Origin of the sequence: Jiella soli (assembly GCF_020615385.1) — a bacterium.
Classification (GTDB): domain Bacteria; phylum Pseudomonadota; class Alphaproteobacteria; order Rhizobiales; family Rhizobiaceae; genus VKMB-3413.
Genome location: NZ_JAJAVB010000014.1, coordinates 1 through 110,524, shown reverse-complemented (window position 1 = coordinate 110,524; position 110,524 = coordinate 1). Strand labels below are relative to the sequence as shown.

112 protein-coding genes, 1 tRNA gene and 1 pseudogene (1 of these 114 cut by a window edge) are annotated in these 110,524 nt (G+C 66.9%); 62 read left to right on the top strand and 52 right to left on the bottom strand.

Features of this window, described 5'->3' with window-relative positions; genetic code table 11:
* The 4 genes from LH400_RS08140 to LH400_RS08125 all read right to left on the bottom strand — a co-directional run.
* Window positions 1-366, bottom strand: the 5' portion of a protein-coding gene (locus tag LH400_RS08140; protein WP_229152173.1) for a TrkH family potassium uptake protein. Its footprint begins 981 nt before the window's first position; the window shows 366 of its 1,347 coding nt (coding positions 1-366); the start codon lies at window positions 364-366; its stop codon lies beyond the left edge, outside the window.
* A 1-nt stretch (window position 367) separates the two neighbouring features.
* Window positions 368-1,027: a potassium channel family protein gene (locus LH400_RS08135; protein ID WP_229152172.1), complete on the bottom strand. Its 660-nt coding sequence runs from the start codon at window positions 1,025-1,027 to the stop codon at window positions 368-370.
* Between the two features lie 695 nt (window positions 1,028-1,722).
* A complete protein-coding gene (locus tag LH400_RS08130; RefSeq protein WP_229152171.1) occupies window positions 1,723-2,343 on the bottom strand; it encodes a transglutaminase-like cysteine peptidase in 621 nt (206 codons plus the stop codon).
* Window positions 2,344-2,634: 291 nt separating this feature from the next.
* Window positions 2,635-3,441: an alpha/beta hydrolase gene (locus LH400_RS08125; protein WP_229152170.1), complete on the bottom strand. Its 807-nt coding sequence runs from the start codon at window positions 3,439-3,441 to the stop codon at window positions 2,635-2,637.
* A gap of 305 nt (window positions 3,442-3,746) precedes the next feature.
* Here LH400_RS08125 and infC point away from each other — a divergent pair, with 305 nt between their 5' ends.
* Complete coding sequence (gene infC, locus LH400_RS08120) at window positions 3,747-4,286, top strand: translation initiation factor IF-3 (RefSeq protein WP_229152243.1); 540 nt, start codon at window positions 3,747-3,749, stop codon at window positions 4,284-4,286.
* Between the two features lie 523 nt (window positions 4,287-4,809).
* Here the strand turns inward: infC and LH400_RS08115 are convergent.
* Together LH400_RS08115 and LH400_RS08110 are read right to left on the bottom strand one after the other, a co-directional pair.
* On the bottom strand, window positions 4,810-5,514 hold the full coding sequence (locus LH400_RS08115; protein WP_229152169.1) for a hypothetical protein: 705 nt from the start codon (window positions 5,512-5,514) through the stop codon (window positions 4,810-4,812).
* 500 nt (window positions 5,515-6,014) lie between these two features.
* Window positions 6,015-6,926: a DMT family transporter gene (locus tag LH400_RS08110; protein WP_229152168.1), complete on the bottom strand. Its 912-nt coding sequence runs from the start codon at window positions 6,924-6,926 to the stop codon at window positions 6,015-6,017.
* Between the two features lie 193 nt (window positions 6,927-7,119).
* Here LH400_RS08110 and LH400_RS08105 point away from each other — a divergent pair, with 193 nt between their 5' ends.
* A complete protein-coding gene (locus LH400_RS08105) occupies window positions 7,120-8,097 on the top strand; it encodes an AEC family transporter (protein ID WP_229152167.1) in 978 nt (325 codons plus the stop codon).
* Here LH400_RS08105 and gluQRS read toward each other — a convergent pair.
* A complete protein-coding gene (gluQRS, locus tag LH400_RS08100; RefSeq protein ID WP_229152166.1) occupies window positions 8,066-9,001 on the bottom strand; it encodes a tRNA glutamyl-Q(34) synthetase GluQRS in 936 nt (311 codons plus the stop codon). The genes LH400_RS08105 and gluQRS overlap by 32 nt on opposite strands.
* Window positions 9,002-9,143: 142 nt before the next feature.
* Here gluQRS and LH400_RS08095 point away from each other — a divergent pair.
* The 3 genes and pseudogenes from LH400_RS08095 to LH400_RS08085 form a co-directional block, all read left to right on the top strand.
* Window positions 9,144-9,806 (top strand): annotated as a pseudogene (locus LH400_RS08095) (DNA-3-methyladenine glycosylase family protein); the annotation flags it as partial.
* A gap of 207 nt (window positions 9,807-10,013) precedes the next feature.
* Window positions 10,014-10,574: an HNH endonuclease gene (locus LH400_RS08090; protein WP_229152165.1), complete on the top strand. Its 561-nt coding sequence runs from the start codon at window positions 10,014-10,016 to the stop codon at window positions 10,572-10,574.
* A 444-nt stretch (window positions 10,575-11,018) separates the two neighbouring features.
* Window positions 11,019-12,266 carry a DUF3095 domain-containing protein gene (locus LH400_RS08085; RefSeq protein ID WP_229152164.1) on the top strand — a complete coding sequence of 416 codons (1,248 nt, stop codon included), beginning with the start codon at window positions 11,019-11,021 and terminating at the stop codon, window positions 12,264-12,266.
* Between the two features lie 16 nt (window positions 12,267-12,282).
* Here the strand turns inward: LH400_RS08085 and LH400_RS08080 are convergent, their stop codons facing one another.
* Window positions 12,283-12,825 (bottom strand): disulfide bond formation protein B, encoded by a 543-nt coding sequence (locus LH400_RS08080; RefSeq protein WP_229152163.1) that lies wholly within the window; start codon window positions 12,823-12,825, stop codon window positions 12,283-12,285.
* Between the two features lie 12 nt (window positions 12,826-12,837).
* Window positions 12,838-13,419, bottom strand: coding sequence for a YqaA family protein (locus tag LH400_RS08075; protein WP_229152162.1), 582 nt, complete (start codon window positions 13,417-13,419; stop codon window positions 12,838-12,840).
* A 415-nt stretch (window positions 13,420-13,834) separates the two neighbouring features.
* Between LH400_RS08075 and LH400_RS08070 the strand changes: the two genes are divergently transcribed.
* The 7 genes from LH400_RS08070 (at window position 13,835) to LH400_RS08040 (ending at window position 18,642) form a co-directional block, all read left to right on the top strand.
* Window positions 13,835-13,921, top strand: a tRNA-Leu gene (locus LH400_RS08070).
* Between the two features lie 130 nt (window positions 13,922-14,051).
* A complete protein-coding gene (locus LH400_RS08065; RefSeq protein WP_229152161.1) occupies window positions 14,052-14,243 on the top strand; it encodes a twin transmembrane helix small protein in 192 nt (63 codons plus the stop codon).
* 122 nt (window positions 14,244-14,365) lie between these two features.
* Window positions 14,366-14,938 (top strand): cob(I)yrinic acid a,c-diamide adenosyltransferase, encoded by a 573-nt coding sequence (locus LH400_RS08060; RefSeq protein WP_229152160.1) that lies wholly within the window; start codon window positions 14,366-14,368, stop codon window positions 14,936-14,938.
* A 119-nt stretch (window positions 14,939-15,057) separates the two neighbouring features.
* Window positions 15,058-15,765: a rhomboid family intramembrane serine protease gene (locus tag LH400_RS08055; protein ID WP_229152159.1), complete on the top strand. Its 708-nt coding sequence runs from the start codon at window positions 15,058-15,060 to the stop codon at window positions 15,763-15,765.
* 219 nt (window positions 15,766-15,984) lie between these two features.
* Complete coding sequence (locus tag LH400_RS08050; protein ID WP_229152158.1) at window positions 15,985-16,734, top strand: electron transfer flavoprotein subunit beta/FixA family protein; 750 nt, start codon at window positions 15,985-15,987, stop codon at window positions 16,732-16,734.
* 19 nt (window positions 16,735-16,753) lie between these two features.
* Window positions 16,754-17,683: an electron transfer flavoprotein subunit alpha/FixB family protein gene (locus LH400_RS08045; RefSeq protein WP_229152157.1), complete on the top strand. Its 930-nt coding sequence runs from the start codon at window positions 16,754-16,756 to the stop codon at window positions 17,681-17,683.
* Between the two features lie 77 nt (window positions 17,684-17,760).
* Entirely contained in the window at window positions 17,761-18,642 is an 882-nt protein-coding gene (locus LH400_RS08040; protein ID WP_229152156.1) for a 3-hydroxybutyryl-CoA dehydrogenase, read from the top strand.
* 10 nt (window positions 18,643-18,652) lie between these two features.
* On the opposite strand, the gene LH400_RS08035 is transcribed toward LH400_RS08040, so the two are convergent.
* From LH400_RS08035 to LH400_RS08025, 3 genes are all read right to left on the bottom strand, one after another.
* Window positions 18,653-19,060, bottom strand: a complete 408-nt coding sequence (locus LH400_RS08035; protein ID WP_229152155.1) for a type II toxin-antitoxin system VapC family toxin — start codon at window positions 19,058-19,060, stop codon at window positions 18,653-18,655.
* A complete protein-coding gene (locus LH400_RS08030; RefSeq protein WP_229152154.1) occupies window positions 19,057-19,341 on the bottom strand; it encodes an AbrB/MazE/SpoVT family DNA-binding domain-containing protein in 285 nt (94 codons plus the stop codon). Before LH400_RS08030 ends, LH400_RS08035 begins: the two co-directional genes overlap by 4 nt.
* Window positions 19,342-19,475: 134 nt before the next feature.
* Window positions 19,476-19,901, bottom strand: coding sequence for an organic hydroperoxide resistance protein (locus LH400_RS08025; RefSeq protein WP_229152153.1), 426 nt, complete (start codon window positions 19,899-19,901; stop codon window positions 19,476-19,478).
* A gap of 186 nt (window positions 19,902-20,087) precedes the next feature.
* Between LH400_RS08025 and LH400_RS08020 the strand changes: the two genes are divergently transcribed.
* Window positions 20,088-20,582 carry a MarR family winged helix-turn-helix transcriptional regulator gene (locus tag LH400_RS08020; RefSeq protein ID WP_229152152.1) on the top strand — a complete coding sequence of 165 codons (495 nt, stop codon included), beginning with the start codon at window positions 20,088-20,090 and terminating at the stop codon, window positions 20,580-20,582.
* A gap of 73 nt (window positions 20,583-20,655) precedes the next feature.
* Here the strand turns inward: LH400_RS08020 and tlpA are convergent, their stop codons facing one another.
* Window positions 20,656-21,324, bottom strand: a complete 669-nt coding sequence (gene tlpA, locus LH400_RS08015) for a thiol:disulfide interchange protein TlpA (RefSeq protein ID WP_229152151.1) — start codon at window positions 21,322-21,324, stop codon at window positions 20,656-20,658.
* Window positions 21,325-21,371: 47 nt separating this feature from the next.
* On the opposite strand from tlpA, the gene argH reads away from it, so the two are divergent.
* The 4 genes from argH to LH400_RS07995 all read left to right on the top strand — a co-directional run bounded on the left by argH (window position 21,372) and on the right by LH400_RS07995 (window position 27,273).
* Window positions 21,372-22,790, top strand: coding sequence for an argininosuccinate lyase (gene argH, locus LH400_RS08010; RefSeq protein WP_229152150.1), 1,419 nt, complete (start codon window positions 21,372-21,374; stop codon window positions 22,788-22,790).
* 66 nt (window positions 22,791-22,856) lie between these two features.
* On the top strand, window positions 22,857-23,159 hold the full coding sequence (locus tag LH400_RS08005; RefSeq protein WP_229152149.1) for a hypothetical protein: 303 nt from the start codon (window positions 22,857-22,859) through the stop codon (window positions 23,157-23,159).
* 72 nt (window positions 23,160-23,231) lie between these two features.
* Window positions 23,232-24,515, top strand: coding sequence for a diaminopimelate decarboxylase (lysA, locus tag LH400_RS08000; protein ID WP_229152148.1), 1,284 nt, complete (start codon window positions 23,232-23,234; stop codon window positions 24,513-24,515).
* An 85-nt stretch (window positions 24,516-24,600) separates the two neighbouring features.
* Window positions 24,601-27,273, top strand: a complete 2,673-nt coding sequence (locus LH400_RS07995; RefSeq protein ID WP_229152147.1) for a TIGR02302 family protein — start codon at window positions 24,601-24,603, stop codon at window positions 27,271-27,273.
* Between the two features lie 83 nt (window positions 27,274-27,356).
* Here the strand turns inward: LH400_RS07995 and yddG are convergent, their stop codons facing one another.
* Entirely contained in the window at window positions 27,357-28,223 is an 867-nt protein-coding gene (gene yddG / locus LH400_RS07990; RefSeq protein ID WP_229152242.1) for an aromatic amino acid exporter YddG, read from the bottom strand.
* Window positions 28,224-28,541: 318 nt separating this feature from the next.
* Between yddG and LH400_RS07985 the strand changes: the two genes are divergently transcribed.
* Window positions 28,542-29,462 (top strand): DMT family transporter, encoded by a 921-nt coding sequence (locus LH400_RS07985; RefSeq protein ID WP_229152241.1) that lies wholly within the window; start codon window positions 28,542-28,544, stop codon window positions 29,460-29,462.
* 153 nt (window positions 29,463-29,615) lie between these two features.
* Here the strand turns inward: LH400_RS07985 and LH400_RS07980 are convergent, their stop codons facing one another.
* Window positions 29,616-30,407, bottom strand: a complete 792-nt coding sequence (locus LH400_RS07980; RefSeq protein WP_229152146.1) for a DUF3108 domain-containing protein — start codon at window positions 30,405-30,407, stop codon at window positions 29,616-29,618.
* A 231-nt stretch (window positions 30,408-30,638) separates the two neighbouring features.
* On the opposite strand from LH400_RS07980, the gene rpmB reads away from it, so the two are divergent.
* Together rpmB and LH400_RS07970 are read left to right on the top strand one after the other, a co-directional pair.
* Window positions 30,639-30,944 (top strand): 50S ribosomal protein L28, encoded by a 306-nt coding sequence (rpmB, locus tag LH400_RS07975; RefSeq protein WP_229152145.1) that lies wholly within the window; start codon window positions 30,639-30,641, stop codon window positions 30,942-30,944.
* 111 nt (window positions 30,945-31,055) lie between these two features.
* Window positions 31,056-31,748 carry a queuosine precursor transporter gene (locus LH400_RS07970; RefSeq protein ID WP_229152144.1) on the top strand — a complete coding sequence of 231 codons (693 nt, stop codon included), beginning with the start codon at window positions 31,056-31,058 and terminating at the stop codon, window positions 31,746-31,748.
* Window positions 31,749-31,926: 178 nt separating this feature from the next.
* Here the strand turns inward: LH400_RS07970 and LH400_RS07965 are convergent, their stop codons facing one another.
* The 3 genes from LH400_RS07965 to cobT all read right to left on the bottom strand — a co-directional run bounded on the left by LH400_RS07965 (window position 31,927) and on the right by cobT (window position 35,658).
* Window positions 31,927-32,466: a hypothetical protein gene (locus tag LH400_RS07965; protein WP_229152143.1), complete on the bottom strand. Its 540-nt coding sequence runs from the start codon at window positions 32,464-32,466 to the stop codon at window positions 31,927-31,929.
* Between the two features lie 202 nt (window positions 32,467-32,668).
* Window positions 32,669-33,652: an esterase-like activity of phytase family protein gene (locus tag LH400_RS07960; RefSeq protein ID WP_229152142.1), complete on the bottom strand. Its 984-nt coding sequence runs from the start codon at window positions 33,650-33,652 to the stop codon at window positions 32,669-32,671.
* A 92-nt stretch (window positions 33,653-33,744) separates the two neighbouring features.
* Entirely contained in the window at window positions 33,745-35,658 is a 1,914-nt protein-coding gene (cobT, locus tag LH400_RS07955) for a cobaltochelatase subunit CobT (RefSeq protein WP_255616879.1), read from the bottom strand.
* 239 nt (window positions 35,659-35,897) lie between these two features.
* Between cobT and LH400_RS07950 the strand changes: the two genes are divergently transcribed.
* The gene (locus LH400_RS07950; protein WP_229152141.1) at window positions 35,898-36,755 is read left to right on the top strand and encodes an NAD(P)-dependent oxidoreductase; all 858 of its coding nucleotides are present in this window, start codon (window positions 35,898-35,900) and stop codon (window positions 36,753-36,755) included.
* 12 nt (window positions 36,756-36,767) lie between these two features.
* Here the strand turns inward: LH400_RS07950 and LH400_RS07945 are convergent, their stop codons facing one another.
* The 3 genes from LH400_RS07945 to LH400_RS07935 form a co-directional block, all read right to left on the bottom strand.
* Entirely contained in the window at window positions 36,768-37,037 is a 270-nt protein-coding gene (locus LH400_RS07945) for a type II toxin-antitoxin system HicB family antitoxin (protein ID WP_229152140.1), read from the bottom strand.
* Between the two features lie 251 nt (window positions 37,038-37,288).
* Window positions 37,289-38,278, bottom strand: coding sequence for a cobaltochelatase subunit CobS (cobS, locus tag LH400_RS07940; RefSeq protein ID WP_370638353.1), 990 nt, complete (start codon window positions 38,276-38,278; stop codon window positions 37,289-37,291).
* Between the two features lie 147 nt (window positions 38,279-38,425).
* Window positions 38,426-39,031, bottom strand: coding sequence for a J domain-containing protein (locus tag LH400_RS07935; protein WP_229152138.1), 606 nt, complete (start codon window positions 39,029-39,031; stop codon window positions 38,426-38,428).
* 139 nt (window positions 39,032-39,170) lie between these two features.
* On the opposite strand from LH400_RS07935, the gene LH400_RS07930 reads away from it, so the two are divergent.
* From LH400_RS07930 to LH400_RS07915, 4 genes are all read left to right on the top strand, one after another.
* A complete protein-coding gene (locus LH400_RS07930; RefSeq protein ID WP_229152137.1) occupies window positions 39,171-39,488 on the top strand; it encodes a BolA family protein in 318 nt (105 codons plus the stop codon).
* A 125-nt stretch (window positions 39,489-39,613) separates the two neighbouring features.
* A complete protein-coding gene (locus tag LH400_RS07925) occupies window positions 39,614-39,892 on the top strand; it encodes a helix-turn-helix domain-containing protein (protein WP_229152136.1) in 279 nt (92 codons plus the stop codon).
* Between the two features lie 71 nt (window positions 39,893-39,963).
* The gene (locus LH400_RS07920) at window positions 39,964-41,694 is read left to right on the top strand and encodes a SulP family inorganic anion transporter (RefSeq protein ID WP_229152135.1); all 1,731 of its coding nucleotides are present in this window, start codon (window positions 39,964-39,966) and stop codon (window positions 41,692-41,694) included.
* Between the two features lie 248 nt (window positions 41,695-41,942).
* Window positions 41,943-43,832, top strand: a complete 1,890-nt coding sequence (locus tag LH400_RS07915) for a transglycosylase domain-containing protein (RefSeq protein ID WP_229152134.1) — start codon at window positions 41,943-41,945, stop codon at window positions 43,830-43,832.
* Window positions 43,833-43,859: 27 nt separating this feature from the next.
* On the opposite strand, the gene LH400_RS07910 is transcribed toward LH400_RS07915, so the two are convergent.
* Genes LH400_RS07910 through LH400_RS07900 form a run of 3 tightly spaced genes read right to left on the bottom strand, consistent with a single transcriptional unit; the run spans window position 43,860 to window position 47,172 of the window.
* On the bottom strand, window positions 43,860-45,446 hold the full coding sequence (locus LH400_RS07910) for an HlyC/CorC family transporter (protein ID WP_229152133.1): 1,587 nt from the start codon (window positions 45,444-45,446) through the stop codon (window positions 43,860-43,862).
* Complete coding sequence (gene aroB / locus LH400_RS07905) at window positions 45,443-46,594, bottom strand: 3-dehydroquinate synthase (RefSeq protein ID WP_229152132.1); 1,152 nt, start codon at window positions 46,592-46,594, stop codon at window positions 45,443-45,445. The genes LH400_RS07910 and aroB overlap by 4 nt, the downstream gene beginning before the upstream one ends.
* Window positions 46,591-47,172, bottom strand: a complete 582-nt coding sequence (locus LH400_RS07900; protein WP_229152131.1) for a shikimate kinase — start codon at window positions 47,170-47,172, stop codon at window positions 46,591-46,593. Before LH400_RS07900 ends, aroB begins: the two co-directional genes overlap by 4 nt.
* 186 nt (window positions 47,173-47,358) lie before the next feature.
* Between LH400_RS07900 and LH400_RS07895 the strand changes: the two genes are divergently transcribed.
* From LH400_RS07895 to LH400_RS07875, 5 genes are all read left to right on the top strand, one after another.
* Window positions 47,359-47,535, top strand: coding sequence for a histidine kinase (locus tag LH400_RS07895; protein WP_229152130.1), 177 nt, complete (start codon window positions 47,359-47,361; stop codon window positions 47,533-47,535).
* Window positions 47,532-48,497: a site-specific tyrosine recombinase XerD gene (gene xerD, locus LH400_RS07890; RefSeq protein WP_229152129.1), complete on the top strand. Its 966-nt coding sequence runs from the start codon at window positions 47,532-47,534 to the stop codon at window positions 48,495-48,497. The genes LH400_RS07895 and xerD overlap by 4 nt, the downstream gene beginning before the upstream one ends.
* A gap of 176 nt (window positions 48,498-48,673) precedes the next feature.
* On the top strand, window positions 48,674-49,627 hold the full coding sequence (locus LH400_RS07885; RefSeq protein WP_229152128.1) for an acetyl-CoA carboxylase carboxyltransferase subunit alpha: 954 nt from the start codon (window positions 48,674-48,676) through the stop codon (window positions 49,625-49,627).
* 293 nt (window positions 49,628-49,920) lie between these two features.
* A complete protein-coding gene (locus LH400_RS26315) occupies window positions 49,921-50,925 on the top strand; it encodes a L,D-transpeptidase family protein (protein ID WP_370638352.1) in 1,005 nt (334 codons plus the stop codon).
* 340 nt (window positions 50,926-51,265) lie between these two features.
* A complete protein-coding gene (locus tag LH400_RS07875; protein WP_229152127.1) occupies window positions 51,266-52,291 on the top strand; it encodes a carbon-nitrogen hydrolase family protein in 1,026 nt (341 codons plus the stop codon).
* A gap of 122 nt (window positions 52,292-52,413) precedes the next feature.
* Here the strand turns inward: LH400_RS07875 and secA are convergent, their stop codons facing one another.
* Window positions 52,414-55,143: a preprotein translocase subunit SecA gene (gene secA, locus LH400_RS07870; RefSeq protein WP_229152126.1), complete on the bottom strand. Its 2,730-nt coding sequence runs from the start codon at window positions 55,141-55,143 to the stop codon at window positions 52,414-52,416.
* A gap of 335 nt (window positions 55,144-55,478) precedes the next feature.
* Between secA and LH400_RS07865 the strand changes: the two genes are divergently transcribed.
* The 6 genes from LH400_RS07865 (at window position 55,479) to LH400_RS07840 (ending at window position 59,637) form a co-directional block, all read left to right on the top strand.
* Window positions 55,479-56,381: a peptidylprolyl isomerase gene (locus LH400_RS07865; RefSeq protein ID WP_229152125.1), complete on the top strand. Its 903-nt coding sequence runs from the start codon at window positions 55,479-55,481 to the stop codon at window positions 56,379-56,381.
* Between the two features lie 86 nt (window positions 56,382-56,467).
* Window positions 56,468-57,709 (top strand): bifunctional glutamate N-acetyltransferase/amino-acid acetyltransferase ArgJ, encoded by a 1,242-nt coding sequence (argJ, locus tag LH400_RS07860; protein ID WP_229152124.1) that lies wholly within the window; start codon window positions 56,468-56,470, stop codon window positions 57,707-57,709.
* Window positions 57,678-58,478 carry a GNAT family N-acetyltransferase gene (locus LH400_RS07855; RefSeq protein WP_229152123.1) on the top strand — a complete coding sequence of 267 codons (801 nt, stop codon included), beginning with the start codon at window positions 57,678-57,680 and terminating at the stop codon, window positions 58,476-58,478. Before argJ ends, LH400_RS07855 begins: the two co-directional genes overlap by 32 nt.
* Window positions 58,475-58,903: an 8-oxo-dGTP diphosphatase MutT gene (mutT, locus tag LH400_RS07850; protein ID WP_229152122.1), complete on the top strand. Its 429-nt coding sequence runs from the start codon at window positions 58,475-58,477 to the stop codon at window positions 58,901-58,903. The genes LH400_RS07855 and mutT overlap by 4 nt, the downstream gene beginning before the upstream one ends.
* Before the next feature lie 267 nt (window positions 58,904-59,170).
* A complete protein-coding gene (locus LH400_RS07845) occupies window positions 59,171-59,431 on the top strand; it encodes a hypothetical protein (RefSeq protein WP_229152121.1) in 261 nt (86 codons plus the stop codon).
* Window positions 59,425-59,637 carry a Flp family type IVb pilin gene (locus LH400_RS07840; RefSeq protein WP_229152120.1) on the top strand — a complete coding sequence of 71 codons (213 nt, stop codon included), beginning with the start codon at window positions 59,425-59,427 and terminating at the stop codon, window positions 59,635-59,637. Before LH400_RS07845 ends, LH400_RS07840 begins: the two co-directional genes overlap by 7 nt.
* A 58-nt stretch (window positions 59,638-59,695) precedes the next feature.
* On the opposite strand, the gene LH400_RS07835 is transcribed toward LH400_RS07840, so the two are convergent.
* Entirely contained in the window at window positions 59,696-60,592 is an 897-nt protein-coding gene (locus LH400_RS07835) for a class I SAM-dependent methyltransferase (protein WP_229152119.1), read from the bottom strand.
* A 194-nt stretch (window positions 60,593-60,786) separates the two neighbouring features.
* Between LH400_RS07835 and LH400_RS07830 the strand changes: the two genes are divergently transcribed.
* From LH400_RS07830 to LH400_RS07815, 4 genes are read left to right on the top strand one after another with little or no spacing between them, the layout of a single operon-like run.
* Complete coding sequence (locus LH400_RS07830) at window positions 60,787-61,536, top strand: ComF family protein (RefSeq protein ID WP_229152118.1); 750 nt, start codon at window positions 60,787-60,789, stop codon at window positions 61,534-61,536.
* Between the two features lie 48 nt (window positions 61,537-61,584).
* Complete coding sequence (gene grxC / locus LH400_RS07825; RefSeq protein ID WP_229152117.1) at window positions 61,585-61,842, top strand: glutaredoxin 3; 258 nt, start codon at window positions 61,585-61,587, stop codon at window positions 61,840-61,842.
* A 24-nt stretch (window positions 61,843-61,866) separates the two neighbouring features.
* On the top strand, window positions 61,867-62,751 hold the full coding sequence (locus LH400_RS07820; RefSeq protein ID WP_229152116.1) for a carbon-nitrogen hydrolase family protein: 885 nt from the start codon (window positions 61,867-61,869) through the stop codon (window positions 62,749-62,751).
* On the top strand, window positions 62,748-63,245 hold the full coding sequence (locus tag LH400_RS07815) for a DUF1178 family protein (protein WP_229152115.1): 498 nt from the start codon (window positions 62,748-62,750) through the stop codon (window positions 63,243-63,245). The genes LH400_RS07820 and LH400_RS07815 overlap by 4 nt, the downstream gene beginning before the upstream one ends.
* Before the next feature lie 170 nt (window positions 63,246-63,415).
* On the opposite strand, the gene LH400_RS07810 is transcribed toward LH400_RS07815, so the two are convergent.
* The 6 genes from LH400_RS07810 to LH400_RS07785 form a co-directional block, all read right to left on the bottom strand.
* Complete coding sequence (locus tag LH400_RS07810) at window positions 63,416-63,766, bottom strand: hypothetical protein (protein WP_229152114.1); 351 nt, start codon at window positions 63,764-63,766, stop codon at window positions 63,416-63,418.
* Between the two features lie 232 nt (window positions 63,767-63,998).
* Entirely contained in the window at window positions 63,999-64,295 is a 297-nt protein-coding gene (locus LH400_RS07805; RefSeq protein ID WP_229152113.1) for an HPr family phosphocarrier protein, read from the bottom strand.
* Between the two features lie 183 nt (window positions 64,296-64,478).
* Window positions 64,479-64,880 carry a PTS sugar transporter subunit IIA gene (locus LH400_RS07800; protein ID WP_229152239.1) on the bottom strand — a complete coding sequence of 134 codons (402 nt, stop codon included), beginning with the start codon at window positions 64,878-64,880 and terminating at the stop codon, window positions 64,479-64,481.
* A 195-nt stretch (window positions 64,881-65,075) separates the two neighbouring features.
* Window positions 65,076-65,564, bottom strand: a complete 489-nt coding sequence (locus tag LH400_RS07795) for an HPr kinase/phosphorylase (RefSeq protein ID WP_229152112.1) — start codon at window positions 65,562-65,564, stop codon at window positions 65,076-65,078.
* Entirely contained in the window at window positions 65,561-67,384 is a 1,824-nt protein-coding gene (locus LH400_RS07790; protein WP_370638357.1) for a stimulus-sensing domain-containing protein, read from the bottom strand. The genes LH400_RS07795 and LH400_RS07790 overlap by 4 nt, the downstream gene beginning before the upstream one ends.
* Window positions 67,385-67,530: 146 nt before the next feature.
* Window positions 67,531-68,238, bottom strand: a complete 708-nt coding sequence (locus LH400_RS07785; RefSeq protein WP_229152110.1) for a response regulator transcription factor — start codon at window positions 68,236-68,238, stop codon at window positions 67,531-67,533.
* A gap of 692 nt (window positions 68,239-68,930) precedes the next feature.
* Between LH400_RS07785 and LH400_RS07780 the strand changes: the two genes are divergently transcribed.
* The 6 genes from LH400_RS07780 to LH400_RS07755 all read left to right on the top strand — a co-directional run bounded on the left by LH400_RS07780 (window position 68,931) and on the right by LH400_RS07755 (window position 73,810).
* Window positions 68,931-70,541, top strand: a complete 1,611-nt coding sequence (locus tag LH400_RS07780; protein ID WP_229152109.1) for a phosphoenolpyruvate carboxykinase — start codon at window positions 68,931-68,933, stop codon at window positions 70,539-70,541.
* Between the two features lie 201 nt (window positions 70,542-70,742).
* Entirely contained in the window at window positions 70,743-71,177 is a 435-nt protein-coding gene (gene arfB, locus LH400_RS07775; RefSeq protein WP_229152108.1) for an alternative ribosome rescue aminoacyl-tRNA hydrolase ArfB, read from the top strand.
* A 319-nt stretch (window positions 71,178-71,496) separates the two neighbouring features.
* Window positions 71,497-72,087 (top strand): fasciclin domain-containing protein, encoded by a 591-nt coding sequence (locus tag LH400_RS07770; RefSeq protein WP_229152107.1) that lies wholly within the window; start codon window positions 71,497-71,499, stop codon window positions 72,085-72,087.
* 275 nt (window positions 72,088-72,362) lie between these two features.
* Window positions 72,363-72,869: a peptide-methionine (R)-S-oxide reductase MsrB gene (gene msrB, locus LH400_RS07765; RefSeq protein WP_229152106.1), complete on the top strand. Its 507-nt coding sequence runs from the start codon at window positions 72,363-72,365 to the stop codon at window positions 72,867-72,869.
* A 204-nt stretch (window positions 72,870-73,073) separates the two neighbouring features.
* The gene (locus tag LH400_RS07760) at window positions 73,074-73,523 is read left to right on the top strand and encodes an Hsp20 family protein (protein ID WP_229152105.1); all 450 of its coding nucleotides are present in this window, start codon (window positions 73,074-73,076) and stop codon (window positions 73,521-73,523) included.
* 35 nt (window positions 73,524-73,558) lie between these two features.
* Window positions 73,559-73,810, top strand: a complete 252-nt coding sequence (locus LH400_RS07755; protein WP_229152104.1) for a BQ00720 family protein — start codon at window positions 73,559-73,561, stop codon at window positions 73,808-73,810.
* 196 nt (window positions 73,811-74,006) lie between these two features.
* Here LH400_RS07755 and cysG read toward each other — a convergent pair whose 3' ends face one another.
* The 5 genes from cysG to LH400_RS07730 form a co-directional block, all read right to left on the bottom strand.
* Entirely contained in the window at window positions 74,007-75,440 is a 1,434-nt protein-coding gene (gene cysG / locus LH400_RS07750; protein ID WP_229152238.1) for a siroheme synthase CysG, read from the bottom strand.
* A 290-nt stretch (window positions 75,441-75,730) separates the two neighbouring features.
* A complete protein-coding gene (locus LH400_RS07745; RefSeq protein WP_229152103.1) occupies window positions 75,731-76,579 on the bottom strand; it encodes a formate/nitrite transporter family protein in 849 nt (282 codons plus the stop codon).
* Window positions 76,580-77,074: 495 nt separating this feature from the next.
* Entirely contained in the window at window positions 77,075-78,700 is a 1,626-nt protein-coding gene (locus LH400_RS07740; RefSeq protein ID WP_229152102.1) for an alpha-amylase family protein, read from the bottom strand.
* Between the two features lie 305 nt (window positions 78,701-79,005).
* Window positions 79,006-81,228 (bottom strand): methyl-accepting chemotaxis protein, encoded by a 2,223-nt coding sequence (locus LH400_RS07735; protein WP_229152101.1) that lies wholly within the window; start codon window positions 81,226-81,228, stop codon window positions 79,006-79,008.
* Between the two features lie 430 nt (window positions 81,229-81,658).
* Window positions 81,659-82,552: a LysR family transcriptional regulator gene (locus tag LH400_RS07730; RefSeq protein ID WP_229152100.1), complete on the bottom strand. Its 894-nt coding sequence runs from the start codon at window positions 82,550-82,552 to the stop codon at window positions 81,659-81,661.
* Between the two features lie 99 nt (window positions 82,553-82,651).
* Between LH400_RS07730 and LH400_RS07725 the strand changes: the two genes are divergently transcribed.
* A complete protein-coding gene (locus LH400_RS07725; protein WP_229152099.1) occupies window positions 82,652-83,392 on the top strand; it encodes an SDR family oxidoreductase in 741 nt (246 codons plus the stop codon).
* A 107-nt stretch (window positions 83,393-83,499) separates the two neighbouring features.
* The gene (locus LH400_RS07720) at window positions 83,500-83,718 is read left to right on the top strand and encodes a tautomerase family protein (RefSeq protein ID WP_229152098.1); all 219 of its coding nucleotides are present in this window, start codon (window positions 83,500-83,502) and stop codon (window positions 83,716-83,718) included.
* A gap of 35 nt (window positions 83,719-83,753) precedes the next feature.
* Here LH400_RS07720 and LH400_RS07715 read toward each other — a convergent pair whose 3' ends face one another.
* The 6 genes from LH400_RS07715 to pcaC form a co-directional block, all read right to left on the bottom strand.
* Window positions 83,754-85,229 carry a TrkH family potassium uptake protein gene (locus tag LH400_RS07715; protein WP_229152097.1) on the bottom strand — a complete coding sequence of 492 codons (1,476 nt, stop codon included), beginning with the start codon at window positions 85,227-85,229 and terminating at the stop codon, window positions 83,754-83,756.
* A 210-nt stretch (window positions 85,230-85,439) separates the two neighbouring features.
* Window positions 85,440-86,222: a CoA-transferase subunit beta gene (locus LH400_RS07710; RefSeq protein WP_229152096.1), complete on the bottom strand. Its 783-nt coding sequence runs from the start codon at window positions 86,220-86,222 to the stop codon at window positions 85,440-85,442.
* Window positions 86,222-87,079, bottom strand: coding sequence for a CoA transferase subunit A (locus tag LH400_RS07705; protein ID WP_229152095.1), 858 nt, complete (start codon window positions 87,077-87,079; stop codon window positions 86,222-86,224). Before LH400_RS07705 ends, LH400_RS07710 begins: the two co-directional genes overlap by 1 nt.
* A gap of 45 nt (window positions 87,080-87,124) precedes the next feature.
* Window positions 87,125-87,751, bottom strand: coding sequence for a protocatechuate 3,4-dioxygenase subunit alpha (gene pcaG, locus LH400_RS07700; protein ID WP_229152094.1), 627 nt, complete (start codon window positions 87,749-87,751; stop codon window positions 87,125-87,127).
* Entirely contained in the window at window positions 87,751-88,473 is a 723-nt protein-coding gene (gene pcaH, locus LH400_RS07695) for a protocatechuate 3,4-dioxygenase subunit beta (protein ID WP_229152093.1), read from the bottom strand. Before pcaH ends, pcaG begins: the two co-directional genes overlap by 1 nt.
* A complete protein-coding gene (pcaC, locus tag LH400_RS07690; protein WP_229152092.1) occupies window positions 88,470-88,883 on the bottom strand; it encodes a 4-carboxymuconolactone decarboxylase in 414 nt (137 codons plus the stop codon). The genes pcaH and pcaC overlap by 4 nt, the downstream gene beginning before the upstream one ends.
* A gap of 84 nt (window positions 88,884-88,967) precedes the next feature.
* Between pcaC and pcaQ the strand changes: the two genes are divergently transcribed.
* Window positions 88,968-89,891 carry a pca operon transcription factor PcaQ gene (gene pcaQ, locus LH400_RS07685; protein ID WP_229152091.1) on the top strand — a complete coding sequence of 308 codons (924 nt, stop codon included), beginning with the start codon at window positions 88,968-88,970 and terminating at the stop codon, window positions 89,889-89,891.
* A 181-nt stretch (window positions 89,892-90,072) separates the two neighbouring features.
* Window positions 90,073-90,732, top strand: coding sequence for a hypothetical protein (locus tag LH400_RS07680; protein ID WP_229152090.1), 660 nt, complete (start codon window positions 90,073-90,075; stop codon window positions 90,730-90,732).
* Here the strand turns inward: LH400_RS07680 and LH400_RS07675 are convergent.
* From LH400_RS07675 to queF, 5 genes are all read right to left on the bottom strand, one after another.
* Window positions 90,713-91,126, bottom strand: a complete 414-nt coding sequence (locus LH400_RS07675; RefSeq protein WP_229152089.1) for a hypothetical protein — start codon at window positions 91,124-91,126, stop codon at window positions 90,713-90,715. The two genes, LH400_RS07680 and LH400_RS07675, sit on opposite strands and share 20 nt — an antisense overlap.
* Window positions 91,127-91,202: 76 nt before the next feature.
* Window positions 91,203-91,502, bottom strand: coding sequence for a hypothetical protein (locus LH400_RS07670; RefSeq protein WP_229152088.1), 300 nt, complete (start codon window positions 91,500-91,502; stop codon window positions 91,203-91,205).
* Window positions 91,503-91,944: 442 nt separating this feature from the next.
* A complete protein-coding gene (gene ribB / locus LH400_RS07665; protein ID WP_229152087.1) occupies window positions 91,945-93,051 on the bottom strand; it encodes a 3,4-dihydroxy-2-butanone-4-phosphate synthase in 1,107 nt (368 codons plus the stop codon).
* Between the two features lie 262 nt (window positions 93,052-93,313).
* The gene (locus tag LH400_RS07660) at window positions 93,314-94,276 is read right to left on the bottom strand and encodes a class I SAM-dependent methyltransferase (RefSeq protein ID WP_229152086.1); all 963 of its coding nucleotides are present in this window, start codon (window positions 94,274-94,276) and stop codon (window positions 93,314-93,316) included.
* Between the two features lie 62 nt (window positions 94,277-94,338).
* Window positions 94,339-94,797 carry a preQ(1) synthase gene (gene queF / locus LH400_RS07655; protein WP_229152085.1) on the bottom strand — a complete coding sequence of 153 codons (459 nt, stop codon included), beginning with the start codon at window positions 94,795-94,797 and terminating at the stop codon, window positions 94,339-94,341.
* A 268-nt stretch (window positions 94,798-95,065) separates the two neighbouring features.
* Between queF and LH400_RS07650 the strand changes: the two genes are divergently transcribed.
* The 10 genes from LH400_RS07650 (at window position 95,066) to LH400_RS07605 (ending at window position 105,327) form a co-directional block, all read left to right on the top strand.
* The gene (locus LH400_RS07650; protein ID WP_229152084.1) at window positions 95,066-95,959 is read left to right on the top strand and encodes a LysR family transcriptional regulator; all 894 of its coding nucleotides are present in this window, start codon (window positions 95,066-95,068) and stop codon (window positions 95,957-95,959) included.
* A gap of 96 nt (window positions 95,960-96,055) precedes the next feature.
* A complete protein-coding gene (locus tag LH400_RS07645; RefSeq protein WP_370638351.1) occupies window positions 96,056-96,535 on the top strand; it encodes a formate dehydrogenase subunit gamma in 480 nt (159 codons plus the stop codon).
* Entirely contained in the window at window positions 96,532-98,085 is a 1,554-nt protein-coding gene (locus LH400_RS07640; protein ID WP_229152082.1) for a formate dehydrogenase beta subunit, read from the top strand. The genes LH400_RS07645 and LH400_RS07640 overlap by 4 nt, the downstream gene beginning before the upstream one ends.
* Window positions 98,086-98,103: 18 nt before the next feature.
* Window positions 98,104-98,403: a BrnT family toxin gene (locus tag LH400_RS07635; RefSeq protein WP_229152081.1), complete on the top strand. Its 300-nt coding sequence runs from the start codon at window positions 98,104-98,106 to the stop codon at window positions 98,401-98,403.
* A complete protein-coding gene (locus LH400_RS07630) occupies window positions 98,384-98,647 on the top strand; it encodes a CopG family antitoxin (protein WP_229152080.1) in 264 nt (87 codons plus the stop codon). Before LH400_RS07635 ends, LH400_RS07630 begins: the two co-directional genes overlap by 20 nt.
* Before the next feature lie 81 nt (window positions 98,648-98,728).
* Window positions 98,729-101,590 carry a formate dehydrogenase subunit alpha gene (fdhF, locus tag LH400_RS07625; protein ID WP_229152079.1) on the top strand — a complete coding sequence of 954 codons (2,862 nt, stop codon included), beginning with the start codon at window positions 98,729-98,731 and terminating at the stop codon, window positions 101,588-101,590.
* Window positions 101,591-101,871: 281 nt separating this feature from the next.
* Entirely contained in the window at window positions 101,872-102,765 is an 894-nt protein-coding gene (gene fdhD / locus LH400_RS07620) for a formate dehydrogenase accessory sulfurtransferase FdhD (RefSeq protein ID WP_229152078.1), read from the top strand.
* Entirely contained in the window at window positions 102,755-103,006 is a 252-nt protein-coding gene (locus LH400_RS07615; protein WP_229152077.1) for a formate dehydrogenase subunit delta, read from the top strand. Before fdhD ends, LH400_RS07615 begins: the two co-directional genes overlap by 11 nt.
* A gap of 229 nt (window positions 103,007-103,235) precedes the next feature.
* Entirely contained in the window at window positions 103,236-104,087 is an 852-nt protein-coding gene (locus tag LH400_RS07610) for a polysaccharide deacetylase family protein (RefSeq protein WP_229152076.1), read from the top strand.
* A gap of 244 nt (window positions 104,088-104,331) precedes the next feature.
* Window positions 104,332-105,327: a ribonuclease Z gene (locus LH400_RS07605; RefSeq protein ID WP_229152075.1), complete on the top strand. Its 996-nt coding sequence runs from the start codon at window positions 104,332-104,334 to the stop codon at window positions 105,325-105,327.
* A gap of 42 nt (window positions 105,328-105,369) precedes the next feature.
* On the opposite strand, the gene LH400_RS07600 is transcribed toward LH400_RS07605, so the two are convergent.
* Window positions 105,370-105,852, bottom strand: a complete 483-nt coding sequence (locus tag LH400_RS07600; protein WP_229152074.1) for a MarR family winged helix-turn-helix transcriptional regulator — start codon at window positions 105,850-105,852, stop codon at window positions 105,370-105,372.
* Between the two features lie 550 nt (window positions 105,853-106,402).
* On the opposite strand from LH400_RS07600, the gene LH400_RS25980 reads away from it, so the two are divergent.
* Window positions 106,403-106,531, top strand: coding sequence for a hypothetical protein (locus tag LH400_RS25980; protein ID WP_255616878.1), 129 nt, complete (start codon window positions 106,403-106,405; stop codon window positions 106,529-106,531).
* Between the two features lie 199 nt (window positions 106,532-106,730).
* Here the strand turns inward: LH400_RS25980 and rpsU are convergent, their stop codons facing one another.
* From rpsU to LH400_RS07585, 3 genes are all read right to left on the bottom strand, one after another.
* A complete protein-coding gene (gene rpsU / locus LH400_RS07595; protein WP_229152073.1) occupies window positions 106,731-106,973 on the bottom strand; it encodes a 30S ribosomal protein S21 in 243 nt (80 codons plus the stop codon).
* 94 nt (window positions 106,974-107,067) lie between these two features.
* Window positions 107,068-107,307, bottom strand: coding sequence for a hypothetical protein (locus tag LH400_RS07590; RefSeq protein WP_229152072.1), 240 nt, complete (start codon window positions 107,305-107,307; stop codon window positions 107,068-107,070).
* Window positions 107,308-107,545: 238 nt separating this feature from the next.
* A complete protein-coding gene (locus LH400_RS07585) occupies window positions 107,546-108,538 on the bottom strand; it encodes a diguanylate cyclase (RefSeq protein ID WP_229152071.1) in 993 nt (330 codons plus the stop codon).
* Between the two features lie 544 nt (window positions 108,539-109,082).
* On the opposite strand from LH400_RS07585, the gene LH400_RS07580 reads away from it, so the two are divergent.
* Complete coding sequence (locus LH400_RS07580; protein ID WP_229152070.1) at window positions 109,083-110,060, top strand: calcium-binding protein; 978 nt, start codon at window positions 109,083-109,085, stop codon at window positions 110,058-110,060.
* The last annotated feature ends 464 nt before the right edge of the window (window positions 110,061-110,524 follow it).

Genomic DNA, 110,524 nt, shown 5'->3' with positions numbered 1-110,524 from the left:
GTTCAGATCCTCGCCGAGCACCAGCTGATGGCGGATCGGCATGCGCAGGCCCAGCACCGACAGGAGAAAGGCCGCGACCGTCATCAGGCCGAGGCCGCCGAGCTGGATCAGGCTCAGGATGACGACCTGCCCGAAGACGGTGAAGTGCGAGCCGGTGTCGACGACCGCAAGGCCGGTCACGGTGACGGCGGAGGCCGCGGTGAACAGGGCCGCCATCCAGCCTGTATCGTGAACCGACGCCAGCGGCAGCTTCAGGACGAGCGTTCCAAGGACGACGAGCCCGCCATAGACCAGAAGCAGGACGGCGGGCGGCGACAGCCGCAGGATGGGCGGGCGCCGCGCCTGCCTCAGAAGCAGGGGCTTCAACTCAGAACTGCCCGGTGAAGCGGCGCAGATCGTTGCGGCGGCCGAGCAGGAGGAGGCGGTCGTTCTCTTCCAGCGTGAGGTCCTCCCTGCACTCGATCGAACGGGCGCCGCGCATGACGCCGACGACGCGCAGCGTCTCGCCGTCGGTCTTGCCGAGATCGCCGATCTTGCGGCCGGCGATCTCCTCGTCGATGACGATGTTGACGACGTGGAAGCCGTTGCCGAGGCTCATGAAGTCCGAGACGAAGGGCGAATGCAGGGTCTCGGCGACATGAAGGCCGGTATCGCGCTCGGGCTGGATGACGCGGTCGGCGCCGAGGCGCGAGAGGATGCGGTGATGGGTCTTGGAGAACGCCTTCACCCAGATGCATTTGGCGCCGATCAGCTTGAGGTTCATCGTGCAGATGACGCTGGCCTCGAGATCCTCGCCGATCGCCACGAGGACGACGTCGTGCTCGGCAAGCCCCGCCTCCGCAAGGGCGTCCTCGTCGCGGGCATCGATGATCAGGGCCTGGGACAGGTCGTCGGCGTGCTGGCGCACCCGCGTCTCGTCGATGTCGATCCCGACGACGTCGTCGCCGCTGCCCGCCAGCGCCGTCGCGACGGTCGAGCCGAAGGAGCCGAGGCCGATGACGGCGAAGCTGCGGTGTCTGGCTCGCATCTGCGGTTTCTCCCGGACGGCGTGGGCCCGATCGGCGCGGCCCTGGATCGAGCGTACGCGCGCGGAACAGGATTGGCCTTCTGCACGAAAGCGGTCGCGGTGCGCAACTATGGGAGCGGCGGGAATCCTCCAGCGTTCATATCCGTCCCCTCCTGCCGCGAGACGATATCGCGGAGCCGGGCCGAGCTAGAGCCACGTGGGGTCAGAATGGGAGAAGGGGAACGGAGACCACCGACAGGCGGGCAGATCGGACACTGGCACGGGCGGTGCGTCCGGCGGCGGAGGAACCGGTCTCGACCGGCGGCGGGCCGGCGAGCAGTCGACTCCGCACGCCTGCGGGCTGGAGCGAACGCTCGCTATCAGTCCCGGCATTCTCCCTTCGTGGGATCCTTGCGAGACGCTGAGGAGGTCCTGGCAGACTCGCCGTCCCCCCTGAGCGCCATGACATGGGGCTTCAGAGGACGGTCCTCGCCGGTTCGAACATCGGCGATGCCCAGAGCACGCAGTGCTGACTCGACCTCTTCGGCAAGCTGGATGTCGTCTTCTATGGGCATCATCCGCCTTCCTTTATGGGGATGCATGGCCCATCCTAACCAGGCGAAGGGACGGCGGATATTAACGGGTATAAGATGCGGCGAACATTTACCGAAAGGTAACGTTAGCCGGGTTCGGCCGGCCACGTTCTTGGGGCGGCGTCACTTCTTGACGGCGCCGACAAGCACTTCGCCGCCGTCCTCGACCCTGACCCATTGGCCGGGATCCCTCGTATCCTGCCGCTTGAGGAAGCGGTAGGGCGCATCCGACCAAGGCAGCACGCGCCAGTTGAGATTGTCTAGGACGAAGTCGCCGGCGGTGGTCCTCAGAGTGAGGATCGCGTGGCCTTCGCCATTGCGTTTGCGCACGACCGTCATCAACAGGTCGGACAGGTCGATCCCGACCTTTTCATGCAGCATCCGCCGCTTCAGCAGGGCGAAATCCTCGCAATCCCCTTCGGTCTCGGGATAGGTCCACAACTCCTTGACGCCGTAGATGTCCTTATCGGATTTCGGCGTGATCTCGGCGTTGATCGCGGTGTTGATCGCGGCGACCGCGATGATGATCGCCGGCGTCAGTTCGAGCGCGCGATCGGCAACCCGCGATTCGAGCGGCCGGCATTCGGCCTCATGCGAGCGGCAGAAGACCTCGTGGCCGATCGGCCGTGTGGTCTTGGTGCCGATGACCATGGACGGCCCGCGATACTCCGCCGCAGCCGGTGTCCCAAAGGTTGCCGCCAGACAAAGTAAGGCCGTGGCGCCGATCGCGCGAAAATTCCCCATGCATTCCCCTCATGCGCAGGTCAGGTTCTGTCGTGGTGTGATGATGTTCGGTGCAATACGGATAGCTGTCAATCTATTGGGCAGCCGCTCTCCCGCCCAAACGCGAGGCTCGCGCAAGTCAAGACCGGTGCGGGAGGGTGTCAGGTGCACGATCCGCCCGCCGGCCGGCGCCGGGCCCTAGCGCCAAGCGCCTGATTTGGAAGGGGTTATTCAGCCCGTTTGCGACGATGTGACGAAATTGTCACGTACTTCCGCTAAGATTATGAAATCGCTGACTTGCGGGCCTTAAAATCAGACGGAATTACGAATGTCCGCGACGAGATCCTTGGTTGCTCGCTCGATCAGCGCGAGGTCCTGCGGGCGCGACAGACGATGGTCGCCGTCGCGCACCAGGGTGACGACGACGCCGTGGAACGGCAGGTGCTCGACGAGTTCCAGCGCATGGGCAAAGGGTACGTCGGGATCGGCCATGCCCTGGATCACGGTGACCGGGCAGCCTGTCTCGATGAGGCCGTCCATGACGAGGTTAGCGGCGCCGTCCTCAAACAGCGCCCGCGTATAGACATTGGGCTCCGGCCCATACTCGGACGGCTCGGTGATGAGACCGTCGCGGTCGAGGGCCTCTCGCTGGGTCTCGGTCATCCGTGGCAGCATCAGCCGGTGGGTGAAGTCGGGGGCGGGCGCCAGGAGCAGGAGCCCGGCGATGCGGCCGGTGAGCCCGAACTCCGCCGCCCGCTGCACCAGCCTGAGCGCGATCCAGGCACCCATGGAAGAGGCGACGAGGATGACACGGCCCCGGGTCGTGGCGGCCAGCACTGCCGCCGCCTCCTCGGTCCAGCGGCTGATCGTTCCGTCTTCGAACCGGCCGCCGGAGGCACCATGGCCGGAATAATCGAAGCGGCAATAGCCGAGGCCGTCGCGTCGCGCGAGATCGGCAAGATGCTCGGCCTTGGTGCCGCGCATGTCGGAGCGGTAGCCGCCGAGCCAGACGAGGCCGGGCGCCTCTCCCTGGCAGCTGCGGAAGGCGATTTCCCGCTGCTCGGCGCCGCTGCCGACGGGGATGGTCCCCGCTTCCTCGTTTCCGGGCTGGTCGGTCATGGCTGTTCTCCCCGCTTCTCTCTCGGCTTCTCGGGCTCCGCAAGCCGGCGGAAGATGCCCGCATGCGGCGGCGATCGTCCATTTGCCGCTCCGGCAGAGCCGGCCTTGCGAGCGGCTCGTACGCTCACGCCTGGATCGAGATCGGCACTTTTGTGCCTGTTCGCGCGTGTCAATCAAGGCCGGAGATGCTATAAGACCGGTTGGCCGAGACGCGGCTGCGGCAGCTGCCGTGGGTTTGCGGTCGATTTTCGCAGACTGCATCCCTATATTCGTCCGACGTCGTCAACGAACAGGAGAGAACGACCATTCGCCGACCATTTCGTGCACCACCGGTCCAAAAGGAAGGACCGCGTTCAAACCGGGAAATCCGGGTTCCGCAAGTTCAGCTGATCGACGCGGAGGGCCAGAATCGTGGCCCCACCGACACGTCCGAAGCGATGGCGCTGGCGGAGGAGGCTGGCCTCGATCTCGTCGAGATCGTGCCGACCGCGAACCCGCCCGTCTGCAAGATTCTCGACCTCGGCAAGCTTAAGTACGAGGGCCAGAAGAAGGCGGCCGAAGCGCGCAGGCGCCAGAAGACCATCGAGGTCAAAGAGATCAAGATGCGGCCGAACATCGACGAGCACGACTACGAGACCAAGATGAAGTCGGTCCGCCGATTCTTCGACGAGGGCGACAAGGTCAAGGTGACGCTGAGGTTCCGCGGGCGCGAGATGGCGCACCAGGAGCTCGGCATGCAGCTTCTGAACAGGGTCCGGGAAGAGACGGCCGAATATTCCAAGGTCGAAGCCGAACCCAAGCTCGAAGGCCGCCAGATGATGATGGTTCTGGCACCGCGAGGCTGATCTCGCGCATCGGCGCCGGCGGCCGACACGGCCGCGGCTCCGAGTTTGCCGCGAGCCCTCGCCATGTCGCGATAGCGACACCAGGTGCGCCGACATGTTCGGTTCGGCGCCCATAGCCGCTGGCGGGCTCGGCGACCGGTTCGCCGGGCTGCGGTTTCGGCGCGCAGGCGTCTCCGACTTCCGCCGTCAACCTCTTCGCGTTTCGCCGATCCCATGCGGGTATTGTCTCGTAGGGTGTCAGTTGCGGCGCGAGTCGTCCGAACGCGGCCCCGCGCGCAACGCCCGGTCTGCCTGCCGGCCGCATTGCTCCGGCGAGGGTCAAGCGGCTTGGCGGGCGAAGTAGCTGACGCGTCCGCCTGGCGATTGCATCCGAATTTGCGCACCCATGCCGTCTGCCCGGTGGATATCTGGCACCGGAACAGCAATGGCTGCAATGTCTCCCAGCATTCCGCCAGACGGAAGCGAACGGGATCCGGACCGCGCGGTCCGGGTCCCTCCTATTTCACGCGCTGGAACGTGGGCGTCAGGCGACGGTGCCGAACACTGCGACGAGGTCGCGTTCGGCGGTTTCTGCCGATCGGCTTCCCGTCGCGAAGATCGAGACCCGCAGACCGGCGGAGCCCCTGACCCCGTTGAGAGTCAGCCGCGCCTCCTTGCGTTCGCCGCAGCGCACCTGGAACGCCGCTTCGAGCAGCCGCTCATTGTCGCGGTTGCTCGCGGCGCGGAGGGAGCCGTTGGCCGCGCGGGGCGCAAAGAAGCGCCGCGTCGTCGCCAGTTCCTCCGCGGCGACGTTCATCGCCTGCGGCTGCAGTTCCGATCCGAGCAGCATGACCGGCATGTCCAGCCGGTCCCATGTGCCCTCGATCACCTCGCGGTCCGGCTGATGGCGCGTTCCGACGCCATGCGACACCAGAAAGGCCTCCTGCATCTGCCGCCCGAGGCGGCGCAGGAAGGCATTGATCGTCGGAATGTAGGACCGGCCTTCGCCCGGCGGCGCCATGATCGACAGGACCCAGCTGCAGGTGTCGAAGGTCTGCAGGACGAAGCCGACGCCGTCGCGTCCGTCGTGAGACAGGGGGCATCTCGGCTCGCCCGCCTCCGCCAACGCACCGTCGGTGATCGAAAATGTGGATCCTGCGGCCAGGGCGCGGCCGCGGTGACCGGTGTGAGCGAAGACCGGCATGCCGACGGCAGAGCCGACGGCGATGAAGGCCTGCTGCGAATCCACGGCATCAAGTGCGATCGGCTCAAGCGTCGCGCTGCAGTGCGGCAGAACTCGCTCGATCGCTTTCAGAACAGGGCGCCAGTTTGCGGGACGAACCGAGGCAAAGGGGAGCCTATCCCGAACGAGGTCCAACCTGCCCGGAAAATGAATAAGCATTTTGTCTTGCCATCCTCGAGCCCCACACAATGATTCCATTCGGCAGGCAAATTGGCAAGCGTTCTGAGCACATTCATCGTAAGGGAACTCTGATCACAAAAATGTCAGAGGTCCGCCTATACTTTCTATCGCTGACTTACGACTGTTGTTTCGCCAAAAGGTTGAGTCCTCTACATCATGCACTCTGAACGGCAGCAATGCCGCCAGACACTCCGGGCGAGCAACGCTGCCGGCTCATATCATGGGCCGTTGTTCGTGGTCGTGCTCTTTCGCTCGGGATCCTGTGGCGCCGAATGAAGGATCCGATGTCGGTAGCGCCGGCAGATCTCGATCCCCGCCGTGCTCCGTCAGGCCCTTTGATCCCGACGCACGCTCCGGGCCGCGCCCTTCCGGCCCGGGAGCCCCTTCGTCGCGGCGGCGACGCCCACGCCGGCGAGTACCAGGCCGACAAGCTGGATCGGCGTCAGCGTCTCGCCGAACAGCGCCCAGGCCATCACCGCGGTCACGCCCGGGACGAGATACATGAGCGAGGCGACCGAGGAGACCGCGCCCTCCCGGATCAGGGTCAGCATCAGGAATACCGCCCCGATCGACAGGACGAAGACCAGCCAGAACAGCGCGAAGACGAGCTCGCCGGTGAAGTCGACCGCCATCGTCTCGGTGGTGAGGGCGAGGAGAAATGTCGGGATCAGTGCGCCGAGATATTGCAGCGCCGTGCCGGCCTGTAGGTCGACGCCTTGCACGAAGCGCTTCTGCCAGACAGTGCCGACGGAGATCGACAGCGCCGAGAGGAAGACCGGCGCCAGCGTCAGGACGCCGTAGGCGCCCGGTCCCTGAAGCTTCGGCAGGATGACGAGGGCGACGCCGAGAAGGCCGAGGGCGAGCCCGAGCACATGGCGCGGCTTCACCCGCTCGTTGAGGAAGAGCGAGGCGAGGATCGTCGTCAGGATCGGCTGCAGACCGACGATCAGCGCGGCGATCCCGGCATTCAGCCCATGGCGGACGGCGAAGAAGACGCCGCCGAGATAGACGCCGTGGATGAGGCTTCCGGCGATCATCGCATGGAAAGCCGGGACCGGCCGCGGCCAGCGCGCCGATCCGAGCGCGACGACCGCCGTCAGGACGAGAAGCGCCAGGCCAAAGCGGATCGACAGGAAGGTGAAGGGCTCGGCATGCGGCATGGCATAGCGCGCGCCAATGAAACCCGTCGACCAGAGGAGCACGAAGACGGCGGGAAAGGCGGGCAGGAACCGGTTCACGGGACGGGTCTTTCGGGCGGGGCCGTTCGCGGCGAGCGCGGTCGCGCCGGGCCTGACGCGGCTTTCGCGGGCGACATAGCAGCGCGGCGGGCGGCAGGCAAAGCCGGGCCAGAGGGAACGGCGGACGCGTCCCCGGTTTGCGCACTCACCCCGCGCGGTCTATCGCCTCTGGAACGCTCAGCCGGTGCCGCTCATGCAGACCATCCTCAACGTCGTCGTCCCGATCTTCAGCCTGATGGCGCTCGGCTATCTCACCGTCGCCGCCCGGCTCCTGTCGGACGCCGTCGGGGACGGGCTCGCCCGCTTCGTCTTCGTCATCGCGGTGCCGGTCCTGCTCTTCCGCACACTGGCGACCGTCTCCTTCGGCGACGCCAATCCGCTCTATCTTTGGGCCGGCTATTTCGGCGCCGTCGCGATCGTCTGGACGATCGGCACCCTGGTGGTGCGCAGGCTGACCGAGGCGAACCACCGCGCCGGCGTCATCGCGGGGGTCTCCTCGGCCTTCGCCAACACCGTCTTCGTGGCACTCCCGGTCCTGCAGCGCGCCTATGGCGACGCCGGGCTGGAGCCGCTCCTGATCATCATCTCGATCCATCTGCCGATGATGATGATCGCCTCGACGCTGCTGATCGAGCGGGCGGCGGTGCTCGACATCAAGGAGAGCGGCGAGGGCGATCCGGGCATGCCGCCGGCGCCACCCTCGCTGACCGAGACCGGCGGCCGGGTCCTGCGCAATCTCCTGACCAACGCCATCGTCGTCGGCATTCTCTGCGGCCTCGCCTGGCGGGCGACCGGCCTGCCACTGGAGGGCCATCTCGACGAAGTGGCGAAGCTCCTCGGCGGCACGGCCGGCCCGCTCGCCCTCTTCGCGCTCGGCATGTCGCTGCCGCGCTACGGCCTCAGAGGCGACATCGTCCCGGCGATCGTCGTCTCCGCCCTGTCGCTGATCGTCATGCCGGCGCTCGCCTGGTTCTTCCTGACGAGACTGTCCCTGCCGCCCTCCTGGGTGCGGGGCGCGGTGATCACCGCCGCCTCGCCGCTCGGCGTCAACGCCTATCTCCTGGCCGTCTACTTCAAGGCGGGCGAGAAGCTCGCGGCCACCGCGACGCTGATCTCGACGGTCGCCTCGGTGCTCACGCTCAGCCTGTGGCTGAGCGTCCTGTCCGGCTGAGCATTTCGGCATCCGCCCGGCCGGGGAGCCCGACCATGCGCCTGATGTCCTCGGCGGCGAGCCCCGCCGCGCGCAGCGATCTCAGCGAGGTGTCGCGGGCGCTCTTCGACAGCTTGCGCCCGTCCGGGCCGAGGATCAGCGGGTGATGATGGTAGCGCGGCGCCGGCAGGCCGAGCAGTGCCTGCAGGAGGCGGTGGACGCTGGTCGCATAGAAGAGGTCGCGGCCGCGCACGACGTCGGTGACGCCCTGCAGCCCATCGTCGACGATGACGGCGAGGTGATAGCTCGTCGGCATGTCCTGCCGGCCGAGGACGACGTCGCCCCATTCGAGCGGGCGCGCGACGATCTCGCCGGTGTCGCCGGACGGAGAGGCGCCGGTCTCCTCCCAGGCCAGCGCCGGCGCGCATTCGATCGCCCGCTCCATGTCGAGCCGCCAGGCGAAGCGCTCGCCCTCGCTCATCCGTTTCTCCCGCTCGGCCGTCGAGGCGTGGCGGTCGAGCCCGGGATAGATCGGCGCGCCATCGGGATCGCGCGGCCAGGGCCGGCCCTCCTCCTCCTCGAAGCGTTCGGCGAAGGCGCGGACCTCGCCCCGCGTCATGAATGCCGGATAGATCAGCTCCTCGTCCGCCAGCGCTTCGAGCGCCGCGGCGTAGTCGGCGAAGTGCTCGGACTGGCGCCGCGGCGGCTCGTCCCAGTCGACGCCGAGAAAGGCGAGGTCGTCCTCGATCTGGCGCTCGAAGGCGAGGCTGCAGCGCGCCTTGTCGATGTCTTCGAGCCGCAGGAGGAAGCGTCCTTCGGCGGCCCGCGCCATGGCATGGTTCAGGAGCGCGGAATAGGCGTGGCCGAGATGGAGTTCGCCGTTCGGGCTGGGGGCGAAACGGAAGACGGCTTTGGTCGGTGTCATCGAATCCAATCCCGCTGCATCGCACCGGCCGCGGTTTCGATTCGCGGCCGGTTCGATGCGATGTCTCAACAGTTTACGGGCGTCCTTTGCCGGCAAATCCGACGCGAGACGCTCTCGACTCGAGTGCCGACCTAGACCCAGAATGGGCGATGAACATGGCCGGACGGATCTGATGACGATCGAAACCGACAGCGACGTCGCTGCTGCGCTGGGCGCGCTCGGGCAGGCCGACCCGCGCCTTCTGCCGGTCATGGCGGCGGCCGGCCCGGTGCCGCTGCGGCGCAGCGCCGGCGGCCTTGCCGGCCTCTGCGGCATCGTCGTCGCCCAGCAGGTCTCTAAGGCGAGCGCGGCGGCGATCCTCAGTCGGTTTTCCGCGGCGCTCGACCTTTCCGACCCTGCGGCGATGCTGGCGGCGGAGGACGACGTCTACCGCGCCGCCGGCCTGTCGCGCGGCAAGTGCCGCACGATCCGCGCGCTCGCCGAGGCGGTCCGCGACGGTCGGCTCGACTTTGCCCGCGTCGAGGCGGCGAGTGCGCAGGACGCCGTGGCCGAGCTTGCCGCCGTCCACGGCATCGGCGTCTGGACGGCCGAATGCTATTTGCTCTTCTGTGCCGGCCACCCGGACGTCTTTCCAGCCGGCGATCTCGCCCTTCAGGTGGGGGTCGCCCATGCCTTCGGCCTGGAGCGGCGGCCGGCCGCGAAGGCGCTTGCCGCGCTCGCCGAGGTATGGACGCCGCACCGGGCCGTCGCCGCGCGGCTGTTCTGGGCCTATTACGCCGCGATCACCCGCCGCGACGCGGCGCCGCAGCCGGCGGCGGCGGCGGAAGCCGGAAACGGGCGCGGCGAATCGGCGTTATCCACAGCTTCTTCAACACCCGCTGCCGCAAGGCCGGAGCGGGAGCGCCCCAAGTCCCTGTGATGGCTCAATCTCCAGGCTTCACAAAGGCGACACGATAGAGCACGATAGTCCGCGCCAGAATGCTTCGGCAGTATGGGAGTCAAGGAGACTTCGGTGACGATAGCCGTAACCCAGGACTTATCCCCAACCCTCGTCCTCAACGCCGATTTCCGGCCGCTGAGCTACTACCCGCTTTCGCTCTGGTCCTGGCAGGACGCGATCAAGGCGGTGTTCCTCGACCGGGTGACGATCCTGGCCGAATACGAGCGGGCGGTGCGAAGTCCGACCTATTCGATGCGCCTGCCCTCCGTCGTCTGCCTCAAAACCTATGTCAAGCCAGCCCGGCACCCCGCCTTCACCCGCTTCAACGTCTTCCTGCGCGACCGCTTCCAGTGCCAGTATTGCGGCTCGCCGCACGAACTGACCTTCGACCACGTGGTCCCGCGCTCGAAGGGCGGCCTGACCACCTGGGAAAACGTCGTCGCCGCCTGCTCCCCCTGCAATCTGAAGAAGGGCGGCCTGATGCCGAAGGTCGCGGGCATGATCCCGCAGCAGAAGCCCTTCCAGCCGACGGTCCACGATCTCCACAACAATGGCCGGCTGTTCCCGCCGAACTATCTGCACGAGAGCTGGCTCGACTATCTCTACTGGGATTCCGAACTCGATCCGGAATGACCCGGCCCTCCGGATGACCGGCCGGGCCATCTGCGCGGCCGCGGCGATCATCCGCGTTCAGTCCCTTCCCGCCGATCGAAGATTCCCGGCAGCCGAAGATCCTGCGTCTTGCCTAGAGCGCCGGGCGAAAAAGTGGAAACCGGTTTTTCGGCCACCCGGCGCGCCACCAAGGAGATCGAGAGCATCGAGCCATGCCGATTCGTCGCCCGATGCTCTAACGTCCTGGCGTTCGCATCACGATCCCGTTGGCGCGTCTATGGGCGCCCGAATGCTCCCTTCCGTCATCTCCGGCGGCATCTGACGCCCATCTCACGCTCGCGCGAGCCGTTTCGAGCAAGATTCAACCCGCCGTGCGCCATCTTTCGCAACTCTCCGCCTGACCTTATCTTCAGGCAGCTAACGATCCCGCACGCGCGGTCGATCGCTGGACGGAGCACGACGCCGATGGACGCGATCGCAAGCGAGAGTTTTCGGCCGGGACGGCTGGGCCGAGGGGAGGCAGGCCCCGAGGACGGCCTCGGCTTCTACGATGGCCTCCGCCTCTTCACCGACTTCTCGCGGGTCGGCGACGATACCGCCTATCGTCCGATCCCGCACGACTGGATCGTCGGCGTCGCTGACATCGAACGCTCGACGGACGCGGTGGTCGCGGGTCGCTACAAGGAGGTGAACACCGTCGCGGCGGCGGTGATCGCCGCCGTCTCCAACGGTTTGGCCGGCCGCGATTTCCCCTTCGTGTTCGGCGGCGACGGCGCCGGTTTCGCGCTGCCGGCCGGAACGGCGGAGCTTGCCCGGGAGGCGATGGCGGCCGTTGCCGGCTGGGCGCGCGACATGTTCGGCTTCACGCTGCGCATCGCCTGTGTGCCTATCGCCGAGATCCGCGCGGCCGGGCGGGACGTGCGCCTGTCCCGCTTCTCTCCCTCGCCGGACGTTTCCTATGCGATGTTCAGCGGCGGCGGGATCGCCTTCGCGGAGGCCGAGATGAAGGCCGGCCGCTATGCGATTCCTCCGGCGCCGCCGGGGGCAGGCCGGCCGGACCTTGCCGGCCTCTCCTGCCGGTTCTCGCCGATCTCGGCGCGCAACGGGCTGATCCTCTCGCTGATCGTGCTGCCGGCCCGCGTGCCGCAGGATGCAGCATTCGCCGCGCTGATCCAGGATCTTCTGACGCTCGCCGGCGATGCGGCCACGGCAAGCCCGGTGCCGCCGGACGGGCCCCCGCAGCAATGGCCGCCGGCCGGACTGGAGATCGAGGCGCGCACGTCGGGAGCTGCCAGCCGGCGGCCGCTCTGGCAGTCGCGCATCGTGGTGGCGGTGCGGACGCTTTTCGCCCATCTCATCTTCAAGAGCCGGCGGTCGATCGGCGGATTCGACCCGGAGCGCTATCGCGCGCAGCTCGTCGCCAATTCCGACTTCCGCAAGTTCGACGACGGCCTGCGCATGACGCTCGACTGTTCGCCGGCGCTCGCCGACCGGATCGAGGCGCGGCTGCGTCTGGCGGAGGCCGACGGCATTGCCATGACCGGGTTCCACCGGCAGGAGAGCGCGCTGATGACCTGCTTCGTGCCCTCGGCCGGCCGCTCGGACCATGTCCATTTCGTCGACGGGGCGATGGGCGGCTATGCGGCGGCCGCGGCGATGGCGCTGCACCGGCCCGCGGCGCCGCCCGACGAGAGTAGGCGCCCCGGCGTCTGACGGTCGGGCCGGCCGATCAGCCCATGCGGCCCGGCCGGGCGATGGCTGACCGCAGCGCGACCGCGGCGAAGATCGCCGAGGCGACAGCGTTCCAGCCCGCGAAGGAAAGTCCGAGAAAGCGTCCGGCAGCCGCGTCGCAGGACGGCGGATGGATGCGGTCGATCTCGTCGAGCAGATTGCCGGTCGAAAGGTCCGCCCCGCCGACCGAGGCGCAGTCGGTCGGACCTGCCCAGAAGTGCCACTCCACCCCGGCATGGTAGACGGCGAGGTAGAGCGAATAGAGCATGATCAGCCCGATCAGGAGAATGAGGGTCCGCGTGAGGAGCGCCGGCGCCCGGCCCGCCGCCGCGACCGCGGCACAGAAGGCGATCGGGATGCCGACATAATAGGGAATCCGCTCCTTGAGGCAGAGCGCGCAGGGAATGTAGCCGCCGACATGTTCGAACAGGAGCGCGCCGCCCACCGTCACGATCATCCCGACCAGGAGAAAGGTCGCGGCCATGGTCTGGCGCGATCCGGTGGGCCGGGCTAAGCGATCGGTCATTGCCGTGTTGGCCATCACTGAACTCCGTCAGAACAGAAAACGCAGGGCGAGGAAGCCGCCGATGAGAAGCACCATGAATGCGGTGAAGAGGAGGCCGAGATAGCGCTCGATGAAGCGCTGGATCGGCGCGCCGAACAGGCTGAGCAGCCAGGCAATCAGGAGGAACCGCGCGCCGCGCCCGACGATCGAGACCAGGGTGAAGATCACGAGGTTAAGGCCGGTAACGCCGGAAAAGATGGTGATCACCTTGTAGGGAAACGGCGTCAGCGCGGCGAACAAGACCGCCCAGCCGCCCCACGCGTTGTAGCGCGCGCCGAGCTCGGCGAATTTATCCCCTGCCCCGTAGAAGTCGAGGATCGGCTGGCCGACGAGATCGAAGAAGACGGCGCCGATCGCATAGCCGAGAAAGGCCCCGAGCACGGAGCCGAGCGTGCAGACGAGACCGAGGCGGAGCCAGTTGCGCCGGTCGGCGATGACCATCGGGATGAGGAGCACGTCCGGCGGGATCGGGAAGACGGAGCTCTCGATGAAGGAAATGGCCGCCAGCGCGCGTTCGGCATGGCGGGTGGCGGCGAGCGACATGACCCGGTCGTAGAGGCGGCGAAGCATGATGGGGGTCGCAAATTTGCGTGGATCGGAGGCGCTCGGCACGCGGCTTACGGCGAAGCGCGGCAGAAGGCAATGCGATCGCGCCGCCGCGATCTCGTGGCCACAACTCGCCTTCGCGCGCCGGGCAATGCCGGACGGGCTTTGCCGGACGGGCTTTTCTAGGGGAGGGCGCCAGCGGGCGGCGGTCCCGCTCCCGAAGGCTTTGGCAGGAAAGCCGGATTGACCGGCGAGGCTTTGCGGCTATAGTCGCCGCCGATCCGAGACCCCGCTTGGCCGGCGGGGGTAAGCGGTCGTCAGCCGTGAGGCGCTTGCCGAAAGGGGCGTCTTGCCGGGCCTGCGCCGCGAACGGACGAAGGCGTCCGCACTGCCGAAACGGCCTCACGGTTCGAGGTTGTGACAGTGTCGGCGGCGACAGGCGGGTGTGGCGGAACCGGTAGACGCGACGGACTCAAAATCCGTTTCTGGTGACAGAGTGTCGGTTCGAGTCCGACCACCCGCACCATTCATGACCAGATCCTTTTCGGGCGAGGCGATCAGCGGATTGCGAGGGGCCTCCGACATCGCGTTCGGCTCGAATCCGCCTATATGTCGGTCATGCATGACCGATCCACTGAAACCGACGAAAGCACGGCATGTCCTCCCTTCTGACCTTCCTTGCCCTCGCCGTGATGCTCGTGACGGCCGGCGTCCTCGCCGCCGGACTGTGGAACATGATGCGCGGCGGGTCGGGCAATACCTCGCAGAAGCTGATGCGCGCCCGCGTCATGCTGCAGGGGCTCGCGGTGATACTCATCGTCGGCGTGCTGCTTTTGGCCAAGCATTAGGCCGCGGGGCAGGGCGGACCGATAAGTAGCGGCCTTTGCGCACGGCTTCGGCGTCGTGTCGCCTCCGTCCTTTGCCCCGCATCGCCGACCCGGCTATGTCTCCGCCGGAATCGGAGGGAACCATGGTCAGGCTGAACAGGATCTACACCAAGACGGGCGACGCCGGCGAAACCGGCCTCGCGAGCGGCCCGCGGCGCTCGAAGGCCGACCTTCGCCTTGAGGCGATCGGCACCGTGGACGAGCTCAACGCGGTTCTCGGCCTCGTCCGTCTCCATGCGGATGGCGATCTCGGGGACAAGCTCGCCCGCATCCAGAACGAGCTCTTCGATCTCGGCGCCGAGTTGGCGACGCCGGAGACCGGCGAGCCGCTTGGCTACGAGCCCCTGAAGATCTTGGAATCCCAGGTCGAGCGGCTGGAGGCCGAGATCGACCGGATGAACGAAAGGCTGGCTCCGCTCAAATCCTTCGTCCTGCCGGCCGGTTCGCCTGCCGCGACCCATCTCCACCACGCCCGCACGGTTGCGCGGCGGGCCGAGCGGCTGATGGTGGCCCTTTCGGCCAAGGAGGGCGAGGCGGTGGCGCCATCAGCGCTGCGCTACGTCAACCGGCTGTCGGACCACCTCTTCGTCGCCGCCCGCATCGCCAATGACGAGGGACGGGCGGAGGTTCTCTGGGTGCCCGGCGGCAGCCGGTGAGCGAGCCGGACACGCCGATGCTCCGGTCGCTTTTCGATTGACGCAGCGCCCGTCCCGCCGTCTCTGTCGGATGACGGGCGGCCGGTCGCGGCGCGCCGAATGACGATGGTGCGCCGCTCGTGTTCGTTCCCTTCTACGACGTCAACCGGCTGAAGCGGATCCGCTTTCAATACGTCACCGTCGGGCTGATCGTAGTCAACGTCCTGGTCTTCCTGTTCGCGAAGGTGACCGGCGAGACCGGCGCCATCGTCTCCTCCTTCGAGATCTCCTACGGCTTCATCCCGGCGGTCGCCAATGGCGCGGTCGCCCTGCCGCCGGCCTATCGCATGGTGCCGGACTGGGCGAACTACCTCACCTATTCCTTCCTGCATCTCGACTTCTGGCACATCACCGGCAACATGCTCTTCCTCTGGGTCTTCGGCGACAATGTCGAGGACGCCTTCGGCCATCTGCGCTTCCTGATCTTCTATCTCGCGGCAGCCGCGGCCGGGGCCTTTGCCCACCAGTTCCTGTTTCCAGGTTCCGAGGCGACGCTGCTCGGGGCCTCCGGCGCGGTTTCGGCCGTGGTGGTCGCCTATCTGATGCTGCATCCCCGGGTGTGGATCTGGGTGCTCGCCTTCGGGCGCATACCGCTGACCCTGCCGGCCTGGCTGCTGCTCGCGGCCTGGATCGTCATGCAGTTCGTCTCGCTCGCGACCGGCGGCGACGACGTCTCCTATGCCGCCCATGCCGGCGGGATGGTGGCCGGTGCCCTGATGACGCTGGTCCTGCGCCAGCGCGGCGTGCGCCTGTTCGACCGGCCGGCCGCCGGCCGGGACGGAGCGTAGCCGGAACGTGGCCGGCGCGCAGGGGCTTGAAAGCGCGCTGCTCCGGGGCCACAAGCTGACGGTTCAAGGTGACCGTCCTTTCGGTCCCCGCGCCGATCGATTGCGCCGCTCTCCGTTGATGGCGGCCACGATTTGCCAACATGCCGGTTTTCGCGCCAAAACGGCGCCAGATTGAGATCAGGCCCCGCCGCGGGGCCGCCGAGGGAGAATTTGGGACCCATGAAAGTTCTCGTCGCTGTCAAGCGGGTCGTCGACTACAATGTGAAGATCCGGGTGAAGGCCGACGGCTCCGGTGTCGAGCTCGCCAATGTCAAAATGAGCATGAACCCGTTCGACGAGATCGCCGTCGAGGAGGCGATCCGGCTCAGGGAGGCGGGAAGCGCGAGCGAGGTGATCGCCGTGTCGGTCGGGCCGCAGCAGTCCCAGGAGACGATCCGCACCGCGCTCGCCATGGGCGCCGATCGCGGCGTGCTCGTGAAGACCGACCAGATCGTCGAGCCGCTCGCCGTCGCCAAGCTCCTGAAGGGCGTGGTGGAAGAGGAGAAGCCCGATCTCGTCATCCTCGGCAAGCAGGCGATCGACGACGACTGCAACCAGACCGGACAGATGCTCGCCGCGTTGCTGGGCTGGAGCCAGGGCACCTTCGCCAACAAGGTGGAACTCACGGACGGACGGGCCAAGGTGACGCGCGAGGTCGATGGCGGGCTGCAGACGGTGGACCTGAAGTTGCCGGCGATCGTGACGACGGACCTCCGGCTCAACGAACCGCGCTACGCCTCGCTGCCCAACATCATGAAGGCGAAGAAGAAGCCGATCGCCGAGAAGACGCCGGAGGAGATGGGCGTCGACATCTCGCCGCGGCTGGAGGTGCTCGGCACGGCCGAGCCGAAGAAGCGCGAAGGCGGCGTCAAGGTCGCTTCCGTCGACGAGCTGGTCGACAAGCTGAAGAACGAAGCCGGCGTCCTTTAAGACGGCGAAGGAGAACGATATGACCACGCTACTCATCGCCGAACACGACAATGCCGCCCTGTCCGGAGAGACCGCCAAGGCGCTCTCCGCCGCGACGCAGCTCGGCGGCGACGTCCACATCCTCGTCGCCGGCTCCGGCTCGTCGGCCGTGGCCGAGGTGGCCGCCAGGCTCGCGGGTGTCGCCAAGGTGCTCCATGCCGATGCCGAGGCCTATGCCCACGGTCTGGCCGAGCCGCTCGCCGACCTCGTGGTGAAGCTTGCGGCAGATTACGACGCGATCCTCGCCCCCGCGACGACCAGCGGCAAGAACGTCGCCCCGCGCGTCGCCGCGCTCCTCGACGTCATGCAGATCTCGGACGTGACCGCCGTCACCGCTCCCGACACGTTCGAGCGGCCGATCTATGCCGGCAATGCCGTCCAGACGGTGAAGTCAAAGGACGCCAAGAAGGTCATCACCGTGCGGACTTCCGCCTTCCAGGCGACCGCGGAGGGGGGCTCGGCCTCGGTGGAGGCGGTCGAGGCGGCCGCCGATCCCGGCCTGTCGACCTTCGTCGAGGAGAAGCTCGCCCATTCGGAGCGTCCCGAACTCTCCGCAGCGAAGATCATCCTGTCGGGCGGGCGCGCGCTCGGCTCCAAGGAGAAGTTCGAGGAGGTGATCCTGCCGCTCGCCGACAAGCTCGGCGCCGCGGTCGGCGCGAGCCGTGCGGCGGTCGATGCCGGCTATGCGCCGAACGACTGGCAGGTCGGCCAGACCGGCAAGGTGGTGGCGCCCGATCTCTACATCGCCGCGGGAATTTCAGGCGCGATCCAGCATCTGGCCGGCATGAAGGATTCCAAGATCATCGTGGCGATCAACAAGGACGAGGAGGCGCCGATCTTCCAGGTCGCCGATTACGGCCTCGTCGGCGATCTCTTCCAGATCCTGCCCGAGCTGAAGGACAAGCTCTGACGGTTCGGCGCCGCCTTTGACGGCGGCGCCACCGAAGGCTACGCTGCAATGCAACAAAAGGGAGGCGCGCGAAGCTCATGAGCGACGGGATCGGGAAGGTCGGAATCATCGGGGCCGGACAGATGGGCTGCGGCATCGCTCATGTCTCGGCGCTCGCGGGCTTTCAGGTGACGCTCTACGACGTGTCGCAGGAGCGCGCCGCGGCGGGCAAGGAGAAGGTGGCGGCGACGCTCGACCGCCAGCTCGTCTCGCAGAAGATCAGCGAAGCGGAGAAGGCCGAGGCGCTGGCGCGGATTACGCCGGCCGCCGATCCCGCGGCCTTTTCCGGCCTCGACCTCGTCATCGAGGCAGCGACCGAGGAGGAGACGGTCAAGCGCAAGATCTATCGCGAGATCTGCCCGCATCTCGATGAGGCGACGATCCTGGCGACCAATACGTCCTCGATCTCGATCACCCGGCTCGCGGCCGCCACCGACCGGCCGGAGCGCTTCATGGGCATCCACTTCATGAATCCGGTGCCGGTGATGAAGCTGGTCGAGCTCGTGCGCGGCATCGCCACCGGCGACCAGACCTTCGAGGCGTCCAAGGCCTTCGTCCAGAAGCTCGACAAGACGATCACCGTCTCGGAGGACTTCCCGGCCTTCATCGTCAATCGTATCCTCCTGCCGATGATCAACGAGGCGATCTACACGCTCTACGAGGGCGTCGGCTCGGTGGAATCGATCGATACGGCGATGAAGCTTGGGGCGAACCATCCGATGGGCCCTCTGCAACTCGCCGATTTCATCGGCCTCGACACCTGCCTGTCGATCATGCAGGTGCTCCATGACGGGCTCGCCGATTCCAAGTACCGGCCCTGTCCGCTGCTGGTGAAATATGTCGAGGCCGGCTGGCTCGGCCGCAAGGCCGGCCGCGGCTTCTACGACTATCGCGGCGAGACGCCGGTGCCGACCAGGTAGGGCCGGGACATCAGGGAGCGATCTGCAACAGATCGACCGCGAATCCCTCCACTGCGAGCAATGCGGCCGCCTTCCTGTCGAAGGTCGCGAAGACCTCGCCGCCCAGCCTCTGCCCCTCGAAGGCGATGACGCCGTCGGCGAAGTCGCCGCCGCGCGCGAGCTTGGCGAGGCCCGCTTCGACGGCGGCGCGGTCGCAGACGACTTTGGGATCGGCCAGAAGATTGCGGATCGCCGAAGCTATGGCGTGGCGTGGCGACTTGTAGTTTCGCCCTGCCACCCAGACGAATTCGCAGAGCGCGACCGTCGGAATGCTCAGGCTGCTGCAACTCCGCATTCTGCCCAACGCAACGGCGGCTGACGCCGGATCATCAGCAACGATCGCTCGCAGCAGCAAATTCGTGTCGGCGATGATATTCAACGCTTGCCGGCCCAGGCTTCCTCGATTGCTTCGTTGATCTCTTCGATCGTCAGGGGCGGGCCATCATAATATTTGTTCAGCATCCCGAACGCGTCCTCGATGCCGCCCGCACGCGGCAGGTCAGCCTGCCGCGAAGGCTTCTCGACCGCGTGGAGGCTGACCCTGCCCTCGGGGTCGAGTTCCGCGGCCACTCGCTCGCCAGGCCTTACGCCCAGATGCTCGAGGAGGTCTTCGCCGAGGGTGACCTCGCCCTTCTCGGTAATCGTCAACGTCGTCGACATAGCGCAATCTCCGGATACCGATCGAAGGTATGACCGAAGCGCCAGCGCTGCAACAAGCGTCGAGAGCAAGGGCGCGGACACCCTGCGGTGCCGCACCCTTGCCATGCTTGCTGTCTTGCCCCCCCGCAGCCCGATCAGGCGAGCGTCAGGCCGACATCGACATTGCCGCGCGTGGCGTTGGAATAGGGGCACACTTCGTGGGCGGCGGCGAGCAGCTTCTCGCCATCCGCACGCTCGACGCCGGGAAGCGACGCGACGAGGGTCGCGGTGATGCCGTAGCCGCCTTCAGAGCGCGGGCCGAAGCCGATCTCGGCGGTGACCGTCGCATCGGCCGGGACCTTGACGCCCACCTTGCCGGAGACCGCCTTCATCGCGCCGAGGAAGCAGGCGGAATAGCCGGCGGCGAAGAGCTTCTCGGGGTTGGCGCCGGTGCCGCCGGGGCCGCCCATCTCCTTCGGCACGACGAGCTTCACGTCGACCGAGCCGTCGTCGGACCTGGCGTTGCCGTCGCGGCCGCCGGTCGCGGTGGCCTTGGTTTTGTAGATCACATCCACAGGCATGATAAGTCTCCTTCGCTTGCTATGAGATAAAAGTTATCGCGATAATGAAAAGGTAGAGACAGTATCGGATGGTCGCAACAAAAATTATCGTGATAAATGACCCGCCTGGGTTTCACCCGGCCGGTTGCCCATATCAGGCGCCGGGCCCGAGCCCGCAGCCGCAGACCGATCTTCAGGAGCGCCGACATGGCCGAAGGCGACGATCTGACCCTCGACGAACATCTCTGCTTCGCGCTCTACGGCGCGTCGATGGCGATCGGCCGGCTCTACAAGCCGGTGCTGGACGAGGCCGGCATCACCTATCCGCAATATCTCGTCCTTTCCTCGCTTTGGGAGCGCGACGGTCAGGCCATCGGCGCGATCGCCGAGCGGCTGGCGCTGGAGGCGAGCACGATCACGCCGCTGGTGAAGCGGCTGGAGGCGGCCGGGCTCGTCTGCCGCGAACGCAATCCGAAGGACGAGCGGCAGGTCTTCGTCACGCTCACCGAGGCGGGCACGGCCATGCGGCGGGTGACGCGCCGCCTCGGCCGGCGGCTGGTCGAGGCATCAAACCTGCCGGTCGAGCGGCTGCAGGCGCTCAACGCCGAGGTCCGGGCGCTGCGAAAGGCGATCGCCGCCTATGGCCGGGAGGGAGCCGGCGGACCTGATTCGGAGCGGCAAGAGCCCCGCGATCTCTTATGAAATCCGTTTGATCACTTCGCGATAACGGATTTCAAAGACGCTCAGACGCTCAGACGCTCAGACGCTCAGACGCTCAGACGCCGCCCGTCTTCCTGACGGCCTCGATCAGCTTCACCGCGTCCGGGCTCGCCCATTCCGCCGGACCGTTGATCGCCGCGCGCGCGCAGCCGTCCGGCCCGACGAGCAGCGACACCGGCAGGCCGAAGGCGACGCCCTGGCTCTTCAAATCGTTGAAGACGCCCATCGTGGCGTCGCGGTAGAGCGGCAGGGCGGTGAGCTCCGTCTCGGCATAGAAGCGCTCCGGCTTGTCGTTCTCGCCGAGATCGACATTGATCGGCACCACCGCGAAGTCTGCGCCGCCCTCCTTGCGCTCCAGCGCGTCGAGCGCCGGCATCTCCGCCCGGCAGGGCACGCACCAGGTCGCCCACATGTTGACGAGCAGCGTCTTGCCGGAGAAGTCGGCAAGCGAGCGGGTCTGCCCGTCCTTGTCTTCGAAGGAGATTGCGGAGACGCTGAACGGCGTGTCGAGCGGCTGGACGGCGGCGACCTCGCCCTGCGCCCCGGCTGCGATCGCGTCCGCAAGCGCCTTGTCCACCGGGCAGCCGCCGGCGACTTCGTTGCCAGACCCGGTCTCGCTCACGTATAGGACGGCACCGCCGGCCGCGACGCCGCAGACGAGGGCGAGAGCGGCGATGAGCGTCAACCTGCGTCCGCCTGAAGGGGTTCGATCGTTCGCGCTCATGGCCTTGCCCGTCCTTTGAACTGTCTTTTCACGAAGTGTCCGACCCGATGAACCAGAAACTGTCGAACGAGATGTGGGGCGGTCGCTTCGCCTCCGGCCCCGCTGCGGTGATGGAGGAGATCAACGCCTCAATCGACTTCGACAAGCGGCTTTATGCCGAGGATATCGCCGGTTCGAAAGCCCATGCCGCCATGCTGGCCGAACAGGGCATAATTTCGGCGAATGACGCCGAATTGTTACAGGGCGGCCTCGACGCGATCCGCATCGAGATCGCCGAGGGACGGTTCCAGTTCTCGCGCCAGCGCGAGGACATCCACATGAACATCGAGGCGCGCCTTGCCGAACTCGTCGGCCCGGCGGCCGGGCGGCTGCACACGGCCCGCTCGCGCAACGACCAGGTGGCGGTCGACTTCCGCCTGCATGTGAAGGCCGCGCTGCAGACGCTCGACCGGGCGCTCCTGGACTTCATCTCGGCGCTCGTCGACAAGGCCGAGGCGCATTTCGACACGATCATGCCGGGCTTCACCCATCTCCAGGTCGCCCAGCCCGTGACCTTTGGCCATCATCTCCTCGCCTATGCCGAGATGGCCGGACGGGACCTGTCGCGTTGCCGCGACGCGCTGGAGCGGCTCGACGAATGCCCGCTCGGGGCGGCCGCGCTCGCCGGAACAAGCTTTCCGATCGATCGGCACAGGACGGCGCGCGACCTCGGCTTCCGCGAGCCGACGCGCAATTCCCTGGATTCGGTCTCCGACCGCGACTTCGCGCTGGAGTTCCTCTCGCTCGCCGCGATCTCGGCGACGCATCTGTCGCGCCTGGCCGAGGAGATCGTCATCTGGTCGACGCCGCAATTCGGCTTCGTCAAGCTGTCCGACGCCTTCTCCACGGGCTCCTCGATCATGCCGCAGAAGCGCAATCCGGATGCAGCCGAGCTGGTCCGGGCGAAGCCCGGCCGCATCAATGGCGCGCTGGTCTCGCTGCTGACGGTGATGAAGGGCCTGCCGCTGACCTATTCGAAGGACATGCAGGAGGACAAGGAACAGGTGTTCGACGCGATCGACTCGCTGTTCCTGGCGCTTGCGGCGGCGACCGGCATGATCCGCGACATGACGCCCGATGTCGAGGCGATGCGCAAGGCCGCCGGCCACGGCTTTTCCACCGCGACCGACCTTGCCGACTGGCTGGTGCGCGAGCTCGGCCTTCCGTTCAGGGAGGCGCATCACGTCACCGGCCGTGCGGTGGCGCTCGCCGAGGAGCACGGCGTCGGTCTCGAGGACCTGCCGATTGACGTTCTGAAGTCGCTGAACCCGCGAATCACCGAGGCCGTCTACGATGTCCTCGGGGTCGACGCGTCGGTGAAGAGCCGGGTCTCGTTCGGCGGCACGGCACCGGACAATGTGCGCGCCCAGATCGGCTATTGGCGGGAGCGGCTGGAACGAAACGGCAATCGGCATGTCGGAGGATGATTTTCCGCGTTGAAGCGGTTATCACCTTGCGATGACGCGGGGGCGGTCGAGGCGCAGGACGGCGAGATGACGACAAGTTCGAGATGGATCGGGGCCGCGACCCTGGCGCTGGCGGCGGCGGGGCTCGCCGGCTGCGGCGTGAAGAGCTATCCGGTGGCCAGCACGACCGGCAAGACGCCGCAGGTCATTGCCGAGCCGACGGTCTCCGGCAATGTCGTCGTGGCCGGCAGTGGCTCGTCGGACACCGCCGCGGCGCTCCGGCCGGGCCAGATCTCCAGCGTCGACAGCGATTCGACGATCAGTGCCGCCGAGGTGAGCCGAAACCAGGGCGCCGGCAAGCACTTCATCCTCGACCCGCTCCTGAACTAGCGGCGCGTCTTCGCGCGCTTTGCCGCGCATTTCATGCAGCCGCCCCGGCGGCCTCCCGGACGGCTATCGCATATGAACCATTTCGAGATCAGGAACGGCGTGCTTCATGCCGAGAACGTGCCGGTCGAGGCCATCGCCCGCGAACTCGGCACGCCCTTCTACTGCTATTCCACCGCGACGCTGACGCGGCACTACGAGGTTTTCGCCAAGGCTTTCGCCGATATCGACGCGCTGGTCTGCTATGCGATGAAGGCGAACTCGAACCAGGCCGTCCTCGCGACGCTCGCCCGGCTCGGCGCGGGCGCCGACGTGGTGTCGGGCGGCGAGCTGATTCGCGCCCTGAGGGCCGGAATTCCCGCCGACAAGATCATGTTCTCCGGCGTCGGCAAGACGGTGGAGGAGATCGATCTCGCGCTCGCCGCCGGGATCTTCTGCTTCAACATCGAATCGGAGCCGGAGCTGGAGGCGGTCTCGGCGCGGGCCGTCGCCTGCGGCGCGACGGCGCATGTGTCCTTCCGCATCAATCCCGACGTCGATGCGCGCACCCACGCGAAGATCTCGACCGGCAGGAAGTCCGACAAGTTCGGCATCGCCTTCGACCGGGCCGAGGCGGTCTACGACCGGGCGCGGCAGCTGCCCGGCATCGAAGTCTCCGGGATCGACATGCATATCGGCAGCCAGATCGTCGATCTGCAGCCGTTCGACCAGGCTTTCGACCGTTTGGCGGCCCTGGTGGGGCGGCTGCGCGAAGCCGGCCACACCATCGGCCATGTCGATCTCGGCGGCGGGCTGGGCGTGCCCTATCGCCGCGGTGACGAGGCGCCGCCGGAGCCGCCGGCCTATGCCGAGATCGTCAAGCGGCATGTCCGCGATCTCGGTTGCCGGGTCGTCTTCGAACCGGGAAGGCTGATCGCGGCGAATGCCGGGATTCTCGTCGCCAGGGTGCTCTATGTGAAGGAGACCGAGGCGAAGACCTTCGTCATTCTCGACGCCGCGATGAACGATCTCATCCGCCCGACGCTCTACGACGCCTGGCACGACATTGCGCCGGTCACTGAGCGCGCCGATGGAAGGCGAATCACCGCCGATATCGTCGGCCCGGTCTGCGAGAGCGGCGATTTCCTGGCCAAGGACCGGGAACTGCCGGCGGTCGAGGCCGGCGACCTCGTCTATGTCTCCACCGCCGGGGCCTATGGCGCGGTGCAGTCCGGCACCTACAATTCGCGGCCGCTGATCGCCGAGGTGCTGGTCAAGGGGGACGACTGGTTCCCGGTCCGCCCGCGCCAGACGATCGACGAGCTGATCTGCCTCGATCATCTGCCGCCCTGGCTCGGCGGCGAGGACGACGCGATCTGACGCGCTCTTCAAACTCCCGGCACCTGCCTCGCCTTCGCCCCAATAACTGCTAAGCTCTGCCGAACACAGGCGAAAGAGAGCTGGGATGAGCGACGCCGACCGGTCGAATGATTGGACGCCGTCCGGCCGCATCGGCTGGACCCGCAGGACCGCCTTCGCCGCGATCCTGTTCGAACGCGTCTTCCCGCTTCTGCTTGCCTTCGCCTGCCTTGCCGCCGTGTACCTGGCGCTGTCCTGGTTCGGCGTCTTTGCGGCGCTTCCCTATGCCCTGAGGATCGCGGTCCTCGTGCTCCTCGCCGCCGCTGCGCTGGCGGCGTTCTGGCTCGGCCGCGGCGTCCGGTTTCCGACCCGCGCCGAGGTGGACGAGCGGATCGAGCTTGCGAGCCATCTGTCGCACCAGCCGCTGCGCACCCAGAGCGAGGAGGCGGAAGGCGCCGACCCGGTCTCCCGGGCGCTGTGGCGCGAGCATCAGCGGCGGATGGCCGAAAGGCTGCGCAATCTGACGGGCGGCGCGCTGAACACGCGGACCGAGCGGCTCGACCCCTTCGGCGTGCGGGCGCTGATCGCGCTGTTCCTGGTGACGTCCTTCGCCTTCTCCTTCGGTCCCGACGGCGGCCGGCTCGCCGACGCCTTCGTGACCGCCGACGCGGAGGCAGCCGTCGGCCGCCGCGTCGACGCCTGGGTCACGCCACCCACCTATATCGGCCGGGCGCCGATCTTCCTGACCGATGCCAGCCAGTCCCAGCCGGTCGAGGTGCCCGAGGGTAGCGTCCTGTCGGTGCGGGTATCCGACGGCTCCGATGTCGGGCTCTCCTTCACGCCGCAGGGCGAGGGCGCGGCGGTGTCCGTGCCGTCGAAGGACGAGGTCGCGGCGGCGGCAGCCGCCGACGTCAGCGACACGCCGGATGCAGACGACCCACAGACGGCGGCCGATGCGGCTCCGGCCGCGGCGCCCGCGCCGGAGCGTGCGGCGGATGCGCCGCGGGAGTATGCCTACAAGCTCGAGGGGAGCGGCGCGGCGGCGCTCGCGACCTCCTTCGGCACGCTCGGCGCCTGGACCTTCGCCGTGACGCCGGACGTGGACCCCGAAATCGCCTTCAAGGACGAGCCGAGCGCCGCGAACAACGGCGCGCTGCAGCTTTCCTATACGGTCACCGACGACTACGGCGTGCGTCAGGCGCGGGCGGAGATCGTCGTCAAGGACGATCAGGTGGCGGAGGGCGCACGGGCGCTCTACCCGCCGCCGGAGGTTCGTCTGGCGCTGCCGCGGCGCACGCGCGGATCGGCCGATGGCAAGACCAGCGCCGATATCACCGAAAGCCCCTATGCCGGCGCCCGCGTCGATCTGACGCTGCTCGCCGAGGACGACGCCGGACAGACGGGCAAGTCCGCGACGAAAGAGATCACGCTGCCGGAGCGCCGCTTCCTCAACCCGCTCGCCCGGGCGGTGGTCGAGCAGCGGCGGATGCTGGCGCTCGACGCCAATGCCGTGCCGCGCGTCGTCGAGATGCTCGATGCGGTTACGCTGCGGGGCGACGAGTTCATCGAAAGTCCCGGCGACTACATCGCGCTGAAGGCTGCGCGCACCCGCATCGCCACCGCGCGCGACGACGAGGCGCTGAAATCCTCGGTCGACTTCCTGTGGCAGATCGCCCTCGGCATCGAGGACGGCGATCTGTCGCTCGCCGAGCGGCGGCTGCGGGATGCGCGCGAGAAGCTCGCGGAGGCGCTGGAGAACGGCGCGTCCAACGAGGAGATCGAACGCCTCATGCAGGAACTGCGCGAGGCGATGAACGAATATATGCAGGCGCTGGCCGAGCAGCTGAAGAACCAGCCGCCGATGAGCCAGGACCAGATGAGCAATCTGCAGGAGATCCGCCCCCAGGACCTGCAGAAGATGCTGGACCGGATCGAGGATCTGGCGAAGTCCGGCTCGAAGGACGCCGCGCAGCAGCTCCTCTCCGAGCTCCAGCAGATGATGGACAATCTCCAGGCGATGCGGCCGGGCCAGCAGCAGAACGGCCAGCAGAACCCGATGCAGCAGCAGATGAACAAGCTCGGCGAGCTTCTGCAGAAACAGCAGCAGCTGCGCGACCAGACCTATGATCTCGGCCGACAGCAGCTGCAGCGCGAGCAGCAGGGGCGCCAGCCGGGCCAGCCGCAACAGGGGCAGCAGGGCCAGCAGGGAGAGCAGGGAGAGCAAGGGCAACAGGGTCAGCAGCCGGGCGGCGAGATGACCGCCGAGCAGCTCCAGGAGATGCTGAACCAGCTGCAACAGCAGCAGGGCCAGCTGCAGAAGGATCTCCAGGCGCTGCAGCAGGAGCTGGAGGGCATGGGCATGCAGCCGTCCAAGGGCTTCGGCGAGGCCGGCGAGGCGATGGGCCAGGCCGAAGGCGCGCTTGGGCAGGGAAATGACGGCGAAGCCGTCGGCCAGCAGGGCCGGGCGCTCCAGGCGCTGCGCGATGGCGCCAAGAACATGATGCAGCAGATGCAGCAGGCGATGCAGCAGGGTCAGGGCCAGCCCGGCCAGCCCGGCCAGGGCTTCGGCGGCGGCCAGCCGCGCCAGTCGGGGCGCGACCCGCTCGGCCGCCAGCTGCAGACGCAGGGGCCGGACTTCGGTCAGGACGTGAAGGTGCCGGACGAGATCGACACCCAGCGGGCTCGCCAGATCCTCGACGAGATCCGCAATCGCCTCGGCGATGCGCTGTCGCCGCAGCTGGAACGCGAGTATCTGGAGCGGCTGCTGCAGACGCCCTGACCGTCACGGCGCGGCGGTCGGCGGAAGCTGCTGGCCGCGTCTCGCAAGACGGACGAGGGACGTCAGGGAAGGGCCGGCCAAGCCTATGCCGGCGTGCGGGGCTGAGGGCTCTGTCGCCGCTTGGTGAGGATCCGCGCAAAGAGCGGCAGGGCGGCGAGACAGGCGCCCGCCGTGATCAGAATGGCCGCCGCGACGACGCTCCAGCGCATCGCGCTCTCGCCGGCCGCGACCAGGATCAGGGTCGACAGGAGCGGGGCGGCATAGCTCGCTGCGCCGATGACCTGAATGTCGCCGTGCTTCACGCCAAAATCCCAGACATAGAAGGCGGCGCCGACCGGCATCAGGCCGAGCAGGAAGACCGCGAGCCATTCGCCGGGCGCTGCGGGCCAGATTGTCGTCTCGAACAGGAGATGGGCGGTAAGCGCCAGGACCGCGGTTGCCGCGCAGAAGCCGGTGACGATGTCGCTCGGCACGTCGCCGAACCGGCGCGACAACAGGGAATAGCTCGACCAGGTGAGGGCGCAGAGGGCTGCGAGGCCGTAGCCGGCCGCATAGCGCGGCGAGAGCGCGACAGTCGCGCCGCCGGTGACGATCAGCGCCGCACCGCAAAGTCCGACGAGGGCGCCGGCGACATGGAACCAGCGCAGCCGCTCGCCCGGCAGGAGCGCCGAGCCGAGGACGATGAGGAGCGGCCAGAGATAGGCGATGAGGCTCGCCTCGGCCGCCGGCGCGTGGCGCAGCGCCGCGAAATAGAGCGCGTGATAGCCGAACAGGCCGCCGACGCCGACAAGCCAGACGACCGGCCGCTGGCGGAAGAGCGAGAGCGGGGCCTTTCGCAGCCGCAGCGAGACGAGGCCGATCAGGGTCCCGACCGTGAACGTCATCGCGGCGAGCTGGAATGGCGGAACATCGCCGCTCCAGGCCGTCAGCAGCGCCAGCAGCGCCCACATCAGCACCGCGGAAAATCCGAGCAACGTCCCCAATGCCGCACCCCGCCGGCCCCTCGATTAGGCGGCAGTAGCGGGGAGGGGGCGAGGCGTCAACGTCGCCCGGGCGGAGGAGGAGCATGCGGGTTCTCGCCGGGCGGTGTGGGCGCGACGCCCGCGCCTGCATCGGGCGACTGGCCGCCGGTGCCGTCCGGCCGGGGCCAAAAATCGGGTCGCCGACGGGTTCCTCTCCGTCGTAAGCCTCAAGGCGCCATGCCCGGAGGAGAAATCGACGTGAAAGCCATCGCCGCAAACGCCTCGCCGCAAGCCATCCACAAGACGATGACCTCGGGCGAATGGGCCATGCTCGCCGGCCTCTCGGTGCTCTGGGGCGGGTCGTTCTTCTTTACGGGCGTCGCGGTGAAGGAGCTGCCGCCGCTCACGATCGTCACCCTGCGCGTCGGGCTCGCCGCGATGATCCTTACCGCGATCCTCTCTCTTCGCGGCGTCAGCTTGCCGAGGGCCCCGTCGGTCTGGGCGGCGTTCTTCGGCATGGGTCTTCTGAACAACGTCCTGCCCTTCTGCCTGATCGTCTGGGGCCAGACCCAGATCGCCTCGGGCCTCGCCTCGATCCTCAATGCCACCACACCGCTGTTCGGTGTCGTCGTCGCGCATGTCCTGACGCGCGACGAGGCGATGACGGGCCTCAAGGCGAGCGGCGTCGCCGCAGGCTTTCTGGGCGTCGTCGTCATGGTTGGTCCGGCAGCCGCGGGAGCCTTCGATGGCGAAGTCCTCGCCGAGCTCGCCTGCCTCGCCGCGGCCCTTTCCTATGCCTTTGCAGGCGTCTTCGGCCGGCGGTTCAAGCGCATGGGCGTTCCGCCGATGGCGACGGCGGCAGGCCAGGTGACGGCGTCTTCCGTCATGCTTCTGCCAGCCGCACTCCTGGTCGACCGGCCGTGGACGCTGGAGATGCCGGGCGCGGCGAGCGTCGCCGCGATCATCGCCATCGCGACGCTGTCGACCGCGCTCGCCTATGTCATCTACTTCCGCATCCTGTCGACGGCGGGCGCCACCAATCTGCTCCTCGTCACCTTCCTGATCCCGGTGAGCGCGATCGTGCTCGGCGCCCTGGTGCTCGGCGAGCGTCTCGACGCCAGGCATTTTCTCGGCATGGCGCTGATCGGCTGCGGCCTTGCGGCAATCGACGGACGGCTGTGGCGGCGCCTGCGACGCACGAACCCGCAGGCCTCCGCGCTCAAGTGACGGCCTGGCGTCGCGAATTCGGGGGCGACTGACATGCGGCCTCGGCGAGCGGAGCCGCCCTGCCGCCGCCCAAGCGACGGGAGATCATCAGGCGGTGAGGCACCGGGCATCCCGCCGACAGGGAGCAAGCCGCCACCACCCCTGCCGTTTGCGCTACTTCACCGCCACCGACATCGCCTGCAGGGTGAGCGGACCGATCGTCGTCGGGATCTTGGCATAGACAGGGACGAAGACGTCCTTGCGGGCGATGGGCGCGAACCAAAGCTCGATGGTCTGGTTCTGAAGGAATTTCAGCCCCTTGGAGGATTTGTCATAGCCGCTGACCGGCTGGATTCGGACGCTGCAGACCTTCGCCTCGCCGGAAAAGCCGGGCATGGAATAGGAATTGCTCCCGGCCGGCGCCAGTTTCAGGTCGAGACGCGACCAGCCGTCGAAGAGCGGCAGCGTGCGCCGGCAGACCGAGGACCGATCGGAGGTCTTGATCATCAGGCCGCTCAGGGGGTCGACGACCGAGGCCAGTTGCGACTTCTCGACGGGGATGTAGCTCGGCTTCTCGTTGTTGCTCCGCTTGGGGCTGACATCGGCGTTGGTGACGCGTCCGCCGCGGAACCGGACCTCGCTCTTCCAGCGCTTGTCGTTGCTGGTGTAGTCGAGGCCGTAGCGCTCGGCCGCAAAGCCGTCCGGCCTGATGCGCCCGGCGACATGGCTGGTGCCGGAGGTCTCGGAGACGAGGGCGCCGAGGCCGGCAGAAGACAGATTGCCGTTCACGCTGAAGCGGTTGTCGTCGATGACGGTCGCAAAGGACGCCTTGCCGATCAGAAGGCCGATCAGCGCCATGCCGTAGCTCGTGGTCACCGTCTGGGTCTCGGCGCTGGCACCGACCGGGCCGACGATCACGAGCGGGGCGAGGACGGCCAATGCCTGAGCGATCCGCGGAAGTTTCATCCGGAGGGGCTTTCGAGAAAACGAGCGTGTCGAGACGGTCGAGGGTTGCTTGGGAAAACGGGACGGTTTTGTGACGGCGGGCGCGAATCTCGCGATCGTGTGCGGCTTGACGGTTTGGCCCGCGCGGACTATAGAGCCCGACGACTTTCCGATCATGCCCGATAGCGATGATCGCGCCGATTTCGGCGGCGCGTCGCGATCGGCCATTAGATTACTCTGAAAGGTGATGAGATGTCACGCGCCTGCGAACTCACCGGCAAAGCCGTCCAGTCCGGCAACAATGTCAGCCACGCGAACAACAAGACGCGCCGCAAGTTCCTGCCAAACCTGTGCAACGTCACGCTGATCTCCGACGCGCTCGGCCAGCGCTACCGGCTGCGCGTGTCGGCCTATGCGCTGCGCTCGGTCGAGCATCGCGGCGGCCTCGACGCCTTCCTGGTCAAGGCGGACGAGAAGGAGCTGTCGCAGCGCGCCAAGCTCCTGAAGCGTCAGATCGCCAAGAAGCTCGCCGAAACCGCCGAGCCGGCTGCGGCCTGATTCCATCGTGACTTAGGCGGCCGGGTAGACGGCCGCCGCTTGCGATCTGTGTGGCCGGGCATCCGATTCGGATGCGCCGGCGAAACTGGTTCCATCACCCAGGATAAAAAAATGCCGACCTTCAAGCATTATGCCCTGTCGGTCGCGGCGATGGCGGCCATCGTGCTCGCCTCGAATGTCGCGGTGCAGTTTCCCGTCTTCGCGCAAGTGGGACGGCTGCAGCTCGCCGACATCCTGACCTACGGCGCCTTCACCTATCCCTTCGCCTTCCTGGTGACGGATCTGACCAACCGTCGCTTCGGGCCGATGGTCGCGCGCCGCGTCGTCTTCGCCGGCTTCGTGACGGCGGTGATCGCCTCGCTGGTGGCGCCGCCCCTGCTCTTCGATCTGGGTCTTCTTGAGTTTTCGACCGCCGCCGACCGGCTGTTCCGGATCGCTCTCGCCTCGGGCGCGGCCTTCCTGATGGCGCAGCTCCTCGACATCGCGGTCTTCAACCGTCTGCGCCAGGAAAGCTGGTGGCGGGCGCCGGCGGCCTCCTCGATCTCCGGCTCGGTGATCGACACCGTGACCTTCTTCTCGGTCGCCTTCGCGCCGCTCTTCGTCTTCGTCGGTCCGAACGACGATTTCGCGCTTCAGACCGCGCCGTTCTTCGGCGTCTTCGCGGCCGAGGCGCCGCGCTGGGTCTCCTGGGCGATCGGTGATTTTTCGGTGAAGCTCCTGATCGCCGTCTTCGCGCTGGTGCCCTACCGCATCATCATGCAGCAGTTCATGCCGTATCGGGCGACGGCCGTCGCGGGGCGCTGAGAGTTGAGACCATTTGACGTAAGCGCTCATGCAGATTAAAAAAAGGTGGACGCGGGGGGTGTCGAACCCCAGGGGGAGACGCTGCAAATCGTTCCCTGGCACCGGCCGTAACCGCGCCCACACTAGGGGAGAGCCAAGCAACGCTCGGCTCGCCCAATGCTAAAAGACTACGATATTATCATGTACCATCTCCCGAACCGGCTTCACGGTCTTGTGCTTGGGGGTTGAATACGAAGGCCTCTGACGACTCCTTGGTGGGACCAGCGTCAGAGGCCTTATTCGTTTTGGACAACACCCACTTCTTGCCTGCCAAAACCAAATCTCCTTCGGCCTTCAATCGGGAAAGCTGGGGACTTAGACTGCTGCGTGGGTACTCGATTCCCAGAGACTCGTTGACCAATGGAAGCATTTCAGGCGCCGTTAAGCCATTCGGCTCCGATTCCAGGACTTTCAAAACGGCCATCTTGATCGTTGACGTCTTGGCTCGTTGAATTCGCCGAGGCTTAGCGTCGCCCGGCTCTGCTTTTTTGGCAACTGAACCACGTTGTGTGGCGGCTACCGGCAATTCAAAAACGCCTGCAGCGTCAGACATTCGATCAAGAATCTCTCGTTCGGCGACGATCCAGTCTAACTTCCGGCGAGCTTCCGCTTCCAAGGCTTCGAGTTCGGCTCGGCGTTGTGCGATGTAGTCTTGAACTGGCAGCGTTTGCGTTTCCATAATTCGTCTATGCCTGAGTCTCTTGCTCGTTGCAAGTCTCCTTGATCAATCTCCAAACAGGTCGACCGTTGCGAGTCGTGGTTAACGAGTCGTAACGAGTCGTGGTTAACGAGTCTAGAGCCGGGAGATATAAACTGTGGATTGGGTGGAAACGGTGAGTCGTGCGCCGAGGCGCAGCCCATGACTTCAAGATCGCGGTATCTCAGTTCGACGGCGCTGCTTCGAGCCCGTCCTCGACCAGTCTGAACTCCAGGATCAGATTGCGCTGGAAGATCGAGCCGTTGTCGTCGGAGACGAGGGTCAGGCGCGTCTCGCCGGCCGCGTCCGTCCAGGCGTCGATCCCTTCCATGTTGTCGATCTCGTCGGAGAGGTCCGCCGAGAAGATCACCGGCCCGTCGACGAGCGCGTCCGGCCGGATCGTGCCGCCGGCGATGCGGCGGATGCGGATGCCGAGGCCGGAGAGCCAGCCCTGATAGCGCCGCTCCAGGAGGAGGAGATCGCCGGAGGGCAGGAAGGTCGCGTCCGAGACGTCCCATTCGGCGTCGCGCCTCACCTTGAAGACGCCGTTCTCGCGGCCGCCGAAGATCCCGGCGAAGAGGTTGCCGGCCGGATCGATCGAGCGCTCGGCGACGGCGATGACCGCGCCGGCGAGCGGAGAATCCGGCGGCGAGGCGGCGAGCGCCTCCAGTCCGCGATTGGACCGCAGCTCCTTGCGCGGGACCGGCAGCGGCACGTTGCGCGGGCGTGCGGTCATCGGCTCCGGCAGCGGATAGGAGAAGATCCGGTGCCGCCGCTCGAAGCCCACGATGGCCCGGTCGCCGGAAAGGGCGAGCGATTCGGCATCGGCCGCGATCTTTCCCGACATGGGCGCGCCGTCGAGGCCGGTCAGCGGCGCGATCTCGACATCGGACAGCCCGATTGGAGACGCCGAGGCGTCGCGGTCGATCGCGCCTAGAATCCAGGAGCCGCTATCCGTGACCGCCAGGAAGGCCCTGCCGCCATTTTGCAGCCGGATCGCCGAGAGGCCGTGAAGCCGCCAGTCGCCCGAGCGGAATTCGAACCCTCCGACGAAGGCGAGGGCGCCGAAGCGCGAGGTGTCCGAGCCACTGCGGAACTGCCGGATGGGCTTGGCGTCTACTGCGATGCTGTCGGCGGCCGCTGCGGGGGCCGCCGGAAGAGCGGCCATGGCGGCGGCCGCAAAGGCAAGGCCCGCCGCCGGAGCGATCAGCGCCGCAGAGCCGGTCCGTGCGCGTCTACGTCCTGCCGATGCTCCTCGCCTCAACGGCGCCCGCCCATCGCAACCCGGCGCCGCCCGGAGCCGCTACGCCCGGAGCCCTCTTCCTCGAAGAGGTCGGCGAGCTGCTCGGTCATCGCGCCGGCAAGTTCCTCGGCATCGACGATCGTCACGGCGCGGCGATAGTAGCGGGTGACGTCGTGGCCGATGCCGATCGCCAGGAGTTCGACCGGCGAGCGGGTCTCGATCTCCTCGATCACCGCCCTGAGGTGGCGCTCGAGATAGTTGCCGGGATTGACCGACAGGGTGGAATCGTCGACCGGCGCGCCGTCCGAGATCATCATCAGGATGCGCCGCTGCTCCGGCCGGGCGAGCAGGCGGTTGTGCGCCCAGATCAGCGCCTCGCCGTCGATGTTCTCCTTCAGGAGCCCCTCGCGCATCATCAGGCCGAGATTGCGCCGGGCCCGCCGCCAGGGGGCGTCGGCGCTCTTGTAGATGATGTGCCGGAGGTCGTTCAGCCGGCCGGGCTTGGCCGGCTTGCCGGCCTTCAGCCACGCCTCGCGCGACTGGCCGCCCTTCCAGGCCCGGGTGGTGAAGCCGAGCACCTCGACCTTCACGCCGCAGCGCTCCAGCGTCCGCGCCAGGATGTCGGCGCAGGTCGCCGCGACGGTGATCGGCCGGCCGCGCATCGACCCGGAATTGTCGATCAGGAGGGTGACGATTGTGTCGCGGAATTCGGTGTCCCGCTCCATCTTGTAGGAGAGCGGCTGCATCGGATCGATGACCAGACGGGTGAGCCGGGCCGTGTCGAGATAGCCCTCCTCGAGATCGAAGTCCCAGGAGCGGTTCTGCTGCGCCATCAGGCGGCGCTGCAGCCGGTTGGCGAGCCGACCGACGACGCCTGAGAGGGAGGCGAGCTGCTTGTCGAGAAAGGCCCTGAGACGGTCGAGCTCGGCCTCGTCGCACAGGTCCTCGGCGCCGACCACCTCGTCGAAAGAGGTCGCAAAGACCTTGTAGTCGAGATCGCCCATCTGGTTGTTGAGCGGCTGGTTGGGACGGCGCGATTCGCCGGGCGTCTCGGTGTCCTGCGTGTCGTCGTCGACCGGGTCGTCGGCCGAGACCTCGGAGGATTCGGCCTCCGCCGTCTCCTCGTTCTCGCCCTCGGTCTCCGATTCCTCGGCCTGGGCGTCCTCGCTGCCGGCGTCCTTCTCCGAGCCGCCTTCCTCCGAATCGCGGCTCTGATTGTCGCCCTGTTCCTCGTCCTCGTCGTTTTCCTCGGTCTGGTTCTCGTCCGAAAGCTCCTCGGCCATTTCGAGCGAGACCAGCATGTCGCGCAGGGCGCGCGCGAAGGCCTGCTGGTCCTCCAGCGTCTCCGACAGCTTGTCGAACTTCGTCCCGGCCTTCTCCTCGACGAAGTCGCGCCAGATGTCGACCAGGGCGCGCGCGCTTTGCGGCACCGGGCGGCCGGTGAGCTTCTCGCGGACCATCAGCGCGACCGCGTCCTCGATCGGCGCCTCGGCCTTGTCGGTGACGTCGGACAGGTTGGAGCGGAAATACTTGTCCTCGAGCATGGAGGCGAGATTGTCGCCGACGCCGCGCATGGCATTGGCGCCAATCGCCTCGCAGCGCGCCTGTTCGACGGCGTCGTAGACCGCCCGCGCGCCGCGCCCCTCCGGCGACAGATGGGCATGAAGCCGGCTGTCGTGCCGCGCCTTCCTCAGCGCCATCGCGTCGGCGAGGCCGCGCGTGACGCTGACGTCGGTCTTCGTCGCGCGCTTTGGCAGCTCGGGCAGGCGGGCGCGGTTGCCGGCAAGGCCGGGGCGTTCGGAGGAGAAGGTGACCTCCATCTCCGGCTCGCCCGCGATCGCTCTGAGGGCGCCCGCCACCGCGCGCCGGAAGGGCTCGCGGTCGGTGGCCTTGGGCTGGGGGGGACGTTTGTTGTCGCCGATCTTGCTCATGACCCGACAAATAGGCCTCGGGCGGGCCCTGCGGCAAGGGAGGACGGGCCGGAGGCGGCAAATTGACGGGGGCGGGCGCGCGGCGCGGAACCGCATGGGCGGCGGCTGCGCCGGCAGGCGCGAGCGGCCGCCCTTGAAACCGCGGCGTCCGACCTGAGTTAGGCGATCAACGGCCGAGGGTCGCGGGCGACGATGACCCGCTCTCGATCCTTGCGGACCCAAACTGTCGGAAGAACACCATGTCTAAAATCGCATTTCTCGGCCTCGGCGCGATGGGATCGCGCCTGGCGAAGAACCTCCTCGACTCCGGCGCCGATCTTGTCGTCTGGAACCGCAGCGAGGAGAAGACGAAACCCTTCGTCGAGGCCGGCGCCAAGGCCGCGTCCTCGCCGCGCGAGGCCGGGGAGATGACGGACGTCGTCCTCGCCATGGTCGCCGACGACGAGGCCTCGCGCGCGGTCTGGCTGGACGCGGAGACCGGTGCCCTCGCCGGCATGGCGCGCGGCAAGACGGCGGTGGAAATCTCGACGCTGCAGCCACAATGGGTGCGCGAACTCGGGCCGAAGATGGCGGAGAAGGGCGTCGACCTCGTCGAGGCGCCGGTCTCCGGCACGCTGCCGCAGGCCGAGAATGCCGGCCTCGTCTTCTTCCTCGCCGGCGAGGCGGACGCGCTGGATCGGGCCGAGCCCGTCCTGCAGCCGCTCGGCAAGACGTTTACGCGGGTCGGCGCATGGGGCGACGGCGCGACGGTGAAGCTTGCGACCAACGCCATCCTCGGCGTCAACGTCGCGGCCTGGGCCGAGGTGATCGGGATGCTCGATCGCGCGCCGGTGGACACGAAGGCGGCCGTCGATGCGATCGCGAAGACGGCGGTGTGGGCGCCCAACTTCGGCTATCTGACGAATTCGATGATGTCGGGCGACTTCGACCCGAAATTCCCGGTCGAGCTGATCGACAAGGACTTCCGCTATGCCCTGGCGCTGGCGGGCGCCGACAAGGCGCCGCTGGTGCAGCACGTGCATGAGACCTTCGAGCGGGCGATGGCGGAGGGGCTGGGAGCGGAGAACATGACGGCGCTGGCGAAGCTCTATCGGTGAGGGCGCCGAGACTTACTCTGCCGCGTCGAGAGCGAGATAGGAAGGGGCGGGGAGGTGTTCACCATCCGCCACGGCGGCATCGGCCCATTCGAGCGCGGCTTGCCGGACATCGATGATCGCCTCGGCTTCGGTCTCGCCGTCGCCCATGCAGCCTGGCAGGTCCGGAATTGTCGCGAGCCAGCCGCCGCCCTCGTCTTCAGTGAGCGGGCGCAGGTGCACTTCGTAGGCCGCAGGGTCAAATGGCCGACCGTCGGCAGTTTTCAACGTCGGGTCGGAGGTCATGCCCTGCCGATCTCCTCCAAGAACTTCAGGAACTCCTGAATATACGTCGCCTTTATAGGCCTCCGGGCCGGAATCGTATAGCGGCGACCTCCGGCCGGGTCACCGATCTTGTAGTGCGATCCCCGGCTCGGTTTCAGGCAGACCAAGCCGCCTCTCGGCATACTCTCTCTACATCTTCGATCTGCCAATCCGCCCTCGGGTTGGCACGCATCCTGTCGAGAGTCTTGCCCATCAGCCGACCGACACGGCCCTCAGTCCAGCACCAGATTCGCGCTCGAATCCGGCAGTTCCTCGCCAAACGCGCGCTGGTAGAACTCGGCGACCAGCGGCCGCTCCAGCTCGTCGCACTTGTTGAGGAAGGTCAGGCGGAAGGCGAAGCCTATCTCGCCGAAGATCTCGGCGTTCTCCGCCCAGGTGATCACCGTGCGCGGGCTCATCACGGTCGACAGATCGCCATTGACGAAGGCCGAGCGGGTGAGATCGGCGACGCGCACCATCTGCGAGATGGTCTTGCGGCCCTCGGGCGTCGCGAAGCTCTTCGCCTTGGCGGCGACGATGCCCACCTCGTTGTCGTGCGGCAGGTAGTTCAGCACCGTGACGATCGACCAGCGGTCCATCTGCGCCTGGTTGATCTGCTGGGTGCCGTGATATAGGCCGGTCGTGTCGCCGAGGCCGACGGTGTTGGCGGTCGCGAACAGGCGGAAGGCCGGGTGCGGCCTGACGACGCGGCTCTGGTCGAGCAGCGTCAGCCGGCCGGAGGATTCCAGCACCCGCTGGATCACGAACATCACGTCCGGGCGACCGGCATCGTATTCGTCGAAGACCAGCGCGACATTGTGCTGATAGGCCCAGGGTAGGATGCCGTCGCGGAACTCGGTGACCTGCATGCCGTCGCGCACGGTGATCGCGTCCTTGCCGACGAGATCGATGCGGCTGACATGGCTGTCGAGGTTGACGCGCACGCAGGGCCAGTTGAGCCGCGCCGCAACCTGCTCGATATGCGTCGACTTGCCCGTCCCGTGATAGCCGGAGACCATCACCCGCCGGTTCTTCGCAAAGCCCGCGAGGATCGCCAGCGTCGTCGGACGATCGAACAGATAGTCCGGATCGATCTCCGGCACGTGCTCGTTTGCCTCCGAGAACGCCGGCACGGTCAGATCGCTGTCGAAACCGAAGGTCTCGCGGACGGAGATCGTGGCGTCCGGAAGGGCTGCCACTTCCTGTTCCGCAGTACTCATCATACCTCCAAGGGCCGGCGCCGCGGCGCCCGACCGGCACATGTCGCTGTCATCCCGTGGGACGCGAACCTGTCTGCCCTCGGGAGAATGAAGTCGGCCGCGCCCTGAAGACCGGATTTTATCGAGTGGCGGGGCGCTCGCTCGATGGGCTTAGCAAAAACCCGACTGCTTCAAAAGCTTGTAGGCCTGAATGACGTCCCGCAGCCGGTCCTCCGTCGACCGTTCGCCGCCATTGGCGTCCGGATGCAGCTGCTTGACGAGTTCCTTATAGCGCCGCCGGATATCTTCGCCAGACGATTCCGCGGCAAGACCCATCGTTTCGAACGCTTTCTCCTCGAGCGGGCGCACCTTGCGCCGCCGCGGAGCCGGTCGCGGCGCCCCGTCCTCGCCGAAGAGGTTGAACGGATCGCGCGCGCCGCCCTTGAAATTGCGGGCCGTGCGCGCGCGGGCGCTCGACGGTTTGGCGCCGCTGTGGCCCATCGTCCAGGTCGGCCGGTTGCCGGTGAGCGAATCCTTCAGATAGCGCTGGATCGCCTCGTCGTTCAGCCCGGAGAAGTAGTTGTACGACTTGTTGTACTGGCGAACGTGGTCGACGCAGAAATTGAGGTACTGGCCCTCGTGGTCGCGGCCCATCGGCGCCTTGTACACGCCGGCCTCGTTGCATCCTTCCCAGGCGCATTCGGGGGCGCGCGCAGGCTCCGCCTTGCGTTTGCCTTTGACGCGGATCGCGTCGAAATATTTGGAGTCGAGCTTCATCGCTGCGGATTATGGTGCCCACACGCGTGACGAACAAGAATTGACAGACCGGAAAAAGCCCGAAATTCAAGGGGGTTCGGCGGCCTCGCGCAAGCTTCGGCACGCACCGGGCCGCGAACCGCATCACGGAGGCGATATCATGAGCACCAAGGCGACGATCGAGAAGAAGCTCACCGAGGCTTTCCAGCCCGAACGGCTGGTCGTGATCGACGAGAGTCACATGCATGCCGGCCACCACCACGCCGGCGATCCCGGGGGCAGCGATCATCATGCCGCCTTCGACGGATCGGGCGAAACGCATTTCCGCGTGCGGCTGATCAGCGGCACCTTCGCCGGCCAGTCCCGCGTCGCCCGTCACCGTGCGATCAACGCGGCGCTCAAGGACGAGCTCTCCGCCGGCGTGCATGCACTGGCGATCGAGGCGGCGGCGCCGGGCGAGGCGGTGCGCTGGGCCTGAGGCGGGCCGCCTTGCATCCCGCAGTCGCTCCGTCGGTTATTGCGGATATAACCTCATTGTTGATGTTCTAGACATCATAAGGGCCATATGATACATCCCTATCCACCGATGAGACAGGAGCCCGTGTGATCACTGCCGCGCAGATGCGCGCCGCACGGGCGCTGCTCGGGATCGACCAACGCGCCCTGGCGGCGCTGGCCGGCGTTTCGCTTCCCACCATCCAGCGGATGGAGGCCAGCGAAGGAACGGTCCGCGGCGTCGTCGACACGCTGGAAAAGGTGGTGTCGGCGCTGAACGCGGCCGGGATAGAGTTGATCGCCGACAATGCGCCGAGCCACGCGACGGGGCGCGGCGTCAGATTGCGGGAGCCGGTCGGGCCTGCGGGTCCCGTCGGGGGAAAGTAGGCGGCGGGCGACGGCCGCCTTCCAGGCACGGGCCGGACAGTCGCGCCGGCGTGGAAAGGATGCGGTCTGAGATGGGATCGCTGCGGACCGTCAGCTTCGGCGACATGTTCACCCCAAAGCTCGTCACCGTGCTGCGCGAGGGCTACGACCGCGCCGCCTTCAGGGCGGATCTCGTCTCCGGCCTGACCGTGGCGATCGTGGCCCTGCCGCTGTCCATGGCGATCGCGATCGCGTCGGGCGTCTCGCCGGATCGGGGCCTCGTCACCGCGATCGTCGGCGGCTTCTTCGTCTCGCTTCTCGGCGGCAGCCGGTTCCAGATCGGTGGGCCGGCCGGCGCCTTCATCCTGCTCGTTTCCGCGACGGCCGCCGCGCAAGGGGTCGAGGGCCTGATCCTCGCGACCTTCCTGTCCGGCCTCATCCTGGCGGCGATCGGGATCCTCAGGCTCGGCACCTTCGTCAAATACATTCCCTATCCGGTCACGGTCGGCTTCACGGCCGGCATCGCCGTGATCATCGCCTCGACCCAGCTTCGGGAGTTCTTCGGCCTCACCCTTCCCGGCGCCGAGCCCGGGCCGCTGATCGACAAGCTCGCCGCACTCGCCGCCGCCGCCGAAACGCTCGACGCGCCGACGGTCGCGGTCGCTCTTTTGACCCTGGCGGTGATCCTCGCCGTGCGCCGGTACCGCCCGCACTGGCCGGTGCTGCTGATCGCCGTCGCCGCCGGTTCACTGGCGGCGGTCGCGGGCGGGCTCGACATCGCCACGATCGGCAGCCGGTTCGGCGGCATCCCGTCCTCCTTGCCGGCGCCGCATCTGCCGGACCTGTCGCCGGCAAGGATCTTTGCTGCGCTTCCCGCCGCCGTCTCCTTCGCGCTGCTCGGCTCGATCGAGAGCCTGCTGTCGGCGGTCGTCGCCGATTCCATGAGCGGGCGCCGGCATCGCTCGAACTGCGAGCTCGTGGCGCAGGGCGTGGCCAATGTCGCCGCCTCGCTGTTCGGCGGCATCTGCGTGACCGGGACGATTGCCCGCACGGCGACGAATGTGCGCTCGGGCGCCAGGAGCCCGATATCCGGCATGCTGCATTCGGGTTTCCTGCTCCTCTTCGTCCTCGTCGCCGCCCCGCTCGCCAGCTACATCCCGCTCGCCGCGCTCGCGGCCGTCCTCCTCTTCGTCGCCTGGAACATGGCGGAAAAGGCCGAATTCGCAGGACTCCTGCGCGCCTCGCGCGGCGACGCGCTGGTGGTCTCGGCGACCTTCCTCCTGGTCGTCTTCCGAGACCTGACGGAGGGCATCCTCGTCGGCTTCGCGCTCGGCGCGCTGCTCTTCCTGCACCGCATGGCCAATGCCGTCACCGTGGAAAGCCGCGCCGCGGCGATCGCCGAAGCCGACCGCGCCGACAGCGATCGTGGCGCTGAGCCCTATCCGGAGAGGCTGGTCGAGGATCACGACATCTTCGTGTGCCGCATCTCCGGCGCCTTCTTCTTCGGCGCAGCCGCCAGCGTCGGCACCGTGCTCGACCGCATCGCGGAGCGGCCGAAGGTCACCATTCTCGACTTCTCCGACGTCCCCTTCATCGACAGTTCCGCCGGGGCGACGATCGCCGGCTTCGTCAAGAAGGCGGAGCGCCGCGGCGCCAGCGTCCTCTTCGCGGGGGCGGGCGAGGCGACCCGGCGAATCCTCGCTCTGCAGGACCATGCCGGCGGCGAATCACGGTTTTGTGCAAGCGTCGACGAGGCGGTCCGCAAGGCGCGCTCGCGCCTCGGCGAGCGGCCTGACCTTCGCGAAGCTCTGCCGGCCGCCTGACCTTGCGCGGTCGGGGGACGGGCTGGTCGCCCGCCCTTGCGGAAGGGCCTCTCCCGCCGTGATCCTCCGCAGCGCCCCGACGCAGATCCGCCTCTGCGCTTTCCATTCCCTCGAATGTCGGCATGCGCGCGGATGACGGGAGCGGCGCAAGTCCGAGAGAGCGGTCGCATCGTTCGAGAACGTTGCGCGGCGATTCCGGTACGCCCATATCGACATGGTTAATTTTCGGTTGACGATGGGGATGGTCGATGAGCGAGGCGCCGCGCCGCAGACGAAGATCCGGCTTCGCCCTCGCGATCGTCTTCCTCCTTCTCCTGTTCGCCTGCGGACTCGCACTCATCCACAGCTGGGTCGATCTCGTCGCCCGCCAGTACGGTGCCTCGGTCGCGCTGACGATCCAGCGCGTCCACTCCAACAAGCTCGTCGTCCATCTGCCGGAGCATGAGGCCGCGCCCTGGAACGCGCCGACCGAGGAGATGATGTATGTCGACTATGACGACGTGCCGGAGGTGATGCGCGACGCCATCCTCGCCAGCGAGGATTCCTGGTTCTTCTACCATCTCGGCTTCAACCCGATCGCCCTCGGCAAGGCGGTGGCGAGCCAGTTCGGCGAGGATCCGCGCGGCGGCTCCACCATCACCCAGCAGCTCGCCAAGCAGCTCTATGTCGGCGATCGCCACGACATCTTCAGGAAGTTTGACGAGCTTGCCATCGCGCTCTGGCTGGAGTGGCATTTCGACAAGAAGCAGCTCCTGGAATTCTATTTCAACACGCCCTTCATGGGGCATGGCACGAAAGGCGTCGAAGCGGCCGCGCGCTATTATTTCGGCTATTCCTTCAAGCGCGAGCGCGCGCAGACTATCGCCTTCACGCCGGACATGGCGGCGAGCCTTGCCGTCACCATCAAGAACCCGACCGCCGGCAATCCGACCAAGCCGCGCAACATGGCGCAGGCGCGCCGCCTCCTGTCGGAGATGGGCATCGCGCCAGTGACGCTGACGGCCAAGGCGGTGGACGATCCGAACCTGCCGCACCGCTTCGCAAAGCACGCCTTCGACGGCTCGGCGCGGCTCAGCGACCAGTTTGCGCCGGCGCGCGATCTCGCCATCGCCCGGCTGAGCCGCGAATTCGGCGACAGCGACAGGACGCTCGACGTCCTGACGACCTATTCCTCGGAGATCCAGCTCTATCTCGACCGGGCCATCGCCATCTATTACCCGCGGCTCAAGCGCGCCGGCTACGACCGGCTCTCGGCGGTGATCGTCGACAACCGCACCGGCGGCATCAAGGCGATGGTCGCATCGCCCGGCGACCGCATCTATCCCGGCTCCACGGTCAAGCCGCTGGAGGCGCTCTGCGCCATCGTCTCGCATGGCTGGAGCGCGACGACACCGGTTCTCGATACGGCGCTCGGCATCCCGCCGGTCAGGAACGGCGATCGGCGCTATCTTGGCAGGATCAGCTTCGAGCGGGCAATCATCGCCAGCCGCAACCCGCCCTTCGTGCGGCTGATGCAGCGCTACGGCGCCGCCTGTGCCAATGCCCTGCTCAAGCGGATCGACACTGAATTCCGCTTTGCCGGCTCACCGGAGCGCTCGCTGGCGCTCGGCGCCGAGCCGGTCGACCTGATGGACCTCCTCGACGCCTATGTGACGATCGCCAGCTGCGGCAAGGTCTCCAACGGACCGCTGATCATCGAGGAGGCCCGCGACCGCGCGACCCAGGCGATCGTCTTCCGCCAGACGCCGAAGCCGCTGCTCCCGGACGCCAAGCTGCTCGCCGGTTTCGACACGCTGCAGGCCATGCTCTCGAAGGTAACCGGGCCGGGCGGCACCGCATTCGGCAGCCGCTTCGTGCAGGAGGTCGCGGCCAAGACAGGAACCTCGGACGACAACCGCCAGATCACGCTGATCACCTTCACCAAGGCCTATACGGTGCTGGTCTCGGCGGGCGCGACCGACCCGTCGCGTCTGACGCGGCACTATTCCTCGGCGGCTCTGGTCTCGATGGTGAAGAACATCAATTCGAACATCCATCCGAAGGGCTATTCCGAGCCGCTCGGCTGCCCGGTGCCGCTGCCGCCCCAGTCGCCGGCGCTCGTCGCCCACCAGCCGGCTTCGCGGGTCGCGGCTCGCTGATCCAGCAGCCGGGAACGGCCCGGGCGGTCAACGTTCGGCAGCTCCGTTCCGTTCGGTCTCGCCTTCGTTCTCCGAAGGCTCCTTCGCCGCGTTCCGGTCGCCCTCGGCGCGTCCGGCGTCTTCCCGTTCCAAGTCCGCCTTGACCTCGGCGGCGGCTATCGCCTGCGCCTCACGGGGCGGGCCGATGTCGTCGGGAGCCATTTCGCCGAGGAGCGCGGCGTTGCCGGGATCCTCGATCGCCTCACGCGGGATTTCCGCCTCCACCTCGTAGCCGAACTCGTCGTCGTCGAGCGACGGCGGCGCTTCGACCGCCGCGGGCGCCGAGCCGAGCTTCTTCGGCGGCACCAGGACCGTTGCCGGCCGGATCCGCAGCTGCGCGATCCGGTTCTTCTCCCGTTTGAGGACGGTGAAGCGCTTGTTGAAGAAGGTGAAGGCCTGGCGCTCCTCGGGGATCGTCTGGGTCTCGTGGATGACGAGGCCGGCGATCGTCACCGCCTCGTCGTCCGGCAGGTTCCAGTCGAGGGCGCGGTTGAGGTCGCGGATCGGGACCTGGCCGTCGACCACGACCGAGCCGTCGGCCTCGGTCCGCACGCCCTGCATGTCGACGTCGTGCTCGTCGGCGATGTTGCCGACGATCTCCTCCAGGATGTCCTCCAGCGTGATCAGCCCTTCCACCTCGCCATATTCGTCGACCACGATGGCGAAATGCGTCTTCCTGCGCAGGAAGGCGTTGAGCTGGTCCTGCAGCGTCGTCGTCTCCGGCACGAACCAGGGCTTGGCGCAGATCTTCAGGATGTTCACCTTCGACGGGTCGTTGTCGACCTCGTGCAGCGCGCGCAGAAGGTCCTTGGCGTGAACGACGCCGACGATGTTGTCGTAATGGCCCTTCCAGAGCGGCAGGCGCGTATAGGGGCTTTCGAGGATCTGCTTGACGACCTCGGTCGGCGCGTCGTCGGCGTTCACCTGCCGCATGCCGGTGCGGTGGACCATGACGTCGGAGACCTCGAGCTCATGCAGGTCGAGAAGGCCGCCGAGGCGGTTGCGGTCGGCATTGATGAGCGAGCCCTCGCGATGCAGCACCTCGACCGCGCCGCGCAGTTCCTCGTGCGCGGTGAGCAGCGAAGCGCCGGATTGGAGATTCATGCCGAACAGGGTGAGGATCTTGCGCACGATGAAATTGACCGCCGCGGTGAGCGGGGTGAAGAGGGCGACGGCGATCCGAACCGGGCGCGCGACGATCAGCGCGAAGCCGTCGGGCCGGGCGATCGCCGCAGACTTCGGCAGCACCTCGGCGAAGATGACGACGAGGATGGTCATTGCGATGGTCGCATAGACGACGCCGGTCTCGCCGAACAGGCCGATGAAGGCCGTCGTCGCCAGCGACGAGGCGAGGATGTTGACGAGGTTGTTGCCGATGAGAAGCGCGCCGATCAGCCGGTCCTTCTTCTCGATCAGCCGCTGCACGATGGCGGCCCTGACATCGCCGTTCTTCTCGTAGCTCATCAGCCGGGCGCGCGAGGCCGCCGTCAGCGCGGTCTCCGAGCCGGAGAAGAAGGCCGAGATCGCGACCAGCAGAAAGACGATCGCGACATAGATCCATAGCGCCGTCGTCATCGCGCAAGTTCCTCGTCAAGGAAGGATTCGACGACTGCCGGATCGACGTCGTTCGCCACGAAGGCCTGGCCGATGCCGCGCGTCAGGATGAAGGTCAGATGCCCGCGGCGGACCTTCTTGTCCTGGGCGATCGCGGTCATCAGCGTCTCCGCATCGAGCGCCGGCCCCGGGATCTCGGAGATCTTCGTCGGCAGGCCGGCCGCGGCGAGATGCGCGGCGGCGCGCTCGGCGTCGGCGGCCGGACAGAGACCGAGCCGCGCCGAGAATCGGTGGGCCAGCGCCATGCCGATCGCCACGCCCTCGCCGTGGACGAGGCGGGCCGGGTCGTAGCGCACGGCCGCTTCCAGCGCGTGGCCGAAGGTGTGGCCGAGATTGAGGAGCGCACGGGCGCCGGTCTCGCGCTCGTCGGCGGCGACAACCGCGGCCTTCGCCTCGCAACTGACCGAGATCGCGTCAGTGCGCGCCGCGCCGCCGGCGAACACCGCCTCGCGGTTTTCGTCGAGCCAGGCGAAGAAGTCCGGCCGGTCGATCAGCCCGTATTTGACCACCTCGGCATAGCCGGCGGCGAACTGCCGGGGCGGCAGCGTGTCGAGAAGCGCAGTGTCGGCGAGCACCAGCGCCGGCTGGTGGAAGGCGCCGACGAGGTTCTTGCCGCGCGGCGTGTTGATGCCGGTCTTGCCGCCGACGGAGGAATCGACCTGGGCGAGGAGCGTGGTCGGGACCTGGACGAGGCGCATGCCGCGCTTGAGTATGGCGCTGGCAAAGCCCGCGAGATCGCCGATGACGCCGCCGCCGAGGGCGACCACCGCATCGGTGCGCTCGAACTTCGCCGCGAGCAGTCCGTCGACGACGCGTTCGAGATGGGAGAAGGCCTTGGTCGTCTCTCCGGCCGGAAGGACGATTTCAGAGTGGTCGATCCCGGCGCTCATCAGCGCGATCCGCAGCCGTTCCAAATGGAGGCCCGCCACCGTTTCGTCGGTGACGACGGCGACACGGGCGCCGGCAAGGCGCGCCGCGATCGTCTCGCCGGCTGCGTCGAGGAGGCCGGGACCGATCAGGATGTCGTAGGAGCGCTCTCCCAGAGCCACGGCGACCGTGCGGCTGAGAGTGCTGCGTTCGGGGGAGGTGCCCGCGGCGGGGTGGATCATCGGGCAGTCTCCGGTTCGAGAAAGCGGTCCAGCGCCTCGATGATGTCGGCGGCCACGACCTCGCGCTTGACGTTGCGCGTGACGACGGTGATGTCGGCCTCGGCATAGACCGGGTAACGGATGTCGATCAGGCGCTGCATGATCTCCCTCGGGTCGCCGGTCTTCAGAAGCGGGCGGTTGGATCTGCGGGCGACGCGTTCGAGCAGCGTGTCGATGTCGGCCTTCAGCCAGACCGTGACAGCCGTCTCGGCGAACATCCGCCGGGTTTCCTCCTGCATATAGGCGCCGCCGCCGGTTGCGATCACCTGCGGGCCCTCGGCTGCAAGCCGCCCGATCACCCGCGCTTCGAGCGCGCGGAACTCGGGCTCGCCATAGGCCTCGAAGAGTTCGGGGATGGTCATGCGCGACGCCGCCTCGATCTCGGCATCGGAATCGCGGAAAGGCAGGTCCAGCATCGCGGCGAGCTTGCGGCCGACCGTCGTCTTGCCGGCCCCCATCAGCCCGATCAGCACCAGCGGCCGCCCCGCGAGGCGATCCGGAATGGTCGCCGTCTGTTGCGGCACTGTCTCGCTCGTCATTCGCCCTTCCGTCGTGCCGTCCGGCCGCAACCGGTCTCCGCCTCGCCGTCCGTCAAGGATTTTTAAGCACGGCGTGCTATCGCAGAAGCCAGCGATGGCGTCGCTTGCGTCCTGCGCCATTCCCACTAGAAGCGAAACGTCGAATTTTGAACGCTTCGCCCGACACGAGAGTGCGCCGACCCCCCGATGCCGACCCTCGTACGCCTCCTGACGACGCTCGCCATCTTCGCCGGCATCCTCTACGGCATCATGGCCGCGCTCGTCTACTTCGTCGAGCCGACGCGCAACGAGGTCACGGTCGACGTGCCGTTGCCGCAACTTGCGCCGGATTCGACCGCCGCCGCGGGAAGGCTCCGCGAATGAGCCGGACGAAAGCGATCGCACCCGGCCGTGACGGCATCGACGTCGAAGCCTTCCTGGAGATGATGGCGGTCGAGCGCGGCGCTTCGGACAACACGATCGCCGCCTATCGCCGCGATCTGGAAGACGCCTCGGCCTTTCTCGGCGGCCGCGGAACATCGCTCGGCGGCACCGATACCGACGGCGTGCGGGCCTATGTCGGAGAGCTCGCGGCCCGCGGTTTCGCCGAGACCAGCCGGTCGCGCCGGTTGTCCGCGCTCCGCCAGTTCTATCGCTTCCTCTACACAGAGGGCCTGCGCGCGGACGATCCGACCGGGCCGATCGAAAGCGCCCGCAAGAAGCGCCCGCTGCCCAAGGTGATGAGCGAGGAAGAGGTCGACCGGTTGCTCGATCGGGCGGCGGCGGAGGCCGAGGATCTCTCGCTGTCGCCGGGGGCGCTTGCGCGGGCGGCGCGGCTCGCCGCGCTGGTCGAACTTCTCTATGCCAGCGGCATGCGCGTCTCCGAACTCGTCGCCCTGCCGCGCGCCGTCCTCAGGACAAGGAACCGCGCGATCGTGGTGAGGGGAAAGGGCGAGAAGGAACGCATGGTGCCGATCGGCGAGGCGGCGGTGGATGCGCTTCAGCGTTTTGCCGAGGCGATGCGCGCGGCCGGGACGAAGGCCGATGAGCGCTGGCTGTTTCCGGCGCTGTCGGACAGCGGGCACCTGACCCGCCAGGCCTTCGCCCGCGATCTGAAGGCGCTCGCCGCAAGGGCCGGGATCCCGGCGGCCAAGATCTCGCCGCACGTCCTGCGCCACGCCTTTGCGAGCCACCTCCTGAAGAACGGGGCGGATCTCAGAGCCGTGCAGGAACTCCTCGGCCATTCCGACATCTCGACGACGCAGATCTACACCCACGTCCTCGAGGAGCGGCTGATCCGCCTCGTCACCGACCACCACCCGCTGTCGCCGGCAAGCCGGGATTGAGGAACGGCGATCGCTTGCTTGACAAGCCGGCAGCCCATCGCCAGTTTCCGCGCGAACCATTTCCGCCGCAGGCGGGGCGATGCGGACGATCAGCCCGCGCCGTCGCAGCCGCCTCGCGGCCCGCCTGTCGGCGCCTCCGCTCCCTTCCCCGCAGGACGGCCACGGCCGCAGGACGCATGCACAACTACCTGGATTTCGAAAAGCCGGTCGCCGATCTGGAAGGCCAGATCCTCGAACTGAAGAAGATCGAGGCGGGCGAGAACGCGGTTGACGTCACCGAAGAGATCCAGCGGCTTGAAAAGCGCTCGCGCGACGCGCTGGAAGACCTCTACCGCAAGCTGACCCCCTGGCAGAAGACGCAGGTCGCCCGCCACGCCGACCGGCCGCACTGCCTCGACTATATCGAGCGGATCGTCACCGATTTCGTGCCGCTGGCCGGCGACCGCTATTTTGCCGAGGACCACGCGATGATCACCGGCTTCGGCCGGTTCGACGGCCAGTCGGTAGCGATCATCGGCCAGGAGAAGGGCAGCGACACCCAGACCCGGCTGAAGCACAATTTCGGCATGGCCCGACCCGAGGGCTATCGCAAGGCCGTGCGGGTCATGGAGATGGCGGAACGCTTCGCCATCCCGGTCCTGACCCTCGTCGACACCGCCGGCGCCTATCCGGGCATCGGCGCCGAGGAGCGGGGACAGGCCGAGGCGATCGCGCGCTCGATCGAGGCCTGTCTCAATCTCAAGGTTCCGCTCGTGTCGCTGGTGATCGGCGAGGGCGGCTCGGGGGGGGCGATCGCGATCGCCACCGCCAACGAGGTCCTGATGATGGAACACGCGATCTACAACGTGATCGCGCCGGAAGCGGGCGCTTCCATTCTCTACCGCGACTCCACGAGAGCACGCGACGTTGCCCAGGCGATGAAGATGACGGCGCAGGATCTCAAGGGGTTCGGCATCGTCGACACGATCGTCGAGGAACCGGTCGGCGGCGCCCACCGCGCCCCGGCGGCAGCGATCGACGCGGCCGCGGAGGCGATCCGCACGGCCCTTTCGGAGCTTTCCGGCCTGAGCGGACCGGAGCTCAGACAGGCTCGCCGCGAAAAGTTCCTGGCGATCGGTCGCAATCTCTGACCCTTGTTGCGGCGGCGCAACAGGACGTTCTTCCGTTCCGCACCGGCATTTGCCAGAATGATGCCATTCTCTTGGTCCAGAAGAGGGGCGCGGTCGAAAGAACAGTCGTTTTGAAGGTCGGGGGTAAGACCTTTTTAAGGACGACTGCGGCACAATGATCGCAAGTGCGCGACCGGATCGGCCGGAAACGGTGCGGATGGCGGACGCGAGGGGCCGGCGGTAGCTCGACCGGACGGTCCCGGACAGGGGAAAGGCGGCTCGTAGAAGCCGCCGAAGAGCGAGGGGTTGAGGGGATGTTCGTCCGACGCGTCGTGACGGCGGCAATCGTCGCCGCTTCCATGTTTGCCGTTTCCGCATGCCAGTACGATGATCTGCTGCCGGCCAACGCGCCGCTGCCCGGCGATCTCGTCGCGGCGATCAGCGCGAAGGGCATGGGAATCCACTCGCCAATCCTGGTCCGCCTCTACAAGGAGGAATCCGACCTCGAGATCTGGAAGCAGAAGACCGACGGCACCTACGATCTCCTGAAGACCTACGAGATCTGCGCCTGGTCCGGGAAGCTCGGGCCGAAGACCCGCGAGGGCGACCGCCAGGCGCCGGAGGGCTTCTACACCGTCACTCCGTCCCAGCTGAACCCGAACTCGAACTATCACCTGGCGATCAATATCGGCTATCCGAACCAGTACGACCGGGCCAACGGGCGCACCGGATCGAGCCTGATGATCCACGGCTCCTGCAACTCTTCCGGCTGCTATGCGATGGACGACGCGCAGGTCCAGGAGATCTACGCGCTCGCTCGTGACTCCTTCGAGGGCGGCCAGCGCGCCTTCCAGATCCAGGCCTATCCGTTCCGGATGACGCCGAAGAACATGGCCCGGCATCGCAATTCCGAGCACTATGCCTTCTGGAAGATGCTGAAGACCGGCTCCGACTATTTCGAGACCACGCACCGGGCGCCGAATGTCGGCGTCTGCGAGAGGCGCTACATCTTCGACCAGACCGCCGAGACGGTCGCCGGGCTGTCGGCGAACGGCGCGTGCCCGCAGGTTCCGCTCGCTCCGCAGGTCGCGCAGAAGGCGGCCTCGGACGCGGCCAAGGAAGCCGAGATCGCCTCCTCGCTGTCGCCGAGCGAACTCGCCGAGACCTCGACCTTCAGCTATCGCACCGGCCAGCCGATCACGCCGGAAGCTTACGCCCAGGAGCAGCACCGCCGCGAGGGCTTCGACCGGCTCGGCAACTATGTCGGTGGCGAGAAGCGGTCGAACGGCGGCGCCTCCTTCCTGTCCAGCTTCTTCTGATACGGCGCTCGCCGGCCGCCCGAGCGCCGGCGCAGTAGAAAGACCCATGGCCCCTGCGGAGAGATCCGCGGGGGCTTTCGTTTGGCGAGAGGGTCGGTGCCATCTTCATCGCCGCCGGTGAGCGGACGCTCCACATCCTCGTCCGGCCGCTGATTGACGAATCGCGTGCCGGCTCGCATCCTCGTTCCGCGTGGCCTGCGCATAACCTCCAAGGGTCGTCCCCGGCACGATCTCGGACGGAGGCAAAGGGACTTCCGTCTCGGGTCGCAATCTCTGGTCCGAAGCGTTTCGGGCGGGTTTGCCGGGGAAGTCGCGTCCGAGACGTGGAAAGGCCAAGGCCATGACACGCAATCGCAATTTGAAGCGCCGCGTGCGCTTTCGCGCGGCAAAGACCGGCGAATCCTATACCGCCGCCCTCAGGCATGTTCGCCGCCATCGCCCTCAGCCCGAGCCCGCTTCGGGGCCGTGCCCCGAGGCGCAGCCGGACGTGAGGTCGGTGCGGCTCGCCGTCGCGCAGACGAGCCTCCTCGAGGATCCTCGCGACGTCCCGGCGCTCCGCGCTGCCGGCGCGGAGATGCGCCGCCTGATGCGGCATGCCAGCGAAGCCGGGGCGCGGCTCCTGCATCTGCCGGAAGGCGCGATCTGTTCGCCGGGCAAGCGCATCCTCTCCGCTTCCGGGCCGGACGAGGTGGGTCCGAGCGACTGGTCCCGGGTCGAATGGACGGTCCTGCGGGAGGAATTGGAGCGGACGCGGACGCTCGCCGGCGAACTCGGGCTCTGGGTCGTATTAGGGTCCGTGCATCGGCTGAGCGAGCCGCACCGGCCGCACAACAGCCTCTACGTCGTTTCGGATCGGGGAGAGGTGGTGACGCGCTACGACGAGCGCATGCTCTCCAACACGAAAATCTCGTTCATGTATGCGCCGGGGCGTGACCCCGTGACCTTCGAGATCGACGGCGCCCGCTTCGGCTGCGCCCTCGGCATGGAACTGCACTTTCCCGAGATGCTGCTCGAATACGAGCGGCTCGGCGTCGACTGCGTGCTGTTCTCGACCACCGGCGGGTCGCCCCGCAATGCGCCGGCCTTCGCCGCCGAAGCCCTGGGTCATGCAGCAAGCCTGAGGCTGTGGGTCAGCCTCTCCGCCCATGCACCGCAGAGCGTCGCCGTGCCGTCCGGGATCGCCGGACCGAGCGGAACCTGGGCCGCGCAATGCCCGGCGAACGGACTGCCGTGCATGGCCATCGCGGAGGTGCGGACCGATCCGGACGATCCCGCGCGCCCCTGGCGCAGGAAAGCCCGCTCCGGGCTCTACGAAGCCTGTCTCGTGACCGGCGACCTGCGCAGCGAGAACCGCGGCGCCTTCTGAGCACGGTACCGGTGCGTCTGGAATGCCTTCCCGGCGTGAGGTGATAAAATAGACTTGGCCNNNCGCGACGCTCATCTCGGAGCGTCGCGCGGCCATCGTTCTCTCGCGTTCGGGCGACGTCGTCAGACGAAGGCGCCGTGGCAGTGCTTGAACTTCTTGCCGGAGCCGCAGGGGCAGGGCTCGTTGCGCCCGACCCGGCCCCAGCTCTCCGGATCGTCCGGATTACCGCGCAGACCGTCGGCCTCAGTCGGCGTGAAGTTCGCCGTCAGCCGTTCCGCCCCATTGCCGAACTCGTCCTCGCCGCTCGTGGCGTCGAAATGGTGCGCCTGCATGGGCGGCACCTGGAGGCGCCGCTCCTCCTCGTCGGGCTGCACGATCTCGACCCGCATCATCTGCTGGGTGGTGCGCTGCCTGAGATTGGAGAGCATCGCCGTGAACAGCTCGAAGGCTTCCGACTTGTACTCGTTCAGCGGGTCGCGCTGGGCATAGCCGCGGAAGCCGATCACCGAGCGCAGATGGTCGAGATTGACGAGGTGGTCGCGCCACAGCATGTCGAGCGTCTGCAGGACGATCGAGCGCTGGACATAGTTCATCACGTCCGGTCCGAAACGCTCCGCCTTTTCCGCCATCAGCGCATCGGCCGCCTGCTGCAGGCGCTCGCGCACGTCGCTGTCGTCGATCCCTTCTTCGGCCGCCCAGGCGGGGATCGGCAGGTCGAGGTTCAGGACCTCCAGCGCTTCGGCCTTCAGCTCCTCGGTCGACCACTGCTCGGGATAGGCCTTTTCCGGGATGTGCCGGGCGACCATCGCCTCGATGGTCTCCTGGCGCATGTCCGCGAGCGTCTCGTCGAGCTCGGTCGCGTCCATCATCTCGATGCGCTGGTCGAAGATCACGCGACGCTGGTCGTTCATCACGTCGTCGTATTTCAGAAGGTTCTTGCGGATGTCGAAGTTGCGCGCCTCGACCTTCTTCTGGGCCTTCTCCAGCGCCTTGTTGATCCAGGGATGGACGATCGCCTCGTCCTCCTTCAGGCCGAGCTTGGTGAGCATGGAATCCATGCGCTCGGACCCGAAGATCCGCATCAGATCGTCTTGGAGGGAGAGATAGAACTTCGAGCGTCCGGGGTCGCCCTGGCGGCCGGAGCGGCCGCGCAGCTGGTTGTCGATGCGCCGCGATTCGTGGCGCTCGGTGGCCAGGACGTAGAGACCGCCGGCTTCGAGGGCGATCTCCTTCAGCCGCTTGATGTCGGCGCGGATCGCCTGTTCCTTGGCCGTGCGCTCCGGTCCCTCAGGCATGTCGGCGAGCTCGCGCTCGATGCGCATGTCGGCATTGCCGCCGAGCTGGATGTCGGTGCCGCGGCCGGCCATGTTGGTCGCGATGGTCACCGCCCCCGGCACGCCCGCCTGGGAGACGATATAGGCCTCCTGCTCGTGATAGCGGGCGTTCAGCACCTGGAAGTTCTTCAGCCCGTCCTTGCGCAGGCGCTCGGCCAGGAGCTCGGACTTCTCGATCGAGGTGGTGCCGACGAGGATCGGCTGGCCGCGGCCGGCCGCCTCCTGGATCTCCTTCGAGATCGCCCGGAACTTCTCGTCGAAGGTGCGGTAGACCTCGTCGTCCTCGTCGATGCGCTGGATCGGCAGGTTTGTCGGGATCTCGATGACGTCGAGAGCGTAGATGTCGCCGAACTCGGCAGCTTCCGTCTGGGCCGTGCCGGTCATGCCGGACAGCTTCTTGTACATGCGGAAGTAGTTCTGGAAGGTGATCGAGGCGAGCGTCTGGTTCTCCGGCTGGACCGTGACCCCTTCCTTCGCCTCCAGCGCCTGGTGCAGGCCTTCGGAGAAGCGGCGGCCCGGCATCATGCGGCCGGTGAACTCGTCGATGATGACGACATCGTCGTTGCGGACGATATAGTCCTTGTCGCGCTGGAACAGCGTGTGGGCCTTCAGCGCGTTGTTGACGTGGTGGACGATCGCGACATTCTCGATGTCGTAGAGCGAGGTGCCGACGAGATGGCCCGCCGCCTCGAGCATCCGCTCCAGCTTCTCGGTCCCGTCCTCGGTGAAGGTGACCGTGCGCTGCTTCTCGTCGAGCTCGTAGTCCTCGCGACTGAGCTGCGGGATGAAGCCGTCGATGGTCTTGTAGAGTTCCGAACGATCGTCGAGCGGGCCGGAGATGATCAGCGGGGTGCGCGCCTCGTCGATCAGGATCGAATCGACCTCGTCGACGATGGCGTAGTGGTGGCCGCGCTGCACCATCTGGCCGCGCTCGTACTTCATGTTGTCGCGCAGATAGTCGAAGCCGAGCTCGTTGTTGGTCGCGTAGGTGACGTCGCAGGCATAGGCGGCGCGGCGCTGGTCGTCGTTGAGACCGTGGACGATGACGCCGGTGGTCAGGCCGAGGAAGCGATAGACGCGGCTCATCCATTCGGCGTCGCGCGAGGCGAGATAGTCGTTGACGGTGACGACGTGGACGCCCTTGCCCTCGAGCGCGTTGAGATAGACGGCGAGGGTCGCCACGAGGGTCTTGCCCTCGCCGGTCTTCATCTCGGCGATGGCGCCGGAATTGAGCACCATGCCGCCGATCATCTGGACGTCGAAATGGCGCATGCCGAGCGCGCGCTTGGCGGCCTCGCGGACGACCGCGAAGGCCGGCACGAGAAGGTCGTCGACCGTTTTGCCGCCGGCGAGTTCGGCCTTGAAGGCCTCCGTCTTGCCGCGCAGTTCCTCGTCCGAGAGGCCCGAAAGATCCGCCTCCAGCGCAGCGATGGCGTTCACCCTCGCCTGGTAGCGCCGGACGACCCTGTCGTTCGCCGAGCCCAGCAACTTCCTGGCGAGTCCGCCAAATCCGACCATGGAGTGGTCCTTCCAATTCTGTGAGCTACCGATGTCGTGACCGGCCCGCCGGCCGCGGCCGCATTCCCGGTGGATCGTAACGATGTCGGGAGCCTTCAATCATTGCGGAAGGCGGCTGGACTTTCAGATGGCGCGAGAGATAAGAGGGGGCCAAACCGATGTCAACGGCGCCCTATCGAGCGGGGGCCAGGCTCAGCAGGGGCGGAGGGTGCGCGCCAGGATCGGCCTCCGATGCGAGCCGCTCGCTCCCAGTCTGTATTCCGGCCCAGCTGGATCCGGACCCAGTCTGATTTCGGGCCAAGCCCCGGCCAAGACCCTGGAAGGAAGATCGTTTCATGTCCAAGAAGCTCCACCTTGCCCTCGTGGCCGGTGCCCTTGTCCTGTCTGCCGCCGCTCCGGCCGCTTTCGCCGCCGATAGCGACGTCGTCGCCAAGGTCGGCTCGCAGAAGATCACCGAGGGCGAGCTGAAGGCGGCCGAGAGCGAGATCGGCCCGCAGTTCAAGAACCTTCCCGACGAGCGCCGCAAGCTCGCGGTCCTGTCCGCGCTGATCGACATCAAGGCACTGGCGCAGAAGGCCGAGAAGGCCAATCTGCAGAAGGATCCGGACGTCGCGGCGCAGATCGCCTTCGAGCGCGACCGGGCGCTCCACAACGCCTATTTCGCCAAGAACGGCGTCGCCGAGATCTCCGACAAGGACCTCAAGGCGCTCTACGACAAGGAAGTCGCGGCGCTGCAGCCGCGCCAGGAGGTCCACGCCCGCCACATCCTGGTCAAGACCAAGGAAGAGGCCGAGAAGGTCATCGACGAGCTGAACAAGGGCGCCGATTTCCAGGAAGTCGCCAAGAAGGAATCGACCGGCCCCTCCGGCCCGCAGGGCGGCGATCTCGGCTTCTTCAGCCAGGGCCAGATGGTCCCGGCCTTCGAGAAGGCCGCCTTGGCGCTGAAGCCGGGCGAGTACACCAAGGAGCCGGTCGAGACGCAGTTCGGCTGGCACGTCATCAAGGTCGAGGAGAAGCGCGACGCCCAGCCGCCGAGCTTCGATCAGGTGAAGGACCAGCTCCGCCAGGTCGCCATGCGCAACAAGTACATGGAAATGGTCCAGAACGCCCGGAAGGATCTCAACGTCGAATATGTCGACCCGGCGGTGAAGAAGCAGGTCGAGGACCTGGAATCGGGAATGACGGACGCGACCGGCGGCAAGGCGGGCGACGACACCGCCGCCCCGGCCGCCAACTGATCGCGCAGACCGAACGATAGCAAGGCCGCGCGGGGGCGATCTTCGCGCGGCCGATCCGCTCCCGCCCGCCTCTTTCAGGACCCGTCATGACCGCCCCGGTATCGCCCCTGGCTCCCACCACCTTCGCGACACTTCCGCCGATCGGGGGCCTGCGGATCGCGACGGCCGCGGCCGGCATCAAGTACAAGGGCCGGACGGATGTCCTGATGATGGTGTTCGACGCGCCCGCCGCGGTCGCGGGCGTCTTCACGACGTCGAAATGCCCCTCCGCGCCGGTCGACTTCTGCCGCGAGAGCCTGAAGGGCGGGACCGCGCGGGCGCTCGTCGTCAATTCCGGCAATGCCAACGCCTTCACCGGTCGGCGTGGCCGCGAGGCGACCGCAATGACCGCCGAGGCCGCGGCCAAGGCCGTCGGCAGCGCGGCCGGCGAGGTCTTCCTCGCTTCCACCGGCGTCATCGGCGAGCCGCTCGATGCCGGGCGCTTCTCGGGGCTCCTCGCCGGGCTTGCGCGCGAGGCCGCCCCTGATCGCTGGCATGCGGCCGCCGAGGCGATCATGACCACCGACACCTATCCGAAGCTCGCCACGCGCTCCGTGGAGATCGACGGCGTCGCGGTGACGCTCAACGGCATCGCCAAGGGCGCCGGCATGATCGCTCCGGACATGGCGACCATGCTCTCCTTCGTCGCCACCGATGCGCAGATCGCCGCGCCGGCGCTGCAGGCAATGCTGAAGGAGGCGGTTGCGCCGAGCTTCAATTCGGTGACGGTCGACAGCGACACCTCGACCTCCGATACGCTGCTCCTGTTCGCGACGGGCGCGGCGGCGCAGCGTGGCTGCCCGGCCAGCGAGGACGCGGCCGATCCGCGCCTTGCCGGCTTCAGGTCCGCGCTCGGCGACCTCCTGCTCGACCTCGCCCGGCAAGTAGCGAGGGACGGCGAGGGCGCCCGCAAGGAAATCCAGGTCACCGTGGAGGGCGCGGTCAGCGACGCGGCGGCCAAGCGCATCGCGCTCTCGATCGCCAACTCGCCTCTGGTCAAGACGGCGGTCGCCGGCGAGGACGCCAATTGGGGCCGCGTCGTCATGGCCGTCGGCAAGGCGGGTGAAGAGGCCGACCGGGACCGTCTGGCGATCCATTTCGGCGGCATCCGCGTCGCCGTCGACGGCGAGCGCGACCCCGCCTATTCGGAGGAAGCGGTCTCGGCGGCTATGCGCCGGCCGGAGATCGCGATCCGGGTCGAGCTCGGTCTCGGCGATGGCCGCTGGACCGTTTACAGCTGCGACCTCACCAAGGAGTATGTCGCGATCAATGGCGATTACCGAAGCTGAACGGCTGCGGCAGCTGGCGGTCGTGCGGCGGCTCGAAGCGGCCGGCTTCCGCGCCTGGCCCGCGACGTCGACCGCCTTCGACGGCACCTGGGCGGTGCGCCTCACGCGCTCCTTTCCGGGCAAGCGGCTGAACTCCGTCAATCCGCTGGACCCCTCCGACAACTCGGACATCCCGGCGCGGATCGTGCGCGCCCGGCGCACCTTCGCCGAATACGGCCGCTCGATCATCGTGCGCCAGTCGCCGCTCGCCCCGCCCGAACTCGTCGCCTATCTCGATGGCGAGGGCTGGCCCGCCTTCGACGAGTCGCTGGTGATGACCGCCTCCCTCGCCGAGCTCGATCTCGCCGGGACTGTCGACCGGATTCCGATCCGCGACGTCGCCCGCTATGTCGCGTCGAGCCTGAGGGTGCATGATCGTCCGGCCAGCCTGCGCGCCGGGCTCACCGAGATCCTGCAGTCGATCCGGCCGCCGACCGGCCTGTTCATCCGCGAGAACGCCGCCGGAGAGGCCGTCGCCGTGGCGCTGGCGATCTACGACAACGATCTCGCCGGACTGCTCGACGTCGCGGTCATCGACGGGGAGAGACGGCGGGGCACCGGCAAGGATCTCGTGCGCACCGCACTGCGATACACCGCCCACAAGGGCGCCAAGACCGCCTGGGTGCAGGTCGAGGCGGACAATGCGGCGGGACTGGCGCTCTATGGCGCGCTCGGCTTCAAGGAGGCCTATCGCTACGTCTACCGCGCGCCGCCGGGCGAAATGCGATGAGCGGCGGCGAGCTGCGGCTGCTCCTCGTCGTCGCCTGCGCGCTGATCGACGCCGACGGCCGGATCCTCATCGCGGAGCGGCCGGAGGGTAAGGCCCTGGCCGGTCTCTGGGAGTTTCCGGGCGGCAAGCTGGAGCCGGGCGAGACGCCCGAGGATGCGCTGATCCGCGAGCTTCGTGAGGAACTCGGCGTGGTGACGCAGGCGCCGTGCCTCGCGCCGCTGACCTTCGCCAGCCACCGCTATGACGACTTCCACCTCCTGATGCCGCTCTATGTCTGCCGGCGCTTCTCCGGGACCCCGACCCCGCGCGAGGGGCAGCGGCTGAAATGGGTGCGCGCATCGGCGCTCAGGGATTATCCGATGCCGCCCGCGGATGCGCCGCTGATCGCGCATCTGATCGACCTCCTGCTCCCCGGCGGACGCTGAGGGCAGATCCGCCAAGGCGGCAGGGGGGCAGGCCCTTGTGCAGGACCACCTCGCAAGACACTCGCGAGCAGAAGATTGGCTCGAACGGGTTCGGCGGAGCTCCTGAAGGTCACCGGGATGTCTTGCCGACGGGTTAAGCCGGCCGCGCCCTTGCAACGCTTCCTTCAGCTTTTTCTGCAACAGTGCAGGAAGCGTGGCGGGCGGGGCAATATGGACGACTTGGACACAGATGGTCATCCCGAAGAGACCGGGGCGTATGGCGTTGCGATGTCCGAGATCGGGACCGGCCTGTTCCGCGCGACGCTCCTGTTCGGCATGCTGGGTCTGGCCCTGGCGCTGATCCTCGCGCCGGCCGTCGATCGCGGTGCCGGCTATCTCCTTGCCGGCGACCGTCCGGCTCTCGACATGATGGCGACCGGCTCGATCGGATCTTCGACCCGCTACACGGTCAGTCGCAGCGTCTTGCAGCCGGCCGGGGCGCCGCCCTGCATCTTCTATCCCGGGGGTCCCGGCGGTGGCCGATGCTGACAGCGGCCCCCTCGCAGCAAGTCTTCCTGTCGCGGCTGCGTGCGACCGGGATCCGATTCCTGCGCTGCGATCGCGGCACGACGTCGATCGAATATTCGGTGATCGCCATGGTTCTCGGTGTGGCAATCGTCGCGGCGCTCGGCTCGCTCGAAGAGCCGATGGCGACCGCCTTCGCCGCGATCAGCGCAGCCTTCTCGCCGAACTGATACCATCAAGGATCGGACCGGCTGTGCCGTTGAGGCCTGATCCCGAACGCGCGGGCGCTCAATAGTCGCCGGAGCGGTCCTTCAGCGCGTCCGCCAGGCTCGCCTTGCCGCTACCGGGCCGCAGCGGCTTCTGCTGGCTGTCATGCGGGCGCCAGCCGGAGAGATAGACGATGTCGAATGTGGCGCGCACCCTCCCGTCCGGATCGCGGAAGCGCTCGGCGTAAAGTTCCGCCGCCCGCAGGAAGAGGCCCTTGGCGGCCGGCCGGCGCGAGCGCTGCACCAGCATGTTCGCCATGCCCATGGCCCTCAAATCCATCATCAGATCGAATAGGGTGTCGTAGCGAACGGTGATCCGGTCGATGTCGGTCACCGGCAGGGCGAAGCCCGCACGCTGCAGGAGCCCGCCGGCATCGCGTATGTCGGCGAAGGGCGCGACCCGCGGCGAAACGCCGCCGGCACGCTCGGCCTCCGCGGCAAGAAGCGCCGCCCGGAGTTCGTGGAGCGTCTCGCCGCCGAGGAAGCCGCAGAGGAAGAGCCCGTCCGGCCGCAGCGCGCGGCGGATCTGGATCAGGGCGCCTGGCGTGTCGTTGACGAGTTGCAGCGACAGCGGCGAGACCACGAGATCGACGCTCGCCTCGGCCAGCGGCAGGGCCTCCTCGTCGCCGACGATCGCGGCCGGATCGCCGGCGAGAAGCTCCGGCAGCCGCTCGATCCGCACAACGGTGTCGGCCTGGCCGCTGGCCCGCAGCCGCTCGGCGAAGGTCCCCGTGTGGCCGCCCAGTTCGACGGCGACCGAAAAGCGCCGCTCCACCAGCGACAGCCGCTCGGCGAGTTCGTCCGCCACCGCCCGCAGGAGGAAATCGGCCTCACGCAGCCGGCCGGCGCGCCATTGGCGCAGGCGCCGCCGATCGAGGAGAGATCGGTCGAAAACGATATGATCCGCGGGGGCCGGCATTCGGTGCTCTAACTTCCAGGACAGCGACGTTGCGAACAGCGATTTTTGACTGTCACGGAGCTTGTAGCTGCCCGCCACTGGGATATCGTCAAGGGCAGGAGGAAGGTCCGTCTCCGCCGAAGGGCGAAGCGGACCGCCTGGTGACAGACCCCGTGGACAGAAGCGGGGAGCGCCGCCCTGTATGGAAAAGGTCGATGCGCATCTTCAAGCGCGGTACCGCCACGATCGCCGGCTCGATCGGACGCTTCTTCTTTCCGCCGGTCTGTCCGGGATGCCAGACGGCGATCAGCCGCGCCGGCACGGTGTGCCCCGACTGCTGGTCGGGCCTGCGCTTCATCGAGCGTCCCTTCTGCGAGGTCCTCTGCCTGCCGTTCTCCTACGATCTCGGCAAGGGCTTCCTCTCGGCCGAGGCGATCGCCGAGCCGCCCCCCTTCGCGCGGATGCGCGCCGCAGTCCTTTATCAGGGGCTCGCGGGCCGCTTCGTCACCTCGCTCAAATACGGCGACCGCACCGATCTGGTGCCGCTGATGGCGGGCTGGATGCGGCGGGCCGGGACCGAGCTTCTTCCAGATGCCGATGTCGTGGTTCCCGTGCCGTTGCATGCCGGGCGGCTTTGGCGCCGGCGCTTCAACCAGTCTGCCGAACTCGGTCGCTGGGTCGCGCGGGAGGCCGGCGTGCCCTTCGCCCCGCTGGCGCTGAAGCGCATCAAGGCGACGGATTCGCAGGTCGGCCTCGGTCCCCGGCAGCGCCAGGAGAACGTGCGCGGCGCGTTCCGCGTCCTCGAGCAGAGGCGGTTCGAGATCGAGGGTCGCCGCGTGCTGCTGATCGACGACGTCTACACGACCGGCGCTACCGCCGCGAGTGCGACGCGGGCGCTGAAGCGCGCCGGCGCCAGGGACGTGGATCTCCTGACCTTCGCGAGGGTTGCGGCCGGCGCCGACTGAGGCCATATCCCCTGTCCTGTTCACGGAAAATCATTCGGGGATCGATCCATGGCGGACGTGACCATCTACACCCGTCAGTTCTGCGGCTATTGTGCGCGGGCCAAGCAGCTTCTCGAGAAGAAGGGCGTCGCCTATGACGAGAAGGACGCCACGTCCTCGCCGGAACTGCGCCAGGAAATGCGCCAGCGGGCGAATGGCGGCGCGACCTTCCCGCAGATCTTCGTCGGCACGACGCATGTCGGCGGCTGCGACGAACTCTTCGCGCTCGATCGCGTCGGCAAGCTCGACCCCCTGCTTGCCGCCTGACCGCCCAACCGACGGAGCCTTTCGATGACCACCATTCGCGCCGCCGTCCTGCAGATGCGCTCGGGCCTCGAGCCCAGCGACAACGCGGCGTCCTTCGAAGCGCTGGTGGAAGATGCCGTGGCGAAGGGAGCGAGCTACGTCCAGTCGCCGGAGATGACCGGCATGATCCAGCGCGACCGCACCGAGCTGATGCGTCGCTTGGCTCCCGAGGCCGAAGACCTGATTGCCGGGACGGCCAAGCGTCTTGCCGCCCGCCACAGGATCTTCGTGCATGTCGGCTCGACGGCGATCCCGCTGGATGACGGCAGGGTGGCGAACCGGGCGTTGCTGTTCGGCCCGGACGGCGAACGTGTCGCCTTCTACGACAAGATCCACATGTTCGACGTCGATCTCGACAATGGCGAGAGCTGGCGGGAATCGCGGACCTACAGGCCCGGCGACCGTGCGGTGCTCGCCGATCTCGGCTTCGCGGACGGCAAGGTCCGTCTCGGCTTCTCGATCTGCTACGACATGCGCTTTCCGCATCTCTACCGCGAGGAAGCGATCGCCGGCGCCGAGGTCCTGACGGCGCCCGCCGCCTTCACCCGCCAGACCGGCGAGGCGCACTGGCACGTCCTCCTGCGCGCCCGGGCGATCGAGAACGGCGCCTACATGATCGCGGCCGCGCAAGGCGGCCGCCATGACGATGGCCGCGAGACCTTCGGCCATTCGCTGATCGTTGATCCCTGGGGTCGCATCCTCGCCGAAATCGCCGGCAACGAGCCGGGAGTGGCACTCGCGACGATCGACACGGCGGAGGCGGCGGCGGCCCGCGCCAAGATCCCGAACCTGAAGAATGCGCGGCCCTTCGCGGTCGGCGCCGGCGCCGAGCCGATTTCGGTCACCGGTTCCTTGGAGGCCGCCGAGTGATCCGCTTTGCACTCCGATGCCGGCCGGACCGGCACGATTTCGACGGATGGTTCCGTTCGAACGAGGATTTCGAGGCGCAGATCGCGCGAGGCCTCGTTGCCTGCCCCGTCTGCGGTTCCGACAAGGTCGGCAAGGCGCTGATGCGACCGGCTGTTTCCGGCACCAAACGAGACGGTCCGACGCCCGCGGAGATCGCGCCCGCGGCGGGGACGGAGGTGGCCGCGCCGCCGCCGGGCACCTCCTTCGCCAATGCCGAGCCGCCGCATCCCGAACTCGCCAAGGCCTTCGCCCGGCTGCAGGCGCTGGCGCGCGAGGTTCGGTCGAAGGCGGATTATGTCGGGCCGAAATTCGCCGAGGAGGCGCGGCGGATCCACTATGGCGAGACCGAAGCGCGCCAGATCTACGGGGAGGCTGCTCCAAACGAGGTGAAGGAGCTGCTGAACGAGGGCATCACCGCCATGCCCTTGCCGCCGCTGCCGGAAGATAAGAACTGATACGGTCCGGCCCGTATGCCGGCTCTGCCCTGTCCACCCCGCGACCCTGCGCGTTTGCGCCGGGCGGTAGTCTGGAGGAATCCGCTAGCCGTCCTGCGAGCACATCGCGAACCGTTGCCCGTAGCGGATGAGGCGGTTCCCGTGGAGCCGCCTCGGACGAGGGCGCTTCCTCAGCCGGTCGCCGTCTTGGCGAGGGTGATCCCCTTGTGGCGCGGGCTTGCAAGCTCGGCATCCTCGAAGATGCCGTATTCGGTCGCCTGCTGATAGACCAGATCGCCCTTCGCGCCGGCCAAGACGCGCAGATCCTTTAGTTCGCACAGGAGCGCGATCCGGAAGGCGAGCGGGCGCAGATGAACGCGGTTGTAGCAGAAGAAGGCGAGGCGTGCCCTCACCGTCGCCGGGATTTCCCTGATCAGCGCGGCCCGCACGCGCTCTTCCGAGCGCAAGAGGAGCGCGAGAACTTCCAGGGGAACCGGACAGGTCGCTTCGTTGGGAATGGTCTCGCGGTTTGGGGGCGCCATGTCGATCCTCGGTCGTTCGCCTTCGCGTTTCTCGCTTTCGAATTTCGCATCGAAGCGACGCGGTTTCCACGAACATGGTCCATGATCCTCGTCGCCGCAGATCGACACTCTCGCACTAGGCTTGTCCGCAGCTTGATCACGGCGAGTTGATCTCACGCTATAACAGTAGAATCCTGATTTTACTTCTCATAAGAAGAATATCTGGTGGGCTGATCATCATCAGCCTGGAAGATCAGCCGTCCTCGCCGAAGCGGTTGGCGACGAGCGCCTCGATCGCGTCGAGCACTGCCATGGCCTCCGGCCCAATGGCAGCAACCTCGATGGTGGTGCCCTGGCTGGCGGCCAGCATCATCAAGCCCATGATCGACAGACCGCCGACGGTCATGCCGTCCCGCTTGATCGTCACCTCCGCATCGAAGGCCTCGACCGTCTGCACGAAGCGTGCCGACGCCCGGGCATGCAGCCCGCGCCGATTGACGATCGTCAGCGTTCGCGGCGGAACGGCATCGCTGCCATTGGCGCCGGACATGGTTTCTCGTTCCTCCCCAGAAGCGTCGGGTGGTGAACCGGAAGCGCTCCTTCAGCTTGTCTCTTCGTTGTTGCGCCGGATTTTTCCCGAAACCCGGTGGCCACACTTCGGTTCGATTCTCCACGCTGCGGACGGCCGCAGCATGTCCCAAGGTCACACACGGCTGCTGCGGGCCTGTGCGGACTATTTGCCGCTCAGGACCCGGCTTGCGACATTGATGTATTTGCGTCCCGCATCCTGCGCGTCGACCAGCGCCTCGGCCATCGGCTTTTCCTGCCGCACGCTGGCGAGCTTGATCAGCATCGGCAGGTTGACGCCGGCAAGGACGTCGACGCGGCTGCCGTCCATGACCGAAATTGCGAGATTGGAGGGCGTGCCGCCGAACATGTCGGTCAGGATGATGACCCCCGCGCCACGGTCGGCGCGCGCGACCGCCTCGACGATGTCGATGCGCCGCTGCTCCATGTCGTCCTCGGGGCCGATCGAGATCGTCTCGAACGCATCCTGCGGGCCGACGACGTGCTCCACCGCATGGCGGAATTCATCGGCGAGCCGTCCATGGGTGACCAGCACCAGTCCGATCATGCGCAGAAAGCTCGCATCTCTTGGTCGCACATCGTTCTGCCTCCCCGGCCGCCCGGCTGCCTCGCACATCCGCGTTCCCGACGGTCCGACGGGACCATCGGTCCATGAGGCGCGCATCTTGTCATCCTGCCGTGGATGCGCAAGTGAAATGATGGGATATCCAACTTGTGCCGCGCTTGCCGTGGCCGGCTTGCGTCAGCCCGGCGGGTCCGGGCATAACGCGAGCGAGACCAGAATGTCGGCGCAGAAGGCGGACTGTCGTCGGGGCAGCCTGACCAGCCGCACGCTCGCTCCCGCCACCAGCGTCTCGCGAATTTCCGGATAGCGGTCGATCTCCTCCTCGGGACAGAGTTCGGCGACCAGCGCGAGCGAGGTGGAGGGGATCGTCGCCTCGCGCAGGATGCCGACGCCGGAGATCTCGATCATTCCGCGAAGGCCGGGATGCGCTCGCAGCGTGACCTGTCCGTCCGCCGCCTCGAGGAGAACCCTGTCGTCGGCGACGAGGAAGCTCGGGAGGTCGAGCGAGGCCCCTCGGCGGAGCGCCGACAGGCAGAGCGCCGACTTGCCGCTGCGCGCCGGCCCGCGCACGAGAATGCCGAGCCCGCCGATGGCGATCGCGCTTGCGTGGACGTTGAGGACGGGGCCGGTGACGTCTTCGTCCCGGTTCGGCGTGTCGGAGCTCATCCCGCCGGCAGCGAGACTACGAAGCGTGCGCCGGCTATCCCCTTTGGCGCCCGCTCGTCGGAAATGTTCTCGGCCCTGATCGTGCCGCCATGTGCCTCGACGATCTGCCGCGAGATCGATAGGCCGAGGCCGGAATTCTGGCCGAAGGCCTCGCCGGCCGGGCGGTCGGTGTAGAAACGCTCGAAGATCCGGTCGATGATCTCCGCCTGGATGCCCGGCCCGTTGTCCTCGACGGTGACAATGACCCTCTGCCCGCGCCGCCGCAGCACGACGCGGATCGTGCCGTTGTCGGCCGGCACGAAGGAGCGGGCGTTCTCGATCAGATTGGTGAAGACCTGGCTCAGCCTCAGATCGTGACCGGAGATCACGTAGCCGTTCTTCATCCCCGCCGGCAGCGGCTGCTTCTCGAAGGTGAGGGTCAGCACCCGCCCCTCGCGGGTATGGTCCCGGGCGCCGTCGACCACCGAGCGCAGGAGCGCGGCGAGATCGACCTTGGCGGCGACCTGGCGGGCGAGTTCCGCATCGAGGCGCGAGGCGTCGGAGATGTCGGTGATCAGGCGGTCGAGCCGGCGCACGTCGTGCTGGATGATCTCCAGAAGGCGCGCCTTGGAGGTCTCGTTGCGGGCGAGCGGCAGCGTCTCGACGGCGCTCCTGAGCGAGGTCAGCGGGTTCTTGAGCTCGTGACTGACGTCGGCGGCGAAGGACTCGATCGCGTCGAGCCGGGCATAGAGCGAGTTCGTCATGTCGCGCAGCGCCGTGGCCAGATTGCCGATCTCGTCGGTGCGCCCGCCGAAATCCGGAATCGCGGCGCGATCGTTGACGCTGCGCCTCACGCGGATCGCGGCCGCCGAGAGCCGGCGCAGCGGCGTCGCGATAGTCGAGGCGAGCAGGATCGACAGGACGATGGTGACGAGCGCGGCGACCGCGAAGACGCGGACGATGGCGGTGCGCTCGGCCTGCACGATCTTGTCGATGTCGCCGCCCTGGGTCGACAGGAGGAGGACGCCGAGCACCGCGCGGAAGCGCTGGATCGGCACCGCCACCGAGACGATGAGCTCACCGTTCTCCGTTGCGCGCACCACGGTCGCGGGGCCGCCGGTGAGCGCGCTCATAACCTCCGGATAGGAGGTGCCGGAGCCGCCGGGCGTCTCGCGGTAGATCGGCAGGTCGTTGCCCTGGAAGAGGTTGCGGAACCAGTCGATGATCTTCTCGGCGAGACTGGGATCCTCGTCGGCGACCGGCGGCAGGTCGTAGCGCAGGATCTGGCCGCGCGAGTAGAGATGCCGGGAATCCAGGATCAAGTTGGCGTCGCGATCGTAGAGCCTGGCGCGGGTGCGCGTCGGCGAGATCAGCCGGCGCAGAAGCGGCGCCACGCGCTCCGGATTGATCGGGAAATCGAGGCTGTCGGTCGCCTCGGCGGAGGGCGCCAGCGTGTCGCCGGCCTGCAGCTCCAGAAGGCGCTCCGGATCGAGCGTGATCGAATTGGTCTCGACGGTCGCCGAAGAGGCGATCGCCGCGGCGATGATCTCGCCCTGCGTGAGCAGGCTCTCGACGCGCGCGTCGATCAGCCCGGCGCGGAACTGGTTGAGATAGAGGATGCCGGAAACCAGCACGATCAGCGCGACGAGGTTGAGGAAGACGATGCGCCGGGTCAGCGAGGAGAAGATCGAGTGGCCGAGCAGCCAGCGGACCCGATAGAGCGTCCGCCGGATCAGCGGCAGCCGGCGCAGCCGCTTGCGCAGGAGCGCCTCGCGCTGCTGGCGCTGGGCTGTCCCGTCCTCGCTCTGTGTCTGTTCCTGCTGATCGGAGATGGAGACCATGATGGCTCGCGGCATTGCCTTTCGGGCGGCGGACGGCGGCCCCGGGGAAGATGTTTGGCCGATCGGGCGGTCAGCATCGATGCCCGTCCCGGACGCCGCCAAACCCGCCCGTCCTTCGGGCCCTTTTCGTCACATGGCGGAGCCGGTCACATCTCCCGGAACCTGTAGCCGACGCCGTAGAGAGTCTCGATCATGTCGAAGTCGTCGTCGATCGCCTTGAACTTCTTGCGCAGCCGCTTGATGTGGCTGTCGATGGTGCGGTCGTCGACATAGACCTGCTCGTCATAGGCGGCGTCCATCAGCGCGTCGCGGCTCTTGACGACGCCTGGCCGCATCGCCAGCGCATGGAGGATCAGGAACTCGGTGACGGTCAGCGTAACCGGCTTGCCCTTCCAGGTGCAGGTGTGGCGCTCCTGATCCATCACCAGCTGGCCGCGCTCGAGCGAGGATTCCGGGGCCGGCACAGCACCGGGCTTGGCCATCGATTCGCGCGCCGCGCCGCGGCGCAGGATGGCTCGGACACGCTCGACCAGGAGGCGCTGCGAGAACGGCTTCTTGATGTAGTCGTCGGCGCCCATCTTCAGGCCGAAGAGCTCGTCGATCTCCTCGTCCTTCGAGGTCAGGAAGATCACCGGCAGGTCGGATTTCTGGCGCAGGCGCCGCAGGAGCTCCATGCCGTCCATCCGCGGCATCTTGATGTCGAAGATCGCCAGATGCGGCGGGCTCGACTGCAGCCCTTCCAGGGCCGAGGCGCCGTCGGTGTAGGTTTCGACGCGGTAGCCCTCGTTCTCGAGCGCGATGGACACGGAGGTCAGAATGTTTCTGTCGTCGTCGACAAGGGCAATTGTCGGCATTGCGGTGGTCTCCAGTTTTCACCCTCCCGATCCAGCAGCCGTCGGACGAGGGGCCGACGGTTGCGTCGGAGCCACAGGGTCGCGAATTCGGCCGGCCGTTCGGCGCTCGGGCCGGCGGCGCATCCTGCATCGGGGACTCCGACACTTGGGCGAGGGGCCGGTCGACCGTTTCGCGTCATCAATCTGCGCTAATTGTGGCGGAAAGGGAATCTTGCAAAGCGGTATTGTTTCGTGAGCGCCTTGCCGCCCTTGCGTCACCCGACCCTTTGCGAGGGCCGGGAGGCGGCTTCGCCTGATGATGGCGCCCCATTACAAGGCCTCGGCCCGCCCTGCAAGGGCACGGCGGCCTTCGCCTTCGGTAACGCGGCAGAGGACGGCTCCTGCATGGCCCGGCGCGCCCGTCGCCCCGCCAGCCGGAAGCTGAACGCAGGCAGGGACAAATGGCCGCGATCTCCCGTCGGTCGTCGCGAGGCGCGGCTGCGGTCGGCTGCACTGCCGAGCGACCGCTGCACTGCACAGTCGAATCCAAGCATCGAAACGATTAGATCAGTGATGAGATCGTCTAAATCGATTAATACGCTGTTATCATTAAGATTATTCATCTTCTGCACTTGCGGGCAGTGCCGCTTGGCAATATCTACAACGCTATTGTGACAGCAGCGGCTGGCGCGCACGGATCGGGAGACGGACGCATGGACGAGATCGGGACCAGGAATCCGCAGAGCGGGATCGAGACGACGGGGCTCGCGGACCTGGCGTCGCTGCGCTGGAACCTGAAGGAGGCGGAGCTCGTCGAGACCGCCGTGCGTCGCGGCGAAGGCCAGCTGACCGCCTATGGCGCGCTGACCGTCACCACAGGCAAGCACACCGGCCGCTCGCCCAAGGACAAGTACATCGTTCGTGACGAGACCACCGAGGCGGATGTCTGGTGGGACAACAACAATCAGATGTCTCCGGAGAACTTCGAGACATTGTACGGCGACTTCAAGGAGCATGCCCGCGGGCGCGACCTGTTCGTCGAGGACCTCGTCGGAGGGGCAGACCCGAAGAACCAGATCCGCGTGCGCGTCGTCACCGAATATGCCTGGCATGCGCTGTTCATCCGCAACCTCCTGATCCGGCCGAGCGAGGAGGAGCTGAAATCCTTCGTGCCGGACATGACGATCATCGATCTCGCCAGCTTCAAGGCCGATCCGGAACGCTATGGCTGCCGCTCGGAGACGGTGATCGGCTGCGACCTCGCCCGCAAGATCGTGCTCATCGGCGGCACGACCTATGCCGGCGAGATGAAGAAGTCGGTGTTCACGGCGCTCAACTGGCTCCTGCCGGAGCGCGGCGTCATGCCGATGCATTGTTCGGCGAACGCGGGACCGGACGGCGACGTAGCGGTCTTCTTCGGCCTGTCCGGCACCGGCAAGACGACGCTGTCGGCCGATCCGCGGCGCACGCTCATCGGCGACGACGAGCACGGCTGGGGCGAGGACGGCGTCTTCAACTTCGAGGGTGGCTGCTACGCCAAGACGATCCGGCTTTCGGCCGAGGCGGAGCCCGAGATCTTCGCCACCACTCGGCGCTTCGGGACGGTGCTGGAGAACGTCGTTCTCGACAAGAATCGCGTGCCGGATTTCGACGACGGCTCGCTGACGGAAAACACCCGCGCCGCCTATCCGCTGGACTTCATCCCCAATGCCAGCGATACCGGCCGCGCCGGCCATCCGAAGAACATCATCATGCTGACCGCCGACGCCTTCGGCGTGATGCCGCCGATCGCCAAACTCACTCCGGCGGAGGCGATGTACCACTTCCTGTCAGGCTACACCGCCAAGGTCGCGGGCACCGAAAAGGGCGTCGTCGATCCCGAGGCGACCTTCTCCACCTGCTTCGGCGCGCCCTTCATGCCGCGGCACCCGACCGTCTACGGCAACCTCCTGCGCGACCTGATCGCCGAGCACGGCGTCGACTGCTGGCTGGTCAACACCGGCTGGACCGGGGGTGCCTATGGCGTCGGCAAGCGGATGCCGATCAAGGTGACGCGCACGCTGCTCGGCGCCGCGCTCGACGGCTCGCTGAAGGACGCCGAATTCCGGACCGACCCGAATTTCGGCTTCGAGGTGCCGGTCGCGGTCGAAGGGATCGATGGCCAGATCCTCGACCCGCGCTCGACCTGGAGCGATTCGGCGGCCTACGACGCGCAGGCCGAGAGGCTGGTCGCCATGTTCCGCAAGAATTTCGAGAAGTTCGCCGATGCCGTGGATGACGAGGTAATGAAGGCGTCGCCCTCGCTGCCGATGGCGGCCGAATAGCCGCGGCAACACATTTCGGGAGGAGGAGGGGCCCGCCGCGGGAAACGCCGCGGGCCCTTTTCGCATTGCTGGGAACTTGCAACCCGCGCGGCCGGGCTATCTTCCGAGGGCGTTGCGATCGCGCGCCGGGCGGAAGATGATCTCGCCGGGGCGCTGGCGGTCGCCCGGGACGGTGTGGGGAACAGGGACGAGATCCGATCGATGGCAGACGACAACGATCTGAGGATCACCGAGCGCATCGTCCTCCCCGCGAACGACCTCGAGGAGCAGTTCATCCGGGCGGGCGGGCCCGGCGGCCAGAACGTCAACAAGGTGTCGTCCGCCGTGCAACTGCGCTACCGCGCGGCTGCCTCGGAAGCGCTGTCGCCCGAGGCGACCCGCCGGCTCCTGCGCCTCGCCGGACGGCGGGCGACGAAGGAGGGCGAGATCCTGATCGAAGCCTCGCGCTTCCGCAGCCAGGATCGCAATCGCGAGGACGCGCGCGAGCGCCTGGCCGAACTCGTTCGCGAGGCCCTGAAGCCACCGCCGCCGCCGCGCAAGAAGACGCGGCCGTCCAAGGGCTCGGTTGAGCGCCGCCTGAAGGCGAAGAAGGGCCGCGGGCAGATCAAGAAAATGCGCGGAAACATCGCGGACTGACCCAGCGCCCGAGCGGGCCCTGCAGATTTCGAGCCATTTCGGATGGCTGCGGCGAGAGGCCGCCTGCGCCAAACCCGCCAACCCCACTGTCGTTCGTGGAACTGATTGCCTGCAAGGGCAGGATATTCTTGACCGATTCCAGTCATCCGACCGGCATATGGTCGCGCCTCTTCCGTTCGGCTGGTGTTGCGACGGTCGCCAATCGTAAAGAATGACTTAAGCGTGATCGCGCGTGAGGACATCCGCCGGAATCGGCGCTCCGTATCTTCGTCATCCTCCCGGTCGGGAGGTCACGGATAGATCATACAGGGAGAAGATCATGATCCACACACTGATCCGCACCACCGCTGTCGCAGCTCTCGTCGCAGCCGGCAGCCTCGCCATCGCCCCGGCGACCTACGCGCAGGACAATTCGAACATGTCTTCGGACATGCCGATGGTCGGCGGCGCTCCGATGGACCCGCAGAAGACGATCGTCGAGAACGCGTCCGAGGCGAAGAATCTCACCACACTGGTCGCGGCGGTGAAGGCGGCCGGCCTCGTCGACACGCTGTCCGGTCCCGGTCCGTTCACGGTGTTCGCGCCGACCAACGAAGCCTTCGACGCGCTGCCGGACGGCACGGTGGACAACCTCCTGAAGCCGGAGAACAAGGATCAGCTGGTCAAGATCCTGACCTATCACGTGGTCCCGGCCAAGGCGACGTCCGAGGCCGCCATGCAGATGATCAAGGACGACGGCGGCAAGCACAATGTCCAGACCGTATCCGGCGATACGCTGACCCTGCAGATGAACGGCGACAAGCTCGAGGTCTTCGACGAGTCCGGCCATGCCGCGACCGTCACCCAGGCCGACGTCATGCAGTCGAACGGCGTGGTCCATGTCATCGACAAAGTGTTGATGCCGAAGTGAGGCGTCCTCGCGCCGCCGCATGCGCGGCGCATCCCGAAGACACCTGTGCCGCAGCGGCGGCACGGGACGGACCTCGCCCGGAACGTCGCGACCGCCGCTCGTCGCCGAACTCCGGCCGTGACCGGCGGTCCCATTCCCGCTGCGATCGCGTCATATATTCGTGATCATGCGTTCGGTTCGCGGCGTTTCGGACGAAATAAGGATTGTGCGGGCTCCGCACTTTCCACTGGCGGGGCAGGATGCCGCGCCATCGAGCGCCCAGGAGGGAGACCATTATGGTGAGACGCGATTTCCTGGCGGCGAGCGCCGCCGCCGTGACCGCCGCGATCGGCGGCGGGTTGTTCTTCCGCTCGGCGACGGCCCGGGCGAAGGAGAGCTACCCAGTCTCGCTGAGCGAGGAGGAATGGCGCAAGAAGCTGACGCCGGAACAGTTCGCGGTGCTGCGCGAGGAGGCGACCGAGCGGCCCTTCTCGAGCCCGCTCAACAACAACAAGAGTTCCGGCCTCTATGTCTGTGCCGGCTGCGACACGCCGGTCTATTCCTCCGAGGCGAAGTTCGATTCCGGCACCGGCTGGCCGAGCTTCTGGGAGCCGGTCTCCGAGACCGCCGTCGGCACCCGTAGCGACTACAAGCTGATCCTGCCGCGCACCGAAGTGCATTGCGCGACCTGTGGCGGCCATCTCGGCCATGTCTTCAACGACGGTCCGCCGCCGACTGGCAAGCGGCATTGCATCAACGGCGTCGCGCTCAACTTCAGGGCCGGCGCGACGACGGCATCCTGACCCGATGTTGTGCGCCGGGCGCGGGCCCGCATGCCGGGCGATCTTACTGAAATCGAAAGGAATGCGCGCGAGCATTGGGAAGACCACGGGAAACGGGATGGATTGAAGCGTGAGGCGTGCGACGCCATATGATTGTCGGGACGGAGCGGCGCCGAATATGGGCCGCTTCGAGGAAAGTCGCTTTACCGAGGACTTTTGACACTGATGAGCCGTATGACGCCCTTCTCCAGTCCGCTTCTGCTCGGTTTCGACAGCGTCGAGAAGACGCTCGAGAGGATCGCGAAGGGCGGTGACGGATATCCGCCCTATAATATCGAGCGGATCCGCTCGAAGCCCTCTTCGAAAGAGGAGGGTCCGGAAGCCGCGCACGACCTGATCCGCATCACGCTGGCCGTCGCCGGGTTCCTGCCGGAGGATCTCGACGTCACCACCGAGGAGAATCAACTGATGATCCGCGGCCGGCAGAGCGAGGATGGCGAGCGGGAGTATCTCCACCGGGGGATCGCCGCGCGGCAGTTTCAGAAGTGCTTTCTGCTGGCCGACGGCATGCGGGTGATCGGTGCGCAGTTGAAGAACGGCCTTCTTTTGATCGATCTGGCGAAGCCTGAGCCCGAGCGCGTCGTCAGACGGATCGAAATCGCGGTCGCGGAATGACCGGATTTCGCGTTTGCCTGTCCAAGGAGACGGATATGAGTGAGAGTATCAACACCATCAGCCAGACCGATCTCGCCGCAATCGGCGAGGGGCATCTCGCCTATCTGCGCAAGATGTCGTCGGATGAGATCCGAGCGCGGTTTCCCGCCGCTCAGGCGATCCAGCCGGGTCTGAGCCTCTGGGCCCTGTTTTCCGCTGACGGAACGCCGCTCGCGGTGTCCGACGATCGCGGCAGCATCCTCGAGAGCGCGTTCGAAAACGAGCTGCAGACCGTCAGCATCCACTGACGATCCAGGCCGGACGCGGCTTCAGTCCCTTACAGGGTCTGGAGCCGCGTCCGCTTGGAGATGAAGCGTCCGATCGGTTCGCACGGACGGCGAGCCAGGCCAGGATCGAGAAAAAGTTCAAAACGCCGCAGTCCGGATGGGCTGCGGCGTTTTTCGTTTGGGCGCGATCAGGTGCCCCGGGCAGGCCGTGCCGGTTTTATCCGGCCGCCGAAATTGCGGCCGGCGCGCCTGTTTCAGCCGCTTCCGCATGCTCCGTGAAAACCCGACCGACGCCGATGAGGATCGGGCGGTCGACGCCGATCCGTCCGACGATGGCGCCGAGATTTTCCAGCGTCCCCGCGGCGCGGGTCTCGTCGTCGCGGGACAGGTTCGCCGCGACGGCCACCGGCGTATCGGCCGGCAGGCCGTGGGCGATCAGCCGATCGGCGATCTTCGCCGCCATGCGCCCGCCCATGTAGAAGATCGTCGTCGCATGGTCGTCGGCGAGAGCCGCCCATTCGAGATCCTCGGGCAGGCCGCCCTTCTTGGAATGGCCGGTGACGAAGCGGACCTGCTGCGCGCGGTCGCGGTGCGTGAGGGAGACGCCGAAGGCGGCGGCGAGGGCCGAGGCCGCGGTGATGCCCGGTACGATCGCGACGGGAATGTTTTCGCGGCGGAGTTCGTCGAGCTCCTCGCCGGCGCGGCCGAAGACGGAGACGTCGCCGGACTTCAGCCGCACAACATGCTTGCCGGCCTTCGCGAACCGGACCATCAGCGCGTTGATGTCTTCTTGGCGGCAGCTCTCACGCGCCGCGCGCTTGCCGACCAGCATGCGCTTGGCCTCGCGGCGCGCGAGCTCCAGGATGTCGTCGGAGACGAGATCGTCGAAGAGGATGACGTCCGCCGCCTGCAGTGCGCGCACGGCCTTCAGCGTCAGGAGTTCGGCTTCGCCGGGCCCGGCGCCGACCAGCGTCACGCGGCCGCCTGCCGCGGCCGAGTGGGCGAGATCGGCGACGAAGCCGCGGGCATCCTCCTCGGCGTTGGCGCCGGGCGAACGCGTGGTGAAGGCGCTGTCGGAAAAGCGCTCCCAGAAGGCGCGGCGCAAGGGGCCGGGCGCCAGCCGGTCCATCACCTCGCCGCGCACCTTCGAGGCGAGAGACGCCCAGCCGGCGAGCGCCGGCGGCATCAGCGTCTCGATCCGCCGGCGGATCGCCTGGCCGAGGATCGGCGCGGCGCCGTCGGTCGAGATGCCGACGACCACCGGGGAGCGGTTGACGATCGAGCCGAAGCGGAAGTCGCAATAGGCCGGCTTGTCGACCACATTGACCGGTACGCCTGCGGCCCGCGCGGCGCAGACGAAGGCCTGGGCCTCGGCTTCACTCTCGATGTCGCCGACGGCGATCGCCGCCCCGGTGAATATGTCCGTCGCCCAGGGGCGATCGTGATGGATGATCGTGCCGGAAACCGGCTCCGAGGCGAGGAAGTCCGCCATCTCGTCTCCGAGATCCTCGCGCGGTACGTAGAGCTCGACCGCGGCGCCGGTTGCGGTGAGGAGCTCGGCCTTCCACGCCGCGCCCGCGCCGCCGCCCGTCATCACCGCGCGCTTGCCCTTGAGGTCGAAGAAGACCGGCAGGGTGGCAAGTTCCCCCATGCGCTGCGAGCGGCCGCGGCTGTCTTCCGCCGTCTTCGCCTCAGTAAGGGTGAGGGCCGGAATGCCGCTGAGCCTCTGATCGGCCATGGTGTCGTCCTTCGGTGGTCCGGGTCGCGCTGCGGGTCGCCCGTTAGATAGGCCGTCCGGGCCCGGCTTGGCGAGGCCGGATTTTGCGCGGCCGGGCGCTCTTTGGAGATCCGATTGCGCTTCTTTCCCGCAATCGGCGAATGGGGTCACGCGGGAACGCGGGTGGTCGAACCTTCGCGTTCCCGCCCGCCGATCATGTCGCCTCAGGCCGCGGCCTGAGCCATCGCCGGCTCGTTCGAGGCGGTGAGGGACTTCTTCGGCGCGGTCTTCATGTGGGTCGCGTAGAGCATCAGGCCGGTGAAGGTCAGGCCGCCGACGAGATTGCCGATGACCGTCGGGATCTCATTCCAGACGAAGTAGTCGCCGACCGAGAAGGCGCCGCCCAGCATCAGCGCCGAGGGGAACAGGAACATGTTCACCACGGAATGCTCGAAGGCCATGGCGAAGAACAGCATGATCGGCATCCACATGGCGATCACCTTACCGGGCACCGATTTCGACATCATCGCGCCGACGACGCCGGTGGAAACCATCCAGTTGCAGAGCACGCCGCGAATGAACAGCGTCAGCATGCCGGCCGCGCCATGGGCCTCGTAGCCGAGCGTTCGGGCGACGCCGATGCCGGCGATCTTCTGGCCGACGGCGTCCGGCTCGGTGGTGAAGCCGAAGGTGAAGACGATCGCCATCATCAGCGCGACGGTGAAGGCGCCGGCGAAATTGCCCGCAAAGATGATGCCCCAGTGCTTGAGGACGCGGGGCAGCGTCACGCCCGGGCGCCTGTCGATGAGCGCCAAGGGCGTCAGCATGAAGACGCCCGTCAGAAGATCGTAGCCCATGAGATAGAGCATGCAGAAACCGACGGGGAAGAGGATCGCTCCGACGATCGGAATGCCGGTCTGGACGGTGACGGTGACCGCGAAGACGGCGGCGAGCGCCAGGATCGCGCCGGCCATATAGGCGCGGATCAAGGCGTCGCGGGTGGCCATTTCCAGCTTCTGCTGGCCGGCCTCGACCATCATCTTCACATAGTCTGGCGGTGATACGTAATCCATCGCGTCTTACCTTCTGATAGCCAATAAAAAAGCGCCCATCGCCGTCCCCCGGTGGAGGAAGACAGATGGACGCCGTTGCCCTGATAGTTCCGGAAGGATCGCCTCCCGGTCTTCGTCTGCTTGAAAGAGAATCGGTCCGGCGGGGTCTGCGTCGCTAGCGCGGCCTATCCGAAGGTCAGACCGCACGTCGTCTGCCGGAGGATGTTCGCCTGAAGACATCGCGGGATGTCCGGCCGACTTGCCGCCGGGACGATCGCCGATGAGATCTGCCCGCGTCCGTCGTTACACGCAGTGCACCGCAACAAGATGAGCGGAATCCGGGTTGGCAGTCAAGGGGAAACGTGCATCTTTTCAGGCATGCACAATATATGTGCAGTAGGCTGCTTGCGGATGCTGTCAGGCACCGGAAGGAAGACGCTGCAGTCGGCCGCTTCGCCGCTCACGCGCGGCCGCATGCGCCCGGCCGCATCCACAGGGTTTGGTGCGCTTTTCGCGTCAGTCCGCCGGCTCCAGCCGCAGCCACTCATAGCCATAAGCGGCGAGGCGGATGCGGGAATGGTTGCTGGCGCGGTCGATGTCGATGCCAGCCTGGAGCATGGGCCGCACCGCGTCATCTCCCACGACATGGCTGCAATCGATCTCGACCGGGCTGTCGGCGAGATTGTGCAGGGTGAGCACCCGGCCGCCGCGCCATTCGTAGAGGAGCGCGACGACGCTCGCCGGCGTGCCAGAGACGACCTGCGGCTGGCCCCAGCCGATCTCGGGGCAGCTGCGGCGCGCGCGGATCAGCCGCTGCGTCGTCGCGAACAGGCTGGCGGGGTCGACATGCTGGCCCATCGCGTGGACATGGGCGTAGGAGAACGGCCCGTCGGCGATCGGCAGGCGCACGCAGTCCTGCGGCCTTGCCGAGGAAAACCCGCCGTTCTTGCCCGGCGTCCACTGCATCGGCGTGCGCACGGCCTGGCGCTCGGGCAGGTCGAGATTGTCGCCCATGCCGATCTCGTCGCCATACCAGATGACCGGCGTTCCCGGCAGCGACAGCATCAGGCTCATCGCCATGGCGATGCGCCGCTCGTCGCCACCGAGCATGGCGGCGAGCCGGCGACGGATGCCGCGATCGTAGAGCTGCATCGACTTTTCCGGCCCGAAGGCGGCGAAGACCTCCTGGCGCTCGTCATCGGCAAGGCGGCCGAGATCGATCTCGTCGTGATTGCGCAGGAAGGTCGCCCACTGGCCGACGAGCGGGATATCGGGCAGGCCCTTCAGGAAGTCGCCGACCGCCCGGCCGTCGCCGCGCGCCAGCGCCAGGAAGAGCTTCTGGTTGAGCGGGAAGTTGAAGATGAGGTTCAGCCGGTCGCCGTCGCCGAAATAGTCGTTCGCCTGGTCCATCGGGACGTTCGCCTCGGCCAGCATGATCGCCTCGGCCCGGCGCCAGGACAGGAACTGTCGCATTTCGGTGAGGTAGTCATAGGGCGTGAGGCCGTCGCCCGGCTTTTTCAGGTCCTCGATGATGAAGGGCACAGCGTCGATGCGGAAGCCGGAGACGCCGAGCTGCAGCCAGTAGCCCATGATCCGCTGGATCTCCTCGCGCACCGCCGGATTGGCGATGTTGAGATCGGCCTGATGCTTGTAGAAGCGGTGGAAGTAATATTCGCCGCGCTTGCGGTCGAAGGTCCAGGTGGATTCCTGCACGCCCGGGAAGATCACGCCCTTGTCTGCGTCTTCGGGCTTCTCCTTCGACCAGACGTACCAGTCCCGGTATTTCGGATGCCCCTCGCGGCTCGCCTGGAACCAGGGATGATCGATCGAGGTGTGGTTGACGACGAGGTCGACGATCACCCTCAGCCCGCGATCCCTCGCCGCATTGGAAAATTCGACGAAATTTCCGAGCGTGCCGAGCCGCGGGTCGACGCCGTAATAGTCGGTGATGTCGTAGCCATTGTCGCGGTCGGGCGTCGGATAGAAGGGCAGGAGCCAGATGCAGTCGGCGCCCAGCGCCTCGATATGGTCGAGCCGGTCGGCGAGCCCCTGGAAGTCACCGACGCCGTCGCCGTCGGTGTCGAGGAAGGCGTCGACGTCGACGCAGTAGATGACGGCGTTCTTGTACCAGAGATTCAGCATCGCGCGCTCCTTCGCGAGGGGTGTGCGTGCGAGGAGATAGAGCGATGGGGCGAAACGGTGAGCCGGCAACGGGTCACCTGCTCCAGCGGTCCGCCGATGTCCGGGAATCGTCCGTGCGGGGGGACCGTGTTGCATGGTCGCGGGGCGCGGCCGGATCGGACGGTCATGACCACCGAGAGCATGGAACGCCCGAAGAGATGGTCTCTCTGCCGGGCTGTTCGGCGAGACCGGCCGGATGTCGGGACGACTGGACGGCCCGCCGGACGGATGTCGCCGTCCGGCGGGCCATCATTATTCAGCCGCTGTCAGAATTCTTCCCAGTCGTCCGCGGCGGGTTTCGGAGCGGCGCCGCCGGCTCCGGTCGTCTTCATCTGCCGGACGGGACGCTGAGGTGCCGGGCTGGACGGCGTCGTGGGACGTCGCTGCGCGGCCTTCTGCGGCTGCTGCCGGCTCCCCTGCGCCGCTGTCGTCTTGAACTGGCCCGTCAGCTCCGCAAGCTGTTCGGTCTCCTTGGCGAGCGTCTGTGCGGCGGCGGTCGCCTCTTCCACCATGGCCGCGTTCTGCTGGGTCACCTTGTCCATCTGATCGGCGGCCGAGGAGACCTCCTTGAGGCTCTCGCTCTGCTCGCGGGCGCTCTTGGCGATGTCGGCGACGATCGCCGACATGTCCGAGACCTGCGCGACGATCTCCTCCAGCGACTTGCCGGACGCGGTGACGAGTTCGACGCCCGATGCCACCTGTTGGCGCGAGGCGGAGATGAGACCCTTGATCTCCTTGGCCGCTTCGGCCGAGCGCTGGGCGAGCCCGCGAACCTCCTGGGCGACGACCGCGAAACCCTTGCCGGCCTCGCCGGCTCGCGCGGCCTCGACGCCCGCATTGAGCGCGAGAAGGTTGGTCTGGAAGGCGATTTCGTCGATCACGGAAATGATCTGGCCGATCTCGTCCGAGGACTTCTCGATCCTGGCCATGGCGGCGACCGCCTGGCCGACGATCTCGCCGCCCCGCTCGGCGTTCTTCTGTGCCAGCTTGGCGGAGTCCTGCGCACGCCCGGCGCCCTTGGCCGTGCCGTCGACGCCAGTGGTCACTTCGCCGAGCGCCGCGACGGTCTCCTCGAGGCTTGCCGCCTGTTGTTCGGTGCGGCGGGCGAGGTCGTTGGAGGCGACGTTGATCTCATCGAGGCCCACATGGATGGAGCCGACCGAGGATACCACCGAGCCGACGACGTCTTCGAGCGCCGTGATCGCCTTGTTGAACTGGCCGCAGATCTGTTCGAAGCCGGGCATGCGGCCGGGATCCATGCGGATCGTGAGATCGCCGTCGGCAAGCGCGGTGAAGGTCGGGCCGACCTGCCGGATGAACTCCTGCTTGGCCTCTTCCGTTGCCTCGATCTCGGCCTGCCGGCGCTGCTCGGCACCGATCCGGCGGGCTTCCTCCTGCTCAAGTTCCATGCGGCGCTTGTCGTCCTCCGCCTTTCGGAAGACGAGGAGGGCGCGCACCATGTCGCCGATCTCGTCCTTGCGGTTCGCGTCCGGCAGGCTGGCGCTGGTGTCGCCCTCGGCGAAACGGCGCATCGCCGAGGCGGTCATGCCGAGCGGGCCGGTGATCGAGCGGCCGACGACGAACAGGATGCCGGCGACGAGCAGGATGAGGATGCCCGCAGCGCCGAGCATGGCGTTGAGGGCGAGTGCGGAAACCCGATCGCTTGCCTCTTGCGCCGCGTCGCGCGCCCCGGAGACGCTCTTCTGCAGGGTCGAGAAGATCGGCTCGATCTTCTCGAAGGTGGCGCTGAGCTGCCTGCGCAGCTCCGACTCGGCCAGCGTCGTCCGCGCGAACGCCTGGAAGGTCTTGCCATAATTGGCCGCGTCTTCCATGGCGGAGCGATAGACCGCGGGCGTTCCGAATGTCGCCATCGGCAGCTGCCGGAAGTCCGCCAGCGCAGCGTTCAACCGCTCGACATATTTGGGGTCCTGACGAAGGATGAAATCCTTCTCGTGCCGCCGCATGGTCAGCATCATCACCTGGACCCGCGGGTCGCCGATCGCGTCCAGCGTGTCCTCGAGCGAATGGACCGACGTGCGCAGGGCTCCCTGCTCTCCGGAATTCTCGTCGAGACCGAGCGCTCGATTGGCCGCGACGGCCTCGGCGAAGGTCCGGGCATAGTCGTCGAAGATCCGAGCCATGGCGGCGACGTTGCCTGACGAGCCGGCCAGCTCCGACTCCTGCCCGACGAGAGCGTCGAGTGTCGCGAAATCCGCTTTCAGTTCGGCGGCGGTCTTGGCATGCGCCTCGACGTAGCGCTCGTCACTGCGCAGGAAGAAGTCCTTCTCGGCCCGGCGTTCCTCGAGCAGGTCGAGTTCGATCGCCGTCGTGAGCCGCTCGACCGCTTCGGCGCTCTCGGCAAGGCTCTCGTAGCCTGCCCGGATCTGCCGTTCGCCGACGAAGGTCGCGGCGAGGCACAACATACCGACGATGGAGACACCAGCGGCCAGGCCGATGCGCCGCGAGATATTCAGATCCGATAGTTTCACCGCACCATGCTCTTCGAAAGACAAAGAAGACTGTTAATAAGGCAGGCCAAGAATACTCGGCATCCTGCCTTTCGACCTAGGGCCAGCGGCTTAAGGAAGGGATAAGACGCAGCGACAGAACACCTCCTGCGGGCTTCTGTCGCAGCGTTTCTGGTTTTTCATGCGTAAGTTCGGGGCGCCATCTACGGTGGCCGCCCCGACGGGAGCTGCGCCATGACGGCTGCCTTAGGCCTGGGGCAGAAAGCGGGGAGGGAGCCAAGGACCGTCGGCTTCGCGGCCGCCGTCCTGCCGGGGTGAGGCTGGCACCGGCCCGCATGCAGCTATGCGGCGCTGCAAGGCAAAGCCGTAGCCGTGGTGGTGGTCGGGAACTGGATGCAGTCGATGCTCGGCATGCGAGGCAGGGCCGAGCATGGAAAAACGGACTTCCCGATCAGATCTCCGCCTCCGCGAACACCTCGGCCGCGAAGTCGAGGAACGCCCGTACGCGCGGGGACAGCTGCCGGTTCTGCGGGTAGAGCGCCGACAGCGGGGTCGGCGTCGGCGGATGGTCCGGCAGCACCTCGACGAGGGTTCCGCGCCGAAAATCCTCGGCAAGGCGGTAGTGGGGGGCCTGCACCAGTCCGAAGTCGAGCCGGGCGAGTTCGGCCATGACATCCGAGCCGTTGACGGTGATCGGGTTCGGCAGCACGATGCGGCGCACGCCCGCATCGACGGTGAATTCCAGCGGCATCAGCTCGCCCGTCCGGGACGAGACGAAGCCGATCATGGCATGGCCCTCCAGATCGTCCGGCCCTTTCGGCGTGCCGTGCTCCGCCAGGTATGCGGGGCTGGCCGCGGTCACCTCGCGGATCGTGGCGAGCCGGCGCATGATCATGCCGCTCTCCGTGGGCTCGCCCGCGCGCAGCACGCAATCGACCCCCTCGCGCACGAGATCGACGAGCCGGTCGCCGGCTCCGATGTGAAGGGCGATGCCGGGATGGCGTTCCAGGAATTGTGGCAGGCGCGGCAGCAGGAAGCGCTGCGCGAGGAGAGGATGGACGTCGATGCGCAGAAGCCCTGCCGGTCCTGCGCCGCGCAGGGCACCTTCGGCCTCCTCGACATCGGCAAGGATCGCCATGCAGCGGCGGTAGTAGGCCTCGCCGTCGAGGGTCGGCCGGACATGGCGGGTGGTGCGCTCCAGGAGCCGCGCGCCGAGCCGCGTTTCAAGCTGGCGTAGCGCCTCCGTCGCCGTCGACCGCGGCAGACCGAGATCGCTCGCGGCGGCTGTGAAGCTGCCGCGGTCGATGATCCGCACCAGGAGGCGCATCGTGTCGAGCCGGTCCATTGTTCGCTCCTGCCGAATTGTGGTGCCGGATTTGGCCGGATTATCGCGATCGGCAAGCAGATTATCTCCGGCGCATCGAAATCAACCGGAGCAATCGAGATGGCAGACGCGGACAGGAAGACGGCCATCGTCACCGGCGCATCGCGCGGCATCGGTGCCGCGATCGCCAAGAGACTGGCCAGCGACGGCTTCCAGGTCGTCGTGAGCTATGCGCATGGCCAAGAAGCCGCCGAAGCGGTCGTCCGCGAGATCGACGCGGCGGGTGGCATCGGCCTCGCCGCACAGGCGGACATCGGCGATCCGGCGGGCGTGCCGGCGCTCTTCGACGCCGCGGAAGCGGCGTTCGGCAGCGTCGACGTCCTCGTCAACAATGCCGGGATGATGATGCTCGGCGGACTGGCGGAGACCGACGACGAAAGCTTCGAGCGGCAGGTCGCCGTCAATCTCGGCGGCGTCTTCCGCGGCATGCGCGAGGCAGCGCGGCGGCTTCGCGACGGCGGACGGATCGTCAGCTTTTCCTCGAGCGTCGTCGGTTTCTACCAGCCGACCTACGGCGTCTACGCCGCCACCAAGGCGGCGGTCGAGGCGATGACCCATGTCCTCGCCAAGGAACTCGGGCCCCGGAAGATCACCGTCAACACCGTCGCGCCGGGCCCGGTCGGGACGGACATGTTCCTGACCGGCAAGAGCGAGGAGCTCGTGGCCTCGATCACCAGGCTCATTCCGCTCGGCCGTCTCGGCGAGCCGGAGGACATCGCCGGCCTCGTCGCCTTTCTCGCCGGCCCGGACAGCGGCTGGGTGAACGGCCAGGTCATCCGAGCCAATGGCGGCGCCATCTGACCTTTCGCTCCCGATGACCCTGTCTCGCCGCCGGTGACCCTGATCGGCGGCGGCCCGACCAGATGATCGTGCACACCCATCCAACCTTTCACACTCGGAGAAACACCATGCCCTTCGCCAATTTCAAGACGCCCCAGGGCGCGCTCAACAAGGCCCAGAAGGAGGAGATCGTCCACCGCACGACCGCGATGTTCGTCGAATATTTCGGCGAGGCGGCGCGGCCGCACGTCATGGTGCTGATCGAGGAGATTGCGGACGGCGGCTATGGCCGTGCCGACGAGGTGTTCGTGATCCCGCCGGAGTACCGCGCCCTTCCGGACGCCTGACGAACGCCGCTTCCCGTCGAGAGGACGGCGTTTTCCTAGCGCTTCCAGAAATCCGGCAGGAGCACGACATAGACGGTGGCCAGTTCCAGCCGGCCGAGCAACATCGCCGCCATCACCACCCATTTGGCGGCCTCCGGCACATGGCCGAAATTCGTCGCCGGGCCGACGACCGGCCCGAGTCCCGGCCCGGCGTTCGCCATCCCCTGCGCCACAGCGGAGGTCGAAGACAGGAAGTCGAGGCCGGTCGCCATCGCCGCCAGGGACAGGACGACGAAGGTGATGAGATACATGAAGAAGAAATTGCGCACGGCGGCGATCGTGTCTCCGTCGATCTGCTTCTGCTGGTAGCGCAGGACCAGGATTCGGCTCGGCGAGAGCGTCGTCTTGAGATGCCGGAGCGCGCTGACGAACAGGATCTGCCAGCGGAAGATCTTGATCGCCCCGGCGGTCGAGCCGGCGCAGCCGCCGATGAAGTAGAGGACGAAGAAAAGTCCGATGGCGAAGCTGCCCCAGGTCGAGAAGTCGGTGGTGGCAAAGCCGGTATCGGTGAGGACCGAGGTGACGTTGAAGGCCGAGACCCGGAGCGCGAGGAACGGCTCCATCCCCTGCGAGATGTTCCAGACGGTCGCGGCGCCGATGGCGACGGCGAGCACCTTCAGGAAGCCGAAGACCTGCCCGTCCTCCAGGATCGCGCGGCGGCCGCGCATCAGGAGGCTTGCATAGACGACGAGCGGCAGCGCGCCGGCGGTCATGAAGACGATCAGCACGACTTCGATTCCGACGGAATTGTAGAAGCCGACCGAGGCATCCTTGGTCGAGAAGCCGCCGGTGGCGATCGCCGCCATGGCGTGGTTGACGGCGTCGAACGCCCCCATGCCGGCGACCATCAGCCCGGCCGTGCAGGCGAGCGTCAGCCCGACATAGACCGCGCCGATCGCTCGGGCGAACTGGCCGACGCGTGGAAAGGTCTTGCCGGAGACGTCGGAGGATTCCGACAGGAAGAGCTGCATGCCCCCGACATGGAGAAGCGGCAGCATGGCGAGCGCCATGACGACGATGCCGATGCCGCCGATCCACTGGAGGAGCGAGCGCCAGAGGAGAAGGCCGGGCGCCGTCGTGTCGAGGCCGGAAAGCACCGTCGCCCCGGTGGTGGTGAGGCCGGACACGGTCTCGAACAGGGCGTCGGTCATCGAGATGTTCAGCGAGGAGACCGCGAGCGGCAGCGACCCGAAGAAGCTGACCGAGAGCCAGGCGGTGAGCGTGATCAGATAGCCGGTGCGGCGGTCGAGCGTGCCCGTCCTGTGCTGCCGGAAGGCGGCGGCGAACAGGCTGCCGGTGCCCCCGACGAGGAGGGCGCAGATGACGAAGTTCTCCGCATCGCGATTGTTGGTGCCGAAGTCGACGAGGGCCGGCACCAGCATGGAGGCACCGAGACCGATCAGGAGGAGCCCGTTGACGAATATCGCGAACTGGGCATGAGAGCGAAAATAGGTGCTGACTGGCGAGGACATGTCGGACGGCCTTCGGGACGTCGCCTCGGACCCGGCGCGACGGCCGCCGCCGGGGACGGCAACGAGCCTCTTAGGTGCCAGCCGCCGCCCTGTCACACGGAAAATACTGCACTGCGAAAATAGCTTCGCCTGTGTGCGAAAACCGGCACGCCGTGGTTCGGCCGCCGCACGCTGCCCCGCCCAGCTCTTGGGCAGGGCGACGGCCTGCCGTCAGGCCCCCTTGCGCCGATGTGCCTCCGCGGTGCGCGCCTTTATCTCGCGCAGCGTCGTCAGCTCTTCCTCAGTTGGAGGCGGTGTCTCCTCGACATCGTCCCGGTAGCGAATGTCCCAGCCGCAGCTGTCGGCGATCTCATCCCGGGTGACGCCGGGATGGATCGCGTTCACCTCGAATTCCTTGGTCTCGGGATTGGGCCGCCAGAGCGCCAGGTCGGTGACGAGCAGCGTCGGCCCCTTGGTGGTGATGCCGCGATCCTGGCGATCGGTGCCGCCCTTGCCGTGGCCGAAGGAGGTGAAGAAGTCGATCGCCTTCACCATGCCGCGCTTCGCCTGCTTCATGGTGATGAACACCTCGCCGCAGGAGGAGGCGATTTCCGGCGCGCCGCCGCCCCCGGGAAGCCGCGTCTTGGGATGGGCGTAGTCGCCGATGACGGTGGTGTTGATGTTGCCGAAGGGATCGAGCTGGGCCGCGCCGAGAAAGCCGACGGTGATCCGCCCGCCCTGCAGCCAGTAGCGGAACATCTCCGGCACGGAGACGGTGGTGAGTGCGGTCTCGCAGAGCTCGCCGTCGCCGATCGAGAGCGGCAGGACGCTCGGCGCCGTGCCGATCGTGCCGGATTCGTAGATCAGCGTGATGTCCGGCGCATGCGTCAGCCGCGCCACATTGCAGGCGGCGGACGGCGCGCCGATTCCGACGAAGCAGACGTCGTCGTTGGAGAGCGCGCGGGCGGCGGCGATGGTCATCATCTCGTCGGGGGTGAAGTCGGTCGCGGCCATCACATCTTCCCCCTCAGCTCGGCGACGCGCTCGGCAAAGGCCTCGGGGCCGACCGCCATGACGTTCTCGTCGATCCAGCCGCGGAAGCTGTCCATGTCGGCTGCGATCCTGTCCCAGTCGAGATAGGCGGCGTTGTCGCGGCCGTAATAGCCGCGGGCATAGGAGGGATGCGCCCCGCCCGGCACGGCGGCGATCGCCGTCACCGTCCAACCCGGCAGGACGGTGAGGTTCGGGTGGATGTCGCCGAGATCGTCGACGATCTCCTCCACCGTGACGACCGAGCGCTTGGCCGCGAGCACGGCCTCCTTCTGAACGCCCAGAATGCCCTCGATCAGGACGTTGCCCTTCCTGTCCGCCTTCTGCGCGTGGATCACCGCGACATCGGGCCGGATCGCCGGCACGGCGGCGAGCACCTCGCCGGTGAAGGGGCAGGTGACCTCCCGGATGTTCGGGTTGACGTCCTTCAGCCCAGCGCCCTTGTAGCCGCGGAAGACGGCGAGAGGCAGGCCCGCCGCGCCCGCCTCATAGGCGTTGGCCATCGCCGCGTGGCTGTGCTCCTCGATCTCGAGCGGGCGGGGAACCGAGTTCTCGACCGCGTCCCGCAGCCGGCGCAGGAGCCCGACGCCCGGATTGCCGGCATAGGAGAAGACGAGCTTCTTCACGAGGCCGCAGCCGATCAGCTGGTCGTAGACGATATCAGGCGTCATGCGGATCAGCGTCAGATCGCCGATCCCCTGGCGGATGACCTCGTGCGCTGCCGCATGGGGAATGAGATGGGTGAAGCCCTCGAAGGCGACGCTGTCCCCGGGCTTCACATTCTCGGCGATCGCCTCTTGCAGAGACTTTACTGTGGCCATGATCTGGGTCGTGGTTCTTTGCTCGCGCGGCGCCGGAGCGGCCGCTCAGATGTCGAAGAAGATCGTCTCGTTCTCGCCCTGAAGGGAGATGTCGTGGCGATAGGTCGGCACGCCGTTCTCTTCCGAACGCGCCGCGATCAGGGTCGGAACGCGCGAGCGGTGCTCGATGCGCGACAGGATCGGATCGGCCTCGTTCGCGGCGGCCTCGTCGCCGAAATACATCCGCGTATGCAGGCCGATATTGATGCCGCGCGCGACGATCCACAGGGTCACATGGGGCGCTTGCAGCCGGCCGTCCTTGAACGGCACCTTGCCGGGCTTGATCGTTTCGAAGACGAATTCGCCCGTCGCCATGTCGCCGGGCGAGCGGCCGAAGCCGGAAAAGTTCGGATCCGCCTTGCCGCGCGTCTCGCCGGGCGAAGGATAGAGCCCGTCTGCATCGGCCTGCCAGATCTCGACGAGCGCATCCTTCAGCGGCGTGCCGACGCCGTCGAAGACGCGTCCGACGATGCGGATCCGCTCGCCCTTGGTGTCCGCGTCGACCATGTGTTTGCCGAGGTCCTCGGCATAGACGCCTTCGATGCCGCAATAATTCGGCGTGCAGCCGATATGGACGTAAGGCCCGGCGGTCTGCGAGGCGCTTTCCTTCAGGCGGTCGAGAGACTGGACCATCAATTGCCCTCCATCCGGTTCTCGAACATCGTCGAGCGGCGGCCCCTGAGGACGATGTCGAACTTGTAGGCCCGCGCGTCCATCGGGACCGTGTTTGCCATGTCGAGCGGGGCGACCAGCCGCTCCACCGCCGCCCGGTCGGGGATCGTCGCGACGATCGGGCACTGCCAGATCAGGGGGTCGCCCTCGAAATACATCTGCGTGATCAGGCGCTGGGCGAAGCCAAGGCCGAAGATCGAGAAGTGGATGTGCGCCGGGCGCCAGTCATTGACGCCGTTCGGCCAGGGATAGGGGCCCGGCTTGATCGTGCGGAAGCGGTAGGACCCGTCATCGGCCGTGATCGTGCGTCCGCAGCCGCCGAAATTCGGGTCGAGCGGGGCGAGGTAGGTTTCCTTCTTGTGCCGGTAGCGCCCCCCCCCATTGGCCTGCCAGAACTCGACCAGCGCGCCCGGCACGCCGCGGCCGTCCTCGTCGAGAACCCGGCCGTGGACGATGATGCGTTGGCCGATCGGCTCGCCGTCCTTGGCAAAGTTGCGGATCAGGTCGTTGTCGAGTTCGCCGATCATGTCATGACCGAACACCGGCCCGGTCATCTCGGAGAGCGTGTTGTCGAGCGCGATCAGCGCCTTCTGCGGCGAGCGCGTGACCGACGTCTTGTAGCCCGGCGTGAACGCGGGCGGATGCCAGGTCCGGTCCCGCTGATAGAACGATCCCCCGCTCATGGCGCTTCTCCATTCTTGGCGGCGTCGATTTCCTCATAGACGCTCTTGGCGATCTTGATCGCATGATTGGCGGCCGGCACGCCGGCATACACGGCGACATGGAGAAGCGCCTCGATGACGTCTTCACGGCTGGCGCCTGTATTCTGCGTCGCCCGCACATGCATGGCGACCTCGTTGTCCTGCCCCAGTGCAGCCAGCAGCGCAATCGTCACGATCGAACGCTCGCGCTTCGTAAAATGCGGCCGCGACCAGACCGAACCCCACGCGCCTTCGGTGATGAAGGTCTGGAAATCCTGGTCGAACGGGGTCGTCTGAGACTGGGCGCGATCGACATGCGCATCTCCCAGAACCTGCCGGCGCGTCGCCATGCCGATGGCGTAGCGATCAGCCCGATCCGTGGCATCGGTCATGAGGGGTCCTCCTGGAAGAGACTATCCTATGTCGCAAAAGTCATGTAAAATGAATTCCAGCGACATTTATATGCTTTTGAAGTTATGGATATCGATCCCCGGATCAAGATCCGCCATCTGCGGACCTTCGTCGAAGTGGCCCGGCTCGGCAGCGTCGGGCGCGCCGGTCATATGCTGAACGTCTCGCAGCCGGCCGTCTCCAAGACGCTGGCCGAACTCGAGGATGTTCTGGGCGCCAAGCTGATGAGCCGGGGGCGGGCGGGCGCGGCGCTGACGCCCGTCGGCCAGATGTTCCTGTCCTATGCGACGGCGAGCCTTGCGGCCCTGCGGCAGGGCATCGACGGCGTCTCGGAATCGCTGGCGGCGGGGGATCTGCGCCTGTCGATCGGCGCGCTTCCGAGCGTTGCCGCGCGGATCGTGCCGGACGCGGCGATCGAGTTCGGCCGGATCGCGCCGGAAGCGGGCCTGTCGATCGTCAGCGGTCCGAACGGCTTTCTGTTGTCGGAACTGGTCGCGGGGACGCTGGATCTCGTGATCGGGCGGCTCGGCCAGCCCGAGGCCATGGCGGGCCTGAGCTTCACCCAGCTCTATTCGGAACGCATCAGCCTCGTCGTGCGGCCGGGCCATCCGCTGATCGGGACGAGCGATCCGCGGGCGGTGGCGGGCTATCCGCTGGTCTTTCCCAACAAGGACGCGGCGATCCGTCAGATCGCCGAGCAGTTCTTCATCGCGCAGGGCCTGACACGCCGGCGCGACCGGGTCGAGACCGTGGCCGAGACCTTCGGCCGGGCTTTCGTGCGCAAGACCGATGCCGTCTGGGTCATCTCCTCGGGCGTCGTGGCGCTCGACCTCGCCGAGGGCAAGCTTGCCGAACTGCCGCTCATCATGGCGGACACGCTGGGTCCGGTCGGCCTCACCATGCGCGCCGAAGGCGACCCGTCGCCGGCGCTGAGGCTGTTCATCGAGGCACTGCGGCGAACTGTGGAGGGTCTCGGCCTTCACAGTTGACCCGTAGTACGGCCTCGTCCCATGCGCACCACCGCCCCGCCTGATCCTTTGTGCGTCATCCACTGGCTGCGAAGCACGCTACCCGGAGGCGAACTCGGCTTGTGTTTGCCGCGACATGCGCGGGACGCTCTTCACCGCGCGTTAACTATGTCAGGAGATGGTCGGGGGGAGGAGACCTCCGATGCGTATCCGCCTGGCCCTGATCTCGCTCCTGTCGGCGTTCTACGGCTGTGTCGGCGGGCCGTCGAAGTGCTATGTGACGCTGAGCCCGGGCGGCCGGCCGACCGCCGAAGCCTGCGAGAAGGGGCCAGTGCTGACCGTCCGGCCGATCACCGGAACCAATGCCGCCTATTACGTCCCGCCCTACGTCCTGGGGGCGCTGTCCTATGAAGGCTTCGTCGATCCCGGTGGCGTGACTGCTCAGGACGGTGGAACCCCCCGCGACGACGGGCAGGCAGACCGTCCGGATGGCGAGGAACATTCATCCGCCGAGCCAGCTGCGGGCGATATGACGGGCGCTGGCGCCATACCGGCCTCCGCGGCCCTTGCCGGCATCGGTCCGCATCGAATGTCTCGGCCGGACCTTCCGGACCTCGCCCTGTCGCTGGCGCCTTCCGGGCATGACGCAGGGGCGACCGATCCGCAGGCGATCTGGGACGCGCCGTTGATGGCCGGGCCGATCATCGGGCCGGCCAATTCTCCTCCGGGCGCGCCAGACTGGCGGGACCCGCCCGCCAATCGCATCGCGCCCAAGCAGACCATCGACGGCGAGGTGCGCTACCGCCGCCCTTACAATGGCGGCTACCAGAGCTTCGATCTTTCTAGCGACTTGCTTCTATGAGCAGCGTCATGCCGTTGACGACGGCGTGGCCGGGGGCGAGGTGCTTGACGATGGTCGGCCGGCTCCTGGGCGTGGCAGCGTCCACGACGATCTCGCCCTTGCGCACGTCGAACGTATAGCTGACGCCGTTGCACAGGACCGGGGTGCCGAACAGGGCCTCCTGGAAGGAGTCGAGGTCGATCGTCCTGCATTTGGCGACCGGCCGGCTGGTATGGCTGTCGGCGGTCAGGTCGACCACGATGGCATTCAGGGCGTAGCCACCGGGGATCTCGGCAAACTCGAAGGAGGTTTCGTAACGCGGCGGGTCCTTCTGCGGAGCGGACCGTTCGACCGGGGGGTTATCGCCGAATGGAATGGCAAGGCTCGAGGCGAGCAGCATGGTCTCGATCAGCATGACTGGGGTCTCCCCACCGTTCAACAAGGCGGGTGGGGGAGATACCAAGATCCCCCCCAGCCGAATCCTGGCCTGCTTAGCAGGGAACCAGAGTGTAGTGGTCCTTCTCGACCAGCTTCTTGGTCGTGATGTACACCGACGGGTTGCGGCGATGGTAGATCGTGGCACCGTCTTCGATGTCGCCGGTCCAGGTGGTGCTTTCGCCGGTGACGAGCTTGCCCCGGGTATTGTATTTGTAGAGCGAGGGGATGTATTCGACGAGGTAGCACTTGCTGCCCCGTTCATCGACATCCTTCTTGTACCATCTCGCATCGGCGGTCGCCGAAAAAGACACGACGCCGGTGAGGGCGATCAGCGTGAGCAGCACTTTGCGCATGAGAAAAAACGCCTCCGTGTTCGATGTTGCGCAAGGGCAGGATGAAATGATCTTCACCAAATATCAACAGATTAATGCTGCCGCTGGAGCGATTCAAAGGCTGCCGATAGCATCTGTGCCAAGATGAAACAGTGACTGTTCTGGAATGGGGCGATGAAGGCAGGATCTGTGCCGGAATCTTCGAGTCTATCGTCTGCCTGAACGCCCGTGTCTTTTCTTGCGCTGCGGAAGCTTGGGTTTTCAGTCGTAAAGGAAGGCTCTATCCGGGGCGGCGGTAGCCTCTGCCGCACGCGACCAGGCGCGCCGGCGCTCGCCGCTGCGGGTGGAAGTGGGAGGCAAGAGGCGGCTCGCCGGTCGGCGGGCATGCGCCGGCGACAGGACGGGCATGCGCACAGGCACCCTGTCCCCGCCTCTGTTCATCGGTAGATGCCGAATGCCGACGTCAGTCGGCGACGAGGATCGTTCCGGTCACCTCGATGCCGAAGCCCGTGAGTCCGACATAGGCGCGCTCATGGGTGGCAATGACCCGGATCGAGCGGATTTCGAGGTCCCTGAGGATCTGCGCCCCGACGCCGATCTCGCGCCAGCGCTTCTGCCGCTTGAGCGCGCTGTGATGCCGTTCGCCGTCGGCGTGGTTCTCGGCGTCGACGTCGAAGTCGTCGACCTGCGGCGTGCGCAGCAGCATGAGGACGCCGTGCCCGTGTTCCTTGAGTGTCTCGACGGCAATCTCGACCCAGGTGCGGCTGTCCCGCGCCCGGCCGAAGAGGTCGACGACCGGCTGCTCGCGATGGATGCGGGTCGGCACGTCCTCGCGGCCGTCGACGTCGCCGAAGATCGCGACGACATGCTGCATCTGGTCGAAGGGCGTCTGGTAGATGCGGATCACCCCGGCAAGGCCCGCCACCGTCAGCGGCTCCTCGCGCACGCAGGTCACGAAGGATTCGCGCCTGATGCGATAGGAGATCAGGTCCTCGATCGAGATGATCTTGAGGCCGTGCTCGCGGGCGAAGGGGATGAGCTCCGGCAGCCGCTTCACCGTCCCGTCGTCATTGACGATCTCGGCGAGGACGCCGGCGGGCTCCAGTCCCGCGAGCTTTGCGAGGTCGGTGCCGGCCTCGGTGTGGCCGGAGCGCGTGAGGACCCCGCCGTCGCGCGCGATCAGCGGGAAGATATGGCCCGGCCGCAGGAAGTCGCCGGCCGAGCAGTTGTGGTTGGCGAGCGCCCGCGCGGTATTGGCCCGCTCCTCGGCCGCGATGCCGGTGGTCATGCCGACCTTGTAGTCGACCGAGACCGTGAAGGCGGTGCGCATCGGGTCGAGATTGTTGGCGACCATCGGCGGCAGGTTCAGCGCGTCGGCCCGCTCTGATGTCATCGGCACGCAGATGATGCCGCTCGTATGGCGGATCATGAAGGCCATCTTCTCCGGCGTCGCCTTGGCGGCGGCCATGATCAGGTCGCCCTCGTTCTCGCGGTCGGTGTCGTCCACCACCACGACCAGTTCGCCGTTTGCGATCGCGGCGATCGCGTCCTCGATCGTGTCGAGTTCCATGGTATCTCCCGTCCGTCTCCCGCGTGTCGGCCTCGGGCGCGGGAGCCGTCCAATGGCGCATAGATGCGGGCAAGGCAACCCGCCTTCAAGGCGCATGCGCGACGGGCCCTCTCTCCAGCGTGGGACGGGGCGGCAGGCGGCACCTGCGTGCGGCCGGGCATCGGGGGATCGCCCCAAGTGGTCCGATGCTGCCGATACCCCGGCTGGGCCCTGTTGTCGAACGGTCCGTCCTTCGTCGCCTGTGTCGGTCGGTCGGGATCTTCTACCGGCCCGTGTCCTCGCCGACGCCGGCGATGAGCACGCGCCAGGGCGCAAGCCGGTCGTGTTGCCCCCGGTCGCGCCTGGCCGCTGTCATCAGCGTCCATTCGTCATGCGCCTGCGGATGTCGTTCGAGGAGCCGCGCGGCGTCTGCGAGAACCCTCCTCTGGGTCGCGAAGGGAAGCCATTGCGCGACCTCCTCCAGACTGCGGATGAGGCGCGCCGTACCGGACGAGCCGAGGCAGGCTCTCTCGGCGTCCGCCGCCGGGATCGGCTCCCTGACGCGGAAGACGACGCTGTGATGGTCGCAGTGACCGAGGAGGTCGATCCGGTCCTTCAGGACCCAGAACGGATAGGTCGCCCAGGGCGTGAACTCGTAGATGAAGTCCTGCTGGACGATGATCGCCCCCGGCTTCAGCCGCGGGAAGACGGTGCGAGTGATCATGTCGGTGAGGCCGGGAGACTTGCAGAGATCGAGGAAGACCAGCGCTGGCGGATCCGACAGCGCCTGAAGGCCGGCCGGCAGCGTTTCCAGCACATCGCCCTTGTACGGCCTGACGATGGAGGCGGCCGAGGCGGTCAGGATCGAGAACAGCTCGAGCCCGTCCTCGCCGGGAAAGAGCGGCAGGCCCTTGGAGTAGAGAAAGCGGTGCTTCACCGCCTCGTTCAGCTCGAACAGGTCGAAACTGTGGATCATGCGGTCCGGCCTCGACGACGATAGGACCCCGTGTGCCAGCGCCAGGGTCGAGCCGCCGACGAAGCAGCCGAGGTCGAGAATCGGACCGCTGCCGCGAAGATGGCGCGCCAGGAAGGCGAGCATGCGAAGCTCCTGCCGCGTCAGCATGGTCGGCAGAGCTGCCATGAAGTCCGGCTCGTGCTCTGCGTCCCAGGCCCGGCTCGCGATCGCTGCGTCGAGGTCCCTGAGGCTTTCGTCCCTGTCCGAAGGTTGGTTCTTCGGCTCGACCATCGGATCTTCCCTTTCGGCTGCTCGTCCATGAAGGTTGGCGTGACTGGGGCCTTCAGTCGAGATTACCCCCGGCCACGATAGGGCGGCACGCCCTGGTCTGGCAGGAAGACGCCTTCGGGGGCCGGGCCGGTCTGCCAGAAGACGTCGATCGGAATGCCGCCGCGCGGATACCAGTAGCCGCCGATCCTCAGCCAGAGGGGCTTCGTCGCTTGGACGACGCGGCGCGCGATCATGACCGTGCAGTCCTCGTGGAAGGCGCCGTGGTTGCGGAAGCTCGTCAGGAACAGTTTCAGCGACTTGGACTCGACGAGGCGCTCGTCGGGCGCATAGTCGATGACGATATGGGCGAAGTCCGGCTGGCCCGTCACCGGGCAGAGCGAGGTGAATTCGGGGCAGGTGAAGCGCACGATGACCGGCGGGCCCTCGGCGCGCGTGTAGGGAACAGTTTCGAGCTCGGCCTCGTCCGGCGAGGCCGCCGGACGGCTGTCATGGCCGAGTTGGGAGAGACCCTCGGGGGACATCGGCATTCGTCCTTTCGGTGTGGAAACGGGCGTCCGGCCGTGGTCGAAGCCAGGCGAAGCCACGCCGCGGTCATCTCGCAGCCGGCATAGGTCGAATGGGCTTCCCGCGAGACGGTACAAAATGTCGGAAGCGGACCACTAGGCTGCAAGCGGATGTTATGGAAGAGCCCGCCGGTAACGGCGGGTGTGGTCATCGCGATCTCGCGGCAATACGGACGATGACCGGAGCGGCCGGTATGGCCGGCGGCAGAAAGGACGGGCGGACCTGATGCTCGACAAGCTCGAATATCTCATCGTTCTCGCCGCCGAGAAGCATTTCGGCCGGGCCGCGGAGCGGCTCGGCATCACCCAGCCGACCTTGTCCGCCGGCATCAGGCAACTCGAGGAGCGGCTTGGCGCGACCCTCGTCAACCGGGGCTCGCGCTTTCAGGGAATGACGCAGGAGGGCGAGCGGGTGCTTGCCTGGGCGCGGCGGATCACCGATGACGTCAGGACGATGCGCGAGGAGATCCATACCGTCCGCCGCGGCCTCTCCGGCCATCTCAGAATCGGCGCGATTCCCACCGCGCTGGCCATCGTGGCGCGGCTGACGACGCCGTTCCGCAGCCGTCACGAGAACGTGACCTTCGAGGTCACCTCGCACACCTCGGCCGAGATCATCGCGGGGGTGGAGAATTTCGAGATCGATGTGGCCCTCACCTATCTCGACGACGAGCGCCTGCGCCGGCTCGACGCCTATTCGCTCTATTCCGAGCGCTACTGCCTGGTGACGACCAGAGGCAGCCGCTTCTCCGATCAGGAGAGCGTGACCTGGGAGGAGGTCGCTTCGGTGCCGCTCTGCCTTCTCAGCGGGACGATGCAGAACCGCCAGATCCTCAACCGGCACCTGGGAGCCGGCGGTCGACGGTTCACCGCGGTGATGGAGTCGAACTCGATGATCGCGCTCCTGTCGCAGACCCGCGCTGCCGGCGCGGCCGGCGCGGCGACGATCATGCCGTTTCGCTCGGCCGCGGTCCTCGGCCTTGCCGAACCCATGGTGGCAATCCCGATCACCGAGCCGGACGTCAGCTATCGCATCGGCCTCGTCACCGCCCGGCGCGACCCGCGGCCTCCGGTTGTCGGCGCTTTCTGGGAAGAAGCCCGGCTTCTGACGGAGCTTTGATAGAAATGTTCTATTGCGAAACGGCGAACGCGCCTTGATTTTCTCCTCCTGAGGGTGTGTGCTTTCTGGAAGCATTCAAAAGGCATTTCGGGAGGCGTGACGGTGGCTTACAGGACGGCATTCGATGCCGAGGAAGCAGCCAGCATCATTGATGAGTTGAAGGATCTGGAGGGCCCCCTCCTGCCGATCCTCAATGCGTTTCAGGATCGCTACGGCCATATCGGCGACGAGGCGGTCCGCCAGATCTCCGCGGCTCTCAACCTGTCGCGGGCCGAGGTCTATGGCGTCGTGTCCTTCTACCATGACTATCACAGGGAGCCGCAGGGCCGGCATGTCCTGAAGGTCTGCCGGGCGGAGGCCTGCCAGGCCGCCGGCAGCGACAAGGTCGCGAACGCGATCGAACGCGCGCTCGGCATCGGCTTCGGGGAAACCTCCGCCGACGGCCAGGTGACGCTGGAGGCGGTCTACTGCCTCGGCCTTTGCGCCACGGCCCCCTCCGCCATGCTCGACCGGCGCATCATCGGCCGGATGAACGAAGCCAAGATCGCGCCGCTGGTCGAGGAGATCCGGCTGTGACACGCGTCTTCGTTCCCCTGGATTCCTTCGCCGTCGCCTGCGGCGCAAACGAGATCGCCGACGAGTTGAAGCGGCTGGCCAACGAGCGCGGCCTCGACGTCGCGATCACGCGCAACGGCTCGCGCGGCATGGCCTGGCTCGAGCCAATGCTCGAAGTCGAGACGATCGAGGGCCGCATCGCCTACGGGCCGATCGAGCCCGGCGAGGTGGCCGAGCTGCTCGATACGGGCTTCCTCGAAGGCCGCGAGCACGCCAAGCGCATCGGCCGGCCGGAGGAGCATCCGTTTCTCGCAAAGCAGACACGCTTGACCTTCAAGCGTTGTGGCATCACCGATCCGCTCTCGCTCGACGACTACAAGGCGCATGGCGGCCTCGATGGCCTGAGGCGGGCGATCGAACTCGGTTCCGAGGCGACCGTCAAAGAGGTAACCGAATCGGGCCTGCGCGGGCGCGGCGGCGCCGGCTTCCCGACCGGCATCAAGTGGAACACCGTCCTTCAGACCGAGGCGGACCGCAAATACATCGTCGCCAATGCCGACGAAGGCGACAGCGGGACCTTCGCCGACCGCATGATCATGGAGGGCGATCCGTTCTGCCTGATCGAGGGCATGGCGATCGCCGGCCTTGCGACCGATGCGACCAAGGGCTTCATCTATCTGCGCTCGGAATATCCGGTCGCGATCGAGGTGATGAAGAAGGCGATCCACCGCGCCGAGGAAGCCGGGATCCTCGGGTCCTCGGTGCTCGACTCGGGCAAGGCCTTCGACTTGGAGATCCGCGTCGGCGCGGGCGCCTATGTCTGCGGCGAGGAAACCTCGCTGCTCGACAGCCTGGAGGGCAAGCGCGGCCAGGTGCGGTTCAAGCCGCCGCTGCCGGCCCACAAGGGCCTGTTCGGCAAGCCGACGGTGATCAACAACGTCATCACGCTCGCCTCGACACCGGAGATCCTCGCCAAGGGCGCGGCCTTCTACAAGGATTTCGGCATGGGCCGCTCGCGCGGCACGATCCCGATCCAGATCGGCGGCAACGTCAAGCATGGCGGCCTGTTCGAGACCGCCTTCGGGCTGTCGCTCGGCGAGATCGTCGAGGAGATCTGCGGCGGCACGGCGACCGGGCGCCCGGTGCGCGCGGTGCAGGTCGGCGGACCGCTCGGCGCCTATTTCCCGGTCTCGCTTTTCGACACGCCCTTCGACTACGAGGCGTTCGCGGCGAAGGACGGGCTGATCGGCCATGCCGGCATCGTCATCTTCGACGAGACGGTCGACATGATGGGTCAGGCGCGCTTCGCCTTCGAGTTCTGTGCGATCGAGTCCTGCGGCAAGTGCACGCCCTGCCGCGTCGGCGCTGTGCGCGGCTACGAGACGGTGAAGAAGATCATCGACGGGGAGCGCGTGGCGGAGAACATCGCCCTCGTCGAGGACCTCTGCAACACGATGAAGTTCGGCTCGCTCTGCGCGCTGGGCGGCTTCACCCCCTATCCGGTGATGAGCGCGATCCGGCACTTTCCGGAAGATTTTCACGGCCAGCCGATGAAGGAAGCGGCGGAGTAGCTGGCGACGGATGGGCGAGTGGCTGCGATCTTCGACGAGATCGAGTGGGACGCTGGTAACCGCGAGAAATGCCGGAAGCACGGCGTCTCGATCAACGAGATCGAACACGCCTTGAGGACGGATCCGCTGATCGCCGACGACCCGTCCCATTCGATGCACGAGCCACGCTTTCGTGCGATCGGGCAGAACGATGCGGGACGATCTATATTCGTGGTCTTCACGGTTCGCCGACGTGGCGACCGGTTCCTGGCCCGGCCCATCAGCGCCCGGTACATGCATGCGAAGGAGGTGCGGACATATGAGCAGGACGACGCTTAAGCCGATGCCGCAATTTGCGACCGACGAGGAAGCGGAGCGTTTCGTCGATGAGGCCGATCTCTCGGAATATGATCTGTCCGGATTCAAGCCGGTGAAGATGAGCCGCCGCAGCGACAACAGCACCTACAGCATCTCGATGCCCAGCGAACTGCTCTACAGGATCGATGATCGCGCACGCAGCCGCAATATCTCGATCGACGAGTACATCCTGGACCTCATCAGGAAAGATCTCGGAGACGCCTGACGGCGCCTCCTGCCAAAGAAGCAATCGCCGTCGCCAAGCGGCCAAAGCCATTCAGTCCGAATGCCCGTCAGGGAGGAACCCATGAGCCTCATTCGCGAAATCGACTACGGCACCCCGGCCTCGAAGGCCGAGAAGACCGTCACGCTCACCATCGACGGCCATGAGGTGACGGTGCCGGAGGGTACCTCGCTGATGCGAGCCGCGATGGAGGCCGGCATCCAGGTGCCCAAGCTCTGCGCCACCGACATGATGGACGCGTTCGGCTCCTGCCGGATCTGCGTGGTCGAGATCGAGGGCCGCAACGGGACCCCCGCTTCCTGTACGACGCCCGTTGCCGAGGGGCTGAAGGTCACCACCCAGAACGAGCGGCTGAAGCGCATCCGCAAGGGCGTGATGGAGCTCTACATCTCCGACCATCCGCTCGACTGCCTGACCTGCGCGGCGAACGGCGACTGCGAGCTGCAGGACATGGCGGGCGCCGTCGGCCTGCGCGACGTGCGCTACGGCTATGACGGCGAGAACCACCTCGCCAAAGAGAAAGACCAGTCGAACCCCTATTTCCAGTTCGATCCGGCCAAATGCATCGTCTGCTCGCGCTGCGTCAGGGCCTGCAACGAGGTGCAGGGCACCTTCGCGCTGACCGTCGAGGGCCGCGGCTTCGACTCGATGATCTCGGCCGGCACGAACTTCGACAACTTCATGTCGTCCGAATGCGTCTCCTGCGGCGCCTGCGTCCAGGCCTGCCCGACAGCGACGCTGGAGGAGAAGTCGGTCATCGAGATCGGCACGCCCGAGCATTCGGTTGTGACGACCTGCGCCTATTGCGGCGTCGGCTGCTCCTTCAAGGCCGAGATGCGCGGCGAGGAACTCGTCCGCATGGTGCCCTACAAGGACGGCAAGGCCAATCGCGGCCATTCCTGCGTCAAGGGCCGCTTCGCGCTGGGATATGCGACCCACAAGGATCGCATTCTCAATCCGATGATCCGCGACCACTATTCGCAGCCCTGGAAGGAAGTCTCCTGGGAGGAGGCGCTGTCCTTCACCGCGGCGAAGGTCAAGGACATTCAGGAGAAGTACGGCCGCGGCGCGGTCGGCGGCATCTCCTCCTCGCGCTGCACCAACGAGGAAGTCTACCTCGTCCAGAAGCTGGTGCGCGCCGGCTTCGGCAACAACAACATCGACACCTGCGCACGCGTCTGCCACTCCCCGACGGGCTACGGCCTGCGCTCGACCTTCGGCACCTCGGCCGGCACGCAGGACTTTGATTCCGTCGAGGACAGCGACGTCATCCTGGTCATTGGCGCCAACCCAACCGACGGCCATCCCGTCTTCGCCTCGCGCATGAAGAAGCGCCTGCGCGGCAAGCAGGGCGAGGAGGGCGCCAAGCTGATCGTCATCGATCCGCGCCGGATCGACCTCGTGAAGTCGCCGCATATCAAGGCCGACTATCACCTGCCGCTGAAGCCCGGCACCAACGTCGCCATGCTGACGGCGCTCGCCCATGTCATCGTTACCGAAGGGCTGATGGACGAGACCTTCATTCGCGAGCGCTGCGAGTGGGACGAGTTCCAGGACTGGGCGGCGCATGTCTCCGAGGAGCGCCATTCGCCGGAAGCGGTCGAGAGCATTACCGGCGTTCCCGCCGATCTCGTGCGCAAGGCCGCGCGGCTCTATGCCACCGGCGGCAACGGGGCGATCTATTACGGCCTCGGCGTCACCGAGCACAGCCAGGGATCGACCTCGGTCATCGCCATTGCAAACCTTGCCATGGTCACCGGCAATATCGGCCGCAAGGGCGTCGGCGTGAACCCGCTGCGCGGCCAGAACAACGTGCAGGGCTCCTGCGACATGGGCTCCTTCCCGCACGAGCTGCCCGGCTATCGCCACATCTCGACCGACGCCGTGCGCGAGACCTACGAGGCGCTGTGGGGCGTCAAGATCGACCACGAGCCGGGCCTCCGGATCCCGAACATGTTCGACGCCGCGGTCGAGGGCACGTTCAAGGGCCTCTACGTCCAGGGCGAGGACATCCTGCAGTCCGATCCCGACACCAAGCACGTCTCGGCGGGTCTCGAGGCGCTGGAACTGTTGATCGTCCACGACCTCTTCCTGAACGAGACGGCGAACTACGCCAACGTTTTCCTGCCGGGTTCGTCCTTCCTGGAGAAGGACGGCACCTTCACCAATGCCGAACGGCGCATCAACCGCGTGCGCAAGGTGATGAGCCCGAAGAACGGCTATGCCGACTGGGAGGTCACCCAGATGCTCGCCCGGGCGATCGGCATGGACATGAACTACGCCCATCCTTCCGAGATCATGGCGGAAATCGCCGCGACGACGCCGTCCTTCGCCGGCGTTACCTACGATCTCCTGGACGAGAAGGGCTCGGTGCAGTGGCCGTGCAACGAGGCGCATCCGGAAGGAACGCCCGTCATGCATGTCGGCGAGTTCATGCGCGGCAAGGGCAAGTTCATCAACACCGAATATGTCGCGACGGACGAGAAGGTCGGCCCGCGCTTCCCGCTCCTGCTGACGACCGGCCGCATCCTGTCGCAGTACAATGTCGGCGCGCAGACGCGGCGCACCGAGAACGTCGCCTGGCACGATGAGGACGTCCTGGAGATCCATCCTCACGATGCCGAGCAGCGGGGCATTCGCGACCGCGACTGGGTGAAGCTCGACAGCCGCGCCGGATCGACGGCGCTGCGCGCCAAGATCACCGATCGCGTGGCCCCCGGCGTCGTCTACACGACGTTCCACCATCCGATGACCCAGGCCAACGTCATCACCACCGACTTCTCGGACTGGGCGACCAACTGCCCGGAATACAAGGTCACGGCCGTGCAGATCTCGCCCTCCAACGGCCCGACCGAGTGGCAGGAGGACTATCGCGACCTGACCATGGACAGCCGCCGCATCGCCCCGGTGGAACCGGCGGAGTAGGGGGAGGACAGCCACGTCGACCGCGTCGTGACGGATCACCCCCCTCTGCCCTGCCGGGCTTCTCCCCCCCAAGGGGGGAGATCGCCTGTTCGTGCGTCGCGAACAGCGTTGCCCGGACATGCGCTCGATCCAACGTCCGCGAGGGGCGGGTACAGTTGCGTCATTTCGATTTCTCCCCATGGGGGGGAGATGCCGGCAGGCAGAGGGAGGCACGAAGGAGTGCCGGCGTTCGCCGCCACGGACGCCTACGACCACAGGCCGGCTTCGAAGCTCTTTCCGCAATGACGACCGAACGCAAACCGACAAGCGACGTCCCCGCCGCCGGCGCCGCCACGATCGCCTATCGCGGCGGCGTCTTCCAGTCCGGCACCCGCAACGTGCCGGAAGAGGTCGCCGTCGCGATCTCGATCAACGGTTCGACCCATGCCGTGATGATGGCGACCCCGAGCGATATTTCCGACCTCGGCCGCGGGCTTGCCCTCACCGAGCGGATCGTCTCGGACCCGTCCGAGATCGAACGGATCGAGATCGAGCAAACCAGCCTCGGCATCGACTGCCGGCTGTGGCTCGTCGAGGCGAAAGCGTCGACCTACACAGCGCGGCGCCGGCAGATGACCGGCCCCGTCGGCTGCGGCCTTTGCGGCGTAGAGTCTCTGGAACTTGCGGGTCGCAATTTACCGGCCGTGGCAGGCGAAACGCTCCTCCTGACGCCGACAGAGCTTACGGCAGCCATCCGGGCGATGGCGGTGGAGCAGGAGCTCAGCCGCCAGACGCGCGCGGTGCATGCGGCGGCCTTTCATCGCCCAAGCCAGGGGCTGGTCGTCACCCGCGAGGATGTCGGCCGACACAATGCGCTGGACAAGGTGTTCGGCCATCTGGCAGAGCGCGGCGTCGACCCGGCGTCCGGCTTCCTGACGATCACCAGCCGCGTATCAGTCGAACTGATCCAGAAGGCCGCAGTCATGGGCTGTCCGCTGATTGCAGCGGTCTCCGCGCCGACCGCGCTTGCAATCCAAGAGGCCGAAAGCACCAACATCACCCTCGTCGCCGTCGTGCGCGGCGACGAGTTCGAGATATTTACCCATCCGCAGCGGATCGCCGGCGCGCTGAGTGCCGCCGGCGGGGGAAGCCCAGCGGACCACCATGCCGGGGAGGGCGTACGCCATGGAACGTGACAAGCTGGCCTATATGGCGAACCAGATCGCGACCTTCTTCGAATCGGCGCCCGAGGGCGCGCGATCGGACGGCGTCGCCGACCATATCAACATGTTCTGGGAGCCGCGCATGCGCACGCAGCTCTTCGAGCGCGTCGATTCCGGCAAGACCGAGGACCTTCATCCGCTGGTTCTGGAGGCCATGCCGTCGATCAGGCGCCCGGAAACCCCGCTGGAACAGCGCGCGTCGAAGCAGGGGTGAGGGGGCTCCGAGCCTTCACATCAACGGGCTGTCGGATGGGATCATCGGCGTCACGACTGCCTCATCCGCGACCATGGCATCAATGGCTATCGGGACGGTCGGTCCACTCATAAGAGCGCTTCAGGGCTGAGTCTTCGCGCGGAGGCTGCGGGCGGCGCCGGGCTCAACAGCGCGTTAACCTTGACCGTTTATGAACCGGAAGGTCAGCAACCGGTTCGGGTCCCACACCATGCGCCTTGCCCAATTCGTCATGGCCGCCGCCGCGTCCAGCCTCCTCGCGGGCTGCGCCTCCAACCAGGCGGCGAGCCTTGCCAGGCCGCAGGACCCGGCCGGGAAGGTGGCAGCCCTCGGTTTTGCCGGAGAGGCGCGGGGCGCCGACGCGTTCCCGCTCTACCAGTCGTTCAGGCCGGTCTCGCATTCGGCGCTGAACGGCCGCACGATCGCCGTTGCCAGGATCTCGGATATCGCGCTTCGGCCGAAGGAAGTGGTGCTGACCTTCGACGACGGGCCGATGCCGGGAAAGACGTCGAAGATCCTTGAGACGCTCGACGACTATGGGGTCGGGGCGACCTTCCTGATGGTCGGCGAGATGGCTCACTATCATCCGGACCTCGTCCGCGAGGTGGCGCAACACGGGCATACGATCGGCACCCACACCTACCGCCATGCCAATCTGAGGACGATGAGCCCGGATGCGGCGATGGCCGAAATCCGGAAAGGGCAGGCAAGCGTCGCCGAAGCCCTCGCCCCGATCGGGCGCCGCCCGGCGCCATTCTTCCGCTTTCCCTATCTGGCGGACACGCAGAGCCTGCGAAAGCGGCTCGCGAGCGAAGGCATCACCACGATCGACGTCGACATCGATTCCAAGGACTATTTCCGGTCGTCGGCGGAATCGGTCCGCAGCCGCGCATTGGATGCGGTCGAAAAGCACGGCCGCGGCATCATCCTGATGCACGACATCCAGACGCGCACGGCGGCGATGCTTCCGCAGTTCCTCGCCGATCTGAAGTCACGCGGCTACACCGTCGTGCGCCTGTCGCCGGCCGATCGATCGGCGCCGCTGGTCGCATCGGCCGAGTAATTCCAGTGGATCGGACAGGCCCGCGCGCCGACGAAAGTCGCGGCGGGTTTTCCCGGCCTCACCTTCCCGGCGGTTCCGGGTGGCGTCGCGTCAAGACGCGCCGCCGGTTCGAGGGGAAGTGGGAAGCGGCACTGGACGCTGCCGGGACGGCACCCAAATGGACTGGACATCGGACAGAGGAATGTCCCTCCACACCCTGCCGGCCCGCCGGAACGGTCGGCCGAACCCGGCGGATCGCCGCGACATGAGCGCACTCGTCCAGACCCGGCTCGTCAACGAGCCCTTTTCGGATCCCGGCCTGTTCGTCGACTTCCAGTTCGGCCGCCGTGCCTTCCTGTTCGACATGGGCGATCTCGCTCCGATGTCGCGGCGCGAGCTGCTGCGCGTCGGCCATGCCTTCGTTTCGCACCGGCACATCGATCACTTCATCGGCTTCGACAGGCTGCTCCGCCTGCATCTCTACCGGGCGGGAATGCTGACGGTGATCGGGCCGCCCGGCCTCGTGGACGGCATCGAGGCCAAGCTGTCCGCCTACACCTGGAACCTCCTCGGCCCGGATTTCCAGGACTATCGAATCCGCGCGGCAGAGTTTCGCGACGGGCGCCTGTCCGACTGGAGCGAGTTCGCCGCCCGCGATGTCTTCCGGCGGCGGCCGATCGAGTCGGAGGCGCTGGCGCCCGGCTGCGTCCTCGACGAGGTGGACCTGTCCGTCGAGGCCGTGACGCTCGACCATGCGACGCCCTGTCTCGCCTTCGCCCTTCAGGAGCGCTTGCGGGTCAATGTCTGGACGGAAGGGCTGAAGGATCTCGGACTCGAGGTCGGGCCATGGCTTGACGCGGCGAAGACTGCGGTACGCTCCGGCGCATCCGACGACTATCCGATCGCGGTTGCAAGCGGCGAGACGGTTCCGCTCGGCCGCCTGAGGGAAGGCGCGCTGCATGTCGGCCCCGGCCAACGCATCGCCTATGTCGTCGACACGGCCTTCACGCCTGAGAATATCGACCGGATCGTCGCGCTCGCCGCGGCGGCGGATCATCTTTACATCGAAGCCGCCTTCCTCGACGAGGATGCGGACGAGGCGAGGGCGCGCCACCACCTGACGGCGCGCCAGGCGGGCGAGCTCGCCGCGCGCGCCAGGGTGAAGCGTCTGACGACGCTGCACCACTCGACCCGCTATCTCGACCGGCCGGAAAGCCTCGACGAGGAAGCGCAGGCGGCCTTCCTGGCGGAGGCGCGGTAGGAGGCCGCGATCCCCGGGGCGCGGACCTGTGGCGCGAAAGGATCAGCGCAGCCGGCGCAGCCGCGTCGTGAGGACGCTGTCGGTTCGTTGCAGGGCGGCGCTGATTGCCGCGAGTTCGTCGTCGGAGATCGCGCCGACCAGATAATCCTCCATCCGTTTCCAGATATTGCGGACGGCCTCCTGAGCCTTGAGTCCCTCCGGAAGCAGACGAACCATTGTCTGGCGAGCGTCGGACCGGCTCGGCACGCGTTCGACGAGACCCCTTTCCACGAGGCGGTCGAGCATCTTGGACACCGTCGAGGGTCGCACGCCGAGCGCATCCGCCAGGCCGGACACGGAGACCGGGTGGTCCACCTCGAGCTGGTCGAGCAGCCTGTCCTGGCCCGGATGGAGCCCGATCTCGGCCAGGGTGAGCGCGTTAAAGGCGCGGGTCGTCTTGGAAATGCACAGGAGAGACGGGACGAGGCTCATCGCACCGTCGGCGGAACCAGCTTCCATCATGGGTGCGTGGGTCATGCTGTTCATGCTGCATCTCCTTGCTCTGATGTCAGGATGGGGAACCACCCCGAGGCATGAGGAATCGCAGGGCACGGAACGCCCGGCGTAGAGCGGATCGGACCCGCCACGTCATGATGCGCTCACAGAAGGACCCAGGATGCCCAGCCCGAAATCGGCGAGGGCAGATCGCGCAGCAGTTGCGCCGCTCCGAAGACCCTTGGATGGGAAGCGCCCGATCCATTGCTTTCGAACCTAGCCCCGCTGATGCAGGGTGTCCTTAACATAGGCCTATTTGCGGGAAGTCTTTAGCCGTGGCGCAGTCCGTCTCGGTCACACCTATCTATTGCCGCACCCGCATCCCCTGAGCGAAGCGACGGACCCGCGGGGCCGTCAGCCAGCCCGACGTGGGCCTTTTTGCAACCTGGCAAAATGCCCGGATGCAATCAGTGGTAATTGCCGCTAAACACGGCGCCGGGGCAGGGGCGGCAATGGCTGCTTGCGCCGATTCTGCGTTTCGTCCCATGGTCTTGCGGGACACGGCGCGTTGTCCACATCATCGGTTTGGAAGGAGATGGATATGGGAGCGATCGACAGGCTCTGGCACGAATGGTTCGAGGCCGGCGAGGGCAAGGGATTTGCCCGGCTCATCGCCTTCATTCTGGCCTTCGTCGTGGTGTTCGGTCTGGTCTTTGCCGTGCTGAGTTAGGTGGGGAGCTAAAGGAAATTAAGCTTCCGTTGTTGCGGAAGCCCTGTGCTCTCGGGCGAGGCCAGAGCGTGGGCGGGAACGCTCTACACGGCCCGTTCCCGAGGCCCAAACCCGAAAACCCGTCATCGGTACGCGCGAATGCGCGTCCGCTGACGGGCGAAGACGGAAAACGGCTTTTCGTCTTGGATCGGCGCTAGGATCAGCGTCCTGTGGGGGTCGCGCGGCGCTTCGGGCCGGGGATCAGTCCCTCGCGCTGCGCCTGCTTGCGGGCGAGCTTGCGCGAGCGGCGGATTGCCTGCTGCTTTTCCCGGGCGCGGCGCTCGGAGGGCTTCTCATAGGCGCGACGCGCCTTCATCTCGCGGAACACGCCCTCGCGCTGCAGCTTCTTCTTCAGGGCTCTCAGAGCCTGGTCCACATTGTTGTCTCTGACGTCGACTTTCAAAGCGACTCCCTCTTCTTCCGGTGTGAATACGAAGAAAGCCGCGTCCGCCCCCGAAGCCGGGGCGGCACTGCAACCGGCAACTCGTGAAAGTCGCTCAGCCGGCAGCCTTCTTGCGAGACCGCGTGGTCTTCGGCGCCGCCCGCTTGGGCTTGGCCTCGACCGGCGGGGTGGCAGCTTCGCGCTCGAGCCGCAGCTTCCTCAGCCTAGCGGTCTTCTCCTGCGTCGCCTTGGCTTCTGCCGCGATAATGCCGCCCGCCGAGCCCTTCTCGGCTCGCGCCGGCGGCGCAGGCATCAGCGCATCGGCGCGTTTGCGCGCCACTTCGGACCTGTCCATCACACCGGTCTCCAATTGGGGATATCCGGTACGCTGGGCGCTCCGGTGTTCTACATATGGTGAGAACGACCCGAAAGGCAAATTTCCCCTCTTCTGCCTGGCCCGTAAGCGCAGGAAAACGTGATATTCTGCGCGCTTTTCCGGTTTGCGACGGATCCCAGAAGGGCGGTCGAGCGCTCTCGGCGAATTTCCTCAAGTCCGACCGGAGGCGATTCGGCCTGGCCCCGCGCCGCTGGCCTCAAGCCGGTGCGCCGCGCCAATCCGGCATCGGCGCCGATTGCCGACGGCAGCGGCCGTCGTTTCGCCGCTCATATGCGCCGCACTCGACGACTTCCGTGCGGTTTCGGCCGGCGCGCTTGGCCCGGTAAAGCGCTGCATCGGCTTCGGCGACCAGATGGTCCGCCTCCGCGCAGGAGCGCGTACAGGTCGCGCCGCCGACGGTGACGCTCAGAAAACCTCCGTCCGGCAGAGCCGGATGCCGGTGCCGGATGGCCGCAACCGCAGCCACCATCCGCCTTGCCAACTCGGCCGCCTGCCTGACGGAGGTTCGCGGAAGGACCAGCGCGAACTCTTCCCCGCCGTAGCGGGCGACGAGATCGTCCGGCTTGGGCATCTCGTGGACGAATAAACGGGCCAGTCGGCGAAGGCATTCATCCCCAGCCTGATGTCCCAGCACGTCATTGTACAGCTTGAAATGGTCGATATCGATCAGGAGGATCGACAGGGGCTGCCGGATGCGGTTGCGGTCCTGCCAGGCCGCATCGAGAGCGGCATCGAAGGCGCGGCGGTTGGCGATGCCGGTGAGGCCATCCTGTGTGGCGAGTGCCGCCAGGGCAAGCTGCGCCTTCTTCTGTTCGGTAATGTCGCGCAGGGTCTCCACGACGCCGATCATCTTGCCTTCGTCCGACACGATGGGGCCGGCATCGATCGCCAGATACCGGCGGGCTGTTTCCCGAGGCATCTGGCACCAGTTCTCCGCCGACAGCTGGGCGATCCCGTGCGGAGAGGGAACGATTTCGGCGTAGAGTTCCGCTGCCTCGACCAGGCGTCCCTGCAATATGAGATCGGCCAGGCAAGGGCGCGGTGCCGTATAGAACCCGCGCCAATGCTCCTTCGTCCCGATGACCTGCGACGCGGCAAGGCCCGTCAGGCGCTCGCAGGCCCGGTTCCACACGAGCACCCGGCCATCCCCGCCAAGGACGAAGGTCGGAACGACCAGATGCTCCATCATCCGGACGGCAAACGATTGCCCGTCGAGTGGGGATCCTTCCGACTTTCGGCTTGAACGAGCGTGCGGCATGGAGGTGCATCCCGAATGCGTCAGGCAACGAACTGACGGCCCAAACGAACATTGGAGCCTATTTCGTAAGGCGTGTAGGAATAATTACCAATTAACTTATCGGCCCCAATTTTAGGCGCCGTGTGTCAAAAGTTATACCACTACTTGGCGAATATCTGCGAGTTTAGTCCGGCGTTGTCAGGCGGACGGAAGCCGCTTTCACCCTCGATGTTCGGAATGCCGAACGGTGACACGGACCGGCCGCCAAAGTGCGAGGAAGCAGCTGCCAGACCTTCGGTCCGATGGGGAGGTGAAGCGGACGATCCGGCCCGGTATGATCCCTGCGAGCGGAGATGAACCGGCGTTGCGACCGGGCTGCGCGCGCCTTCTGCATTCAGAAACTGTGCCGTCGGAAACAAAGCGGTTCAGGTGACATTCAGCGTGAACCTGCCAGGCTGTGGACGGTTACCCCTGGCACCCGAAATTGGAGAGACCAATGACGACACTTTACGGCACCGATGCCCCCGAGGATTTCTACGGCACCGATGGCCAGGATTACATCGCCGGCTATGGCGGCGACGACTACATTGTCGGTTATGCCTCCTATGACCAGCTCTTCGGCGGGGCAGGGTCCGACACGGTCTTCGCCGGCGATTTCGACGACTCCGTCGAGGGCGGCAGCGGCGACGACATCATCTTTGGCGGCTCCTCCGACTTCGGCAACGACGTGATCTGGGGCGACAGCAGTGCCGACTACTCGCTCTCCGGCTACGACGACATCTATGCGGGCGGCGGGAACGACGTCGTCTTCGGGGGCGCCGGCAAGGACGTGATCGGCGGCGGGTCCGGCAACGACACGCTCTACGGTGGCGTGCCGGGCTCGAATGCCGGCGACGTCTCCACCGAGGCGAGCGGCAACTGGGGCGACGACCAGATCTTCGGCGGCGGCGGTGCCGACGACATCGGCACAACGAGCGGGAATGACACCGTCTTCGGCGGCAGCGGCGACGATCTGCTCTTCGATAGCGGCGGCTACAACCTCCTGGGCGGCGGCAGCGGCAACGACCGGATCATCAGCTATGGCGGAGGGACCATCTATGGCGGCTCCGGCAACGACACGATCGAGGCCCATGGCGGCACGAACACGATCTGGGGCGGAACCGGGATCGACGTCATCGTCAACTCCGATGCCTATGGCAGCAACGACGTCGACGTCTTCGCCTTCGACTACAATCATTCCTACTATGGTGCCGACAGCGTCTTCGGCTTCGAGTCCGGAGAGGATCTGATCGATCTCAGCTATTACGACCGCAATGGCGACGGCTATGGCGACCTCACCACTTCGGATGTCGCGTTCGACTACCGCACCGACCTGTCCGATTCGACCTATGCGGTGACCGACGTGCACTTCAACGGCGAAGTGGTGCGGGTCTATGCCGACGCCTATCTGAGCGGGGGCGACATCTACGTGTAGTTCGCCCCTTGTGGCGAGTGCCGGATGCCGGCCGAGTGGTCGGCATCCGGCGCATCAGAGCGAGGTCGGTCGCATCGATTCCGCCTTCAGAGCTGAAAGCTGCGGACCCGTCATCAGACATTTCGGGCTGCCTCAGCTCAATGCGCCGGCCACAATGCCCTCCTCGCGAACGACCGCTTGCTCTTCGCCAGCCCGAATGGGCTCTCCCGTCTCTTCAGTCTGTTGGGCCTGTGCGCACAGTCCTTTGCCTCGATCATCCGGTCTCCGGGACCGGTGCTTGGCTTCGACGGACATGTCCGGGCGCTCGCTCCATCGCGACATCCTGACGATGCGCGCCACTGATCCGTCAGACAAATGCGCCGCCGAACGAGTGCTAAGACCCGCTACCGCTAGCTCTGGACAGAATGGGTGCCCGACCTGAGACATAGGTGACACTTCGTACCGGAGACATGGGTAACACTTTT

Excerpts from the sequence above, each read along its gene's own strand:
- queF (WP_229152085.1), bottom strand. The coding sequence starts at position 94,797 with ATGTCCCCCGAGGGTCTCTCCCAACTCGGCCATGACAGCCGTCCGGCG.
- LH400_RS08065 (WP_229152161.1), top strand. The coding sequence starts at position 14,052 with ATGTCCTCCCTTCTGACCTTCCTTGCCCTCGCCGTGATGCTCGTGACG.
- LH400_RS08135 (WP_229152172.1), bottom strand. The coding sequence starts at position 1,027 with ATGCGAGCCAGACACCGCAGCTTCGCCGTCATCGGCCTCGGCTCCTTC.
- LH400_RS07820 (WP_229152116.1), top strand. The coding sequence starts at position 61,867 with ATGACCACCATTCGCGCCGCCGTCCTGCAGATGCGCTCGGGCCTCGAG.
- LH400_RS07745 (WP_229152103.1), bottom strand. The coding sequence starts at position 76,579 with ATGGATTACGTATCACCGCCAGACTATGTGAAGATGATGGTCGAGGCC.
- yddG (WP_229152242.1), bottom strand. The coding sequence starts at position 28,223 with ATGTGGGCGCTGCTGGCGCTGCTGACGGCCTGGAGCGGCGATGTTCCG.
- LH400_RS07680 (WP_229152090.1), top strand. The coding sequence starts at position 90,073 with ATGCGTATCCGCCTGGCCCTGATCTCGCTCCTGTCGGCGTTCTACGGC.
- secA (WP_229152126.1), bottom strand. The coding sequence starts at position 55,143 with ATGGTCGGATTTGGCGGACTCGCCAGGAAGTTGCTGGGCTCGGCGAAC.
- grxC (WP_229152117.1), top strand. The coding sequence starts at position 61,585 with ATGGCGGACGTGACCATCTACACCCGTCAGTTCTGCGGCTATTGTGCG.
- LH400_RS07945 (WP_229152140.1), bottom strand. The coding sequence starts at position 37,037 with ATGACCTCCGACCCGACGTTGAAAACTGCCGACGGTCGGCCATTTGAC.
- LH400_RS08080 (WP_229152163.1), bottom strand. The coding sequence starts at position 12,825 with ATGGCCAACACGGCAATGACCGATCGCTTAGCCCGGCCCACCGGATCG.
- ribB (WP_229152087.1), bottom strand. The coding sequence starts at position 93,051 with ATGGAACTCGACACGATCGAGGACGCGATCGCCGCGATCGCAAACGGC.
- cysG (WP_229152238.1), bottom strand. The coding sequence starts at position 75,440 with ATGGGGGAACTTGCCACCCTGCCGGTCTTCTTCGACCTCAAGGGCAAG.
- LH400_RS08050 (WP_229152158.1), top strand. The coding sequence starts at position 15,985 with ATGAAAGTTCTCGTCGCTGTCAAGCGGGTCGTCGACTACAATGTGAAG.
- LH400_RS07835 (WP_229152119.1), bottom strand. The coding sequence starts at position 60,592 with ATGCCGGCCCCCGCGGATCATATCGTTTTCGACCGATCTCTCCTCGAT.
- LH400_RS07675 (WP_229152089.1), bottom strand. The coding sequence starts at position 91,126 with ATGCTGATCGAGACCATGCTGCTCGCCTCGAGCCTTGCCATTCCATTC.
- LH400_RS07730 (WP_229152100.1), bottom strand. The coding sequence starts at position 82,552 with ATGGACCGGCTCGACACGATGCGCCTCCTGGTGCGGATCATCGACCGC.
- fdhD (WP_229152078.1), top strand. The coding sequence starts at position 101,872 with ATGACGACCGAACGCAAACCGACAAGCGACGTCCCCGCCGCCGGCGCC.
- LH400_RS07855 (WP_229152123.1), top strand. The coding sequence starts at position 57,678 with ATGTCGCGATCAATGGCGATTACCGAAGCTGAACGGCTGCGGCAGCTG.
- LH400_RS07810 (WP_229152114.1), bottom strand. The coding sequence starts at position 63,766 with ATGGCGCCCCCAAACCGCGAGACCATTCCCAACGAAGCGACCTGTCCG.
- tlpA (WP_229152151.1), bottom strand. The coding sequence starts at position 21,324 with ATGAGCGCGAACGATCGAACCCCTTCAGGCGGACGCAGGTTGACGCTC.
- LH400_RS07950 (WP_229152141.1), top strand. The coding sequence starts at position 35,898 with ATGTCTAAAATCGCATTTCTCGGCCTCGGCGCGATGGGATCGCGCCTG.
- LH400_RS08130 (WP_229152171.1), bottom strand. The coding sequence starts at position 2,343 with ATGGGGAATTTTCGCGCGATCGGCGCCACGGCCTTACTTTGTCTGGCG.
- LH400_RS07900 (WP_229152131.1), bottom strand. The coding sequence starts at position 47,172 with ATGACGAGCGAGACAGTGCCGCAACAGACGGCGACCATTCCGGATCGC.
- LH400_RS07740 (WP_229152102.1), bottom strand. The coding sequence starts at position 78,700 with ATGCTGAATCTCTGGTACAAGAACGCCGTCATCTACTGCGTCGACGTC.
- LH400_RS07970 (WP_229152144.1), top strand. The coding sequence starts at position 31,056 with ATGCCGACCTTCAAGCATTATGCCCTGTCGGTCGCGGCGATGGCGGCC.
- LH400_RS07755 (WP_229152104.1), top strand. The coding sequence starts at position 73,559 with ATGAGTGAGAGTATCAACACCATCAGCCAGACCGATCTCGCCGCAATC.
- LH400_RS26315 (WP_370638352.1), top strand. The coding sequence starts at position 49,921 with ATGTTCGTCCGACGCGTCGTGACGGCGGCAATCGTCGCCGCTTCCATG.
- argH (WP_229152150.1), top strand. The coding sequence starts at position 21,372 with ATGAACCAGAAACTGTCGAACGAGATGTGGGGCGGTCGCTTCGCCTCC.
- LH400_RS07715 (WP_229152097.1), bottom strand. The coding sequence starts at position 85,229 with ATGTCCTCGCCAGTCAGCACCTATTTTCGCTCTCATGCCCAGTTCGCG.
- LH400_RS08075 (WP_229152162.1), bottom strand. The coding sequence starts at position 13,419 with ATGCTTCGCCGCCTCTACGACCGGGTCATGTCGCTCGCCGCCACCCGC.
- LH400_RS07985 (WP_229152241.1), top strand. The coding sequence starts at position 28,542 with ATGACCTCGGGCGAATGGGCCATGCTCGCCGGCCTCTCGGTGCTCTGG.
- LH400_RS07845 (WP_229152121.1), top strand. The coding sequence starts at position 59,171 with ATGTCCGAGATCGGGACCGGCCTGTTCCGCGCGACGCTCCTGTTCGGC.
- LH400_RS07865 (WP_229152125.1), top strand. The coding sequence starts at position 55,479 with ATGTCCAAGAAGCTCCACCTTGCCCTCGTGGCCGGTGCCCTTGTCCTG.
- LH400_RS07720 (WP_229152098.1), top strand. The coding sequence starts at position 83,500 with ATGCCCTTCGCCAATTTCAAGACGCCCCAGGGCGCGCTCAACAAGGCC.
- LH400_RS08025 (WP_229152153.1), bottom strand. The coding sequence starts at position 19,901 with ATGCCTGTGGATGTGATCTACAAAACCAAGGCCACCGCGACCGGCGGC.
- LH400_RS07650 (WP_229152084.1), top strand. The coding sequence starts at position 95,066 with ATGCTCGACAAGCTCGAATATCTCATCGTTCTCGCCGCCGAGAAGCAT.
- LH400_RS07995 (WP_229152147.1), top strand. The coding sequence starts at position 24,601 with ATGAGCGACGCCGACCGGTCGAATGATTGGACGCCGTCCGGCCGCATC.
- LH400_RS07960 (WP_229152142.1), bottom strand. The coding sequence starts at position 33,652 with ATGGCCGCTCTTCCGGCGGCCCCCGCAGCGGCCGCCGACAGCATCGCA.
- LH400_RS08030 (WP_229152154.1), bottom strand. The coding sequence starts at position 19,341 with ATGTCGACGACGTTGACGATTACCGAGAAGGGCGAGGTCACCCTCGGC.
- msrB (WP_229152106.1), top strand. The coding sequence starts at position 72,363 with ATGGTGAGACGCGATTTCCTGGCGGCGAGCGCCGCCGCCGTGACCGCC.
- LH400_RS07630 (WP_229152080.1), top strand. The coding sequence starts at position 98,384 with ATGAGCAGGACGACGCTTAAGCCGATGCCGCAATTTGCGACCGACGAG.
- LH400_RS07710 (WP_229152096.1), bottom strand. The coding sequence starts at position 86,222 with ATGGCCGCGACCGACTTCACCCCCGACGAGATGATGACCATCGCCGCC.
- LH400_RS07935 (WP_229152138.1), bottom strand. The coding sequence starts at position 39,031 with ATGAAGCTCGACTCCAAATATTTCGACGCGATCCGCGTCAAAGGCAAA.
- pcaG (WP_229152094.1), bottom strand. The coding sequence starts at position 87,751 with ATGGTCCAGTCTCTCGACCGCCTGAAGGAAAGCGCCTCGCAGACCGCC.
- LH400_RS07875 (WP_229152127.1), top strand. The coding sequence starts at position 51,266 with ATGACACGCAATCGCAATTTGAAGCGCCGCGTGCGCTTTCGCGCGGCA.
- LH400_RS07760 (WP_229152105.1), top strand. The coding sequence starts at position 73,074 with ATGAGCCGTATGACGCCCTTCTCCAGTCCGCTTCTGCTCGGTTTCGAC.
- LH400_RS07780 (WP_229152109.1), top strand. The coding sequence starts at position 68,931 with ATGGACGAGATCGGGACCAGGAATCCGCAGAGCGGGATCGAGACGACG.
- pcaC (WP_229152092.1), bottom strand. The coding sequence starts at position 88,883 with ATGACCGATGCCACGGATCGGGCTGATCGCTACGCCATCGGCATGGCG.
- LH400_RS07800 (WP_229152239.1), bottom strand. The coding sequence starts at position 64,880 with ATGATCGGACTGGTGCTGGTCACCCATGGACGGCTCGCCGATGAATTC.
- LH400_RS07770 (WP_229152107.1), top strand. The coding sequence starts at position 71,497 with ATGATCCACACACTGATCCGCACCACCGCTGTCGCAGCTCTCGTCGCA.
- LH400_RS07610 (WP_229152076.1), top strand. The coding sequence starts at position 103,236 with ATGCGCCTTGCCCAATTCGTCATGGCCGCCGCCGCGTCCAGCCTCCTC.
- LH400_RS08020 (WP_229152152.1), top strand. The coding sequence starts at position 20,088 with ATGGCCGAAGGCGACGATCTGACCCTCGACGAACATCTCTGCTTCGCG.
- xerD (WP_229152129.1), top strand. The coding sequence starts at position 47,532 with ATGAGCCGGACGAAAGCGATCGCACCCGGCCGTGACGGCATCGACGTC.
- LH400_RS08040 (WP_229152156.1), top strand. The coding sequence starts at position 17,761 with ATGAGCGACGGGATCGGGAAGGTCGGAATCATCGGGGCCGGACAGATG.
- LH400_RS07830 (WP_229152118.1), top strand. The coding sequence starts at position 60,787 with ATGCGCATCTTCAAGCGCGGTACCGCCACGATCGCCGGCTCGATCGGA.
- LH400_RS07790 (WP_370638357.1), bottom strand. The coding sequence starts at position 67,384 with ATGGTCTCCATCTCCGATCAGCAGGAACAGACACAGAGCGAGGACGGG.
- arfB (WP_229152108.1), top strand. The coding sequence starts at position 70,743 with ATGGCAGACGACAACGATCTGAGGATCACCGAGCGCATCGTCCTCCCC.
- LH400_RS07670 (WP_229152088.1), bottom strand. The coding sequence starts at position 91,502 with ATGCGCAAAGTGCTGCTCACGCTGATCGCCCTCACCGGCGTCGTGTCT.
- LH400_RS07605 (WP_229152075.1), top strand. The coding sequence starts at position 104,332 with ATGAGCGCACTCGTCCAGACCCGGCTCGTCAACGAGCCCTTTTCGGAT.
- LH400_RS07885 (WP_229152128.1), top strand. The coding sequence starts at position 48,674 with ATGCACAACTACCTGGATTTCGAAAAGCCGGTCGCCGATCTGGAAGGC.
- pcaH (WP_229152093.1), bottom strand. The coding sequence starts at position 88,473 with ATGAGCGGGGGATCGTTCTATCAGCGGGACCGGACCTGGCATCCGCCC.
- cobS (WP_370638353.1), bottom strand. The coding sequence starts at position 38,278 with ATGATGAGTACTGCGGAACAGGAAGTGGCAGCCCTTCCGGACGCCACG.
- pcaQ (WP_229152091.1), top strand. The coding sequence starts at position 88,968 with ATGGATATCGATCCCCGGATCAAGATCCGCCATCTGCGGACCTTCGTC.
- LH400_RS07795 (WP_229152112.1), bottom strand. The coding sequence starts at position 65,564 with ATGAGCTCCGACACGCCGAACCGGGACGAAGACGTCACCGGCCCCGTC.
- LH400_RS07660 (WP_229152086.1), bottom strand. The coding sequence starts at position 94,276 with ATGGTCGAGCCGAAGAACCAACCTTCGGACAGGGACGAAAGCCTCAGG.
- LH400_RS07920 (WP_229152135.1), top strand. The coding sequence starts at position 39,964 with ATGGGATCGCTGCGGACCGTCAGCTTCGGCGACATGTTCACCCCAAAG.
- LH400_RS07915 (WP_229152134.1), top strand. The coding sequence starts at position 41,943 with ATGAGCGAGGCGCCGCGCCGCAGACGAAGATCCGGCTTCGCCCTCGCG.
- LH400_RS07965 (WP_229152143.1), bottom strand. The coding sequence starts at position 32,466 with ATGGAAACGCAAACGCTGCCAGTTCAAGACTACATCGCACAACGCCGA.
- lysA (WP_229152148.1), top strand. The coding sequence starts at position 23,232 with ATGAACCATTTCGAGATCAGGAACGGCGTGCTTCATGCCGAGAACGTG.
- LH400_RS07895 (WP_229152130.1), top strand. The coding sequence starts at position 47,359 with ATGCCGACCCTCGTACGCCTCCTGACGACGCTCGCCATCTTCGCCGGC.
- LH400_RS07910 (WP_229152133.1), bottom strand. The coding sequence starts at position 45,446 with ATGACGACGGCGCTATGGATCTATGTCGCGATCGTCTTTCTGCTGGTC.
- gluQRS (WP_229152166.1), bottom strand. The coding sequence starts at position 9,001 with ATGACACCGACCAAAGCCGTCTTCCGTTTCGCCCCCAGCCCGAACGGC.
- rpmB (WP_229152145.1), top strand. The coding sequence starts at position 30,639 with ATGTCACGCGCCTGCGAACTCACCGGCAAAGCCGTCCAGTCCGGCAAC.
- LH400_RS07580 (WP_229152070.1), top strand. The coding sequence starts at position 109,083 with ATGACGACACTTTACGGCACCGATGCCCCCGAGGATTTCTACGGCACC.
- LH400_RS07725 (WP_229152099.1), top strand. The coding sequence starts at position 82,652 with ATGGCAGACGCGGACAGGAAGACGGCCATCGTCACCGGCGCATCGCGC.
- LH400_RS07840 (WP_229152120.1), top strand. The coding sequence starts at position 59,425 with ATGCTGACAGCGGCCCCCTCGCAGCAAGTCTTCCTGTCGCGGCTGCGT.
- LH400_RS07705 (WP_229152095.1), bottom strand. The coding sequence starts at position 87,079 with ATGGCCACAGTAAAGTCTCTGCAAGAGGCGATCGCCGAGAATGTGAAG.
- LH400_RS08085 (WP_229152164.1), top strand. The coding sequence starts at position 11,019 with ATGGACGCGATCGCAAGCGAGAGTTTTCGGCCGGGACGGCTGGGCCGA.
- LH400_RS07600 (WP_229152074.1), bottom strand. The coding sequence starts at position 105,852 with ATGAACAGCATGACCCACGCACCCATGATGGAAGCTGGTTCCGCCGAC.
- LH400_RS08105 (WP_229152167.1), top strand. The coding sequence starts at position 7,120 with ATGCAGACCATCCTCAACGTCGTCGTCCCGATCTTCAGCCTGATGGCG.
- LH400_RS07585 (WP_229152071.1), bottom strand. The coding sequence starts at position 108,538 with ATGATGGAGCATCTGGTCGTTCCGACCTTCGTCCTTGGCGGGGATGGC.
- cobT (WP_255616879.1), bottom strand. The coding sequence starts at position 35,658 with ATGAGCAAGATCGGCGACAACAAACGTCCCCCCCAGCCCAAGGCCACC.
- LH400_RS08060 (WP_229152160.1), top strand. The coding sequence starts at position 14,366 with ATGGTCAGGCTGAACAGGATCTACACCAAGACGGGCGACGCCGGCGAA.
- LH400_RS07805 (WP_229152113.1), bottom strand. The coding sequence starts at position 64,295 with ATGTCCGGCGCCAATGGCAGCGATGCCGTTCCGCCGCGAACGCTGACG.
- LH400_RS07615 (WP_229152077.1), top strand. The coding sequence starts at position 102,755 with ATGGAACGTGACAAGCTGGCCTATATGGCGAACCAGATCGCGACCTTC.
- mutT (WP_229152122.1), top strand. The coding sequence starts at position 58,475 with ATGAGCGGCGGCGAGCTGCGGCTGCTCCTCGTCGTCGCCTGCGCGCTG.
- fdhF (WP_229152079.1), top strand. The coding sequence starts at position 98,729 with ATGAGCCTCATTCGCGAAATCGACTACGGCACCCCGGCCTCGAAGGCC.
- aroB (WP_229152132.1), bottom strand. The coding sequence starts at position 46,594 with ATGATCCACCCCGCCGCGGGCACCTCCCCCGAACGCAGCACTCTCAGC.
- LH400_RS07785 (WP_229152110.1), bottom strand. The coding sequence starts at position 68,238 with ATGCCGACAATTGCCCTTGTCGACGACGACAGAAACATTCTGACCTCC.
- LH400_RS07930 (WP_229152137.1), top strand. The coding sequence starts at position 39,171 with ATGAGCACCAAGGCGACGATCGAGAAGAAGCTCACCGAGGCTTTCCAG.
- LH400_RS08005 (WP_229152149.1), top strand. The coding sequence starts at position 22,857 with ATGACGACAAGTTCGAGATGGATCGGGGCCGCGACCCTGGCGCTGGCG.
- LH400_RS07590 (WP_229152072.1), bottom strand. The coding sequence starts at position 107,307 with ATGGACAGGTCCGAAGTGGCGCGCAAACGCGCCGATGCGCTGATGCCT.
- argJ (WP_229152124.1), top strand. The coding sequence starts at position 56,468 with ATGACCGCCCCGGTATCGCCCCTGGCTCCCACCACCTTCGCGACACTT.
- LH400_RS08045 (WP_229152157.1), top strand. The coding sequence starts at position 16,754 with ATGACCACGCTACTCATCGCCGAACACGACAATGCCGCCCTGTCCGGA.
- LH400_RS07980 (WP_229152146.1), bottom strand. The coding sequence starts at position 30,407 with ATGAAACTTCCGCGGATCGCTCAGGCATTGGCCGTCCTCGCCCCGCTC.
- LH400_RS25980 (WP_255616878.1), top strand. The coding sequence starts at position 106,403 with ATGGGAGCGATCGACAGGCTCTGGCACGAATGGTTCGAGGCCGGCGAG.
- LH400_RS08125 (WP_229152170.1), bottom strand. The coding sequence starts at position 3,441 with ATGACCGACCAGCCCGGAAACGAGGAAGCGGGGACCATCCCCGTCGGC.